Annotated in this window: 105 protein-coding genes and 12 tRNA genes (2 of these 117 running past the window's edge); 53 read left to right on the top strand and 64 right to left on the bottom strand. The window is 55.0% G+C overall.

Annotation, left to right across the window (positions count from 1 at the left end):
- From ypdE to dcuC, 6 genes are all read right to left on the bottom strand, one after another.
- Positions 1 to 768, bottom strand: partial view of an aminopeptidase gene (gene ypdE / locus O1722_RS16685; RefSeq protein WP_033486416.1) — the 5' portion only. It extends 273 nt beyond the left edge of the window; only the first 768 of its 1,041 coding nucleotides appear in the window; its start codon is at positions 766 to 768; the stop codon falls past the left edge of the window.
- On the bottom strand, positions 741 to 1,853 hold the full coding sequence (ypdF, locus tag O1722_RS16680) for an aminopeptidase (protein WP_033486415.1): 1,113 nt from the start codon (positions 1,851 to 1,853) through the stop codon (positions 741 to 743). The genes ypdE and ypdF overlap by 28 nt, the downstream gene beginning before the upstream one ends.
- Before the next feature lie 11 nt (positions 1,854 to 1,864).
- Positions 1,865 to 3,115 (bottom strand): PTS fructose transporter subunit IIC, encoded by a 1,251-nt coding sequence (locus O1722_RS16675; protein WP_017382484.1) that lies wholly within the window; start codon positions 3,113 to 3,115, stop codon positions 1,865 to 1,867.
- 27 nt (positions 3,116 to 3,142) lie between these two features.
- Entirely contained in the window at positions 3,143 to 3,466 is a 324-nt protein-coding gene (locus tag O1722_RS16670) for a PTS fructose transporter subunit IIB (protein ID WP_017382483.1), read from the bottom strand.
- 173 nt (positions 3,467 to 3,639) lie between these two features.
- Positions 3,640 to 4,449 (bottom strand): ribonuclease I, encoded by an 810-nt coding sequence (gene rna / locus O1722_RS16665; RefSeq protein ID WP_058686640.1) that lies wholly within the window; start codon positions 4,447 to 4,449, stop codon positions 3,640 to 3,642.
- Between the two features lie 94 nt (positions 4,450 to 4,543).
- Positions 4,544 to 5,911, bottom strand: coding sequence for an anaerobic C4-dicarboxylate transporter DcuC (gene dcuC / locus O1722_RS16660; RefSeq protein WP_017382481.1), 1,368 nt, complete (start codon positions 5,909 to 5,911; stop codon positions 4,544 to 4,546).
- Positions 5,912 to 6,251: 340 nt separating this feature from the next.
- On the opposite strand from dcuC, the gene O1722_RS16655 reads away from it, so the two are divergent.
- From O1722_RS16655 to cspE, 7 genes are all read left to right on the top strand, one after another.
- Positions 6,252 to 6,653, top strand: a complete 402-nt coding sequence (locus O1722_RS16655) for a hypothetical protein (protein WP_033486413.1) — start codon at positions 6,252 to 6,254, stop codon at positions 6,651 to 6,653.
- Positions 6,654 to 6,706: 53 nt separating this feature from the next.
- The gene (locus O1722_RS16650) at positions 6,707 to 7,000 is read left to right on the top strand and encodes a copper-binding protein (RefSeq protein ID WP_017694319.1); all 294 of its coding nucleotides are present in this window, start codon (positions 6,707 to 6,709) and stop codon (positions 6,998 to 7,000) included.
- Between the two features lie 11 nt (positions 7,001 to 7,011).
- Positions 7,012 to 8,268: a TolC family protein gene (locus O1722_RS16645; protein WP_023303289.1), complete on the top strand. Its 1,257-nt coding sequence runs from the start codon at positions 7,012 to 7,014 to the stop codon at positions 8,266 to 8,268.
- Positions 8,265 to 9,464 (top strand): efflux RND transporter periplasmic adaptor subunit, encoded by a 1,200-nt coding sequence (locus O1722_RS16640; protein ID WP_023303290.1) that lies wholly within the window; start codon positions 8,265 to 8,267, stop codon positions 9,462 to 9,464. The genes O1722_RS16645 and O1722_RS16640 overlap by 4 nt, the downstream gene beginning before the upstream one ends.
- Positions 9,461 to 12,577 carry an efflux RND transporter permease subunit gene (locus tag O1722_RS16635; RefSeq protein ID WP_100151219.1) on the top strand — a complete coding sequence of 1,039 codons (3,117 nt, stop codon included), beginning with the start codon at positions 9,461 to 9,463 and terminating at the stop codon, positions 12,575 to 12,577. Before O1722_RS16640 ends, O1722_RS16635 begins: the two co-directional genes overlap by 4 nt.
- A 161-nt stretch (positions 12,578 to 12,738) precedes the next feature.
- A complete protein-coding gene (gene pagP / locus O1722_RS16630; protein ID WP_017382475.1) occupies positions 12,739 to 13,314 on the top strand; it encodes a lipid IV(A) palmitoyltransferase PagP in 576 nt (191 codons plus the stop codon).
- A gap of 190 nt (positions 13,315 to 13,504) precedes the next feature.
- Positions 13,505 to 13,714, top strand: a complete 210-nt coding sequence (gene cspE, locus O1722_RS16625) for a transcription antiterminator/RNA stability regulator CspE (protein ID WP_002439184.1) — start codon at positions 13,505 to 13,507, stop codon at positions 13,712 to 13,714.
- 219 nt (positions 13,715 to 13,933) lie between these two features.
- Here the strand turns inward: cspE and crcB are convergent, their stop codons facing one another.
- Positions 13,934 to 14,317: a fluoride efflux transporter CrcB gene (gene crcB / locus O1722_RS16620; RefSeq protein ID WP_017382474.1), complete on the bottom strand. Its 384-nt coding sequence runs from the start codon at positions 14,315 to 14,317 to the stop codon at positions 13,934 to 13,936.
- 67 nt (positions 14,318 to 14,384) lie between these two features.
- Here crcB and O1722_RS16615 point away from each other — a divergent pair, with 67 nt between their 5' ends.
- Complete coding sequence (locus O1722_RS16615; RefSeq protein ID WP_033486410.1) at positions 14,385 to 15,173, top strand: deaminated glutathione amidase; 789 nt, start codon at positions 14,385 to 14,387, stop codon at positions 15,171 to 15,173.
- Between the two features lie 125 nt (positions 15,174 to 15,298).
- Positions 15,299 to 15,502, top strand: a complete 204-nt coding sequence (gene tatE, locus O1722_RS16610; protein WP_003858723.1) for a twin-arginine translocase subunit TatE — start codon at positions 15,299 to 15,301, stop codon at positions 15,500 to 15,502.
- An 80-nt stretch (positions 15,503 to 15,582) separates the two neighbouring features.
- Here the strand turns inward: tatE and lipA are convergent, their stop codons facing one another.
- The 14 genes from lipA to leuS all read right to left on the bottom strand — a co-directional run bounded on the left by lipA (position 15,583) and on the right by leuS (position 30,524).
- Positions 15,583 to 16,548 (bottom strand): lipoyl synthase, encoded by a 966-nt coding sequence (gene lipA, locus O1722_RS16605; protein ID WP_006809637.1) that lies wholly within the window; start codon positions 16,546 to 16,548, stop codon positions 15,583 to 15,585.
- Between the two features lie 207 nt (positions 16,549 to 16,755).
- Positions 16,756 to 17,709 (bottom strand): YbeF family transcriptional regulator, encoded by a 954-nt coding sequence (locus O1722_RS16600; RefSeq protein ID WP_032647690.1) that lies wholly within the window; start codon positions 17,707 to 17,709, stop codon positions 16,756 to 16,758.
- A gap of 291 nt (positions 17,710 to 18,000) precedes the next feature.
- A complete protein-coding gene (gene lipB / locus O1722_RS16595; RefSeq protein WP_017382471.1) occupies positions 18,001 to 18,642 on the bottom strand; it encodes a lipoyl(octanoyl) transferase LipB in 642 nt (213 codons plus the stop codon).
- Between the two features lie 94 nt (positions 18,643 to 18,736).
- Positions 18,737 to 19,000 carry a DUF493 family protein YbeD gene (ybeD, locus tag O1722_RS16590; RefSeq protein WP_003858718.1) on the bottom strand — a complete coding sequence of 88 codons (264 nt, stop codon included), beginning with the start codon at positions 18,998 to 19,000 and terminating at the stop codon, positions 18,737 to 18,739.
- A gap of 107 nt (positions 19,001 to 19,107) precedes the next feature.
- Entirely contained in the window at positions 19,108 to 20,319 is a 1,212-nt protein-coding gene (gene dacA, locus O1722_RS16585; protein WP_003858714.1) for a D-alanyl-D-alanine carboxypeptidase DacA, read from the bottom strand.
- A 139-nt stretch (positions 20,320 to 20,458) separates the two neighbouring features.
- On the bottom strand, positions 20,459 to 21,565 hold the full coding sequence (gene rlpA / locus O1722_RS16580) for an endolytic peptidoglycan transglycosylase RlpA (protein ID WP_032652961.1): 1,107 nt from the start codon (positions 21,563 to 21,565) through the stop codon (positions 20,459 to 20,461).
- Positions 21,566 to 21,581: 16 nt separating this feature from the next.
- On the bottom strand, positions 21,582 to 22,694 hold the full coding sequence (gene mrdB / locus O1722_RS16575) for a peptidoglycan glycosyltransferase MrdB (RefSeq protein ID WP_015571139.1): 1,113 nt from the start codon (positions 22,692 to 22,694) through the stop codon (positions 21,582 to 21,584).
- Between the two features lie 2 nt (positions 22,695 to 22,696).
- Positions 22,697 to 24,598 (bottom strand): peptidoglycan DD-transpeptidase MrdA, encoded by a 1,902-nt coding sequence (gene mrdA / locus O1722_RS16570; protein WP_015571138.1) that lies wholly within the window; start codon positions 24,596 to 24,598, stop codon positions 22,697 to 22,699.
- Positions 24,599 to 24,626: 28 nt separating this feature from the next.
- Positions 24,627 to 25,094, bottom strand: a complete 468-nt coding sequence (rlmH, locus tag O1722_RS16565) for a 23S rRNA (pseudouridine(1915)-N(3))-methyltransferase RlmH (RefSeq protein ID WP_003858701.1) — start codon at positions 25,092 to 25,094, stop codon at positions 24,627 to 24,629.
- A gap of 3 nt (positions 25,095 to 25,097) precedes the next feature.
- Positions 25,098 to 25,415, bottom strand: coding sequence for a ribosome silencing factor (gene rsfS, locus O1722_RS16560; RefSeq protein ID WP_003858696.1), 318 nt, complete (start codon positions 25,413 to 25,415; stop codon positions 25,098 to 25,100).
- 268 nt (positions 25,416 to 25,683) lie between these two features.
- Positions 25,684 to 26,349, bottom strand: a complete 666-nt coding sequence (gene nadD / locus O1722_RS16555) for a nicotinate-nucleotide adenylyltransferase (RefSeq protein WP_033486409.1) — start codon at positions 26,347 to 26,349, stop codon at positions 25,684 to 25,686.
- A complete protein-coding gene (gene holA / locus O1722_RS16550; protein WP_032671314.1) occupies positions 26,342 to 27,373 on the bottom strand; it encodes a DNA polymerase III subunit delta in 1,032 nt (343 codons plus the stop codon). The genes nadD and holA overlap by 8 nt, the downstream gene beginning before the upstream one ends.
- Positions 27,373 to 27,942 carry an LPS assembly lipoprotein LptE gene (gene lptE, locus O1722_RS16545; RefSeq protein WP_006809628.1) on the bottom strand — a complete coding sequence of 190 codons (570 nt, stop codon included), beginning with the start codon at positions 27,940 to 27,942 and terminating at the stop codon, positions 27,373 to 27,375. The genes holA and lptE overlap by 1 nt, the downstream gene beginning before the upstream one ends.
- Before the next feature lie 14 nt (positions 27,943 to 27,956).
- The gene (gene leuS, locus O1722_RS16540) at positions 27,957 to 30,524 is read right to left on the bottom strand and encodes a leucine--tRNA ligase (RefSeq protein WP_479954354.1); all 2,568 of its coding nucleotides are present in this window, start codon (positions 30,522 to 30,524) and stop codon (positions 27,957 to 27,959) included.
- 214 nt (positions 30,525 to 30,738) lie between these two features.
- Between leuS and O1722_RS16535 the strand changes: the two genes are divergently transcribed.
- On the top strand, positions 30,739 to 31,221 hold the full coding sequence (locus O1722_RS16535; RefSeq protein WP_003858689.1) for a zinc ribbon-containing protein: 483 nt from the start codon (positions 30,739 to 30,741) through the stop codon (positions 31,219 to 31,221).
- Positions 31,222 to 31,277: 56 nt separating this feature from the next.
- Here O1722_RS16535 and rihA read toward each other — a convergent pair whose 3' ends face one another.
- The 10 genes from rihA to miaB form a co-directional block, all read right to left on the bottom strand.
- A complete protein-coding gene (gene rihA, locus O1722_RS16530; RefSeq protein ID WP_033486406.1) occupies positions 31,278 to 32,219 on the bottom strand; it encodes a pyrimidine-specific ribonucleoside hydrolase RihA in 942 nt (313 codons plus the stop codon).
- Between the two features lie 119 nt (positions 32,220 to 32,338).
- A complete protein-coding gene (locus tag O1722_RS16525; protein ID WP_017382465.1) occupies positions 32,339 to 33,064 on the bottom strand; it encodes an amino acid ABC transporter ATP-binding protein in 726 nt (241 codons plus the stop codon).
- On the bottom strand, positions 33,064 to 33,738 hold the full coding sequence (gene gltK / locus O1722_RS16520) for a glutamate/aspartate ABC transporter permease GltK (RefSeq protein WP_003858686.1): 675 nt from the start codon (positions 33,736 to 33,738) through the stop codon (positions 33,064 to 33,066). The genes O1722_RS16525 and gltK overlap by 1 nt, the downstream gene beginning before the upstream one ends.
- Entirely contained in the window at positions 33,739 to 34,479 is a 741-nt protein-coding gene (gltJ, locus tag O1722_RS16515; protein ID WP_015571133.1) for a glutamate/aspartate ABC transporter permease GltJ, read from the bottom strand.
- A 155-nt stretch (positions 34,480 to 34,634) separates the two neighbouring features.
- On the bottom strand, positions 34,635 to 35,540 hold the full coding sequence (locus O1722_RS16510) for an amino acid ABC transporter substrate-binding protein (RefSeq protein WP_003858681.1): 906 nt from the start codon (positions 35,538 to 35,540) through the stop codon (positions 34,635 to 34,637).
- A 380-nt stretch (positions 35,541 to 35,920) separates the two neighbouring features.
- On the bottom strand, positions 35,921 to 37,459 hold the full coding sequence (gene lnt / locus O1722_RS16505) for an apolipoprotein N-acyltransferase (RefSeq protein WP_032670351.1): 1,539 nt from the start codon (positions 37,457 to 37,459) through the stop codon (positions 35,921 to 35,923).
- A gap of 5 nt (positions 37,460 to 37,464) precedes the next feature.
- A complete protein-coding gene (gene corC / locus O1722_RS16500; RefSeq protein WP_003858679.1) occupies positions 37,465 to 38,343 on the bottom strand; it encodes a CNNM family magnesium/cobalt transport protein CorC in 879 nt (292 codons plus the stop codon).
- Between the two features lie 84 nt (positions 38,344 to 38,427).
- Positions 38,428 to 38,895 carry an rRNA maturation RNase YbeY gene (gene ybeY / locus O1722_RS16495; RefSeq protein ID WP_017694310.1) on the bottom strand — a complete coding sequence of 156 codons (468 nt, stop codon included), beginning with the start codon at positions 38,893 to 38,895 and terminating at the stop codon, positions 38,428 to 38,430.
- The gene (locus O1722_RS16490) at positions 38,892 to 39,938 is read right to left on the bottom strand and encodes a PhoH family protein (protein ID WP_003858674.1); all 1,047 of its coding nucleotides are present in this window, start codon (positions 39,936 to 39,938) and stop codon (positions 38,892 to 38,894) included. Before O1722_RS16490 ends, ybeY begins: the two co-directional genes overlap by 4 nt.
- A gap of 163 nt (positions 39,939 to 40,101) precedes the next feature.
- On the bottom strand, positions 40,102 to 41,526 hold the full coding sequence (gene miaB, locus O1722_RS16485; RefSeq protein ID WP_015571130.1) for a tRNA (N6-isopentenyl adenosine(37)-C2)-methylthiotransferase MiaB: 1,425 nt from the start codon (positions 41,524 to 41,526) through the stop codon (positions 40,102 to 40,104).
- Positions 41,527 to 41,661: 135 nt separating this feature from the next.
- Between miaB and ubiF the strand changes: the two genes are divergently transcribed.
- Positions 41,662 to 42,837 (top strand): 3-demethoxyubiquinol 3-hydroxylase, encoded by a 1,176-nt coding sequence (gene ubiF / locus O1722_RS16480; protein ID WP_033486405.1) that lies wholly within the window; start codon positions 41,662 to 41,664, stop codon positions 42,835 to 42,837.
- A gap of 108 nt (positions 42,838 to 42,945) precedes the next feature.
- Here the strand turns inward: ubiF and O1722_RS16475 are convergent.
- The 12 genes from O1722_RS16475 to nagB form a co-directional block, all read right to left on the bottom strand.
- Positions 42,946 to 43,020, bottom strand: a tRNA-Gln gene (locus O1722_RS16475).
- Positions 43,021 to 43,054: 34 nt separating this feature from the next.
- Positions 43,055 to 43,129: transfer RNA gene (locus tag O1722_RS16470), tRNA-Gln, on the bottom strand.
- Between the two features lie 41 nt (positions 43,130 to 43,170).
- Positions 43,171 to 43,247: transfer RNA gene (locus tag O1722_RS16465), tRNA-Met, on the bottom strand.
- 17 nt (positions 43,248 to 43,264) lie between these two features.
- Positions 43,265 to 43,339 (bottom strand) — tRNA-Gln (locus O1722_RS16460).
- A 32-nt stretch (positions 43,340 to 43,371) separates the two neighbouring features.
- A tRNA-Gln gene (locus tag O1722_RS16455) sits at positions 43,372 to 43,446 on the bottom strand.
- A gap of 23 nt (positions 43,447 to 43,469) precedes the next feature.
- A tRNA-Leu gene (locus O1722_RS16450) sits at positions 43,470 to 43,554 on the bottom strand.
- 8 nt (positions 43,555 to 43,562) lie between these two features.
- Positions 43,563 to 43,639, bottom strand: a tRNA-Met gene (locus O1722_RS16445).
- Positions 43,640 to 43,864: 225 nt separating this feature from the next.
- Entirely contained in the window at positions 43,865 to 45,529 is a 1,665-nt protein-coding gene (asnB, locus tag O1722_RS16440) for an asparagine synthase B (protein ID WP_100151220.1), read from the bottom strand.
- Positions 45,530 to 45,779: 250 nt separating this feature from the next.
- Positions 45,780 to 46,532, bottom strand: coding sequence for a ribonucleotide monophosphatase NagD (gene nagD, locus O1722_RS16435; protein ID WP_003858667.1), 753 nt, complete (start codon positions 46,530 to 46,532; stop codon positions 45,780 to 45,782).
- A 45-nt stretch (positions 46,533 to 46,577) separates the two neighbouring features.
- Entirely contained in the window at positions 46,578 to 47,798 is a 1,221-nt protein-coding gene (nagC, locus tag O1722_RS16430) for a DNA-binding transcriptional regulator NagC (protein WP_006809613.1), read from the bottom strand.
- Positions 47,799 to 47,806: 8 nt separating this feature from the next.
- Complete coding sequence (gene nagA, locus O1722_RS16425) at positions 47,807 to 48,955, bottom strand: N-acetylglucosamine-6-phosphate deacetylase (RefSeq protein ID WP_032671309.1); 1,149 nt, start codon at positions 48,953 to 48,955, stop codon at positions 47,807 to 47,809.
- A 55-nt stretch (positions 48,956 to 49,010) separates the two neighbouring features.
- Complete coding sequence (gene nagB / locus O1722_RS16420) at positions 49,011 to 49,811, bottom strand: glucosamine-6-phosphate deaminase (protein ID WP_003858663.1); 801 nt, start codon at positions 49,809 to 49,811, stop codon at positions 49,011 to 49,013.
- 325 nt (positions 49,812 to 50,136) lie between these two features.
- Between nagB and nagE the strand changes: the two genes are divergently transcribed.
- From nagE to chiQ, 4 genes are all read left to right on the top strand, one after another.
- Positions 50,137 to 52,086, top strand: a complete 1,950-nt coding sequence (gene nagE / locus O1722_RS16415; protein ID WP_032652976.1) for a PTS N-acetyl glucosamine transporter subunit IIABC — start codon at positions 50,137 to 50,139, stop codon at positions 52,084 to 52,086.
- A gap of 169 nt (positions 52,087 to 52,255) precedes the next feature.
- Positions 52,256 to 53,923 carry a glutamine--tRNA ligase gene (gene glnS, locus O1722_RS16410; RefSeq protein WP_015571127.1) on the top strand — a complete coding sequence of 556 codons (1,668 nt, stop codon included), beginning with the start codon at positions 52,256 to 52,258 and terminating at the stop codon, positions 53,921 to 53,923.
- 446 nt (positions 53,924 to 54,369) lie between these two features.
- On the top strand, positions 54,370 to 55,767 hold the full coding sequence (chiP, locus tag O1722_RS16405) for a chitoporin ChiP (protein ID WP_017694280.1): 1,398 nt from the start codon (positions 54,370 to 54,372) through the stop codon (positions 55,765 to 55,767).
- A 47-nt stretch (positions 55,768 to 55,814) separates the two neighbouring features.
- Positions 55,815 to 56,141, top strand: coding sequence for a ChiQ/YbfN family lipoprotein (gene chiQ / locus O1722_RS16400; RefSeq protein WP_032102682.1), 327 nt, complete (start codon positions 55,815 to 55,817; stop codon positions 56,139 to 56,141).
- Between the two features lie 91 nt (positions 56,142 to 56,232).
- Here chiQ and fur read toward each other — a convergent pair whose 3' ends face one another.
- The 4 genes from fur to ybfF form a co-directional block, all read right to left on the bottom strand.
- Positions 56,233 to 56,679 (bottom strand): ferric iron uptake transcriptional regulator, encoded by a 447-nt coding sequence (gene fur / locus O1722_RS16395; RefSeq protein ID WP_010428651.1) that lies wholly within the window; start codon positions 56,677 to 56,679, stop codon positions 56,233 to 56,235.
- Positions 56,680 to 56,970: 291 nt separating this feature from the next.
- On the bottom strand, positions 56,971 to 57,501 hold the full coding sequence (fldA, locus tag O1722_RS16390; protein WP_003858653.1) for a flavodoxin FldA: 531 nt from the start codon (positions 57,499 to 57,501) through the stop codon (positions 56,971 to 56,973).
- Between the two features lie 155 nt (positions 57,502 to 57,656).
- Positions 57,657 to 57,944 carry a LexA regulated protein gene (ybfE, locus tag O1722_RS16385; protein ID WP_003858652.1) on the bottom strand — a complete coding sequence of 96 codons (288 nt, stop codon included), beginning with the start codon at positions 57,942 to 57,944 and terminating at the stop codon, positions 57,657 to 57,659.
- A gap of 128 nt (positions 57,945 to 58,072) precedes the next feature.
- Positions 58,073 to 58,846 (bottom strand): esterase, encoded by a 774-nt coding sequence (ybfF, locus tag O1722_RS16380; RefSeq protein ID WP_032670343.1) that lies wholly within the window; start codon positions 58,844 to 58,846, stop codon positions 58,073 to 58,075.
- A 183-nt stretch (positions 58,847 to 59,029) separates the two neighbouring features.
- Between ybfF and seqA the strand changes: the two genes are divergently transcribed.
- Together seqA and pgm are read left to right on the top strand one after the other, a co-directional pair.
- Complete coding sequence (gene seqA / locus O1722_RS16375; protein ID WP_003858650.1) at positions 59,030 to 59,575, top strand: replication initiation negative regulator SeqA; 546 nt, start codon at positions 59,030 to 59,032, stop codon at positions 59,573 to 59,575.
- Positions 59,576 to 59,599: 24 nt separating this feature from the next.
- Entirely contained in the window at positions 59,600 to 61,240 is a 1,641-nt protein-coding gene (gene pgm / locus O1722_RS16370) for a phosphoglucomutase (alpha-D-glucose-1,6-bisphosphate-dependent) (RefSeq protein WP_015571122.1), read from the top strand.
- 103 nt (positions 61,241 to 61,343) lie between these two features.
- Here pgm and potE read toward each other — a convergent pair whose 3' ends face one another.
- The 9 genes from potE to kdpF form a co-directional block, all read right to left on the bottom strand.
- On the bottom strand, positions 61,344 to 62,657 hold the full coding sequence (gene potE / locus O1722_RS16365) for a putrescine-ornithine antiporter (protein WP_003858648.1): 1,314 nt from the start codon (positions 62,655 to 62,657) through the stop codon (positions 61,344 to 61,346).
- A complete protein-coding gene (gene speF, locus O1722_RS16360; protein WP_033486403.1) occupies positions 62,654 to 64,852 on the bottom strand; it encodes an ornithine decarboxylase SpeF in 2,199 nt (732 codons plus the stop codon). Before speF ends, potE begins: the two co-directional genes overlap by 4 nt.
- Positions 64,853 to 65,107: 255 nt before the next feature.
- Complete coding sequence (speFL, locus tag O1722_RS16355; RefSeq protein WP_003858645.1) at positions 65,108 to 65,212, bottom strand: leader peptide SpeFL; 105 nt, start codon at positions 65,210 to 65,212, stop codon at positions 65,108 to 65,110.
- Positions 65,213 to 65,490: 278 nt separating this feature from the next.
- Positions 65,491 to 66,168: a two-component system response regulator KdpE gene (kdpE, locus tag O1722_RS16350; protein WP_033486402.1), complete on the bottom strand. Its 678-nt coding sequence runs from the start codon at positions 66,166 to 66,168 to the stop codon at positions 65,491 to 65,493.
- Positions 66,165 to 68,852 carry a two-component system sensor histidine kinase KdpD gene (gene kdpD / locus O1722_RS16345; RefSeq protein WP_033486401.1) on the bottom strand — a complete coding sequence of 896 codons (2,688 nt, stop codon included), beginning with the start codon at positions 68,850 to 68,852 and terminating at the stop codon, positions 66,165 to 66,167. Before kdpD ends, kdpE begins: the two co-directional genes overlap by 4 nt.
- A complete protein-coding gene (kdpC, locus tag O1722_RS16340; RefSeq protein ID WP_032652982.1) occupies positions 68,853 to 69,428 on the bottom strand; it encodes a potassium-transporting ATPase subunit KdpC in 576 nt (191 codons plus the stop codon).
- A 12-nt stretch (positions 69,429 to 69,440) separates the two neighbouring features.
- Positions 69,441 to 71,489 (bottom strand): potassium-transporting ATPase subunit KdpB, encoded by a 2,049-nt coding sequence (gene kdpB / locus O1722_RS16335; RefSeq protein WP_032652983.1) that lies wholly within the window; start codon positions 71,487 to 71,489, stop codon positions 69,441 to 69,443.
- An 18-nt stretch (positions 71,490 to 71,507) separates the two neighbouring features.
- Positions 71,508 to 73,187, bottom strand: coding sequence for a potassium-transporting ATPase subunit KdpA (kdpA, locus tag O1722_RS16330; RefSeq protein ID WP_058686641.1), 1,680 nt, complete (start codon positions 73,185 to 73,187; stop codon positions 71,508 to 71,510).
- On the bottom strand, positions 73,187 to 73,276 hold the full coding sequence (gene kdpF / locus O1722_RS16325) for a K(+)-transporting ATPase subunit F (protein ID WP_003858638.1): 90 nt from the start codon (positions 73,274 to 73,276) through the stop codon (positions 73,187 to 73,189). Before kdpF ends, kdpA begins: the two co-directional genes overlap by 1 nt.
- Positions 73,277 to 73,585: 309 nt before the next feature.
- On the opposite strand from kdpF, the gene O1722_RS16320 reads away from it, so the two are divergent.
- From O1722_RS16320 to nei, 7 genes are all read left to right on the top strand, one after another.
- Entirely contained in the window at positions 73,586 to 73,792 is a 207-nt protein-coding gene (locus O1722_RS16320; protein ID WP_003858637.1) for a YbfA family protein, read from the top strand.
- 597 nt (positions 73,793 to 74,389) lie between these two features.
- A complete protein-coding gene (gene phrB, locus O1722_RS16315; RefSeq protein WP_023303302.1) occupies positions 74,390 to 75,802 on the top strand; it encodes a deoxyribodipyrimidine photo-lyase in 1,413 nt (470 codons plus the stop codon).
- A gap of 10 nt (positions 75,803 to 75,812) precedes the next feature.
- Positions 75,813 to 76,556 (top strand): type 2 GTP cyclohydrolase I, encoded by a 744-nt coding sequence (locus tag O1722_RS16310; RefSeq protein WP_026094364.1) that lies wholly within the window; start codon positions 75,813 to 75,815, stop codon positions 76,554 to 76,556.
- A 14-nt stretch (positions 76,557 to 76,570) separates the two neighbouring features.
- Positions 76,571 to 77,227 carry a 5-oxoprolinase subunit PxpB gene (pxpB, locus tag O1722_RS16305; protein WP_003858633.1) on the top strand — a complete coding sequence of 219 codons (657 nt, stop codon included), beginning with the start codon at positions 76,571 to 76,573 and terminating at the stop codon, positions 77,225 to 77,227.
- Positions 77,221 to 78,153 (top strand): 5-oxoprolinase subunit PxpC, encoded by a 933-nt coding sequence (gene pxpC / locus O1722_RS16300; RefSeq protein WP_015571116.1) that lies wholly within the window; start codon positions 77,221 to 77,223, stop codon positions 78,151 to 78,153. Before pxpB ends, pxpC begins: the two co-directional genes overlap by 7 nt.
- Positions 78,140 to 78,880, top strand: a complete 741-nt coding sequence (pxpA, locus tag O1722_RS16295) for a 5-oxoprolinase subunit PxpA (RefSeq protein WP_033486399.1) — start codon at positions 78,140 to 78,142, stop codon at positions 78,878 to 78,880. Before pxpC ends, pxpA begins: the two co-directional genes overlap by 14 nt.
- 18 nt (positions 78,881 to 78,898) lie before the next feature.
- Positions 78,899 to 79,690 (top strand): endonuclease VIII, encoded by a 792-nt coding sequence (gene nei / locus O1722_RS16290; RefSeq protein ID WP_033486398.1) that lies wholly within the window; start codon positions 78,899 to 78,901, stop codon positions 79,688 to 79,690.
- Positions 79,691 to 79,774: 84 nt separating this feature from the next.
- Here nei and O1722_RS16285 read toward each other — a convergent pair whose 3' ends face one another.
- Positions 79,775 to 81,058, bottom strand: coding sequence for a citrate synthase (locus tag O1722_RS16285; protein ID WP_006809584.1), 1,284 nt, complete (start codon positions 81,056 to 81,058; stop codon positions 79,775 to 79,777).
- Positions 81,059 to 81,697: 639 nt separating this feature from the next.
- On the opposite strand from O1722_RS16285, the gene sdhC reads away from it, so the two are divergent.
- From sdhC to sucD, 8 genes are all read left to right on the top strand, one after another.
- Positions 81,698 to 82,102: a succinate dehydrogenase cytochrome b556 subunit gene (sdhC, locus tag O1722_RS16280; protein WP_026080740.1), complete on the top strand. Its 405-nt coding sequence runs from the start codon at positions 81,698 to 81,700 to the stop codon at positions 82,100 to 82,102.
- Positions 82,096 to 82,443 (top strand): succinate dehydrogenase membrane anchor subunit, encoded by a 348-nt coding sequence (gene sdhD / locus O1722_RS16275; RefSeq protein ID WP_003858621.1) that lies wholly within the window; start codon positions 82,096 to 82,098, stop codon positions 82,441 to 82,443. The genes sdhC and sdhD overlap by 7 nt, the downstream gene beginning before the upstream one ends.
- On the top strand, positions 82,443 to 84,209 hold the full coding sequence (gene sdhA, locus O1722_RS16270) for a succinate dehydrogenase flavoprotein subunit (protein ID WP_003858619.1): 1,767 nt from the start codon (positions 82,443 to 82,445) through the stop codon (positions 84,207 to 84,209). The genes sdhD and sdhA overlap by 1 nt, the downstream gene beginning before the upstream one ends.
- 15 nt (positions 84,210 to 84,224) lie before the next feature.
- Complete coding sequence (locus O1722_RS16265; RefSeq protein ID WP_023303307.1) at positions 84,225 to 84,941, top strand: succinate dehydrogenase iron-sulfur subunit; 717 nt, start codon at positions 84,225 to 84,227, stop codon at positions 84,939 to 84,941.
- A 359-nt stretch (positions 84,942 to 85,300) separates the two neighbouring features.
- Complete coding sequence (gene sucA / locus O1722_RS16260) at positions 85,301 to 88,108, top strand: 2-oxoglutarate dehydrogenase E1 component (protein WP_003858615.1); 2,808 nt, start codon at positions 85,301 to 85,303, stop codon at positions 88,106 to 88,108.
- A gap of 14 nt (positions 88,109 to 88,122) precedes the next feature.
- The gene (gene odhB / locus O1722_RS16255; RefSeq protein ID WP_003858613.1) at positions 88,123 to 89,349 is read left to right on the top strand and encodes a 2-oxoglutarate dehydrogenase complex dihydrolipoyllysine-residue succinyltransferase; all 1,227 of its coding nucleotides are present in this window, start codon (positions 88,123 to 88,125) and stop codon (positions 89,347 to 89,349) included.
- Between the two features lie 85 nt (positions 89,350 to 89,434).
- Positions 89,435 to 90,601, top strand: a complete 1,167-nt coding sequence (gene sucC / locus O1722_RS16250; RefSeq protein ID WP_033486397.1) for an ADP-forming succinate--CoA ligase subunit beta — start codon at positions 89,435 to 89,437, stop codon at positions 90,599 to 90,601.
- Entirely contained in the window at positions 90,601 to 91,470 is an 870-nt protein-coding gene (sucD, locus tag O1722_RS16245) for a succinate--CoA ligase subunit alpha (protein WP_003858609.1), read from the top strand. The genes sucC and sucD overlap by 1 nt, the downstream gene beginning before the upstream one ends.
- 86 nt (positions 91,471 to 91,556) lie before the next feature.
- Here the strand turns inward: sucD and O1722_RS16240 are convergent, their stop codons facing one another.
- Entirely contained in the window at positions 91,557 to 92,273 is a 717-nt protein-coding gene (locus O1722_RS16240; protein ID WP_017384967.1) for a GntR family transcriptional regulator, read from the bottom strand.
- A 170-nt stretch (positions 92,274 to 92,443) separates the two neighbouring features.
- Between O1722_RS16240 and mngA the strand changes: the two genes are divergently transcribed.
- From mngA to pnuC, 20 genes are all read left to right on the top strand, one after another.
- Positions 92,444 to 94,360 carry a PTS 2-O-a-mannosyl-D-glycerate transporter subunit IIABC gene (gene mngA / locus O1722_RS16235; protein ID WP_033486396.1) on the top strand — a complete coding sequence of 639 codons (1,917 nt, stop codon included), beginning with the start codon at positions 92,444 to 92,446 and terminating at the stop codon, positions 94,358 to 94,360.
- 23 nt (positions 94,361 to 94,383) lie between these two features.
- Complete coding sequence (gene mngB, locus O1722_RS16230) at positions 94,384 to 97,020, top strand: mannosylglycerate hydrolase (protein WP_033486394.1); 2,637 nt, start codon at positions 94,384 to 94,386, stop codon at positions 97,018 to 97,020.
- A 679-nt stretch (positions 97,021 to 97,699) separates the two neighbouring features.
- Complete coding sequence (gene cydA, locus O1722_RS16225) at positions 97,700 to 99,268, top strand: cytochrome ubiquinol oxidase subunit I (protein ID WP_003858601.1); 1,569 nt, start codon at positions 97,700 to 97,702, stop codon at positions 99,266 to 99,268.
- A 15-nt stretch (positions 99,269 to 99,283) separates the two neighbouring features.
- Positions 99,284 to 100,423, top strand: a complete 1,140-nt coding sequence (cydB, locus tag O1722_RS16220; RefSeq protein WP_023303309.1) for a cytochrome d ubiquinol oxidase subunit II — start codon at positions 99,284 to 99,286, stop codon at positions 100,421 to 100,423.
- Between the two features lie 14 nt (positions 100,424 to 100,437).
- Positions 100,438 to 100,551, top strand: a complete 114-nt coding sequence (gene cydX / locus O1722_RS16215) for a cytochrome bd-I oxidase subunit CydX (protein ID WP_003858598.1) — start codon at positions 100,438 to 100,440, stop codon at positions 100,549 to 100,551.
- Entirely contained in the window at positions 100,551 to 100,841 is a 291-nt protein-coding gene (ybgE, locus tag O1722_RS16210) for a cyd operon protein YbgE (protein WP_003858596.1), read from the top strand. Before cydX ends, ybgE begins: the two co-directional genes overlap by 1 nt.
- A 148-nt stretch (positions 100,842 to 100,989) precedes the next feature.
- Positions 100,990 to 101,394, top strand: coding sequence for a tol-pal system-associated acyl-CoA thioesterase (gene ybgC / locus O1722_RS16205; RefSeq protein ID WP_003858593.1), 405 nt, complete (start codon positions 100,990 to 100,992; stop codon positions 101,392 to 101,394).
- Complete coding sequence (tolQ, locus tag O1722_RS16200) at positions 101,391 to 102,083, top strand: Tol-Pal system protein TolQ (protein WP_003858590.1); 693 nt, start codon at positions 101,391 to 101,393, stop codon at positions 102,081 to 102,083. The genes ybgC and tolQ overlap by 4 nt, the downstream gene beginning before the upstream one ends.
- A gap of 3 nt (positions 102,084 to 102,086) precedes the next feature.
- Positions 102,087 to 102,515: a colicin uptake protein TolR gene (gene tolR, locus O1722_RS16195; protein WP_003858589.1), complete on the top strand. Its 429-nt coding sequence runs from the start codon at positions 102,087 to 102,089 to the stop codon at positions 102,513 to 102,515.
- 28 nt (positions 102,516 to 102,543) lie between these two features.
- Positions 102,544 to 103,794 carry a cell envelope integrity protein TolA gene (tolA, locus tag O1722_RS16190; RefSeq protein ID WP_017384963.1) on the top strand — a complete coding sequence of 417 codons (1,251 nt, stop codon included), beginning with the start codon at positions 102,544 to 102,546 and terminating at the stop codon, positions 103,792 to 103,794.
- Positions 103,795 to 103,894: 100 nt separating this feature from the next.
- The gene (gene tolB / locus O1722_RS16185) at positions 103,895 to 105,187 is read left to right on the top strand and encodes a Tol-Pal system beta propeller repeat protein TolB (protein ID WP_017384962.1); all 1,293 of its coding nucleotides are present in this window, start codon (positions 103,895 to 103,897) and stop codon (positions 105,185 to 105,187) included.
- A 34-nt stretch (positions 105,188 to 105,221) separates the two neighbouring features.
- Positions 105,222 to 105,743: a peptidoglycan-associated lipoprotein Pal gene (gene pal / locus O1722_RS16180; protein WP_003858578.1), complete on the top strand. Its 522-nt coding sequence runs from the start codon at positions 105,222 to 105,224 to the stop codon at positions 105,741 to 105,743.
- A gap of 9 nt (positions 105,744 to 105,752) precedes the next feature.
- The gene (gene cpoB, locus O1722_RS16175) at positions 105,753 to 106,541 is read left to right on the top strand and encodes a cell division protein CpoB (protein ID WP_033486393.1); all 789 of its coding nucleotides are present in this window, start codon (positions 105,753 to 105,755) and stop codon (positions 106,539 to 106,541) included.
- 161 nt (positions 106,542 to 106,702) lie between these two features.
- Positions 106,703 to 106,778: transfer RNA gene (locus tag O1722_RS16170), tRNA-Lys, on the top strand.
- A gap of 27 nt (positions 106,779 to 106,805) precedes the next feature.
- Positions 106,806 to 106,881 (top strand) — tRNA-Val (locus tag O1722_RS16165).
- A 3-nt stretch (positions 106,882 to 106,884) separates the two neighbouring features.
- Positions 106,885 to 106,960, top strand: a tRNA-Lys gene (locus O1722_RS16160).
- Positions 106,961 to 107,001: 41 nt separating this feature from the next.
- A tRNA-Lys gene (locus tag O1722_RS16155) sits at positions 107,002 to 107,077 on the top strand.
- A gap of 31 nt (positions 107,078 to 107,108) precedes the next feature.
- Positions 107,109 to 107,184 (top strand) — tRNA-Lys (locus O1722_RS16150).
- 230 nt (positions 107,185 to 107,414) lie between these two features.
- Positions 107,415 to 108,458: a quinolinate synthase NadA gene (nadA, locus tag O1722_RS16145; protein WP_033486391.1), complete on the top strand. Its 1,044-nt coding sequence runs from the start codon at positions 107,415 to 107,417 to the stop codon at positions 108,456 to 108,458.
- A 22-nt stretch (positions 108,459 to 108,480) separates the two neighbouring features.
- On the top strand, positions 108,481 to 109,200 hold the full coding sequence (gene pnuC / locus O1722_RS16140) for a nicotinamide riboside transporter PnuC (protein ID WP_023296141.1): 720 nt from the start codon (positions 108,481 to 108,483) through the stop codon (positions 109,198 to 109,200).
- On the opposite strand, the gene zitB is transcribed toward pnuC, so the two are convergent.
- The gene (gene zitB / locus O1722_RS16135; protein ID WP_015571102.1) at positions 109,197 to 110,135 is read right to left on the bottom strand and encodes a CDF family zinc transporter ZitB; all 939 of its coding nucleotides are present in this window, start codon (positions 110,133 to 110,135) and stop codon (positions 109,197 to 109,199) included. The genes pnuC and zitB overlap by 4 nt on opposite strands.
- Before the next feature lie 99 nt (positions 110,136 to 110,234).
- Positions 110,235 to 110,594, bottom strand: a complete 360-nt coding sequence (locus O1722_RS16130) for a protein YbgS (protein ID WP_017384957.1) — start codon at positions 110,592 to 110,594, stop codon at positions 110,235 to 110,237.
- A gap of 304 nt (positions 110,595 to 110,898) precedes the next feature.
- Here O1722_RS16130 and aroG point away from each other — a divergent pair, with 304 nt between their 5' ends.
- Positions 110,899 to 111,951 (top strand): 3-deoxy-7-phosphoheptulonate synthase AroG, encoded by a 1,053-nt coding sequence (gene aroG / locus O1722_RS16125; protein WP_003858564.1) that lies wholly within the window; start codon positions 110,899 to 110,901, stop codon positions 111,949 to 111,951.
- 61 nt (positions 111,952 to 112,012) lie between these two features.
- Here aroG and gpmA read toward each other — a convergent pair whose 3' ends face one another.
- From gpmA to galT, 4 genes are all read right to left on the bottom strand, one after another.
- Positions 112,013 to 112,765, bottom strand: a complete 753-nt coding sequence (gene gpmA / locus O1722_RS16120; RefSeq protein WP_006809557.1) for a 2,3-diphosphoglycerate-dependent phosphoglycerate mutase — start codon at positions 112,763 to 112,765, stop codon at positions 112,013 to 112,015.
- 265 nt (positions 112,766 to 113,030) lie between these two features.
- Complete coding sequence (gene galM, locus O1722_RS16115; protein ID WP_100151221.1) at positions 113,031 to 114,074, bottom strand: galactose-1-epimerase; 1,044 nt, start codon at positions 114,072 to 114,074, stop codon at positions 113,031 to 113,033.
- Complete coding sequence (galK, locus tag O1722_RS16110; RefSeq protein ID WP_023324336.1) at positions 114,068 to 115,216, bottom strand: galactokinase; 1,149 nt, start codon at positions 115,214 to 115,216, stop codon at positions 114,068 to 114,070. Before galK ends, galM begins: the two co-directional genes overlap by 7 nt.
- 2 nt (positions 115,217 to 115,218) lie before the next feature.
- On the bottom strand, positions 115,219 to 115,343 hold the end of the coding sequence (gene galT, locus O1722_RS16105; RefSeq protein WP_017384954.1) for a galactose-1-phosphate uridylyltransferase. It continues 922 nt past the right edge of the window; only the last 125 of its 1,047 coding nucleotides appear in the window; its start codon lies off the right edge, out of view; its stop codon occupies positions 115,219 to 115,221.

The raw sequence follows: 115,343 nt of genomic DNA, 5'->3' as shown, positions 1-115,343 counted from the left end.
GGCTGGGGCGATGAGCGTTTTGTCGTACAGCACCAGCATCGGGCCCGCACCGATCTGGCGATGGTTGGCGCTGCCATAATCGAAATTTTTTGACCAGCAGGCGGTATCCAGCACCAGCGCGATATCAGGATGAATGGCGCGCGTGGCGGTCTGGCCGCCGCGCAGGCCGACCTCTTCACTTGAGCTGGCCACCAGCCAAAGCTCGCAGTCGAGCGGCGTCTGGTGCAGCTCGCGCAGCAGCGTGATCAGCAGGTAACAGCCGAGACGATCGTCGAAGGCTTTACCCATCACCCGATTGTGGGGAAGGGTCTGAAAGGGTGTATCGAACGTCACGCGGTCGCCTGCGTCGATACCGGCGGCGAACACCTCCTCCGCAGACGTCGCGCCAATGTCGACACGCAAATTGTCAACGTTTTCTCCTTTCAAATCCCCATCCAGCAGTCCCGGTATTTTTTCCCCGTTACGCGTGGTGATGCGCACCGGCTGAAGGGTACGGGCCATCATGCGCACGTTGCCGATGGGCAGGACATCAATGGCCCCTTCGCGCGAGACGCTACGCACCATAAAACCGACTTCATCCATATGGGCGCAGACCATCACCTTCGGGCCCCGGCTCTGGTTGACGCGGATAAGCACGGAACCCAGCCCATCAAACTGAACCTCTTTATGGTATTTTTGCGCCTCACTGAGCAGGATGTCGCGCACCTCTTGCTCTGAGGCCGCAATGGCGTCTGCTTCGCTCAGGGCGCGCAGTAAATCTCTGTCCACTCTTGTTCTCCCGTCAGCAATAGCCGTTTGTCGAGGGTATAAAGCACCTCGGCGCCCGTTTCCGTCACCAGCACCACATCTTCAATTCGTACCCCGCCCTGGTGTTCAAGGTAGATCCCCGGCTCAACGGTCAGCACCATGCCGGGCTGCAACGGGGTGCGGTCGGTAGGGGAAAAACGTGGATTTTCATGGACATCAATACCAATGGCATGACCGGTGTTATGCCCGAACTGCGGACCGTAACCTGCACGTTCAATCACGGAACGTGCGGCGCTATCGATCTGATGACAGGAAACGCCGGGGCGGATGGCATCAATGGCCGCCTGTTGTGCCGCCAGAACGATCTGGTACACCGCATAGAGAGGGTGCTCCTCCGGCGGCGTGTTTTGCCCGGCGACAAGAAAGGTCCTTGTCATATCCGAGCAATACCCCTGGTGTTGGGCGCCGAAATCAAGGGTGATCATCTCGCCAGGCATAATCACTTTGTCAGAGGCTTTGCCGTGGGGCAGCGCACCGCGCGGCCCGCTGGCGACAATGGTGTCGAAAGAGGGCTTGTCCGCACCCTCCTGCTTCATAAACCACTCCAGCTCGGCAGCGACTTCACGCTCGCGCATACCGGGCTGAATGAAACGCCGGATGTGCTGTGCGGCGCGGTCGGCAATGCCGCATGCTGCACGGATACGGTCGATTTCGTCAGCGCTTTTTATCTGCCGCAGCGCGTCGAGCGAGGTGCTGCAAAGGGTGGTATTCAGCGTATCGCGCCACAGCACGCCTGTTTGCCAGCTCACGTATTCACCCTCAAAGCCAAGACGGGCGAGATTGTCCTTCGCAATAATCTGGTTCACCGCCTGCGCAAACGGGTTCTCCGTGTTAAGCAGGTGCATTTCATAGCCCGCCGCTCGTGAAGCGATATCGCTGTAGTAACGGAAATCCACCAGGATATGTGCCGCGGTTTGTGTCACCAGCACATATCCCGAACCGGTTGAAATGCCCAGGTGCGGCTGTTTATTCTGGCGCGAAGAGATGAGCACGCCGTCCAGTTTTTCCGCAGCCAGCCAGGCACGAAGCCTTCTCAGTAATTCCATGGTTCACCCCGTTACAGCGTGTCGATAGCGAGTTTTCCGCGCTTGTGCAAACTGTTACGAATAATCACGACCAACAGCGCGGTGATCGCCGCCCCGACCACAATACTGAGCATGTACGCCCCCAGATTGGTGACCAGCGGCCACGCCCAGATCGCCGATTCAGGGAACCACTGCACGGCACCGAGCGCGGTGGCGGTCATCGCACCCGCGATCGCACCCGCCATATACGCTGGCAGCGTCGCAAGCGGATTTTCCAGCAGAAACGGGATGGCCCCTTCACTGATGCCCATAAAGGCGAGGAACATGGCCGTTTTGCCTTGCGGATAAAGCTGCGGACTAAACAGTCGTTTGCCGGTCAGACGATGGTCAATCAGCGTGGCCAGCCCCAGACCAATGGGCGGAATAACAATCGCCACGGCGCGGGAGGTGATGGGCAGGACATGATCGGTTGTCAGCCCCAGGCCAACAAATCCCGCCGCTTTGTTAATGGGGCCGCCAAGATCAATCGCCGTGGCCGCCGCCATCCCGATGGCGTACATCATGGAGCCCGCCTGACCCGCCGCCAGCAGTACGGTCCGCATACCTGCATTCAGCCAGCCGCCAATCGGCGTGATGATGTAATACATCGCCAGCATCACAAACAGCGCCGAGAGGATTGGGATCAGAAAGGTGCTTTTAAAGGCCAGCAGATACTGCGGTACGTTAATACGGCTATTCAGCCATTTGACCAGATAGCCTGCGGCTATGGCGATAATCAGCGCGCCAATAAACGTGGAGGGCACGGGTTTGGTGGCAAGCCAGGTCAGTTTTTCCGCATCAAAGTTCAGCACCAGCGTCGGCTGCGTGGCGACAAGGCCACCGATAAACCCGGCCGGGAAGGCCAGCTTTCCGCCGATAGAGTTGGCGACAAAGGCGGCAAACATCGGGATGGCGAAGCTGAACAGCAGCCCGCCGAACGATTCGGTCAGATAGCCAAATTTCAATACCGAGAGATTGAAACCGGTGAATTTGCCAGAGTTAAGCGCGTCGAGAATACCGGTGTCAGGCGGGATCTCCAGCCAGACGTAGGCGATGAGCTGTGAAATGGCGAGGATAACCCCGCCCATGATAAGCGTTGGCACCATGCGGGATATCCCCGACATAATGTGCTGTGGAAGCTCTTTCCAGAAAGACGCACCGGCGGCAACCGGTGCGGATTTGATAGCAAGTGTGTCACCCTCGTGACTGTCCGGGCGAACCGCGCTGCGTTTTTTAATAGCCATGACGAAAACCCCTGGGTGTGAGGATTATTATTGTTCTGCTGCAATCATCTCTTCGATCTCTTTCAGGGTGCCTGCCGCGTTTTTAATAGCGTCCTGAAGCGTAATCTCATACACGTCGCGCGTTTCGAAGCGCTCATTGTCTTCCGGGGTGATCGCGATGGCGTGGATAATAATGTCAGCGTCGGCAATATCCTGCGGGGTCAGGCGATTCTGGATCCCGTCCGCGCCCTGGGTTTCAATTTTTACCTCATAACCGGCTTCCGTCGCCGCGTCTTCCAGCGCCTGGGCTGCCATGAAGGTATGTGCCAGGCCCATCGGGCAGGCGCACAGTGCAATCAGTTTTTTAGCCATGTGAAATTCCTCCTGTAGTTAACGCCATGATTATGGCGGGGAGGTTTCAGTGATGTTTACCGGATTAATAATGCTTTAGCTGGAAAAATGATGCGTGTGAGCGGAAGTGTGAGGTTAATCGTCATATCACGGAAATCAATGAAAAACCGGGCAAAAAGGTGCCCGGCGCAGCATCAGTAACCGGCTTTATCAATGACAAACTGTTTGCCGCAGTTGCCCGGATGCGGCTGTGGCGCAAAGGAGCCGGCAGAGAGCGGGTTGTTGATGGTGCTGGCGTTCAGCGAGATCTGCATCTCGGTCAGATAAGCCGGATTGCCGTGGCAGGTAAGCTTGAACGCTTTTACGCTCTGTTTCCCCCAGCTTTTGGCCACGGCTGCATCGAAGTCGCTGCGGCGGACGGTTTTGCCATAATTTTCCGCCAGAAATTTTCCTGCCGCGCTGTGCTTCACCTCCTGGTTCATGCGCACCATGGTGCCGAAGTAAGCGTCGGGATCAAAACCAAAGCAGACGCCGTGTTTCGCGTATTCATAACGTTCAAGGCAGGAGTTGCCGCCCGCGCCGGGCATCACGCTGTTCAGCTTCGCCGCGCCGGTTAGCGATAGTCCGGTCTCTGCGGCGTCACATTTGCGGCTGGCTTTTGCTTCCGGCATATTCGGAACCGGACGAGTGGCACAGCCGAAGCGCATCCAGCGGCGTTCATCCACTCCGCGAGCGGTAATAGATTTCGGCAGCGCGGGCCATAAGCCGTGGACGGTCAGAAAATCGGTTTTGTTGCTGCTCTCTTTTTGCAGGCGACACTCTTCCGGTTCGTCACGGTTACGTTCGACCATGCTCTGGCAAAATCCGGTTTGCCAGGAAAGGGCCAGAACGTAGCGATCGAAATCGCCGTACTGGGTTGGCTTAAGCGGATCTGCCTGAATTGAGAAGACACAGAGTGCAAGCGCTACTGCGCCAGACGGGATAACGATATCCTTCCTGAACATTTGCTTTCCTGATTGGTTGGGCGCGATTAATTTCTGGGGGTTATTAAAGCACAAAAAGCGCCCGCAGGCGCTTTTTGGAAATCAGGAATTTCGCTTAGGCAGCGCCGGGAACCAGTACTTCGGTGGCGATAATAACGATAATCAGGCCAACCAGCACTGGCACTGACGTGCGTTTTACCACTTCAAACGGAGAGATTTTCGCCATCCCCGCAACCGCAACCACCACGCCCGATACCGGAGAAATGGTACGACCCAGGTTGGAAGCCTGAAGCATTGGAATGGACAGGTAAGCCGGGTTGATGCCGGAGGAGTGCGCCAGCTTAGGGATCATCTCAACAAAGGCGTAGAACGGCGCGTTACCGGAGCCGGTTGTCATCGCCGCCAGCATGGTCAGCACCACCAGCACCAGCATCAGGATAATGCTGGCCGAGCCGAACGAGGTGGCGATAGAGATCAGGCTCTGAATAAAGCCGATGGTGCTCAGCCCCTGGGCAAACACCCCCGCGGCAACCAGCAGCATCACCACGCCCGCGAAGGCATCCGCCATACCGCGGAAGGCAACTTCCAGACCCGTGAACACTTTCTGGGTGTTAAAACCACGAACGAATTCCAGGATGGCCGCCAGCAGCATACAGATCACCAGGATAGTGATGATGTGCAGCTGCGGGCCCCATTTGCCGTCGAAAATAAGCACGCCAATAATCGGCGTGAAGGGCAGGATGGAATAAAACGCCGGGGCGGTAGTGGTGATTTCGCTGACGTCCATCATTTCGTGGCTGACGTTCTCTTTCTTATCGAGATAGCGCTGCCAGAAGAAATGCGCCACGCCCATGCCGAGAATAGCGGTGATGGAGATCGGCAGTGTGGTTTTGAAGGCGAAGTCAATCAACGACATTTCCGCGGCTTTTGCGGCCAGCACTACGTCACCGGAAGTAGGGGAGAGAATAATCGCCGCCGGAGAGGCGCAAATAGCCGCCGCTGCGCCACGGCTGATCCCGACGTTAACCATTACCGGGAACAACGTTGCCATTAACAGCACGCCAAGGCCCGTTGCTGAGGAAACGGCTAATGACATCAGACAGGCCAGGAAATAGGCCGCGACCATCAGCAGATAGGGGGAATTAATATATTGCAGCGGCTTAGAAGCCAGCTTTACCACCATATCATTCGCGCCGATATGGGTCATATAGGCAGCAAATCCGCAGAGCATCATGATCATCATGCCCAGATCGCCGCCGCGGCTCATCAGCAGAATTTTTATATATTCCACAATATCGGTAGCGGTATATCCGGTACTGGCTTCGCTGGCGGGTAAAACCTGATGACCCATTAGCGCGCTAATGATCAGCAGCGTCAGGCCGCCGACAAATAGCACGCCGGTGGCTGAGTAACCTTTAATGATGTAGCGTGCTACACCAACAATGACCACGACTCCAATGAGGAGTTCGAGAAAAGTAAGCATGATTTCCCCTGTATCCTTGCTGCCCGAGAGACAAATAATCAATAAAAAAGAAGCTGAAATGTGCCGAATAAATGTCCAGTCCTTGCTGATTAAAATCAAGAAAGAGACTACTAAAGGCACTGATGACGATATTTTTGCTAACCCTGCGTCATTTATATTAAGACGTTATTGACCTGATGAATAGATATTATATGTCATTAAAATGATGGTGAAGTGTTAAGGTTTTGAGTATTACTTGCCGACAATCGATTTAAAACGTAAATCTCTTTAAAACCACTTCTCTTTCATTCTTTTGCCTGCTTATACTCGGTTCACTTTTACCCTATCCGACGATCTGAATATGCACGCCAGCTGGACATATCGCCTGCGCTTTATCAAAAAACATCTGCTGATGTTTTTGCTGGCGTTTGGCTGGCTGTTGATCCAGAGTCAGGTTGCCGTCGCCTCCCATCAATGTTCAATGGATTTGCGCGGTGAGGTGGCCACCATCCAGCATATGGATATGATGGCGCAACCGGGGCCGCATTATGCTGCCGGTGCTTCACCGCTGTGTGAAAAGCATTGTGTGCCGGATCAGGTACAAAAAGATCCTGCCCAGCTGCATCTGGTGGCGCTGCCTGCCGCCATGACCCTGACCTTAACGACCCCAGAGTGCTCATCTGCAAGCCATTCTGCGTGGTCCGTTACCCCTCCTGCTGTGGGGCCGCCGGCAACGATCCGCTACTGCCGGTTTCGGGAGTAAAAACCTGTTAATTCGTTGATTTTATTTACTTAACGTTTAACAGGAGATTTATCATGCGTACTATATTCCTTTCCGCGCTGGTTGGCGCGTCCGTCTCTTTCGCTTCTTATACCGTTCAGGCAAACCAGACCTGGCAGGGCCACGGCGTGGTTCAGTCGATCTCTGACAGCGCCGTCATGCTCCGGCACGAGGCCATACCGGAACTAAAATGGCCAGCAATGACCATGCCGTTTACTTTATCTGCCGGCGCCACGCTGAATGACGCCAAACCAGGGGATGAAGTGACCTTCACGCTTGAGCGTGCGGGTGACGGTTTCCAGATTATCTCGCTGACGCCAGCACGCTAAGCGAGGTCACCATGAAACAACACACACTGAGCCTGTGGCTCGGTGGGGTGTTGTTCGGCCTGTTAACCTCCGCCGCGCAGGCGGAGCCGTGGACGCTCGAACACACCCTGACCGAAGCCCAGCGCTACTCGGCAGAACTCTCTGCCAGCCGTAACGAAGCGCAGGCGCTGGATGCGATGGCGGATTCCGCCACGCAATTACCTGACCCAAAACTGAAATTCGGTATCGAAAACGTGCCGGTACAGGGCAGCAACGATCGGCGGCTGACGCGCGAAGGGATGACCATGCAGAAGGTTGGCATCATGCAAAGCTACGTCAGCTCAGAGAAGCGGGAACGTAAAGCGCAGACCTTTCAGGCGCAGGCGCGAAGCGTGCTGGCAAAATCCGAGGCCGTCCGCGCCGCGCTTCAGCGTGATACCGCCCAGGCCTGGCTGGATCTGGCGCTGGCCCAGCAGGCGCTGAACACGGCCAGAACGCTGGTCCGTGAAACCGAACGCCAGCGGGGCGTGCAGAAGGCGAGCGTCGGGGCGGGAAGCGCCACGCCGGACAGCGTACTGGCCCTGCAAATGATCCTCAGCGCCATGCGCGACAAAGAGACGCTGGCGCAGCGGGATGTGCAGCTGGCGCAAAGCCGTCTGCTGGAGCTAACGGGGCACGCGATTACGGCGGTTCGCGGTCCGCTGCCGCGCTATCAACGTCTTCCTGCCGATGAAAAAACGTTGCAGGAGGGGATCGTCAGGCACCCGGAAGTGGAGGCCGCACGACGTGAAGCCGAGACCGCGAAAGCGCGTTCAGCGCAATCTGCCGTGGCGGCGATACCCGATGTGGATGTGGAGGTCTATTACGCCCACCGCGCCGAAGGCTATGACGATATGGCTGGCGTGATGTTCAGCGTGGATCTGCCTTTGTTCCAGTCAAAACGTCAGGACAAGGATTACGCCGCCGATGTTTCCCGCTCAATGCAGGCGGTGGATCAACTGACGCTGCTCAAACGCGAACACATTGCCCAGGTGCAAACGCTGGTGGCGCAGTATCAGGCTGCGCAAACGGTGTGGCAGCGACAGCGGGACGAGGTACTGCCGTTGCAGCGTCAACGGCTGGCGGTACTGACGGCGCAATATCGCTCTGGACAGTCGGCGCTTCCGGCCCTGCTGGAGGCGCGTCGTGGCGTACTGGATACGGAACTGGCGGTGAACCAGGCGGAGCGCGAAATGGCGCGAACCTGGGCTGCCGTGAACTGGCTGATCCCGCAGGAGCTGGCGCAATGAAAAAAACAACGTTAATGGCGATTGCCATCGCGATAGCTGCCGCTGGCGGCTATTTTGTCGGAAAGAAGCAGACGCATCAGCCGGCTGCGGCTGCACAACCCTCTGAACGTAAGGTGCTTTACTGGTACGACCCTATGGTGCCCGGTCAGCGCTTCGATAAGCCGGGTAAATCCCCCTTTATGGATATGGATCTGGTCCCGCGCTACGCCGATGAAGCACAGGCGGCGTCGGGCGTGGCCATCAGCACTCAACAGCAGCAAAACCTGGGGATGAAAACCGCCAACGTTGAGATGCGCCAGCTGGTTTCGCCGTTCTCGGCCTTTGCCACGGTTGCAACGGATGAACGTAACGTCTCGGTGGTGTCAGCCCCGGCCAATGGCGTGGTGTCAAAATTGTTTGTTAATGCGCCACAGCAGCAGGTGAAAGCCGGAGAGGCGCTGGCGCAACTGTGGATCCCGCAATGGACCACCGCCCAGCAGGAGTATCTCGCGGTTCGTCAGCTTGGCGATGCCGCATTGACCCGCGCCGCACGCGAGCGGTTGGCGTTGCAGTTTATGCCGGAAGAGGTCATTCGTTTGCTGGAGCGTAGCGGTAAGCCGCAGACCACGCTCACCCTGCGCGCTGACCGGGCGGGCTATGTGGTGAAGCTGGACGTGCGGGAAGGGGCGCAAATCACCGCAACGGCGCCGCTGTTTGAGATCGCCAGCCTCGATCCGGTCTGGCTGGTGGTCGACTACCCGCAAACGCAGGCGCAGTCTCTGGCAGTGGGCAGCAACGTGGTAGCAACGTCAGAAAGCTGGCCGGGGGAGCAATTCCACGGCACGGTCAGCGAATTGCTGCCGCAGATGGAGGCGACCACGCGAACCCTGAAAGCCCGTATCGTGCTGGAAAATACCGCACATAAGCTGAAGCCAGGCATGTACCTCTCCGTCAGGCGTGCGGAAGAGATGAAAGGCCCGCCGGTGCTGGCGGTGCCGGAAGAGGCGGTGATTAACAGCGGAGAGTCTGCGCGTCTGCTGCTGGCCACCGGGGACGGTTATTTCCAGCCTGTGACGGTGACAACCGGCCTGACGGCGCAGGGCTGGACGGCGATCCTGTCCGGGGTCAAAGAGGGCGATAAGGTGGTGACGTCCGGGCAATTCCTCATTGATTCCGAAGCCAGCCTGCGTAGCGTGATGCCGGAGGTGACGCCATGATTGCCGCTGTGATTCGCGCCTCGTTGTGTAACCGCCTGCTGGTGATCCTGGCCGCGCTGATGATGGCCGGCTGGGGCTGGTGGGCGGTGCAGCGCGCGCCGCTGGACGCGTTGCCCGATCTGTCTGATGTGCAGGTCATTATCAAAGCGAGTTACCCCGGAAAAGCGCCGCAGGTGATTGAAGATCAGGTGACCTGGCCCCTGACAACCTCCATGTTGTCTGTGCCGGGAGCTAAAACCGTGCGTGGTTTTTCAATGTTTGGTGACGCTTATGTGTATGTGCTGTTTGAGGATGGCACCGATCTCTACTGGGCGCGATCCCGGGTGCTGGAATATTTAAGCCAGGTACAGGCGCAGTTTCCGCCAGGCGTGAAGGTGTCGCTGGGGCCAGATGCGACGGGCGTGGGCTGGCTCTACGAATATGCGCTGATCGACCGTAGTGGAAAACACAGCCTGGCAGATCTGCGGGCCCTTCAGGACTGTACGCTTAAGTTCGAGCTTAAGACGGTACCGAATGTATCTGAAGTGGCAAGCATTGGCGGAATGGTGCGTCAGTATCAGATCGTGGCGGACCCGGCGAAGATGCGCGCGCTGAATATTACCCACAGCCAGCTATCCGGCGCGGTGCAGGCCGCCAATAAAGAGAGCGGCGGCGCCCTGCTGGAGATGGGCGAAGCGGAGTATATGGTGCGGACAACGGGCTATTTGCGCTCGCTGGAGGATTTTCGCAATGTGGTGATCGCCAACCGCGATGGCGTACCTGTCCTGCTGAAAGATGTCGCCACCATTGGCATTGGCCCGGAGATCCGCCGGGGCGTGGCGGAGCTTAACGGTGAAGGGGAGGTCGCTGGCGGCGTGATCGTGATGCGCTACGGGCAGAATGCGCTGGAAACGCTTCGTGCGGTAAAAGCGAAACTGAGCAAGCTGCAAAAAACGCTGCCGCAGGGCGTCGAGATTGTTCCGGTCTACGATCGTTCCACGCTGATTGAGGAATCGGTCAAAACGCTGACGCACAAGCTGCTCGAAGAGTTTGCCGTGGTGGTACTGGTGTGCGCGCTGTTCCTTTTCCACCTGCGCTCCGCGCTGGTGGCGATGGTCTCTCTGCCGCTGGGGATCCTCGGTGCTTTTGTGGTGATGCACTATCAGGGCATTAACGCGAATATGATGTCGCTCGGCGGGATCGCCATTGCCATCGGGGCGATGGTGGATGCGGCAATTGTGATGATTGAAAACATGCACAAGGTGCTGGAGCAGTGGCGGCATGATAATCCGGGCAAGGAGCCCGCGCCGGGGGAATACTGGCGTCTGGCGGAAAAGGCGGCGGTTGAAGTGGGACCAGCGCTGTTTTGCAGCCTGTTAATCATCACGCTGTCATTTATACCGGTTTTTTCGCTGGAAGCGCAGGAGGGGCGAATGTTCTCGCCGCTGGCGTTCACCAAAACCTGGTCGATGGCCGTGGCCGCCGGGCTTGGGATCACCCTGGTGCCGGTGCTAATGGGCTTTTTCATTCGCGGGAAAATCCCGGATGAGAAGGCAAACCCGATCAACCGCCTCCTGATCCGCCTGTATGAGCCGCTGCTGGACAAGGTACTGACCTTCCCGAAAATGACGCTGGCACTGGCATGTCTGCTGCTGATCGCCACGCTCTGGCCGCTGAGCCGCCTGGGCAGCGAATTTATGCCGCCGCTGGATGAAGGGGATTTACTCTATATGCCCTCCACGCTGCCGGGGATCTCTGCTCGCGAGGCATCGCGGCTGCTTCAGCAGACGGACCGCTTGATCAAAAGCGTACCGGAGGTCGCGAGCGTGTTTGGCAAAGCCGGTCGCGCGGAGTCGGCAACCGATCCCGCGCCATTAACCATGCTGGAAACAACCATTCACTTTAAGCCCCGCGAGCAGTGGCGGCCAGGAATGACGCCGCAAAAGCTGGTGGAGGAGCTTGATAAAACCGTGTCGCTGCCGGGTATTGCCAATGTGTGGGTGCCGCCTGTCCGTAACCGCCTGGACATGCTGGCAACCGGGATCAAAAGCCCGGTCGGCATTAAGGTGAACGGCAATAATATTGCCGACATTGAGCGCGTGGCCCGGCAGATTGAGCAGGTGGTGAAGGACGTTCCTGGCGTTTCCTCTGCGCTGGCGGAGCGTCTGGAAGGCGGGCGCTACGTGGATATACGTATCGACCGGCAAAAAGCGGCGCGCTACGGCGTTTCCGTCGATGAACTGCAAAGCCTGGTCTCCACGCTGGTCGGGGGTGATAACATTGGCGAGGTGATCCAGGGACGCGAGCGGTATCCCATCAACCTGCGTTATCCCCGCGATTTGCGTGATAACGTCGACACGTTGCGGGTGTTGCCGGTAGTGACCGCCAGCGGTAGCCAGGTGGCGCTGGGGGAATTGGCCGATATCGTCGTGACGGAAGGCCCACCGATGCTAAAAAGTGAAAACGCGCGCCTTTCCAGCTGGATCTACGTGGACTTGCGCGGGCGCGATCTGAAGTCCGCCGTGGATGAAATGCAAAAACGGGTGGAGGAGAAGGTGGTATTGCCGCAGGGCGTGTCTCTCTCCTGGTCCGGGCAGTTTGAATATCTGGAACGGGCGACCGCGACGCTCAAAATAGTCTTACCTGTCACGCTGATGATTATATTCGTCCTTTTATGGTTAACCTTCAGGCGGATATCAAATGTCCTGATAATAATGGGGACATTGCCTTTCGCGCTTATTGGGGGCGTGTGGTTACTGTGGCTGCTTGAATATAATTTGTCAGTGGCGGGGGCCGTTGGCTTTATCGCCCTTTCCGGAGTGGCGGCAGAATTCGGCGTAATTATGGTTCTTTATTTGAATCATGCGCTCGATAAATATCACAGGCTGGAGCCAGAAGGGGGAAATACGGTGCTGATGCGGGCGATCCACGAAGGTGCCGTTCTGCGCGTGCGTCCGAAGGTGATGACGGTCGCCACTATTATGGCGGGACTGCTGCCCATCATGTGGGGCAGTGGGAGTGGCTCAGAGGTGATGCAACGTATTGCCGCGCCGATGATTGGTGGCATGGTAACGGCACCGTTATTATCGATGTTAGTTATTCCCGCACTCTACAAATTGTTACATCAACGTTAAATATGTCAACTGCATGTGCTTATTCAGGCATGCAGTTTATGTATCCTCAGATTATTCCCAGGAACGGGATGGTAATTAGGAATAACACTCATGCTGTTAAGCGTTCATTCAAGTATTCTGTGTTAAGGTCTGCACCGAATACTAAATATGGTAATGGCATTGTGATTGTACGAATTAAATTCCCCCTGATTTTGTTGTTTATTATTGGGCAGTTATCGTTTGCGTCTGCGGTTAATGCAGACAGCAATACAGCGGATAAAGGCTGGTTCACCACCTTCACGGATAACGTCGCGCAAACATGGAACGAACCTGAGCATTACGATCTCTATATTCCGGCCATTACGTGGCATGCACGTTTTGCCTACGATAAAGAAAAAACTGACCGTTATAACGAGCGTCCGTGGGGGGCCGGCTTCGGTCAGTCTCGCTGGGATGAAAAAGGTAACTGGCATGGCCTGTACCTGATGGCGTTTAAGGACTCCTACAATAAATGGGAGCCTATTGGTGGCTACGGCTGGGAAAAAACCTGGCGCCCGTTATCAGACGACAACTTCCGTCTGGGGCTGGGCTATACGGCAGGGTTCACGGCGCGTGATAACTGGAAATACATTCCTGTTCCGGTACTGCTGCCGCTTGCCTCCATCGGCTATGGTCCGGCAACGTTTCAGATGACCTACATACCGGGTACCTATAACAACGGTAACGTTTACTTTGCCTGGATGCGGTTTCAGTTTTAACTGAATTTTTCTGCTAAATCGGCCAAAAAACGCACAGATATTGAAATGTAAAGGATAAAAATCGAACAGCGAAAATTAACGCGACTTTTGTCACTTTTTATCAAAGATCCGCTGGACAAAACGCCTCACAATTGTTGTACTGATACCCGACACAGCATTTGTGTCGTTTTTTAATGTAAAGGTAATTTTGATGTCTAAGATTAAAGGTAACGTTAAGTGGTTTAATGAGTCCAAAGGATTCGGTTTCATTACTCCTGAAGATGGCAGCAAAGACGTGTTCGTACACTTCTCTGCAATCCAGTCTAATGGTTTCAAAACTCTGGCTGAAGGTCAGCGCGTAGAGTTCGAAATCACTAACGGTGCCAAAGGCCCTTCTGCTGCTAACGTAATCGCTCTGTAATTCAGACGCGTCAGCAAGAATTTCAAAACCCGCTCAATGAGCGGGTTTTTTTCGTTCTGAATCAACCAATAAGATAGATCTTCAGGAAGCTGGCCACAATCGCGACGCTTAGCAATACCATACCCACGCCTGACAGAGTTTCTTTCATGCTATCACCCTCATTCAATATTGAGCCAAGAGTGACAGAGAAAAATTAAGCCAACATTAAGGTTGCCGCGCTTAATGTCCGCTGGCGGAGGAAAATAACCAGAATGCGATCGCAGTCATCGCAAACGAGCCAAGCATGTTAACGGCAATGTTGGTCAGCGCCCAGCCCATCCGGCCTTCCTGAAACAGAAAGACCACCTCCGCAGAGAAGGTAGAAAACGTTGTTAAACCGCCGCAGAAACCAGTTGTAATCAGAACCTTCCACATAGGGTCGATGTTGGTCATGCGATTAAACCAGGCCAGCCCCATCCCAATAATAAACGCCCCGATCAGATTTGCCGCCAGTGTCCCCATCGGAATGGCCTGATGCAGGGGGTTAAACCGCATGCTTAAGAGCCACCGCGCAACGCTACCCGTGCCTCCACCAATAAAAACGGCTATAAGTAGTTGTAACACTGTCAATACCTGCTATTTGCTGTGTAAGTGCGTCGAGTGTAACGCTGTTTTTAACCGGGAGACAATTATGTATGTTGCAGTAGGGCAGTTCGCGGTGACGCCGGACTGGAATGAAAACGCGGAAAAATGCGTCTCCCTGATGCATCAGGCGAAGCAAAAGGGGGCGTCGTTGCTGGTACTTCCCGAGGCGTTACTGGCCCGTGATGATGGCGATCCAGACCTGTCGGTAAAGTCTGCGCAAACGCTGGAAGGGGAGTTTCTGAAACGACTGCTGGCCGAAAGCGTTGGCAACACGCTCACCACCATCTTGACGGTCCATATTCCGTCCTCGCCGGGGCGCGCGGTAAACACGCTGGTGGCGATACGTGAGGGTGCCATCGTCGCGAGCTACGCCAAACTTCATCTGTATGATGCGTTCAGCGTTCAGGAGTCGCGCCTGGTCGATCCGGGGAGTGTAATTCCGCCGCTGATTGAGGTCGAGGGTTTTAAGATTGGCCTGATGACCTGCTACGATATCCGTTTTCCCGAGCTGGCGCTGAACCTGGCATTGCAGGGGGCCGAGGTGCTGGTTCTGCCTGCCGCGTGGGTCAAAGGACCGCTTAAGGAGCATCACTGGGCGACGCTGCTGGCAGCACGCGCGCTGGATACCACCTGTTACGTGGTAGCCGCGGGTGAATGTGGTAACAAAAATATCGGGCAGAGCAGGGTTGTCGATCCGCTGGGGGTGACGGTTGCGGCAGCAGCGGAGACACCTGCGTTATTGCTGACGGAGATAATTTTCGCCCGAATAGCGCTTGCGCGTCAGCAATTACCTGTTCTGCGCAACCGCAGGTTTGCGCCACCGCAATTAATGTGATGTTTTTTTCAACAATGCTTGATTCACCTTGTTACAGATTGCTATTGTGTGCACGCGCCAAATGACCGTTAATACGTTCAGGTTTTTTGGCGGAATGCAGCCTGTTTCATGTAAAGAAGGTATTTATGGGTGAGATTAGTATTACCAAACTGCTGGTGGTTGCCGCACTGGTCGTCCTGCTGTTCGGTACCAAGAAGTTACGCACGCTGGGTGGAGACCTGGGTGCTGCCATTAAGGGCTTTAAGAAAGCAATGAACGATGACGACGCGGCAGCAAAGAAAAGCGCCGAAGATGACATCACTGCACAGAAGCTTTCACACAAAGAGTAATGGCAATGCTGCAAGGCTTGCATAAAAAAACCGGCTCACGAGGCCGGTTTTTTGTTTTACTGTAAATAAATTTTACAGCTTTATTTCACTTCTTCGCCCTTCGCCTGCATATCGGCGTGATAAGAGGAGCGAACAAACGGACCGCACGCGGCATGGGTAAAGCCCATCGCCATCGCTTCGGCTTTCATTTCATCGAACTCATCCGGGCTCACGTAACGCTGTACAGGCAGGTGGTGACGGCTTGGCTGGAGGTACTGGCCCAGCGTCAGCATGGTGACGCCGTGGCGGCGCAGATCGCGCATCACTTCAATGATCTCAGCGTTGGTTTCACCCAGGCCGACCATCAGGCCGGACTTGGTTGGAATATGCGGATGGGCTTCTTTAAAGCGCTCCAGCAGCTTCAGCGACCAGTTGTAGTCTGCACCGGGACGTACCTGTCGGTAGATACGCGGTACGTTCTCCAGGTTGTGGTTGAACACATCTGGTGGCGTCGCGGTCAGGATATCGAGCGCGCGATCCATACGGCCACGGAAGTCTGGCACCAGCGTCTCAATCTTAATGTTCGGGCTTTTTTCGCGGATGGCGGTAATACAGTCAGCAAAATGCTGAGCACCGCCATCGCGCAGATCGTCACGGTCAACGGAGGTGATAACAACATAACGCAGCGCCATATCGGCAATCGTCTGCGCCAGTTTTTGCGGTTCGTTTGCGTCAGGCGCAACAGGACGGCCATGGGCAACGTCACAGAACGGACAGCGGCGGGTGCAGATGGCACCCAGAATCATAAATGTCGCGGTACCGTGATTGAAACATTCAGCAAGGTTAGGGCAGGAGGCCTCTTCACAGACAGAGTGAAGGCCATTTTTGCGCATCGCCGCTTTGATCCCCTGGATACGCGAAGAGTCGGCCGGAAGTTTGATTTTCATCCATTCCGGTTTTCTTAACAGCGCCTCGCGCTCTGTAGCCACGTTTTTAACCGGGATAAGGGCCATTTTATCGGCATCGCGGTATTTAACACCGCGTTCCATCACAATGGGTTTACTCATAGCGTGCGTGTTCCAGTTGCGAATATCGAAGGAAAGCGTTTCAATTCAAGGGAATGTTGTAATTATCAACTATTTTTGAACGAACGACAGGCAGTATATCATTTAAAGGGGCGATAAAGCAGCCTGCCAGGTCGCCAATTTGTAAAATAGTTGTTGTTTTGTGCCTTTTGCCCCGCTTGCGGCAGGGGCTTGTGCTGAAAGGCGGGATCAGAACGCCTGGCGGATCACGTTAATGACGTTTTCCAGCACCGGATCGCGCAGGCTTAGCTTGTTATAATGCAGTGAGATTTCAACAGATTCCGTCGTAAGTTGACTCAATGGAATGCTCTCCAGCGGCCAGCACTTTTGAAGCAGAGTGAAGAGACGCACAGGCATAATACAGAGCAAATCGCTGCTGCCAATAAGGGCCGCGAGGGTAAACATATTGTAACTGCTGAAGCTGATCAGACGGTCCGGGAACAGTTCGTCAATACGCTGGCGCAGCGGATCCGGACCCTGCCCCTCGGACATAAAGGTTGCATGTTCGTAATGACGCAAATTTTCAGGCGTCAAAGCTGCGCCCAAAGCAGGATGACTCTGACGACACACGAGCGCCAGAGAGTCGGTATAGAGAACGTTATGCCCTAATGCCCTGGCCGCGAAGCTGTTGCTGTCGATGATCAGGTCCGTCTGGAATTGTGCCAGCTGAGTTTCCGGATCGTTAACGGGCACGTTGCGGATCAGCAGCTGTGGCGCATGCTGTTTAACAGCCTGGTAAATAGCGGGCATGACCAGAACGCCCACAGAGGGAGAGGTGCCTATGGTGATGGTTCGTTGCTTATCGTAACTGCCGGTGAGATCCAGCGCGCCCAGAATCGATTCCAGACCCTGGCTGATGTACTCATGCAGATGGGTGGCGTACGCGGTGGGGGTTACGCCCTGGCCTTTACGAATAAATAAGGGATCGGGAAATATCGCGCGCAATTTTTGAATTGACTGGCTAATAGCGGAGGGCGTGAGATTAAGAATTTTCGCAGCATTAACGATACCTTTGTGGACATATACCGCCTCAAAAATAGTCAATAAATTGAGATCAATATTACGTAAAGTCCGGAAAATTTGCGGCTTATCTTCGCCGCTGGTTTCATTCAGGCGTTTGGCTGGTAAATTAGTAGGCTCCACGCTCTTACTCCGTATCCATTCACAATATGAATGATAGTTGAATTTATTTATTATGCTTGCAGAGATTCGTAAAGTGTTTCGCAAGTTTCCCTTGTTTATCGAAAACAAGCAGTTGGGTGATTATCACGCACGTTACACGATACCCGGTGATGGTACTATTAAGGTTCTAATTAATATGGGACGCTAATATATGGGCGACTCGAAAATATAGAATATGCGGTTTATTGTAAAGCGTAAATGCGGCAATTAAGCAGTGGCTGGTCAAATAACCGAACCACTGTCGGAAGTGTGTTAAGCAGCAATATATTCGTAGTCAGGATTGTTAAGCAGCGCTAAAAACTTCTTCAGAAGCACGGGGCGGATATTCTCAGGGGTGGCGGTATCGACCCACTGGCGCATTTGCGTCATTTCCATACCGGCATACCCGCATGGGTTGATGCGCTGGAAAGGGGTCAGATCCATATTGATATTCAGCGCCAGCCCGTGGAACGAGCAGCCTTTACGGATACGCAGCCCCAGCGAACAGATCTTCATCTCTCCCACGTAGACGCCCGGGGCATCGGCGCGAGGGTGAGCATCGATACCGTACTCAGCGAGCGTGTTCACCACGGTTTGTTCCAGTAAGGTCACGAGCTCACGCACGCCCAGCTTTCTGCGTTTCAGGTTAAGCAGGACATACATTACCTGCTGGCCCGGGCCGTGGTAGGTTACCTGTCCACCGCGATCGCTCTGGATCACCGGGATATCACCCGTCATCAATAAATGTTCGGCTTTTCCTGCCTGGCCTTGAGTAAACACCGGCAAGTGTTCAACCAGCCAGATTTCATCAGGGGTGGTGTCATCGCGCATATCGGTAAAGTCATGCATAGCCTGAGAGACTGGCTCGTAAGGCTGTAGCCCAAGATGGCGGACAAGAATTTTATCCTGGTACAAAAGGACGTCTCCGAAGACAAGGGAGAATAGGTAACGGGGAGTATATCACAGCGGGGAAGTGGGTTACCCGGCAAACCGGGTAACCGCTGAGGGACTACAGCACCATACGAACAATTTCGATATTGCCGAGCTCTTCGTACAGCGTCTCAACCTGCTCAATATGTGTCGCAGTGATGGTGATTGAGACCGAGTGGTAGTTACCTTTGCTGCTCGGTTTGACTGATGGAGAGTAGTCACCCGGCGCATGGCGCTGTACCACTTCAACCACCTGATCAACCAGCTCAGGTTTCGCCAGACCCATTACTTTGTAAGTAAAAGGGGTAGGGAATTCAAGCAGTTCGTTAAGTTTGGTTTTCATGTCAGCTCCGGCGTGTGTATAAAAAATAATAACTCCCGCCACGGGGCGGGAGTTTTACTGATACGTAGTATATGGGGATCAAAATCACACTTTCAAGTGTTCGATTTTTAACCAAACCAGTGATGGAACATCAGCTTAATGTAATCAATGATTTTGCCGAAGAAATTGCCTTCAGGAATTTCCTCCAGCACCACCAGCGGGCGCTGATCGATGGTTTTGCCATCCAGCTGGAAGTTAATCGTACCCACGACCTGATTCTTTTGCAGCGGGGCGTGCAGCTCGGTGGTATTCAGCACGTAGCTGGCTTTCAGATCTTTCATACGACCGCGTGGGATCGTCAGATAGAGATCTTTGTCCACGCCCAGGGAAGCGCGATCGTTATCGCCAAACCAGACAGGTTCAGAGGCAAATTCTTTACCGGCTTTCAGCGGGTTCACGGTTTCGAAGAAGCGGAAGCCCCAGGTCAGCAGCTTTTTGCTTTCCGTTTCGCGGCCTTTAAACGTACGTCCCCCCATCACGGCAGAGATCAGACGCATCTGGCCTTCAGTGGCGGAGGCCACCAGGTTATAGCCGGCTTTATCGGTGTGGCCAGTTTTGATGCCGTCGACGTTCAGGCTGTTGTCCCACAGCAGGCCGTTACGGTTGGTCTGACGAATGCCGTTGAAGGTGAACTCTTTCTCTTTGTAGATAGAGTACTCGTTTGGCACATCGCGGATCAGCGCCTGACCGATCAGCGCCATGTCACGCGCGGAGCTGTACTGACCCTCGGCGTCCAGGCCGTGAACGGTCTGGAAGTGGCTGTTTTTCAGGCCCAGGGCGGAGACGTAGCTGTTCATCAGGCCCACAAACGCGTCCTGGCTGCCCGCTGCAAAATCGGCCATGGCCACGCAGGCGTCGTTACCGGACTGCAAGTTGATGCCACGGATAAGCTGAGAGACCGGAACCTGCATGCCTGGCTTCAGGAACATCAGCGATGAACCTTTGAACACCGGGTTGCCGGTTGCCCACGCATCGTTACCGATGGTCACCAGGTCGGTTTCTTTGAATTTGCCTGCTTTCATGGCCTGGCCGATAACATAGCTGGTCATCATTTTGGTCAGGCTGGCCGGATCGCGGCGGGCATCGGCGTTCTGTTCTGCCAGAACTTTGCCGGAGTTGTAATCAATCAGGATGTAGGATTCCGCGTCGATCTGCGGAACGCCAGGGATCATGGTCTTGATGTTCAGGTCGTCCGCGTGAGCTGCGGAGAACGCAGCAGCGCAAAGGGCCGTGGTCAGCGCCATGCGCTGCACAAAACGAGCAGAAAAAGTGGTCTTCATGGTCAGAACTACGACATCCGTAATGGAATTAAAAAAAGTGCCTTACTATAGCAAATGCTATACGGGCAGGCATCCGACTTTCATCATGAGAGTGTTAACGTGCTTTACACAAACTGACATTTCGGATACCACCGAATAATTATTTTGCAACAGCGATAAACGACTGGAGCTGCGCCTCGCTCTGCAAACGCTGTTGCAGGGACGCTGCCTGCGATTTGCTGGCAAACGGACCCATCTGGATACGCCATACCGCACCGTTTTGCTCAACGCGGCCTGGCACGCCAAACTGCTTGCTTAAACGCTGCTGATATTGCTCTGCACGGGTCCGATCGCTGACGGCGCCAACCTGAACCACGTAGCTGCCGCTCGCCGTCGCAGGCGCCGCAGTCTGCGTAGCAGCAGGCGCGGTCACCGGGGCGGCTTGTGTAGCGGGTGCAGCAGCGACGGGCGCAGGCGCTGGGGCAGGTTCATTTGATTCAATCACGCCCGGCGCTAACGTGGTGGGTGCGCCAAGGAAACCACTGCTTTTCACCGGGGCGCCGGTCGCGTCTTCACTTTGCAGCGTATCGTTGCTGATAGCACGCACTTCACCCTGCGGCTGTGCGGGCTCTGCCGGCGTTGAAGCGCCCCCCATACCACCGCTCAGATCCGGGCGAGCGGGCAGGGCATAGGTCTGTTTCGCGACCGTGGTACAGGCCGTGCCCGGGCCAGACAGTGAACCATCCTGCGCCACGATAATCGGGTCGATACGCACTTTAGTATTGTTTGAGGTGTTCAGACGGTCGGCCGCCGCGCGGGACAGGGAGATCACGCGATCGGTGCCGTAAGGGCCGCGATCGTTGATACGCACCACGATCATTCGGCCATTCGCCAGGTTAGTGATGCGTGCATAGCTCGGGACAGGCAACGTCGGGTGTGCCGCCGTGATCTGCATCGGATCGAAGGTTTCACCCGACGCGGTCAGATTGCTGCCGGGCTCAGCGTCATAGATGGCAGCAAAGCCAGCCTGGCTGAAACGGGAAGGATCCTGAACGATTTTATAGCTTTTACCGTCGCGCTGATAATCCTGATTCACGCTGGCGTTCAGCGGTTCATAAACGGGATCGGCACCGCTAATCTCAACAATCGGGCCATTACAGACCGCAGGCTGCGGCGGCGCGACGGTTGCCTGTTGCTGACCATCATCACTTGTACAGGCGGCAAGTAAACTTGCTGCGATGCAGATCCCCAGCCACTGCTTACGCATTGCGATCCCCTTATTTTTATACGCTTTTGGACAACATTTTCCTGTGGGTATGGATCGACATGACGATACCAAACCCGGCCATCAACACGATCAGTGCCGAGCCCCCGTAACTCACCAGCGGCAGCGGTACGCCAACAACCGGCAGAATACCACTCACCATACCAATATTTACGAAGACATAAACGAACAAAATCAACATTAATCCGCCTGCCATCACGCGACCAAAGGTGGTTTGCGCGCGCGCGGCAATCCACAAACCTCGCATGATCAGCAGCACGTAGAGTGCAAGCAGCACCAGGATGCCAACCAGCCCTAACTCCTCAGCCAGAACGGCAAAGATAAAGTCGGTGTGGCGTTCCGGTAAAAATTCGAGCTGCGACTGCGTACCGTGCAGCCAGCCTTTACCACGCAGGCCTCCGGAGCCAATCGCAATCTTCGACTGAATAATATGATAGCCTGCGCCCAGCGGATCGGTCTCGGGATCGAGCAGCATCATAACGCGCTGACGCTGGTAATCATGCATCAGGAAGAACCAGAGGATGGGGATAAACGCGGCAACCAGCACCACGGCGATACCAATCAGACGCCAGCTCAGGCCGGACAGGAAGAGGACGAACAGGCCGGAGAGGGCGATAAGAATTGAAGTACCGAGGTCCGGCTGTGCGGCCACGAGCAGCGTCGGCAGGAAAATCAGCACCAGCGCAATGGCGGTATTTTTCAACGACGGCGGGCAGACGTCGCGGTTAATAAAACGCGCCACCATCAGCGGGACGGCGATTTTGGCGATTTCCGACGGCTGGAAGCGGACAATCCCCAGATCCAGCCAGCGTTGCGCCCCTTTCGAGATGGCGCCGAAAGCATCTACTGCCACCAATAAAATAATACAGAAAATATAGAGATAGGGCGCCCAGCCCTCGTACACGCGCGGCGGTATTTGCGCCATCACCACCATAATGACCAGACCCATGGCGATCTGGCCGATTTTACGCTCCATCATGCCGATATCCTGGCCGCTGGCGCTCCAGATAACGAGGGCGCTATAGACCAGCAGAGCCAGCAGGATCAGCAGCATGGCAGGGTCGATGTGGATCTTGTCCCACAGCGATTTTTTATTCGGATTATCCGTCATGATTATTGGTCCTCCGCCGCAGCGGCTGCCGGGTTTTCAGCTGGCAGTTCGGTGTTGTTGTCACCCAGCATGATGTGGTCGAGGATTTGACGCATGATGGTACCCACCGCCGGGCCTGCGCCGCCGTTCTCAAGAATCATCGCCACCGCAACCTGCGGGTTATCATAAGGGGCAAACGCCGTCATGAGCTTGTGGTCACGCAGACGTTCGGCAATTTTATGTGCGTTATAAGTTTCATTCGCTTTCAGACCGAAGACCTGAGCCGTACCTGATTTCGCGGCTACCTTATACGGTGCGCCAGCGAAATATTTGTGCGCCGTCCCGTTAGGGCGGTTGGCTACACCGTACATGCCGTCTTTCGCGATTTCCCAGTACCCGGAATGAATGTCACCCACCGGCGGCTCGTGCGGCTGTATCCATGGCACTTTTTTGCCGTCTTCAACGGTGCTTTGCAGCAGGTGCGGCACTTTCACAACGCCATCGTTAATGAGGATCATCATCGCCTTGTTCATTTGCAACGGCGTTGCCGTCCAGTAGCCCTGGCCGATCCCTACCGGAATGGTGTCACCCTGATACCAGGGTTTTTTAAAGCGCTTCAGCTTCCATTCGCGGGTTGGCATGTTGCCGGAACGCTCTTCAGCCAAATCTATACCGGTGTAATGCCCGTAGCCGAATTTGCTCATCCATTCAGACAGACGGTCAATACCCATGTCGTAGGCGACCTGATAGAAGAAGGTATCCGCCGACTCCTCCAGTGATTTGGTCACGTTCAGATGGCCGTGGCCCCATTTTTTCCAGTCGCGGTAGCGTTTCTCAGAGCCAGGCAACTGCCACCAGCCGGGGTCAAACAGACTGGTATTGCGGGTGATGACGCCCGCGCTTAGCGCAGACACGGCGACATACGGTTTAACCGTTGAAGCTGGAGGATAAACCCCCTGCGTCGCGCGATTCACCAGCGGCGTGTTTGGATCGTTGAGCAGGCCGGAGTAATCCTTGCTGGAGATACCATCCACGAACAGGTTCGGATCGTAGCTTGGCATCGAAACCATCGCCAGAATGCCGCCGGTACGCGGGTCGGTCACAATAACCGCAGCACGGCTACCCGCCAGCAGCGTCTCGATATACTGCTGTAGCTTCAGGTCGAGCGTCAGATAGACGTCATGCCCCGCCTGCGGGGGAACCTCTTTCAGCTGACGGATCACGCGGCCACGGTTGTTAACTTCAACCTCTTCATACCCGGTCTGACCGTGCAGCACGTCTTCGTAATAACGTTCGATCCCCAGCTTGCCAATATCATGGGTTGCGGCGTAGTTAGCCAGCTTGCCGTCTTTATCAAGGCGTTCGACGTCTTTATCGTTGATTTTGGAGACGTAACCAATGACGTGCGTCAGCGCGGAGCCGTAAGGATAGTAGCGGCGTTTATAGCCTTTGACTTCCACACCGGGGAAACGGTACTGGTTAACGGCAAAACGGGCGACCTGCACTTCCGTCAGGTTGGTTTTTACCGGAATGGAGGTGAAGCGGTGAGAACGTGCGCGCTCTTTTTTGAACGCAGCGATATCGTCATCAGTCAGGTCGACAACGCTTCTCAGCGCGTTCAGGGTATCCTGCACGTTATCCACTTTCTCGGGCATCATCTCTATCTGGTAGATGGTGCGATTAAGCGCCAGCGGCGTGCCGTTACGATCGTAGATAATGCCGCGGCTGGGCGCGATGGGCACCAGCTTGATACGGTTTTCGTTTGAGCGGGTCTGGTAATCGGTATAGCGGACAATTTGCAGATTATAGAGGTTGGCGATCAGCACGCCGGTAAGCAGCAAAATCCCCGTAAAGGCGACCAGCGCCCGGCGCACAAACAGCGCGGACTCAGCCGTATAGTCGCGAAAAGAATTCTGTAGTTTCATCCGCTGCTTAAATTACCCTGGTCAGTCATTACTCGCGGTGATAAGGGTGGTTGGTAGTGATGCTCCATGCGCGATACAAACTTTCTGCCACGAGAACCCGTACAAGCGGGTGGGGCAGCGTCAGCGCCGAGAGTGACCAACTTTGTTCTGCTGCCGCTTTGCAGGCGGGAGATAACCCCTCTGGTCCGCCAATCAACAGACTGACGTCCCGACCATCCTGCTTCCAGCGCTCCAGTTCGTGCGCCAGCTGCGGCGTATCCCAGGGTTTGCCCGGAATATCGAGGGTCACGATGCGGTTTTTGCCTGCGGCAGCCAGCATCAGTTCTCCCTCTTTATCGAGAATACGTTTGATATCTGCGTTCTTGCCGCGCTTTCCTGCTGGGATCTCCACCAGTTCGAACGGCATATCTTTTGGAAAACGACGCAGATACTCAGTAAAACCGGTTTGTACCCAGTCCGGCATTTTGGTGCCGACGGCGACCAGCTGCAACTTCACGCATTAACCCCAGAGTTTTTCCAGCTCATACAGGCGACGGCTCTCTTCCTGCATGACGTGGACAATCACATCGCCGAGATCGACAACCACCCAGTCAGCGGTCGCTTCACCTTCAACGCCCAGCGGAAGCAGCCCTGCCGCACGCGATTCCTGAACAACATGGTCAGCAATCGAAACAACGTGACGAGTTGAGGTCCCGGTGCAGATGATCATGCAGTCGGTGATGCTGGATTTACCCTTAACGTCGATAGCGATGATGTCCTGACCTTTCAGGTCATCAATTTTGTCGATAACAAAATCCTGGAGTGCTTTACCCTGCAAGTTTTCCCCCTGGGTGAATGAGATTGTACAACTATGAATTCGTGGCCAGTCAGTATACCTGAACTGACGCCAGTCGCGGGACAAATGTCACCGCCCGGCTTTTGAAGGCGGGTATCATCCCACCCTCCGCCTGAGATTGCATCGCCATTTTTGTAAAACAATTTCTGTAAAGCAGCGATCGGCGGGAAAGTCTGGCAGCGGAGGATATCAGTATGGCTTAGCCTGTCAAGGCAGGATAATCATTAACGGACAATTTCGCCGGCGATGCTCAGACATCTGTACTTTTCTGATACAGACCGTGTGCGTGGATATAGGCCAGCACGGGCGAGGGGAGGAGATCGTCACAGTCTAAACCCTGCTGGAGACGCTCGCGGATGAGGGTCGCGGAAATATCAAACCACGGCGTTTCAGCGAGATAAATTTTCCCGGCGGGGAGACTGTGCAGGTCTTCTATATTGTCCGTCAGATGCGCGTCAAGCCACTGCTGATGCTGTGCGTCGCGCATGTTCAGCGGGTAGCCCGGACGGCGGCAGACCAGCAGATGACTGTTTTCCAGAATGGTTTCGTACTGGTACCAGCTGGGAAAATTGAGCAAGGAATCCTGGCCGATGATAAACGCCAGCGGTTTCATGGGCCCTTGCTCAGCGCGCCACTCCCGCAGCGTTTGCGATGTCCAGGAAGGGGTATCCCTGCGCAGTTCACGCTCATCCAGCGTGAAGAGAGGCTTATCGGCGATAGCCAGTGCGAGCATCGCTTTACGCTGCTCGCTGGTTGCTTCTGGCTGAGGACGGTGCGGCGGAACATTGTTGGGCATGATGATTACCCGCTGCAACCCAATCAAATTCGCGAGGATTTCTACCGGCTTAAGATGCCCATAGTGTACCGGGTCGAAGGTCCCGCCATACATTGCCTGTAAAGAATGCATATCACCCATCGATAAATACGTCTGCCAGCGCCTTATGGCAGAGCAGCAAAGAGAGGCTCTCCAGCTCCGCCCAGACAGACTGGCCGTAATCCTGTTTTAACGTCAGTTCGGCGCGCATCAGAAGTTGTACTGCCTGACGCAACTGCTCCTGGCTCAGGCGGTTTATCGCCTCCGTGGTCATCGCCCGACGGTTTTGCCAGACGCGATGTTTGTCGAATAAGGCGCGCAGGGGCGTGTGTGCTGACTGGCGTTTAAGGTTGTTCAGCAGCAGTAATTCGCGCTGGAGCGTACGGAGCAGGATGACCGGCTCACTCCCTTCCAGGCGCAGCTGTTGCAGGATGTGCAGAGCACGCTTACTTTTCGCCGACAGCAGCGCATCAACCCAGTGGAAGGGGGTAAAGTGCGCGGCATCATTCACCGCCTGTTCCACGCGCGGCAGCGTCAGCTTACCATCGGGCCACAGCAGGGCGAGCCTGTCCAGCGCCTGCGCCAGTGCCAGAAGGTTGCCTTCGTAGCAGTAGCACAGGAGCTGACTGGCGGCCTCATCCAGCTGCAAATTGTGCTGCTTTGCTCGCGCGGCAACCCATTTTGGCAGATGCGCCTGCTCTGGCGTCTGGCAGGTGACCAGCACCGCACTGGGGGCTAGCCGGGTAAACCAGGCCGCGTTTTCCTGCGCTTTTGTGAGTTTGTTGCCGCGTACGATAAGCAGCAGATCGCCGTGTAACAAACTCACCAGCATAGCCAGCTGTTCATTGATGGCAGCGTTAGGACCATTCTCCGGCAGCAGGATCTGGATTGTCTGACGAGAGGCAAACAGGCTCATGGCCTGACAAAGCGAGAAGATAGCGTTCCAGTCGGTACTGTTATCGATCTGGAACGTATGATGCTCATCGAAACCCTGCGCGGCTGCCGCATGGCGAACCGCATCAAGGCTTTCCTGAAGTAACAGGGGGTCATTGCCGAGTAGCAGATAGGCCGCGCGCAGCCCTTCGTTGAGCTGCGCGCGGAGTTGTTCAGGATACAACCTGATCATCAGTTACCCAGAGACGTTGGCATATCCGGCGTGCTGGCATCCGGTGTTTCGATGACGTCAGCGCCTTTTTTCGTCGACGCGGCAATGGCAGGCAGTCTGCGGATCAGCTGTTCCGCGGCCTTATCGTACATCTCTTTGATGATAATCTGCTGTTCGGCGTCTTTTGCCAGCGCCGTCTGCGGGTTATCGAAGAACGAGCGGTAGACTTTGGTATTGATAGGGTAAATATCTTTACCTGGCATCAAGACGGCCGCATCAACGGTAAGCACCATCTGATATTCCGCCGTTCGCCCATCCTGGAAGATCGAGGCCGTATCTTGTGACAGCGTTGATTTCAGGACGCGAAGCGAAGGAACATCCTGACGCAGGGTTCCCTTCTCGATCAGCTCAACATCGTTCAAACGCAGCTGGTTACGAATGGCCCGGCTTAGCGGTCCGTTCGGATCGGATGAGTCGAAGATCATCGTTTTCATCTGAGCAGGCACTGCCGTGGTGTTGCGCAGGTGCCAGCCACAGCCAGCGGTGACCAGCACCGCCAGAGATAAGAGTATTGTTGCCAGTTGTCGCACGTTTCCTCCCGCGCTTAGCCAACGACCAGATTCAGCAGTTTACCAGGTACGTAGATCACTTTACGTACGGTAACGCCCTCAAGGTATTTCGCGACCAGATGCTCCTGGCCTGCGCGCTCGCGAACCTGTTCTTCGGTTGCGTCGACCGCGACGGTAATTTTACCGCGCACTTTACCGTTAACCTGCACCACCACCAGCGTGGTGTTTTCCACCATAGCGGATTCATCCGCCACTGGCCACGGCGCGTTGTCGATATCGCCTTCGCCTTTCAGCTCCTGCCACAGGGTGAAGCTAACGTGCGGCGTGAACGGGTTAAGCATGCGAACGACCGCCAGCAGCGCTTCACGCATTAAGGCGCGATCCTGCTCGCCGTCCTGCGGGGCTTTCGCCAGCTTGTTCATCAGTTCCATAATAGCCGCAATTGCGGTATTGAAGGTCTGACGACGACCAATATCATCGGTGACTTTCGCAATGGTTTTATGAACATCACGACGCAGCGCCTGCTGATCTTCGCTCAGTGCAGCCACGTTCAGCGCTGGCGCATCTCCCTGAGAGGTGTGCTCGTACACCAGTTTCCAGACGCGTTTCAGGAAGCGGTTTGCCCCTTCAACGCCGGATTCCTGCCATTCCAGCGTCATATCTGCCGGGGAGGCGAACATCATGAACAGACGCACGGTGTCAGCGCCGTAACGCTCAACCATTACCTGCGGGTCGATACCGTTATTTTTCGACTTGGACATCTTGCTCATGCCGGTATACACCAGTTCATGACCTTCGGCGTCTTTCGCCTTCACGATACGGCCTTTCTCGTCGCGCTCCACAATCGCATCAACCGGAGAAACCCAGTTACGCTCGCCGTTCGCGCCAACGTAGTAGAACGCATCTGCCAGCACCATACCCTGACACAGCAGCTGTTTTGCCGGCTCGTCGGAGTTGACGAGGCCTGCGTCACGCATCAGTTTGTGGAAGAAGCGGAAGTAGAGCAGGTGCATGATGGCGTGTTCAATGCCACCGATGTAGATGTCTACCGGCAGCCAGTAGTTTGCTGCATCGGAATCCAGCATGCCTTCTTTGTACTGCGGGCAGGTGTAGCGCGCATAGTACCAGGAGGATTCCATAAAGGTGTCGAAGGTGTCGGTTTCACGCAGCGCTGGCTGACCGTTGACGGTGGTTTTCGCCCACTCAGGATCGGCTTTGATCGGGCTGGTGATGCCGTCCATGACCACGTCTTCCGGCAGGATCACCGGCAGCTGATCTTCCGGCGTTGGCATCACGGTGCCATTTTCCAGAGTCACCATTGGGATTGGCGCACCCCAGTAACGCTGACGGGAAACGCCCCAGTCGCGCAGACGGTAGTTCACTTTACGCTCGCCCACGCCCAGGGAGGCCAGCTTGTCGGCGATGGCGTTGAAGCCTTCTTCGAAGCTAAGGCCGCTGAACTCACCGGAGTTAAACAGGGTGCCTTTTTCAGTCAGCGCTTGCTCAGAGCCGTCAGCAGCAAGAATAACAGGCTTGATGGTCAGGCCGTATTTGGTGGCAAATTCGTAGTCGCGCTGGTCGTGACCCGGCACGGCCATCACTGCGCCTGTGCCGTATTCCATCAGTACGAAGTTGGCTGCCCAGACAGGGATCGCTTCGCCCGTCAGCGGGTGAATGGCTTTAAAGTCGGTATCAACGCCTTTTTTCTCCATCGTCGCCATGTCGGCTTCGGCCACTTTAGTATTGCGGCATTCGTCGATGAAGGTCGCCAGTTCCGGATTGTTTTCTGCCGCTTTCTGCGCCAGCGGGTGACCTGCGGCCACGGCCAGGTAGGTCGCGCCCATGAAGGTGTCCGGACGGGTGGTATAGACGGTCAGGGTCTGGTCGTAGTTCTCAACGTTGAAGGTAATTTCCACACCTTCGGAACGGCCGATCCAGTTGCGCTGCATGGTCTTAACGGTATCTGGCCAGTGGTCCAGATTATCCAGATCGTTCAGCAGTTCGTCAGCGTAGGCGGTGATTTTGATAAACCACTGTGGGATCTCTTTACGCTCTACTTTGGTGTCGCAGCGCCAGCAGCAGCCGTCGATAACCTGCTCGTTCGCGAGAACGGTCTGGTCATTCGGACACCAGTTAACGGCAGAGGTCTTCTTGTACACCAGGCCTTTTTTATACAGCTCGGTGAAGAATTTCTGCTCCCAGCGGTAGTATTCCGGGGTACAGGTTGCCAGCTCGCGGCTCCAGTCATAGCCAAAGCCCAGCATTTTCAGCTGGTTTTTCATGTACGCAATGTTGTCGTACGTCCACGGAGCCGGTGCCGTGTTGTTTTTCACCGCCGCGCCTTCAGCAGGCAGGCCGAACGCATCCCAGCCGATAGGCTGAAGAACGTTTTTGCCCAGCATACGCTGGTAGCGCGCAATCACGTCACCGATGGTGTAGTTACGCACGTGGCCCATGTGTAGTCGACCAGAAGGATAGGGAAGCATCGACAGGCAGTAATACTTCTCTTTGCTCTCGTCTTCGGTTACTTCAAAGGTGCGCTTCTCGTCCCAGTGTTGCTGGACTTTTGATTCTATCTCTTCCGGGCGGTATTGCTCTTGCATGGCAGCCAGTGGTCCTGTGTTCAATACAGCTACAAATGTAGCCAATGGATGTGGTAATTCAGATCCGCATAGCATAGCCCAAACGCCCGCGTCAAAACAGCCTTTCACGCAAATGCACTTTGCAGGAATTTACCGGGTCTGTGCTTCACCTGACAAAGCGGCGGCGAAATAAGGTCTATTATTAGAGACAGTTACTTACCCGGGAGGCAAAATGATGAACAAGGTTGCTCAATTTTACCGTGAACTGGTAGCGACTCTGACGGAACGGCTGCGTAACGGCGAGCGTGATATCGACGCGCTGGTCGAACAGGCACGCGCACGCGTGACGCAAACGGGTGAGTTAACGCGAACCGAAGTGGAAGAGGTGACGCGCGCCGTGCGCCGTGACCTGGAGGAGTTCGCGCGAAGCTATGAAGAGAGCCAGGACGAGATCGCCGACAGCGTTTTTATGCGGGTCATCAAAGAGAGCCTGTGGCAGGAGCTGGCGGATATTACCGATAAAACTCAGCTGGAATGGCGTGAGGTGTTTCAGGATTTAAACCACCACGGTGTCTATCACAGCGGCGAAGTAGTGGGGTTGGGGAACCTGGTGTGTGAGAAGTGCCACCACCATATCGCCGTTTATACGCCGGAGGTGCTGTCGCTGTGTCCGAAGTGCGGGCACGACCAGTTCCAGCGTCGACCATTTGAGCCGTAGGTAAAAGCAAAATTGTTTGCACCCTCTCCCTGTGGGAGAGGGGCGGGGTGAGGGCATCAGGCCGCAGAATAATAAGCCAGCCGCTCCGCCAGCAAATCCACAAACGCTTCCCGATCGATATCCACCATTACCGTGGTATTCGGCTTGTTTCCCGTCAATGAGTAATAGTCCACCACCGTCATTCCCTGGGTATATTTCCCCTGTGTTTCCACACCAACCCAACGCTCGACCGTGGTAAACATTTCCGGCTTCAGCAGCCAGGCGATGGTGCATGGGTCATGCAGCGGGGCGCCGTGGAAGCCCCACTTCTCGGCTTTGTGATACTCCATAAAGAAGTCGAGCAGCTCGGCCACGGTCGTTGCAACCGGGTTGCCCACGGCGCGGAAGCGTTCAATATCGTCTGTCATAATCTGTGCCCGATGCGTCACGTCCAGCCCCGCCATCACAATCGGCAGGCCCGACTGGAAGACGATTTCCGCGGCTTCCGGGTCAACGAAGATGTTGAACTCTGCTGCTGGCGTCCAGTTCCCCAGCCCCATTGCCCCGCCCATGATGACGATACGGGCGATGTTGCTGTGCAGTTCAGGATGGCTGTTCAGCAGCAGCGCTACGTTGGTCTGCGGGCCGGTCGCCACCAGCGTCACGGGCTCTGCGCTCTCACGCAGCACCTTCGCCATGAGCTCGACGGCAGTGCAGTTTTGCGGTGTGAAATTCGGCTCCGGTAGCGCCGGGCCATCCAGCCCACTTTCACCGTGAACATTATCCGCAATGATCAGCTCGCGCATCAGTGGCTTAACGGCGCCACCTGCGACCGGAATATCGGTGCGTTTCAGCAGCGTCAACATGCGCAACACGTTTCGCAAGGTTTTATCCGGCGTCTGGTTCCCGGCGGAGGAGGTGACAGCTTTTACGTCCAGTTCAGGGGAAGCAAGAGCAAGGACGAGTGCGATCGCGTCATCATGACCCGGATCGCAGTCGAGAATAATTGGCTGTGCCATAGCGTTCTCCATTCTCAGCATTATTTGTGACAAGGTTAACGCTGCGATGTGATGCCGAATAGAAAAAGAGATCTAAAGCGTGAAGCAGTGCGCAATCCGCAGATTGCGCACTAAAAAGATTAATGCAGGATTTTGGCGAGGAAGTCTTTTGCACGTTCAGATTTAGGATTTGCGAAGAACTCTTCTTTTGGTGAGTCTTCAACAATTTTCCCTTCATCCATGAAGATCACGCGGTTGGCCACTTTACGGGCGAAGCCCATTTCGTGCGTCACCACCATCATGGTCATCCCTTCGTGCGCCAGCTCCACCATGACGTCCAGCACTTCGTTGATCATCTCAGGGTCGAGCGCGGACGTCGGCTCATCAAACAGCATTGCCACCGGATCCATGCACAGCGCACGCGCGATTGCCACACGCTGCTGTTGGCCGCCCGAAAGCTGGGCCGGGAACTTATTCGCATGCGCAGACAGCCCGACGCGTTCCAGCAGCTTCAGCCCCTTTTCGCGCGCCGCTTTTTTGTCGCGCTTCAGCACTTTGACCTGCGCCAGCGTCAGGTTCTCAATGATGGACAGGTGAGGGAACAGCTCAAAATGCTGGAACACCATCCCTACGTGGGAGCGAAGCTGGGCAAGGTTGGTTTTGCGGTCATTTACTTTGGTGCCGTTAACGACAATCTCGCCCTGCTGGACAGGTTCCAGCCCATTAACGGTTTTGATAAGCGTGGACTTACCGGAACCGGACGGGCCGCATACCACTACCACATCGCCTTTTTTTACTTCTGTTGAGCAGTCGGTCAGCACCTGAAAGTGCCCATACCATTTAGAAACATTTTTCAGGGAAATCATTATACCGTCCTTTTCTTCAGCCAGCTGACCAACAGCGATGCGCTTAAACTAATCACAAAATAGACCCCGCCCGCGAAGAGGATCATCTCAACCTGCGTTCCGTCACGTTCGCCAATGGTGGAGGCGGTACGGAAGAAGTCTGCCAGACTCAGCACGTAGACCAGGGAGGTATCCTGGAACAGGACGATGCCCTGCGTCAGCAGCAGCGGAACCATGGCGCGAAACGCCTGCGGCAAAATAATGAGCTTCATGGACTGCCAGTGCGTCATACCGAGCGCCAGCGCAGCGCTGGACTGCCCGCGAGAGATACTCTGAATACCTGCGCGGATGATCTCTGAGTAGTAGGCGGCTTCAAACATGGAAAACGCCACCATGGCAGAGATCAGGCGGATATCGGTCTTTGGCGACAGTCCCAGTACGTTCTGTAAAAAGCCGGGAACAATCAGATAAAACCACAGCAGCACCATGACCAGTGGAATGGAGCGGAATACGTTAACGTAAGCCGTGGCAAACCAGGCGAGCGGCTTAAAGCTCGACAGGCGCATCACTGCCAGCAGGGTGCCCCAGACGATACCGACGATAATGGCGATAACGGTGATCTTTAAGGTGATTGCCAGTCCATCCAGCAGATAGGGCATGGAGGGAACAATGGAACTCCAGTCAAAATCGTACATTTATTTGCCCCCCAGATTGCCCGGCAGGCGTACTTTGCGTTCAACCAGGTTCATCACCAGCATGATGAAAGCGTTAATCAGAACATAGGCGAGCGTGATCGCCGTGAAGGATTCCCAGGCGTGAGCGGAGTAATCCAGCAGTTTGCCCGCCTGTGCCGCCATATCCACCAGACCGATGGTTGAGGCGATAGCCGAGTTTTTTACCAGGTTCATCATCTCGGACGTCATCGGCGGAACGATGACGCGGTAAGCGTTAGGCAGCAGTACGTAACGGTAGGCCTGGGGCAGAGTCAGGCCCATTGCCAGTGCCGCATTCTTTTGCCCGCGCGGCAGTGACTGTATGGCGGCACGTACCTGCTCGCAGACGCGCGCAGCGGTGAACAGCCCCAGACACAGCATAGAGGAGACAAAAAATTGTACGTTAGGATCCAGCTCGGCCTTAAACCACATGCCGAGATCTTCCGGCAGCAGTTCCGGGATCACCAGATACCAGGTAAAGAACTGCACGATCAGCGGAACGTTACGGAACAGTTCCACATAGAGCGTGCCAATCGAAGAGAGAAAACGGTTAGGGACGGTACGCAGAATACCGAACAGCGAACCGACAAGAAACGCGATAATCCACGCCGTTATCGATAACGCAACGGTAACCTGAAAGCCGCTCCACAGCCAGCCGAGATAGGTGGTGTTGCCGAACGGGGCTTGTTGCAGAAAGATGCCCCAGTTCCAGTCAATTGACATAGTAAACTCCAGAAAAAAAAGGGTAGCAGCGCTACCCTCGAAGATTGGTGAGAAGCTCAATTTTTGCGCTGAGTGGGGAACGACCACTCAACGTATAGTCTGTCCATGCTTCCCGACAATCGAGAGGGCAGGAGATCCCGCCCCTGTCGTTCTAATTAGTTAAGAGCTTTGTCGTTTGGTGATTTGAACAGCGCTTTCATGTCGTCAGACAGTTCAAAGTTCATGTTCAGGTTTTTTGGTGGAATTGGGTTCTTGAACCATTTGTCGAACCATTTTGCCGCTTCGCCGGAGGTTTGCGCCTGAGCGATGGTGTCATCGATCAGTTTCTTGAAGTCCTCGTCACCTTTACGCAGCATACAGCCGTAGGCTTCTTTCGACTGGGCGGTACCGACGATTTCCCAGTTGTCTGGTTTCTTCGCTTTCGCGCGTTCGCCCGCCAGCAGGGCGTCATCCATCATAAACGCGACAGCACGGCCGCTTTCCAGGGTACGGAAGGAGTCGCCATGGTCTTTCGCGCTGATGATGCGCATGTCCATTTTCTTCTCGTCGTTCAGCTTGTGCAGCAGCACTTCGGACGTGGTACCGGAGGTCACGACAACCGCTTTGCCTTTCAGGTCAGCAAAATCTTTGATGTCGCCGCCTTTCTTCGTCAGCAGGCGGGTGCCCACAACGAAGATGGTGTCCGAGAAAGCGGCCTGTTTCTGACGTTCAAGGTTGTTGGTGGTTGAGCCACATTCAAAATCAAATGTGCCGTTTTGCAGCAGAGGAATACGGTTCTGTGAAGTGATGGGGATCAGCTTCACTTGCAGGTCAGGTTTGTTCAGCTTTTTCTTCACGGCTTCAACGATGGCGTTGGAGTAATCCTGTGAATAGCCCACGACTTTTTGCGTGTTGTCGTAGTAAGAGAACGGGACAGAAGATTCACGGTGGCCGACCACGATCACGCCGTTTTTGGCAATCTTGTCGAGAGTGCTTCCTGCTGCCGGAGCGTCTTCAGCGTGGACAACCCCCGCAGACATTCCCATAACCAGCATTGCTGTGGCCAGTTTACGTAATTGCATACCCAACTCCTTTCTTATCAGCGCCAGTGACGCATAGATACCCATTGTGATGTTGTTATATCTCGCGCAATGCGAGTGCAGTGTTATGCAAGCTTGTTAACATTTAGTCTGGCTTAATGTAAAGATTTTGCTGCGTTATTGTTTATTTTTGCGAAGCGCGCCGCACCATTCAGAGGCAATAATCCCTCGTTGCACCGTTTCGGTGCTACCGATGATCTATGCTGGTGCGACAAAGTTGCACGTTAAGCCAGACAGCGTTGATATGAATAAACAAAGCAACAGGCGTGCCAGAATTGAAGTTTGGGAGGAAATTGTCGGGTGGGGGCCGCGGAGAGTAGGCCGGGTAAGGCGTAGCCGACACCCGGCAACAGAAGGTAAGGTTATTTACGACGCTGACGCAGGCTCATCAGTACTGCGCCAAAGCCGAAGAGCAAGGTCAAAATCCACAGCGGCCAGTTCCCGGTGCGCGCGTAAGGCGTAAGCCCGGTAGTTGGCGTGACGTTAGTAGTCAGCACCTCACGGGTAAATTGCGGGATCATGGCCTGGATTTCACCCTGCGGACCAATCACGGCGGTAATGCCGTTATTGGTGCTGCGCAGCAACGGACGCGCCAGCTCCAGAGAACGCATTCGCGCCATCTGGAAGTGCTGCCACGGGCCAATCGATTTACCGAACCACGCATCGTTTGAGATGGTCAGCAGATAGTCGGTGTCCGGGCGGAAATTATCGCGCACCTGCTCGCCGAGGATAATCTCGTAGCAAATGGCGGCCGTCAGGGCAAAACCGTGCGCATGCAGCTGCGGCTGAACGTAAGGGCCCCGGCTGAATGAGGACATCGGCAAATCAAAGAACGGTGCCAGTGGGCGCAGAATAGACTCCAGCGGAACAAATTCGCCAAACGGTACAAGGTGGTTTTTGTTGTAGCGATTGGTGGAGGTATAGCTGTATTCGCTGTCCTTACCGAGCGTAATGATCGTGTTGTACGTGTCATAGCGGTTCTGCTGATTGAGACGCGCATCCACAATTCCGGTGATCAGCGTACTGCCGCGCGCGCGCAGCAGATCATCCATCATCTTCAGGAAGGGCTGCTGATTGATCTCCAGGTCCGGGATCGCAGACTCAGGCCAGATGATGAGCTGCGATTTGCCCATCACCTTTTCAGTGGCGTTGGCGTAGATTTTCAGCGTGTTCAGCAGCTGATTCTCATCCCATTTCAGGGACTGCGGGATATCGCCCTGTACCAGTGAAACCTGCGTGGCGCGCGCGGGCTCCAGCGTAAACCACTGGATATAACGCAGCGGGAAGGGCAGGGCAAACAGGATCAACGCGGCAACCAGCGGCTTCCAGTTACGTGTCACCAGTGCCAGCACCAGCAGGCCGCTGACGATCATCAACAGGAAATTGATGGCTTCCACGCCCATGACCGGGGCCAGGCCTTTCAGCGGGCCGTCTACCTGGCTATAACCGAACTGCAACCACGGGAAGCCGGTCAGTACCCAGCCGCGCAGAAATTCGGTGATTTGCCAGACAACGGGTGCCGCTATCGCCACGCGCAGCCAGGTCGTTTTTGGCCACAGGCGAGACAGGATGCCCGCGAACAGGCCGGTGTAGAGCGAGAGATAGGCAGCGAGCAGCACAACCAGGAAGACGTTAACCGGCCCCGGCATTCCGCCAAATTGCGCGATACTGACGTAGACCCAGTTGATACCAGAGCCAAACAGCCCCAGCCCCCAGAAGTAGCCAATGGCCGCGGCCTGTACCGGACGGCGGTTCAGGGTAAGACCCTGTAGCCCCATCAGGGAGAGAATAGCGGCTGGCCAGATATCGTAAGGAGAAAAAGCCAGCGTACCGCTGGCTCCGAGTAACAGCGCCAGCAGCAAACGGACGCGCTGGCGTTCAAAGAGTGGGGCAAATGCCATTTACATTAATCTTCCAGTTTTGGCACCGGTGAGTCGTCCGGCATTCTGACGTGAACCTGAATAATACGTCGGCTGTCAGCCATTGCGACCTTGAACTGGTAACCATCGATGTCAACGGTTTCACCGCGGGCCGGAAGATGGCCGAAGGCCTGCATCACCAGACCACCAATGGTGTCCACTTCTTCATCGCTGAAGCTGGTGCCAAAGGTATCGTTGAAGTCTTCAATGGAGGCCAGCGCGCGCACGGTCCAGGTGTGGCGGCTCAGCTGACGGAAGTCGATATCCTCTTCTTCGTCATACTCATCTTCGATTTCGCCCACGATCAGCTCAAGGATGTCTTCGATTGTGACCAGACCGGAAACGCCACCAAATTCATCAATAACAATCGCCATGTGATAGCGCTGGGAGCGAAACTCCTTCAGCATCCGATCCACACGTTTACTTTCCGGCACAACCACGGCCGGGCGTAACACCTTTTCCATACTGAAGGCTTCGGCATCGCTGCGCATAAACGGCAGCAGATCTTTCGCCATCAAAATCCCTTCAATGTGATCTTTGTCTTCGCTGATGACCGGGAAACGTGAGTGAGCCGATTCGATAATCACATCGAGGCACTCGTCCAGCGTCTGGTTGCGTTTCAGGGTAATCATCTGCGAGCGGGGGATCATGATGTCGCGGACGCGCTGGTCGGCGATGTCCATCACCCCTTCGAGCATTTCGCGCGTATCTTCGTCGATAAGGTCGTTCTGCCCGGAATCACGAATCAGCTCCAGCAGTTCATCACGGTTTTTCGGTTCGCCGTGGAAAAGCTGGTTCAGAATGAGGGAGAAAAATCCCTTTTTAGTGGTTGTCGTGTCGCTACTGTGTGAATTGTCGTCGCTCATGGCGTTTGTTAAGGGTTCTCTTGTTAGTTCAATATTAACCGCCGCGCTATGTCCCTGCGCGGCGGCATGGTAGTCAGTGACTGACTATTCTTTCTCGGCAATGTACGGATCCTCATAGCCCAGAGCAAGCATTATCTCTGTCTCGAGGGATTCCATCTCTTCCGCTTCGTCATCTTCAATATGGTCGTAACCCAGAAGATGCAGGCTACCGTGCACCACCATGTGTGCCCAGTGCGCTTCCAGCGGCTTTTGCTGCTCTTTGGCTTCCTGCTCAACCACCTGACGGCAGATGATCAGATCGCCCAGCAGCGGCATCTCAATGCCCGGAGGGGCTTCGAACGGGAAAGAGAGCACGTTGGTCGGCTTATCTTTCCCGCGGTAGGTCAGGTTGAGCTCATGGCTTTCTGCTTCATCCACCAGGCGAATCGTGACCTCTGATTCTTCCTGAAACTGGGGGATAACGGCATCCAGCCATTTCTGAAACTGTGCCTCTTCTGGCATGCCGGAATTATCATCACAGGCCAGCTGTAAATCGAGGATCACCTGACTCATTTCTGTTCATGCTCCTGCGCTTCGCGCTTACGTTCTGCGGCCAGTTCGGCCCTGCGCTTCTGATCTGCCTCTTCCCAGGCCTCATAAGCGTTAACGATACGCGCGACGACCGGATGGCGTACCACGTCTTCACTGTGGAAGAAGTTAAAGCTGATTTCCTCTACCTCGGCCAGGACTTCGATGGCGTGACGCAGACCCGATTTGGTGTTACGCGGCAGGTCAATCTGGGTGACGTCACCGGTGATAACCGCTTTCGAGTTAAAGCCAATACGCGTCAGGAACATCTTCATCTGTTCGATGGTGGTGTTCTGGCTCTCATCCAGAATGATGAACGCGTCGTTAAGCGTACGGCCACGCATGTAGGCCAGCGGAGCAACTTCAATCACGTTACGCTCGATGAGCTTTTCAACTTTCTCGAAGCCGAGCATTTCGAACAGCGCGTCATACAGCGGGCGCAGGTAGGGATCTACTTTCTGACTCAAATCGCCCGGCAGGAAGCCCAGTTTTTCACCGGCTTCAACAGCAGGGCGGGTCAGCAGGATACGGCGGATCTCCTGACGCTCGAGCGCATCGACCGCAGCGGCAACCGCCAGATAGGTTTTACCCGTACCCGCCGGACCCACGCCGAAGGTGATGTCGTGGTCGAGAATGTTGGCGATGTACTGCGCCTGGTTCGGGGTACGAGGCTTAATCACGCCGCGTTTAGTTTTGATGTTGATGGCTTTGCCATAGTCCGGCACGCTCTCCGCGCTCTGCTCAAGCACGCGTGCCTCTTTAATGGCCAGGTGGATCTGTTCAGGTTCAATATCCTGGATCTCACCGCGCATCGGGGCGGTATCAACATACAGGCTGCGGAGAATATCCGCCGCGGCGTTGACGCAGATTGGGCGTCCGGTGAGTTTGAAATGGTTATCGCGACGATTGATTTCGATACCCAGACGTCGCTCCAGTTGTTTGATATTGTCATCAAACGGCCCGCACAGGCTCAGCAGGCGAGCGTTGTCTGCGGGCTCAAGGCTAATTTCACGCGTATCTATGTTCAAACTGTTCCTCTTTAATTGGTTAACTGACCTGTGGCCACACGGCGTAATAAAACGGTCATTACCGAAATTATTCACGCCACAGAATAAAGGCGCAAGCGTTGCGGTAGATATTGGGGGCGATGAGAGGAAATACAAGGCCTGCCGGACAGGCAGGCCAGAAGGATCAAGGCTGGTAAATACCCACGCCAGAATCGTTGACTTTGCGGGTGCGAGAGATAACGGATTCCGGAGTCTGTGCAATTCGCAGACCCATTTCGTCCTCAGTGCGTACCACCTTCCCGCGCAGCGAGTTCGTGAGTACTTCGACAATCTCGACGTCCACAAACTTACCGATCATGTCCGGGGTGCCTTCAAAATTCACCACGCGGTTATTTTCGGTTCGACCAGACAGTTCCATGACGCTCTTACGGGAGGTGCCTTCCACCAGAATACGCTGGACAGTGCCGAGCATACGACGACTCCAGGCGTTGGCCTGCTGGTTGATACGCTCCTGTAGAATATACAGACGCTGCTTTTTCTCTTCTTCCGGCACATCGTCAACCATATCGGCCGCAGGGGTGCCCGGGCGCGCAGAGAAGATAAAGCTGTAGCTGACGTCGAAATTCACCTCGCCGATAAGCTTCATGGTGCGCTCGAAGTCATCAGCGGTTTCGCCAGGGAAGCCGACGATAAAGTCGGAGCTAATCTGGATATCCGGGCGCGCTTCACGCAGCTTGCGGATGGTGGACTTATACTCGAGCACCGTATGTGGACGACCCATCAGGTTCAGCACGCGGTCAGAACCGCACTGGATCGGCAGGTGCAGGAAGCTCACCAGCTCTGGCGTATCGCGATAGACGTCAATAATGTCGTCGGTAAATTCCATCGGATGGCTGGTGGTAAAGCGAATGCGGTCGATGCCGTCAATCGCCGCCACCAGACGCAGCAGTTCAGCAAAGCTGCCGGTGGTGCCGTCGTAGTTTTCCCCGCGCCAGGCGTTTACGTTCTGACCCAGCAGGTTCACTTCACGAACGCCCTGCGCGGCAAGCTGCGCGATTTCAAACAGAATATCGTCTGCCGGGCGGCTCACTTCTTCACCGCGGGTGTAAGGCACCACGCAGTAAGTACAGTATTTGTTGCAGCCTTCCATGATGGAGACGAAGGCGGTCGGGCCATCAGCGCGCGGCTCAGGCAGACGGTCAAATTTCTCGATCTCCGGGAAGCTCACGTCAACCACCGGGCTACGGCTGCCGCGAACCTGATTAATCATCTCTGGCAGGCGGTGCAGGGTCTGAGGGCCAAAAACGATATCCACATAGGGGGCTCTCTGGCGGATCAGCTTACCTTCCTGCGATGCGACGCAGCCACCCACGCCAATAATCAGGTCCGGATTTTTCCGTTTGAGAAGCTTCCAGCGGCCTAACACATGAAAGACTTTTTCCTGTGCTTTTTCACGAATTGAACAGGTGTTCAGCAGCAGCACATCGGCTTCTTTCGCATTTTCAGTCAGCTGGTATCCGTGGGTGGTATCCAGCAGATCGGCCATCTTCGATGAATCGTATTCGTTCATCTGACAGCCCCAGGTTTTTATATGGAGTTTTTTAGTCATCGACTTGCTCAGCTCAGGATTGCAAGCCGCGTATTGTAATGCTTTGGTGCGGTTGTGACCAGTATGAAGGTTGTCAACCTCAGGGCCGCAAAAATCCGGTAAACTTAAGGTATTCTCCAATAAGGAATAGTGACCATGACACTCCTGAACACCGAAGTTGCCGTTGTTGGCGGCGGTATGGTCGGCGGCGCACTGGCGCTGGGGCTGGCGCAGCAGGGATTTGACGTAACCGTTATTGAACAGGCGGCTCCGCCGGCATTCGATCCTGCCAGCCAACCGGACGTGCGTATTTCCGCCATCAGCGCGGCCTCTGTTGATCTGCTTCGCGGGCTGGGCGTCTGGGAGGCGGTGCTGGCGATGCGCGCGCACCCATACAGCCGTCTTGAAACTTGGGAGTGGGAAAATGCTCACGTGTCGTTTGATGCCGCCGAGCTGAAACTGCCGCGCCTGGGCTATATGGTGGAAAACAACGTGCTCCAGCAGGCACTCTGGCAGGCGCTGGAGGCGCACCCGAAGGTGACGCTGCGCGTTCCGGACTCGCTGAAAGGCCTGCATCGTCATGAGGGCGGGTATCTCCTGATGCTGGACAACGACGATGAGCTGGCCGTGAAGCTGGTGGTGGGGGCGGATGGCGCGAACTCGCAGGTCAGGCAGATGGCAGGCATTGGGATCCATGCCTGGCAGTACCAGCAGTCCTGCATGCTGATCACCGTGCAGTCAGAAAACGCGCCGGGCGAAAGCACCTGGCAGCATTTTACGCCGAACGGCCCGCATGCATTCTTACCGCTGTTTGATAACTGGGCTTCGCTGGTGTGGTACGACAAACCGGCGCGCATTCGACAGTTGCAGGGGCTGTCCATGGATCAGTTGCAGCGCGAAATCCGCCAGCACTTCCCGAGCCGTCTTGGCAACGTGACCCCGGTTGCCGCCGGCGCATTCCCGCTGATGCGACGCCATGCGTTGCAGTATGCCCGTGAAGGACTGGTGCTGGTGGGGGACGCGGCGCACACCATTCATCCGCTGGCGGGGCAGGGGGTGAATCTGGGATACCGTGACGTCGATGCGTTACTGGATGTGCTGGGTAACGCTCGCGCCCACGCGGAAGCCTGGGCCAGCCATCAGGTACTGAAGCGCTACCAGACGCGCCGTATGGCGGATAACTTCATTATGCAGTCGGGGATGGATCTGTTCTATGCCGGGTTCAGCAATGATGTTGGTCCGGTGCGTATAGTGCGCAATATTGGATTGATGGCGGCGGAGCGTGCCGGTGGTCTGAAGCGTCAGGCCCTGAAATATGCCCTCGGACTCTGATCTTTATTCCCTCTCCCCGTGGGAGAGGGTTAGGGTGAGGGCATCAGGCCGCACTATTCTGAGCAACAAAAACAAAAAAGCCCGCAGAGCGGGCTTGTTTGTTTTAAGTGGCTGGGGTGCAGGGATTCGAACCCCGGAATGCTGGTATCAGAAACCAGAGCCTTACCGCTTGGCGACACCCCAATTGCGTTAAACAAACTGCTTAACGACTTTAAAGTGGCTGGGGTACGAGGATTCGAACCTCGGAATGCCGGAATCAGAATCCGGTGCCTTACCGCTTGGCGATACCCCAACAATGTTCAGTTTACCGAATCGTATTCGATAACATAAATATGGTGGCTACGACGGGATTCGAACCTGTGACCCCATCATTATGAGTGATGTGCTCTAACCAACTGAGCTACGTAGCCAGTACTGCAATCTTCGATGGCTGGGGTACCTGGATTCGAACCAGGGAATGCCGGTATCAAAAACCGGTGCCTTACCGCTTGGCGATACCCCAATACCGCGGAGAACCGCATAATCGAAGAAATATGGCTGGGGTACCTGGATTCGAACCAGGGAATGCCGGTATCAAAAACCGGTGCCTTACCGCTTGGCGATACCCCATCCGTGCAACGCTTACCTGGGAATGGTGCGGGAGGCGAGACTTGAACTCGCACACCTTGCGGCGCCAGAACCTAAATCTGGTGCGTCTACCAATTTCGCCACTCCCGCAAAAAAGATGGTGGCTACGACGGGATTCGAACCTGTGACCCCATCATTATGAGTGATGTGCTCTAACCAACTGAGCTACGTAGCCATCTTTTTTTCGCGTTACCTTATCGGCGTTGCGGGGCGCATTATGCGTATAGACCCTTGCAGCGTCAACACCTTTTTCAATGAAAATAGCCGGAATGTGACTGTTTGGTTAGGTTGCGAACAGCGAGGCCGAATATTCGACAATTATTGGTTATTAATCGATTTTATGCGGAGAAAAGAGAGGCAAAAAAATCAGGCCCCGGAGGGCCTGATGATACTCTGAACATTATTTATAGGCAGACTGGTGAACGCCCACCGCGCGTCCTGACGGATCGTTCATCGCTTTGAATGATTCATCCCATTCAATGGCTTTAGCAGAAGAGCAGGCGACCGATGGGCCACCCGGTACGCACTCTGCTGCGCTTGGAACCGGGAACAGCTCCTCAAAGATCTCACGGTACAAATACGCTTCTTTCGAGGCTGGCGTGTTGTACGGGAAACGGAAGCTCGCAGTTTCCAGTTGTTGATCAGAAACCTGTTTCGCCGCCACCTCTTTCAGGGTGTCGATCCAGCTGTAACCCACGCCATCCGAGAACTGCTCTTTCTGACGCCACGCCACGCTCGCCGGCAGGTAGGATTCAAAACATTCACGCAGGATATGTTTCTCCATTTTGCCGTTGCCGCACATTTTGTCCTGCGGGTTGATGCGCATCGCCACATCAAGGAATTTCTTATCGAGGAACGGCACGCGGGCTTCCACACCCCAGGCGGACATCGCTTTGTTGGCGCGCGCGCAGTCAAACATGTGCAGCGCCTGTAGCTTACGCACCGTTTCTTCATGCAGCTCTTTGGCGTTTGGCGCTTTGTGGAAATAGAGGTAACCGCCAAACACTTCGTCAGAACCCTCGCCGGAGAGCACCATCTTGATGCCCATCGCTTTGATCTTCCGCGACATCAAATACATCGGTGTGGAGGCGCGAATGGTGGTCACATCATAGGTTTCAATGTGATAGATCACATCGCGGATCGCATCCAGACCTTCCTGTACGGTGAAGTGAATTTCATGGTGCACCGTGCCGAGATGATTTGCCACTTCCTGGGCGGCTTTCAGGTCAGGTGCCCCTTCCAGACCCACGGCAAAGGAGTGCAGCTGCGGCCACCAGGCTTCAGAGCGCTCCTGATCTTCCACGCGACGTGCGGCGAATTTCTTGGTGATCGCGGAGATCATGGAGGAGTCCAGACCGCCGGAGAGCAGTACGCCGTAAGGTACGTCTGACATCAGGTGGCTTTTCACTGACTCTTCCAGGGCCTGACGCAGTTCGGCTTTGTCCGTCACGTTGTCTTTCACCGCCTCATAATCAAACCAGTCGCGCTGGTAGTACGGGCGGATCTCGCCGTCTTTACTCCACAGGTAGCTACCTGCCGGGAACTCTTTGATGGTGCGGCACACCGGTACCAGGGCTTTCATCTCTGAGGCAACGTAGAAGTTGCCGTGCTCATCGTGTCCCATGTACAGCGGGATAATACCGATATGGTCGCGGCCAATCAGGTAAGCGTCTTTTTCGCTGTCGTACAGCGCGAAGGCGAACATACCTTGCAGATCGTCGAGGAACTCCGGGCCTTTCTCCTGATACAGCGCCAGGATCACTTCGCAGTCTGAGCCGGTCTGAAACGCGTAGCGATCGCCGTACTCGGCGCGCAGCGCCTGATGGTTGTAAATTTCACCGTTAACAGCCAGCGCGTGCGTTTTTTTCTCGTTATACAGCGGCTGTGCGCCAGCGTTGACATCAACAATGGAGAGACGTTCGTGAGCCAGAATCGCTTTATCGCTGGCGTATACGCCTGACCAGTCCGGACCGCGATGGCGCATCAGGCGGGACAATTCGAGTGCTTTTTTACGCAGTTCGCCCGCGTCAGTTTTAATATCCAGTACGCCAAAAATAGAACACATAACCTTCTCCGTTAACCCTGTTGCGTTGTGATGTTGCTTGCTTATGAAAATGCCGCAAAAGGGGGAGGGGGCGCAAGCGTTTTACCGATGAAAACGTAAAAAGTGCAATGGCAATTGCCGAATCTTAAAAAAAGAGTATGTGTTAAGCGATATTATTGATGATTTCTCAATGAAGGGCTGGTTTCGTTAGATGAAGTGATGTTTTCAGACGGCAGAAATGAAAAACCACGCCCTGAGGCGTGGTTCTGAATCAAATAACGTCGATTTCGTCGACAGAGGGGTAAATCCAGCTTGGCCGGAACGGCATCGTATCAATGTCATCAAGCTGTGAAACGCCAGAAAGCACCAGGATGGTTTCAAGCCCCGCCTGGAAGCCAGCCAGAATATCGGTACGCAGGTTGTCGCCCACAATGACGGTTTCTTCTGAGTGTGCCTGCATCGTATTCAGTGCGGCGCGGATGATCCACGGGCTCGGTTTACCGACAACAAACGGCTTACGACCCGAGATTTTTTCGATACCGGCGCACAGCGCACCGCAGGCGGGATAAAAACCACGACCGTGCGTGTCCGGGTTGGTGGCGATAAAACGCGCACCGTTGGCGACAAAGTAGGCTGCCTTATGCATCATCTCCCAGTTAAAGGAGCGCGTTTCGCCCACGATGACAAAGTCCGGGTTCACGTCGGTGATGGTGAAGCCCGCTTTATACAGCTCGTGGATCAGCGCACCTTCACCAACCACATAGGCTTTTTTGCCTTCCTGACGCTTCAGGAAATCCGCGGTCGCCATCGCAGAGGTATAGAACACGCTGTCCGGGACGTTGACGCCTGCGGTAGCAAAGCGGTTTGCCAGATCCTGACCAGTCTGTGAAGGGTAGTTCGTGAGAAGAACCAGTGGCATTCCTTTGTCGATGATGCGGTGAAGAAACTCCGCAGCACCCGGCACGGCAACGTTGTCGTGCATCAGCACGCCGTCGATATCACAAATTACATTCTTAATGGTCATGGACAATCCGACATCAAAAAAAGAAGGCGTTACTATAAGGTCCGATCAGGATTCCAGCAAATGTTGCAGCAGGATCCCGTTGAGCATGGCACGTTTTACCAGGGCGAATGCGCCAATTGCCGAGCGGTGATCGAGCGTAGATCGCACCACCGGCAAATTCTGGCGAAATGCCTTCAGCGCCTGGGTATTGATGCAGCCTTCAATGGCGGGCAGTAACACTTTTTCGGCTTCAACGATCTCGCCGGCAATCACCACTTTCTGCGGATTAAACAGGTTGATAGCAATGGCGATGGTCTTACCCAGGTGGCGTCCTACCTGTTCGATCACTTCGCAGGCCAGCGCATCGCCTTTGTTTGCCGCTTTACAGATGGCGCCGATCTTACAATCGTCCAGCGTGACGCGGCTCTGGTAACCCTGCTCCAGCAGATGGCGAACGCGATGTTCAATGGCGGCATTGGCGGCAACGGTTTCAAGACAGCCAAAGTTACCGCAGTGGCAGCGCTCGCCAAGCGGTTCCACCTGGATATGACCAATCTCGCCTACGTTACCGTTACGGCCAATAAAAATGCGGCCATTCGAGATGATGCCCGCACCTGTACCACGGTGAACGCGCACCAGAATAGAGTCTTCGCAGTCCTGGCTCGCACCAAAGTAGTGCTCCGCCAGCGCCAGCGAGCGAATATCGTGACCAACAAAGCAGGTCAGCTTGAAGCGCTTTTCCAGCGCCTCAACCAGCCCCCAGTTCTCTACCTTAATATGCGGCATGTAGCGAATAACGCCGCTTTCCGGGTCAACCAGGCCGGGCAAAATCACCGAGATGGCGATGAGTTCACGGATCTTGCGCTGACAGCTTTCGATGAAATGCGCAATGGTATTCAGCAACGCGTGTTCAAGCGTCTCCTGCGTGCGCTCAGGAAGGGGGTAGTGTTCTTCGGCAATGGCCTTGCTGCTCAGATCGTAGAGCGTAAGCGTGGTGTCATGACGTCCTAAGCGAACGCCAATGGCCTGAAAATTGCGGGTTTCCGTGACGATGGAAATCGCGCGGCGGCCCCCGGTGGAGGCCTGCTGATCGACTTCTTTGATCAGGCCGCGCTCAATGAGCTGACGTGTAATTTTTGTCACGCTGGCGGGAGCAAGCTGGCTTTGTTCGGCTATCTGAATGCGTGAGATTGGCCCGTGCTGGTCAATCAGGCGATAAACCGCCGCGCTGTTAAGTTGTTTAACGAGATCGACATTACCGATTTGAGCTTGTCCGCCTGGTGTCATACTTTTACTTACTCAGTGACGACCTCGTTACCATTAACGATGGTCTTAATAATTTTATAATCGTGTGTGAACGCCGTCAGGTTTGCAACCATACCTGGCGCAATACCGCCGAGCTGTTTATCGACGCCAATGGCGCGCGCCGGATAAAGCGTGGCCATGCGCAGCACTTCCTCAAGCGCGATGCCGCAATGTTCAACGAGGTTACGTACCCCTTCGATCATCGTCAGAGAAGAACCGCTCAGCGTGCCGTTCTCATCCACACACAGTCCATTCCGGTAGTATATTGTTTTACCAGCAAAAATGAACTGCTCAATATTCGCTCCTGCCGGAGCGGTAGCATCCGTCACCAGGCAGAGCTTGTCGCCTTTCAGACGCTTGGCGTTGCGGATGTTGGTGTAATCGACATGCAAGCCGTCGGCGATAATGCCGCAGTAGACGTCTGGTTCATCCAGAATGGCGCCAACCAGTCCCGGTTCGCGGCCAGTAATATAGGGCATCGCGTTATAAAGGTGTGTGGCAAACGTAATGCCTGCGCGGAAACCGGCCTTCGCCTCTTTCAGCGTCGCGTTCGAATGGCCCGCAGACACCACAATCCCGGCGGCGGCCAGTTTGCTGATAACGTCCGTGCCGGTCATTTCCGGGGCCAGCGTTACTTTGGTGATCACATCGGCATTGGCGCACATGTAATCCACCAGCTCGGCATCCGGTTTGCGCACGTAGTTTGGGTTATGGGTGCCTTTCTTGACCATATTCAGCCATGGTCCTTCCAGGTGCAGGCCCAGCGCCTGATTCGGATGTTTTGTCAGGTATTCGCGCATGACGCGGATACCCTGTTTCATCAGGTCATCGCTGCTGGTGATCAGCGTTGGCAGATAGCTGGTGCAGCCCGATTTCTCGTTGGCTTTTTGCATGATTTCCAGCGTTTCAACCGATACCGCCTCTGCGGTATCGTTAAACTGGACACCGCCGCAGCCGTTGAGCTGTACGTCGATGAAACCGGGGGAGATTACTGCTCCATTGAGGGAACGCTGTTCGATCTCCGGCGGCAGTTCCGCCAGCGGGCAAACACGTTCAATCAGGCCATTGGCGATTACAATCGCATGGTCATCCAGAATTTCATGGCCGGTATAAATCCGACCGTGGGTTAAAGCGTACATATCGACCCCCGGTTAAAAAAGCGACCGCCCCGGATATAAAGAGGCGGTTATTCAATTACAGACCTTTGATGTTCTCAGCTTCCAGCTCGTTGAAGTATTTCAGCGTTTTCACTTTCAGCTCCATGGTGGACGGTTCGTCACACACAACAACCGCTTTTGGATGCAGCTGTAAGCAGCTGATCGTCCACATATGGTTCACGTTACCTTCAACGGCAGCCTGAAGCGCTTGCGCTTTCACCGCGCCCAGCACCAGAATCATCACTTCTTCGGCATCCAGCAGCGTGCCCACGCCCACGGTCAGCGCGTATTTAGGCACCTGATTGACGTCGCCGTCAAAGAAGCGGGAGTTAGCCACGCGCGTATCATGGGTCAGCGTTTTAATACGGGTACGGGAAGCCAGTGAAGATGCCGGTTCGTTGAACGCGATATGACCATCGTTGCCTACGCCGCCCATAAACAGGTGGATTTTACCGTAGGAACGGATTTTTTCTTCATACTGACGGCATTCTGCGTCAATATCAGGCGCGTTTCCATTCAGCAGGTTAATGTTTTCAGCCGGAATATCAACGTGATCGAAGAAATTACGGTGCATAAAGCTGTGGTAACTTTCCGGATGTTCCTTCGGCAGGCCGACATATTCGTCCATGTTGAAGGTCACAACGTGTTTAAAGCTAACCTGGCCCGCTTTGTGCATTTCAACCAGAGCTTTATACGCGGTCAGGGGCGTGCCACCGGTTGGAAGACCGAGAACGAAAGGACGATCGGCTGTTGGTTTGAACGCGTTGATGCGATTAACGATATGACGAGCAGCCCATTTTCCGACTTGTTCAGCTGTTGCCAGGGGAATCAGTCTCATTATTCACCTCTAAAGTTTAAGTAAAAGTGGGCGGATGATTAGTGCAACCTGAACTAAGCGTAACCTGGAACCTTTCAGGCCGGATCAATCCGTCTTGATTTTTTGAATGATAAAATAAGTTTTCGTCGTTAGCCAGTGAAAGGGAGGGTTTAATACGATATTTGGTGACAATAATCACAAAAAATAGGTGTTTAATTTGCGATACGAATTAATTTTTCACACACTCACACTGCCAGTGAATCATCAACTGTATCTATCGTTCGTAACACAATAAAAACATAGTTTATGCGCGAGTCTTAACAAAGGGTCTCGTAGGGGGAATAGGATGAATATTTTAGGTTTTTTCCAGCGCCTCGGTAGGGCTTTGCAGCTCCCTATCGCCGTGCTACCGGTTGCAGCGTTGCTGCTGCGATTCGGGCAACCCGATCTTCTTAACGTGCCGTTTATTGCCCAGGCAGGCGGCGCAATTTTTGACAACCTGGCGCTGATTTTCGCCATCGGTGTGGCGTCAAGCTGGTCAAAAGACAGCGCTGGTGCCGCGGCACTGGCAGGGGCTGTCGGTTACTTCATCCTCACGAAAGCGATGGTAACCATCAACCCTGAAATCAATATGGGTGTGCTGGCAGGTATCATTACCGGCCTGGTGGGTGGCGCCGTGTACAACCGTTGGGCAGGTATCAAACTTCCTGACTTCCTGAGCTTCTTCGGCGGTAAACGTTTTGTGCCGATTGCGACGGGCTTTTTCTGTCTGATCCTCGCCGCCATCTTTGGCTACGTTTGGCCACCGGTGCAGCATGCTATCCATGCGGGTGGCGAGTGGATCGTGTCTGCGGGCGCAATGGGCGCGGGCATCTTCGGTTTCATTAACCGTCTGCTGATCCCAACCGGTCTGCATCAGGTACTGAACACCATCGCCTGGTTCCAGATTGGTGAGTTCACCAACGCGGCCGGCGCGGTATTCCACGGTGATATCAACCGCTTCTACGCAGGCGACGGCACCGCGGGCATGTTCATGTCTGGCTTCTTCCCAATCATGATGTTTGGTCTGCCTGGCGCGGCGCTGGCAATGTACCTGGCTGCGCCGAAAGCGCGTCGCCCAATGGTTGGCGGGATGCTGCTGTCCGTTGCGATCACCGCCTTCCTGACCGGCGTGACCGAGCCACTGGAATTCCTGTTCATGTTCCTGGCTCCGCTGCTGTATCTGATGCACGCGATCCTGACCGGTATCAGCCTGTTCGTCGCCACCCTTCTGGGTATCCATGCTGGCTTCTCCTTCTCCGCAGGCGCCATCGACTATGTGTTGATGTACAACCTGCCGGCGGCAAGCAGCAACGTCTGGATCCTGATGGTGATGGGCCTGATCTTCTTCGTTATCTACTTCGTTCTGTTCAGCGCGGTTATTCGTATGTTTAACCTGAAGACGCCGGGCCGCGAAGATACGAAAGATGATGTTGTGACCAGTGAAGCCAACAGCAATACCGAAGAGGGTTTAACCCAGCTGGCAACCAACTACATTGCCGCTGTGGGTGGCACCGACAACCTGAAAGCGATCGATGCCTGTATTACCCGTCTGCGTCTGACCGTAGGTGACTCCGCGCGCGTGAGCGATGCAATGTGCAAACGCCTGGGTGCGTCTGGTGTGGTGAAACTGAACAAACAAACCATCCAGGTAATCGTGGGTGCGAAAGCCGAATCTATCGGCGATGAAATGAAAAAAGTGGTTGCCCGTGGGCCGGTCGCTGCCGCCTCAACGGATAACGCGGCAGTGGCTGACGCGCCGGTTGCAAAACCGCAGGCTGTGCCAAACGCGGTGACCATCGCTGCGCTGGTTTCTCCGGTGACAGGTGACGTTGTTGCGCTTGAGCAGGTGCCTGACGAAGCGTTCGCCAGCAAAGCGGTCGGTGACGGCGTGGCGGTGAAACCAACGGACAAAACCGTGGTCTCTCCGGCTGCCGGTACTATCGTGAAAATCTTCAACACCAACCACGCGTTCTGCCTGGAAACGGAAAAAGGCGCGGAGATCGTTGTCCATATGGGTATCGATACCGTTGCGCTGAACGGTCAGGGCTTTACTCGTCTGGTGGAAGAGGGTGCTGAAGTGGCGGCAGGTCAGCCGATTCTGGAAATGGATCTGGACTTCCTGAATGCCAACGCGCGCTCCATGATAAGCCCGGTCGTGTGCAGCAACATCGACGACTTCAGCGGTCTGGTGATCCAGGCGCAGGGTCAGGTGGTTGCAGGCCAGACGCCACTGTATGAGATTAAAGGCAAGTAATCGCTCCTGAGTAGAGTTATGCCTTTAGCGGCGGGGGATATCCTCCGCCGCTTTTTTTTGCAGCAATTGCCCCCATTATTTTCTTCCGGGACGTTTTAAGGGTTGTCACTACGTCCGGCTTATAAGATCATATGCCGTTATACGTTGTTTACGCTTTGAGGAATCCACGATGAGTGAGGCAGAAGCCCGCCCGAGTAACTTTATTCGTCAGATCATCGATGAAGATCTGGCCAGTGGTAAGCACACCACAGTCCACACGCGTTTCCCGCCGGAGCCAAATGGCTACCTGCACATTGGTCACGCCAAATCGATCTGCCTGAACTTTGGTATTGCGCAAGATTACCAGGGGCAGTGCAACCTGCGTTTCGATGACACCAACCCAGTAAAAGAAGACATCGAATACGTTGAGTCGATTAAAAACGACGTGCAATGGCTGGGCTTCAACTGGTCTGGCGATATCTGCTACTCCTCAGACTATTTCGATCAGCTGTATGCCTATGCGGTTGAACTGATTAACAAAGGTCTGGCATACGTCGACGAATTGTCTGCTGACGAAATCCGTGAATACCGCGGTACGCTGACTCAGCCTGGTAAAAACAGCCCGTTCCGCGATCGTAGCGTGGAAGAGAACCTGGCGCTGTTTGAAAAAATGCGTGCCGGTGGCTTCGAAGAAGGTAAAGCGTGTCTGCGTGCCAAAATCGATATGGCGTCTCCGTTCATCGTGATGCGCGATCCGGTGCTGTACCGCATTAAGTTCGCTGAACACCACCAGACCGGTAACAAGTGGTGCATCTACCCGATGTACGACTTCACCCACTGCATCAGCGATGCGCTGGAAGGCATTACGCACTCTCTGTGCACGCTGGAATTCCAGGACAACCGTCGTCTGTACGACTGGGTGCTGGATAACATCACCATTCCTGTGCATCCGCGTCAGTACGAGTTCTCTCGTCTGAACCTGGAATACACCGTGATGTCCAAGCGTAAGCTGAACCTGCTGGTCACCGACAAGCACGTTGAAGGCTGGGACGACCCGCGTATGCCCACCATCTCTGGCCTGCGTCGTCGTGGCTATACCTCGGCGTCTATTCGTGAGTTCTGCAAACGTATTGGCGTTACCAAGCAGGACAACACCATCGAAATGGCGTCTCTGGAATCCTGCATTCGCGAAGACCTGAACGAAAACGCGCCGCGCGCGATGGCAGTGATCGATCCAGTGAAACTGGTCATCGAAAACTATCCGCAGGGTGGAAGCGAACTGGTCTCGATGCCTAACCATCCTAACAAACCGGAAATGGGCACCCGCGACGTGCCGTTCAGCGGTGAAATCTGGATCGATCGCGCCGACTTCCGTGAAGAAGCGAACAAGCAGTACAAGCGTCTGGTGCTGGGCAAAGAAGTGCGTCTGCGTAACGCCTATGTGATCAAAGCCGAGCGCGTAGAGAAAGATGCGGAAGGTAACATCACGACCATCTTCTGTACGTACGACGCAGAGACGCTGAGTAAAGATCCGGCGGATGGCCGTAAAGTAAAAGGTGTAATCCACTGGGTGAGTGCGCAGCATGCGCTGCCGGTTGAGATCCGTCTCTACGATCGTCTGTTCAGCGTACCTAACCCAGGCGCTGCGGAGGACTTCCTGGCGGTTATCAACCCTGAGTCGCTGATTATCAAGCAGGGGTATGCCGAGCCGTCTCTGAAAGCCGCTGAAGCCGGTAAAGCGTTCCAGTTTGAACGTGAGGGTTACTTCTGCCTGGACAGCCGTTACAGCACGGCGGAAAAACCGGTATTTAACCGTACCGTCGGTCTGCGTGATACCTGGACTAAGATCGGCGAATAATCACGCTGGCATGGTCAATGAGAAACAAACGCCGCGTAATGCGGCGTTTTTTTATTTAACGATCATGTCGTTAAGCATCGGGATGATGAATTAAAGCCAACATTCCAGGTCAATGTGGTGCTACTTATTTTATTTAAAAAAGTTTGTTGTTTTCCAAAAACAGAAACGCTGAAAAATATATTCACAATATCAATGTTACTTACTGAAAATTAGCGCATTCCCCCGCCAGTACTTGCTTCCCGGTAAATGTTACAAAGCACTACGAAATATGTGCTCTTCGTCATAATCCTGACTTTTGCCTGATTAAAAGCATTGATAATTCGCGTCGCGAAAAATAACCTAAAGACGGTAGTTAATTCGAGGGTATTTCTGACTACCCCTGACCACTTGGTCTTTTCTGTTTTTCGCCGTTTAAGGCGTTTTAATTCGTCAAAGAGGAATAATCTATGCGTACGTTCAGTGGCAAACGTAGTGCGCTGGCGCTGGCTATCGCCGGTGTGACAGCAATGTCGGGCCTGGTGGTTGCGCCAGAGGCAAAAGCAGCAGGTTTCATCGAAGATTCCACCCTCACGGGCGGTATTTATTACTGGCAGCGTGAGCGTGACCGTAAAGACGTCACTGAAGATAAATACAAAACCAACCTTTCTCACTCGACCTGGAACGCCAACCTTGATTTCCAGTCGGGATATGCCGCCGATATGTTCGGGATCGATATTGCAGCGTTCACCGCAATTGAAATGGCCGAAAATGGCGACAGCGGCCATCCGAACGAAATTGCGTTCTCCTCCAGCAATAAAGCCTACGACGAAGACTGGTCCGGCGATAAAAGCGGAATCAGCCTGTATAAAGCGGCTGCAAAATTCAAATATGGTCCGGTCTGGGCGCGTGGAGGTTATATCCAGCCAACCGGCCAGACGCTGTTAGCACCGCACTGGAGCTTTATGCCAGGTACCTATCAGGGTGCGGAAGCCGGTGCTAATTTTGACTACGGCGATGCGGGGGCGTTGAGCTTCTCCTATATGTGGACCAACGAGTACAAAGCGCCGTGGCACATTGAGATGGACAAGTTCTATCAGAACGATAAAAAAACCAAAGTTGATTATCTCCACTCGCTGGGGGCGAAGTACGACTTCAAAAACGATCTGGTGCTGGAAGCTGCTTTTGGTCAGGCTGAAGGCTATATCGATCAGTACTTTGCTAAAGCCAGCTACAAATTTGATATCGCGGGTAGCCCGCTGAGCACCAGCTATCAGTTCTACGGTACGCGCGACAAAGTCAGTGATGGCAGCGTAAATGATATCTATGACGGCACCGCGTGGTTACAGGCGCTGACCTTCGGTTACAAGGTAGGTCAGGTTGATTTACGTCTGGAGGGAACATGGGTCAAGGCAGAAGGGCAGCAGGGCTACTTCCTGCAACGTATGACGCCAACCTACGCCTCTTCCAATGGTCGTCTGGATATCTGGTGGGATAACCGCTCTGACTTTAACGCCGACGGCGAAAAGGCGGTCTTCTTCGGCGCAATGTATGACCTGAAGAACTGGAATCTGCCTGGCTGGGCGGTGGGTGCGTCCTACGCGTACGCCTGGGACGCAAAGCCAGCAGATATGGCTACGCCAGACGCCTACTACGATCCGAATTACCGTCTGAAAGAGTCTTCATACAGTCTGGATGCGATTTACACCCTTCAGGAGGGCCGTGCGAAAGGCACGATGTTCAAACTGCACTTCACCCAGTATGACAACCACTCCGATATCCCGAGCTACGCGGGCGGTTACGGCAACATCTTCCAGGATGAACGTGACGTGAAATTCATGGTCATTGCGCCATTCACAATCTTCTGATGAACACGCAGGCGGGCGAAATCCCGCCTGCATGGAGACTGCATATGATGAAAAAAATGGTAATCGTTGCGCTGCTGGCATCGGGGCTGGTGGCGTGTGCGCAGGATCAGGCGCAGAAAGAAGACTCCCGTCTGAAGGAGGCGTATAGCGCCTGCATCAATACAGCACAAGGATCGCCAGAGAAGATTGAAGCCTGCCAGAGCGTGCTGAATGTGCTGAAAAAAGAGAAAGCGCATGAGCAGTTTGCGACGCAGGAAAATGTTCGCGTGATGGATTACCAGGCCTGTATCCAGGCGCGGAAAAGCGGTAACGATCAGGAAGTGGCGAAGCGTTGCGATAAGATCTGGGACGAGATTCGCAATAACAATAAATAAGTTGCTTTACGCCCGGTGGCGCAGCGCCACCGGGCTTTTTTCAGGCAAAAAAAAGCCAACCTTACGGCTGGCTCAGAGTATGAACACGATATTATTTCGCGTCGTGCGCGTGGTCGTCTTCGCGGCAATCGCCTTCAGCGCAGTGACCGTACAGGTACAGGCTGTGGTTGGTCAGGCGGATGCCATGACGGGCGGCGATTTCACGCTGGCGTGATTCAATGGAATCATCGCTAAATTCAATGACCTTGCCACAGTCGAGGCAGATCAGGTGATCGTGGTGATGCTGCTGAGTCAGCTCGAACACGGATTTACCGCCTTCGAAATTATGACGAGTAACAATGCCCGCGTCATCAAACTGGTTCAGCACACGATAGACGGTTGCCAGCCCAATCTCTTCACCCATATCGATAAGACGCTTATAAAGGTCTTCCGCACTGACATGGTGATTGTCTGGCCCCTGAAGCACTTCAAGGATTTTTAACCGAGGAAGCGTTACTTTCAGGCCAGCTTTCTTTAATGCGGTATTGTTGTCAGTCATGCGGAATCTGTCCTGTTGCTAAACGATTCACTTCAAAAGAAGAAGTGACAGAAAATGCACTTGGGATAATGCGTCTCATTATAGAACTGCCATGGCTAAATGAAAACTGCAAGTCTCAAGCAAAGTATGCTTATAAAAACGTGGTATCACCAACAAACTTGTTCGATGGCACCCACTTTTTACCAGGGGGATATTGTACAGGTCTGGGCGAAAAAGTTAAAAGTTTGTAGCAATTAATTTAATCGGTTTTACCTGGAAAACGGGCGCAACCGGAGTTGCGCCGCAGGGATATCAGGCGTTAAGGATATCGTCCAGGTTCAGCTCTTCACGAACCTGCTTAACCCATTTTTCTACACGCTCAGCGGTCAGCTCTGGCTGACGGTCTTCATCAATGGCCAGGCCAACGAAGTGATCGTCATCTGCCAGACCTTTGGACGCTTCGAAATGGTAACCCGCCGTTGGCCAGTGACCGACGATCGCAGCACCGCGTGGCTCAATGATGTCGCGAATAGTGCCCAGCGCATCACAGAAATACTCAGCATAGTCTTCCTGATCGCCACAGCCAAACAGGGCAACCAGCTTGCCGTTGAAGTCTACTTCTTCCAGCGTCGGGAAGAAATCGTCCCAGTCACACTGTGCTTCACCGTAGTACCAGGTCGGGATGCCCAGCAGCAGGATGTCATAGCCCTCGAGATCTTCTTTGCTGCTCTTGGCGATGTCATGCACATCAGCAACGTCTTTACCGAGCTGTTTTTGAATGTTTTTTGCGATATTTTCAGTATTGCCGGTATCACTGCCAAAGAAAATGCCGATGATTGCCATGAGTAAAATAACCTCTTGAAACTTAATGGTATGGTGGCCCAAATTGTCCACGGATAAGGGCAATAATAGCAGAACAGGCAACCCTGCGGAAACAGCTATCACGCAGGACTGCACTCTGTGCTACATGAAAAAGGTAATATTGGGGATTTTCTGACTCACGCCTTGCCGCGTAACGTCTCAAGCTGGGCGATCAGCATCTCTTCGATCAGTTCGCTGCGGCTGATGTTGCGCGCGTCAGCTAACTCGTTAAGCGCATCGACGGCATCGGCATTCAGCTTCAGTTCGACACGCTTAAGCCCACGATTTTTATCGCGTTTAAGCTGGTTGCGTTTATTGATACGCAGCTGTTCATCGCGCGAAAGCGGATTCGTTTTCGGTCGTCCCGGTCGACGCTCATTCGCGAACAGATCTAGTGTCGTACGGTCCGTTTGTTCTTTGGCCATGATTCTGAGACTTCGGGGGAAACACGCCGCCCTGCTAATGCCCGGGCGATAAGCGCGCCATCATACATCACCCAAATCCACACGCCAACGACTGGAAGCCCGTCGTCTTCCGGTCGCTGGCTTTTTAATCAATTCGCTGTATCAGTAAGATAGCGGCGAATGGCGCGCAGGACGGCATCCGGTTTTTCCGCGTGTACCCAGTGTCCGGCACCGGCAATGACGTGAGCGCGAGCCTGCGGGAATTGCGCCAGCAGCGTGTCACGATACGCATCAGTGACGTAAGGGGAGTTGCCGCCGCGAATAAAAAGGGTAGGGTGCGGCCAGGCGGGGACGGTTTCCCAGCCCACAATATGCGAATACTGATCCCACAATACCGGGACGTTAAAGCGCCATTGTCCGTCAACAAACGATTTCAGCAGGAACTGAACTACGCCTTCCTCATCAAGATGCTCACGCATAACGGCAGCCGCCTGCTGGCGGGTTGCGACACCCGCTTCGGTGACCGCATTGATGGCGGTAAAAATCTCATCGTGACGGCGAACGTCGTAATTGACGGGCGCAACGTCGATGACCACCAGCCCGGAAATTCGCTCAGGGGCCAGCGCAGTGAGCGCCATCACCGCTTTGCCGCCCATTGAATGCCCGATAAGCGTCGCTTTCTGGATATTATTCGCATCGAGGGTGTCCCGCAGATCCTGCGCCATGGCTGCGTAGGTCATCTCCTCCGAGCGCCCAGAAAGACCGTGATTGCGCATATCAACCTGGAGGATCGCGTGATCGGTCACTAAATCGCGCGCCAGCACACCCAGATTATCCAGGCTACCAAACAGGCCGTGAACCAGTACGATGGGAGAATTATTGTTCGGCGATTGTGCAGTTTGCGCTCGGGTATTCAATTTCATGGCAAAGTTCTTTTTTTAGGTTTGTCAGGTTAGGGTATCATGTTGACCATTCTGCCGCCCGGGGGCAAGGATCCAGTTTAATCTGACTTTTGCCGCCAACCTGGTTTGACGCTATCCGCTGTTGGGATTTGACCTTATAATCTCAACGACTTGTATTCAGATAAGATATCGCACTGGATTAAGATGAAAACAATCGAAGTTGATGACGAACTCTATCAGTATATTGCCAGCCAGACGCGGCATATTGGGGAGAGCGCGTCCGACATTTTACGGCGCATGCTTAAAATTTCCGCCGCCTCACAGCCCACTCCTGTCACTAAAGATGTCGTGTCTCAGCCGAGCGTTGTTGCACAAGTAAAACCTGCCGTCATGCCGGCAAAAGACAAAGTGCGCGCGATGCGCGAGCTGCTGCTGTCCGATGAATATGCCGAGCAGAAAAAGGCGGTTAACCGCTTTATGCTGGTGCTGTCTACACTTTATTCACTGGATAACAACGCATTTGCAGAAGCGACAGAGTCGCTGCACGGTCGCACGCGCGTTTACTTCGCAGGCGACGAGCAGACCCTGCTGCAAAATGGCAACCAAACCAAACCCAAACACGTTCCCGGTACACCATACTGGGTGATCACCAACACCAATACGGGCCGTAAGTGCAGCATGATCGAACATATCATGCAGTCCATGCAGTTCCCGGCGGAATTGATCGAAAAGGTTTGCGGTACAATTTAACCCTTGCATCAGAAGGACCAGGCAATGGCAAATCACAGCCGTGCAGGACAACCTGCACAACAAAGCGATTTGATTAACGTCGCTCAACTGACCGCGCAGTACTACGTGCTGAAGCCGGTGGTGGGCAACGCAGAACACGCAGTGAAGTTTGGTACATCTGGCCACCGCGGTAGTGCGGCGCGCCACAGCTTTAACGAACCGCACATTCTGGCCATTGCTCAGGCCATCGCGGAAGAGCGCGCCAAAAATGGCGTCACCGGTCCGTGCTATGTAGGGAAAGATACCCACGCCCTGTCTGAACCTGCTTTTATCTCCGTGCTGGAAGTGCTGGCGGCGAACGGCGTAGACGTGATTGTTCAGGAGAACAACGGTTTTACGCCAACGCCAGCGGTTTCTAACGCTATTCTGGTACACAACAAAAAAGGTGGCGCGCAGGCTGACGGCATTGTGATCACCCCGTCACACAACCCACCGGAAGATGGCGGCATCAAGTACAACCCACCTAACGGTGGCCCGGCGGATACCAACGTCACGAAAGTGGTGGAAGATCGTGCCAACGCGTTACTGGCTAACGGTCTGAACGGTGTGAAACGCATCTCGCTGGATGAAGCCATGGCCTCCGGCCACGTGAAAGAGCAGGATCTGGTGCAGCCGTTCGTGGAAGGGCTGGCGGATATCGTCGATATGGCCGCTATCCAGAAAGCCGGTCTGAAGCTGGGCGTGGATCCACTGGGCGGCTCCGGTATTGAATACTGGAAACGCATTGCCGAGCACTACAAGCTGGATCTGACAATCGTGAACGATCACGTCGATCAGACCTTCCGCTTTATGCACCTGGACAAAGACGGCGCGATCCGTATGGACTGCTCCTCCGAATGCGCAATGGCTGGCCTGCTGGCGCTGCGCGACAAGTTCGATCTGGCGTTTGCCAACGACCCGGACTACGATCGCCACGGTATCGTCACCCCGGCAGGGCTGATGAACCCGAACCACTACCTGGCTGTTGCAATCAATTATCTCTTCCAGCACCGTCCGCAGTGGGGCAAAGAGGTTGCGGTGGGTAAAACGCTGGTCTCTTCCGCTATGATTGACCGTGTGGTCGACGCGCTGGGTCGCAAGCTGGTGGAAGTGCCGGTGGGCTTCAAGTGGTTTGTTGACGGTCTGCACGACGGCAGCTTCGGCTTTGGCGGTGAAGAGAGCGCGGGGGCATCCTTCCTGCGCTTCGACGGCACCCCATGGTCAACCGATAAAGACGGCATCATCATGTGCCTGCTGGCGGCGGAAATCACCGCGGTCACCGGTAAGAACCCGCAGGAACATTACAACGAGCTGGCGGAACGTTTTGGTGCGCCAAGCTATAACCGTATTCAGGCTGGCGCCACGTCTGCGCAAAAAGCAGCTCTGTCAAAACTCTCTCCGGAGATGGTCAGTGCCAGTACCCTGGCTGGTGACCCGATCACCGCGCGTCTGACGGCGGCGCCGGGTAACGGCGCATCGATCGGCGGCCTGAAAGTGATGACCGAAAACGGCTGGTTCGCCGCGCGTCCATCCGGTACGGAAGATGCGTACAAAATCTATTGCGAAAGTTTCCTCGGCGCTGAGCATCGTCAGCAGATTGAGAAAGAAGCGGTAGAGATTGTCAGCGAAGTGCTGAAAAACGCGTAAGTCGTGTTCTGGTGCGGGCTGATGCCCTCACCCCGGCCCTCTCCCACTGGGAGAGGGAGAAAACATAAAAAACGGCAACCCATGGGTTGCCGTTTTGCTTTACCTAACTATGCTTATTCTTCAATTCAAATCTCGGCGATACCAGACCGTACAGCGTCCAGCCCATAAAGGTCACCATCGCCCCATACAGCATCGCCTCCTGACCGGACGAGTAGAGCGCATAGAAGCTGTAAATCGCCCCAATCAGCGCCACGATATTGGCCGCCCGGGCTTTGCGCGGATCCACCTTCGCCACCTTCTGAATAATCACCAGCGCCGCCATCGACAGAATGTACGGAATGATGTTCGTCACCACCGCCAGGTTGACCAGCACGTTAAACTGGCTGTTCAGTGACGGGCTGATGGTCATCAGCGACAATCCGCTCTGGAAGATGACAATCGCCAGCATGCCCTGCACCGGTGCATCCGCTTTGGTGACGCGGGAGAAGATTTTCGGGAAATAACCTTCGTCAGCGGAAGATTTGAATACCTGGGCGATGGTGAACTGCCAGCCCAGCAGCGAGCCGCAGCAGGACATCACCATCAGTCCCATGATCACTTTCCCTACCTCCGGCGTAAACATCTGCGCAAACGCCAGTCCGAACGGCGCCGTGGAGTTAGCCAGATCCATGTTGGGCACAATTCCCGCAATCACGTTGGTTGAGACGATATAGATCACCGCCGCCCCCAGCGTCCCGCCGAGTACCGCGATCGGCACATTTTTCTCCGGGTTTTCCACCACTTCCGCATTCGCACAGGCCGACTCCAGCCCGAGGAAGGCCCACAGCGTCATGGCGATGGACGATCCCACGGCGGTGAAGAACGGTACGTGATGCGGATTCCAGGAATTGGCGTACAGCGTCGGGCTGAACCAGAACCAGCCGATGATGCACAGGCCGACAACCGGGATGATGACGCCCCAGACGGTGATGCTGCTGAGCTGTCCGGTGATGCGCGCGCCGCCAAAGTTAGCGACGGTGCAGATCCAGAGCACGCCGATGGTCGCCAGCCCAATTTGCACCGGGGTCAGCGTCGCGCCAAACAGCTCTGTGCCGTAACCGACAGCGGAAATGGCAATCGCCACATTGGCGATCAGCAGCGACACGCCATAGGTATAGTTCGCCATAAAGTTACCGGACTTACCAAACGCATATTCGGCATAGCCGCCCATGCCGCCGGACTTGCGGCTGAACATACCGCACTTGGCAAACGCCCACGCCAGCGCCATCGAACCCACGGCGGTAACAAGCCAGGAGATAATCGAAATCGTCCCCACTTCAGCGAGCTTGGTGGGGAGCATGATGATCCCCGAACCCATCATATTCACCATGGTGAGAATAGTGAGTTGCACCACGCCCATCTTGTTGGCCTTACTCATAATTTTTCTCCTTTCAGCAGCGATGGCTGAGCGGCAGGTTGTTTGATGACGTAGCAGCGCACCTGTTTGCGACCGTCACACTCCTCGACGTAAACCCCCTGTAACTCCGGCGCAAAACCCGGCAGCAGATTGATCCCGTCTTCCAGCGCGGCGAAATAGCGCAGCACGGAACCGCCCCAGACTTCTCCCGGCACCACGCACAACACCCCCGGTGGGTAAGGCAGCGCGCCTTCCGCGGCGATACGGCCTTCCGCGTCGCGCAGGGACACCAGCTCGACCTCACCGCGCAGATAGGCATAGTTCGCCTCCTGCGGGTTCATCATGACGCGTGGGAAGTGAGACTTGCGGAACATCTCTTTTTGCAGTTGCTTCACGTTATGGCGGGCGTAGAGGTCATGCATCTCCTGACAAATCTGACGCAGGGTATAATCCGCATAACGTTCCGGATGTTGCTTATAAAGAGAGGGCAGAACCTCTTTCAGCGGCACATCGCTCTGGAGCAGTTTTTCGAAGCGCACCAGCTGGGCGACGAGCTGCTGCAATTTGCCCATGTCCTCCGCCGGGGTGAGCAGGAACAGAATGGAATTGAGGTCGCATTTTTCCGGCACGATGCCGTTTTCACGCAGGAAGTTGGCGAGGATGGTCGCGGGCACGCCGAAATCATCGTACTCACCGGTGCGGGCGTTGATGCCCGGCGTAGTTAGCAGCAGTTTGCAGGGATCGATAAAATACTGATGCTCGGCGTATCCCTCAAAGGCGTGCCAGCGTTCGCCCGGAACGAAATGGAAGAAGCGCAGATCGGTCGCAATCTCTGCCGTATCCCAGCTTTCCCATGGACGGCCATCCACCGTCTCCGGCAAGAACGGACGAATAAACTGACAGTTCTGAAGGATCAGTTTCCGCGCTTCGATACCCGTCACCACGCAGTCCATCCACATGTTGCGCCCACTTTGCCCCTCGTGCATGCGGGCGTTGATATCCAGGGCGGCAAACAGCGGATAAAACGGGCTGGTGGAGGCGTGCATCATAAAGGCGTTGTTCAGGCGTTTATGCGGGACATAGCGCGGCTGGCCTTTTATGTGGCTGTCCTTCTTATGGATTTGCGAGGTTTGCGAGAAGCCCGCCTGCTGCTTATGCACCGACTGGGTCACCAGAATGCCCGGATCGTTTTCGTTCAGCTCCAGCAGCAGCGGCGAGCAGTCGGCCATCATCGGGATAAACTGCTCGTAACCCACCCAGGCGGAGTCAAACAGAATGTAATCGCACAGGTGACCAATCTTATCCACCACCTGACGGGCGTTATAAATGGTACCGTCGTAGGTGCCCAGCTGGATCACCGCCAGACGGAACGGACGTTCATCCCGCGCACGGCCAGGCGCGACCTCTGACACCAGCTCCCGCAGGTAGCTCTCGTCGAAACAGTGTGCGTCGATACCGCCGATAAACCCGTACGGGTTGCGCGCCGTTTCCAGATACACTGGCGTCGCGCCCGCCTGTAACAGCGCCCCGTGGTGATTAGATTTATGGTTATTGCGATCGAACAGCACCAGATCGCCTGGCGTGAGCAGGGCATTGAGCACCACCTTGTTGGAAGAGGAGGTGCCGTTCAGCACGAAGTAGGTTTTATCCGCATTAAAGACTTTTGCCGCATGCTGCTGGGCGATGCATGGCGCGCCTTCGTGGATCAGCAGATCGCCCATTGCCACGTCGGCATTGCACAGATCGGCGCGGAAAAGCGTTTCGCCAAAGAAATCGACAAACTGGTTTCCGGCCGGATGGCGGCGGAAGAACTGGCCTCCCTGATGTCCGGGGCAGTCAAACGCGCTGTTCCCCTGCTGGACGTAATCGACCAGCGCGCGGAAGAACGGCGGGCGGAGCTGGGTTTCGTACTTCTGCGCAGCCGCTTCAAGCTGGCGTCCGTAGTACGCATTGCTGGTGTCGGAGTACTCAAAAACGCCGTGAATACGCGACAGAAATTCAGCCGGAACCCTTTCTTCTTTATGCGTGGCAATAAACACCGGGATACCGAATCCCGTGGCTTCTATTTCTTCTATGGCGCCATTGAAAATATCGCTGACGGCCAGAACCACGGCTGCCACATCAATATAATCTGATGCGGTGATATCCACGATGTCGCGCGAAGTGGTAAAGCATTCAGGACAGGCACGGCTGACGGCAATTTTTAACGTTTTCATCTTTATCTCTTTATTTCAGGCAATATGGGGCCCTCGACTTCTTGCGGTAAAGAAATCGATTATTTCCGGAAAAAAAAGCAAAGCGTGTCCGCTGATACGAAATCAGTTAATTGCTTTTTTGCTGAGTAGAATTCAGTCCGCCCGGTTGCGGAGAATCTGAATCACAAGGAATGAGCGCAGGTGTTCACAGGCAACAGCCTGTAAAATAGCGTTTTTCAGGATAACCTGTAAGCAGATGCGCCAGAAGTCGAAGGACTACCGGGCGTTAAAGAGATGAAAGTCAAAACAGTTACGGTGGGCAAACATCATGATATGTGTTGTCCGCCTTATATGGGGCATTAAACGATTATTGTTTTCCATGTTCAGTTTCCTTTCATTAATTGAAAGCATGGTCATTTTATCCAGGAAAAAGGGATTAACTGTGAAACAGATCACCAATAACCGATCATTTTAGAAATAATTAGTCGTTTTGAGTGAATAACGCAGATCAAAATGCTGTTTTGTTGGTTCGGTGTTAATTTGATGTTTTAATTGTGTTTAAAGAGGGCGGATATAGCTATGAAAATAAACTCATCGTTATTTTCATGGCTATATTAAGGCTGGTATGTTTTTTATTTAAAATTAAAGTGAATACTTATTCAGATCATAAACCGATATCCGATACCGGTTTCTGTTAATAAATGACGAGGACGCGCGGGATCGGCTTCAAGTTTCTGGCGAAGGTGTCCCATATAAATGCGTAAATAGTGACTATGCTCGACAGCATTCGGTCCCCAGACCTGGCTTAACAGCTGTCGCTGCGTTAACACTTTTCCGTGGTTATTGAGCAGCACGGCCAGCAGACGAAATTCGATAGGCGTAAGGTGGATCTCTTCTTCCCCTCGCACGATGCGGCGGGCGGCAAGATCGACGCGGATATCGCTAAAGGCGTACACCGGATCGGAAGGGGACGTGGCACTGTGTCGACGCAGCGCCACACGAAGCCGGGCCTGTAACTCGCCAATGCCAAACGGTTTGATCAGATAATCATCCGCTCCGGCATCCAGCGCGGCGATTTTATCCGTCTCTTCGGTGCGGGCAGAGAGCACCAGAATGGGCATCTGGCTCCACTGACGCACCTCACGAATAAAATCGATGCCGTCGCCATCCGGAAGTCCCAGATCCAGGATCACCAGATCTGGCTTGCGGGTGGCGGCTTCAATTAACCCCCGTTGAAGCGTACCGGCTTCGTGCACGCGCAAGCCGTCGCCTTCCAGCGCGGTACGCAGAAATCGGCTGATAGCGAGCTCATCTTCAACAATCAGAACGTTAATCACAAATCCTCTGGTAATTCATCAAGTTCTGGTGGGGTTTCAAGAGGAAGTGTAACACAAAAGCGTGCCCCACCTTCCGGGCGGTTCTCTGCGGAAATGGTGCCACCATGCACGTCGACAATCGCCTGGCAGATCGCCAGACCCAGCCCAACGCCCGGAATGGCGGATTCCTTATTACCGCGCGCAAATTTTTCGAATATGGCGCGCTCCTGACCGGCCGGAATACCCGGCCCGTTATCCCAGACGTCGAGCCGCAGCACACGTTTATCCACCCTGGCAGCAATCCCCAGCCGGGCCTTTGTCCCGGCGTATTTAGCCGCGTTTTCCAGCAGATTAATCAGCACGCGCTCAAACAGCGGGCCATCCACATGGATTAACGTCAGGGGTTCCGGCATGTCCAGCTCAATATGGCGCCCGCCGAGACCCGGCTCCAGCATCTTCAGCGCACTGCCGACAACCTCCTCAAGGGTGAGCCACTCTTTTTTGAGGTTAAACCCGCCGGACTGAATGCGCGCCATGTCCAGCAGGTTGTTCACCAGGCGCGTGGTATTCAGCACGTGCTGGCGAATTTCGCTGGCCTGCAACGCGTGCTTTGATCCTTCCGCCGCCAGATCCAGCGTCAGAATTTCGGACTGGCCAAACAGCACGGTAAGCGGGGTGCGCAAATCGTGAGACAGCGCTGCCAGCAGCGAATTGCGAATACTTTCGCGCTCGCTTGCCAGCCGCGCCTGCTCTTCGCTGGCGGTGAGCGCCAGCCGTTCAAGGGCGCTGGCGACCAGCAGGGTGAAGGTTTCCAGCAGGCGCTGCTGCTCTGGGATCATCAGCTGACGCAGGTTAGACGGCTCGACGATGACCAGCCCGTGATTCTTATCCGCGCTGCGCAGCGGCAGGATCTGGTAAGGCACGCCGGGCAGCGTGTCGGTGCCGGCGCCGGCAGGTAACCCCTTATCGAAACTCCAGCGGGCAATCGCTTCATCCCAGGGCGTCATCCCCGTAGGGGAGGTCAGCGGGCGAAGGCGCCCCTGTTCGTCGGGGAGCAAAATCAGGTTACTGGCATGAAAGGTCGAACGAATAAACTGCTCGCTGGTCTGCACGATATCTCGCTGCGTGCGGCCAACCGCCAGCGATTTTGACATTTCATACAGATGGCGCGTGCGCTGCTCGCGATAGCGGGCAATGCGTGCCTGGTAGCGTACGCCTGCCGTCAGATTCCCGATCACCAGCCCGACGGTAAGCATCACGGCAAAGGTCAGAATGTACTGCACGTCCGAGACAGCAAGCGTCCCGCGCGGAGCGATAAAAAAAAGGTCGAAGCTGATGACGTTGATCACCGTTGCCAGCACCGACGGCCAGCGGCCATAAAAGAGCGCGACCACAACGACGCCGAGCAGATAAATCATGACCAGATTGGCGGCGTCGAAGGCGATGAGCCACTGGCTGGCAATCACCGTAATCAGGGCGCAAAGGACTACTGCCACCAGGCAACCCCGGATCTGAATGCGCCATTTATCGCCAAAGGTGCGAGCGTCCGGCGTACGGTTGGGCAGAGGGGCGGGCTTGTCATCCAGCGCGACGATGACTAAATCAAGATCCGGCGCGCGGCGGGCCAGCCTGTCGGCAAAAGATTCGCGGCTAAACCAGCGGCGATGCTGTCGACGTCCAATGACAATCTTGCCCAGGTTGTGCTCGCGCGCGTAGCGCAGAATGGCTTTATCTTCCTGCGGTTCGGAAAGGGTGGCGGTTTCGGCACCCAGCTCTTGCGCCAGCCGCAGCGCGCTCAAAATGGCGCGACGCTGATTTTCTGGCAGACCATGCAGCTGCGGCGTTTCGACGTAGACCGCGTGCCAGACGCTGCCAAATTTCGATGCCAGCCGGGCGGCGGTGCGAACCAGTTTTTCGTTGCCGCTGCCGTGACCAATGCATAACAGAATGGCGTCCCGCGTGTGCCAGACGCGCTCTTGTCCCTGTAGGTCTCGCCAGGCGCGCATCTGGTCATCAACGCGATCGGCGGTGCGGCGCAGGGCCAGCTCGCGCAGGGCAATCAGGTTTCCTTTGCGGAAAAAATGTTCGATGGCGCGTTCGGCCTGGCCGGCAATATACACTTTGCCTTCGTGCAGGCGCTGGCGTAGATCGTCCGGCGGCAGGTCAACAAGTACGACTTCATCGGCAGAATCAAAAAACGGATCGGGGACGGTTTCCCGCACCTGGATACCGGTTACGCCGCTCACTACGTCGTTCAGGCTTTCCAGATGCTGAACATTCACCGTGGTGAAGACGTCAATGCCTGCCTCAAGCAGCTCCTCAACATCCTGCCAGCGCTTCGGATGGCGGGAGCCTGGCGCATTGCTGTGCGCCAGTTCGTCCATCAGGATCAGGGCAGGGCGGCGGGCGAGGGCGGCATCAAGATCAAACTCCGTGACCAGCCGCCCGCGATGGCTGATACGCTGGGGCGGCTGCGTCGCCAGCCCCGTCAGCAGCGCAGCCGTCTCTTTGCGACCGTGGGTTTCCACCACGCCGATGAGAATATCAAGCCCCTGCGCCCGAAGCCGCTGGGCTTCCGTCAGCATGGCGAAGGTTTTCCCGACGCCCGCGCAGGCGCCGAAGAAAATTTTCAGCTTGCCGCGGTGGGCTTCAGCCGTCTGTTCAAGCAGCCTGTCCGGATCCGGGCGCATGGGCTCGTCGGTCATTTAGTTCTTCCTTAGCGCGTCCAGCGCCAGATTCAGCTCAACAATGTTCACTATCGGCATGCCGATGAAGCTGACCAGCGGCTTTTGAGTATGTTCTGCGACCAGCTGGCTCACCTGCTCGACGGTCAGCTGACGGGCGGCTGCCACGCGTGGGATCTGCCACACCACCGCATCCGGCGTCAGGCTGTAATCCAGCCCGCTCGCGGAAGCGGTGATCAGCTCAACCGGCACCTCACGGCTGGCCTGCGGATTCGCGGCGCGCAGGGCGGCAACGCGTTCAGCAACGGCTTTGTCCAGGTCAGGATTACTGCCAGCCAGATTGCTGCCGCCGGAGGCCATTGGATTATACGGGCTTTCCGCAGTGGCGGAAGGGCGTCCCTGGAAGTAGCGCGGGTCCGTAAAGTTCTGCCCAATCAGACGCGAGCCGCGGTTTTCACCGTTCTGGATAATCAGCGAGCCGTTGGCCTGATCTTTAAACCACCACTGGCCCAGCGCGGTAGTCATCAGCGGGTAAAGCCCGCCGGTAATCAGAGACAGCAGAATAAACAACAGTATAGCGGGACGTAACATCGTCATTGGATCCACCTTTTAAACCAGCCCGAACAGCGTTAACAGCATGTCGATAACCTTGATCCCAATAAAGGGCACCACTAGCCCACCCAGACCGTAAATCCACAGGTTACGGCGCAGCATGGCGGCGGCCGTCAGCGGCTTATAGCTCACCCCTTTCAGCGCCAGCGGAATAAGAAAGACAATAATCAGCGCGTTGAAGATCACCGCGCTCAAAATGGCCGAGGCCGGAGAGTGCAGGTGCATCACGTTCAGGGCATTCAACTGCGGGTAGGTTGCCGCAAAAGCCGCCGGAATGATGGCGAAATACTTCGCCACGTCGTTGGCGATACTGAACGTGGTCAGCGAGCCGCGCGTCATCAGCATCTGCTTCCCGATATGTACCACTTCGATCAGCTTGGTCGGGTTCGAGTCGAGATCCACCATGTTGCCCGCCTCTTTTGCCGCCTGGGTACCGGAGTTCATCGCCACCGCCACGTCGGCCTGCGCCAGCGCCGGGGCGTCGTTGGTGCCGTCGCCGGTCATCGCCACCAGACGGCCTTCCGCCTGATACTGGCGAATGAGTGCCAGCTTCGCTTCCGGCGTCGCTTCGGAAAGGAAATCATCCACGCCCGCTTCGGCGGCAATGGCCGCCGCAGTCAGACGGTTATCCCCGGTGATCATCACTGTTTTAATGCCCATCTTACGCATCTGGGCGAAACGCTCTTTAATACCGCCTTTAACGATATCCTTCAGGGCGATAACCCCCAGAACGCTTGCACCTTCCGCCACCACCAGCGGGGTTGCTCCCTGACGCGCCACGCTTTCCACCAGGTTGTCGACTTCCGGGGGGAAGTGTCCATTATTGGCTTCAATATGACGGCGAATGGCATCAACGGACCCTTTACGGATCATCCGGTCCTGAATGTTAATTCCGCTCATTCGGGTTTGCGCTGTGAAGGGCACGAACGTGGCGTGCAGGCTCTGAACGTCGCGCTGGCGCAGGTTAAAGCGCTGCTTGGCGAGGATCACGATACTGCGGCCTTCCGGCGTTTCATCGGCCAGCGAGGAAAGCTGCGCCGCGTCAGCCAGCGTTTTTTCATCCACGCCGGGAGCAGGTAGAAAGTCAGAGGCCTGACGATTGCCCAGGGTGATGGTCCCGGTTTTATCCAGCAGCAGCACGTCTACGTCACCCGCCGCTTCAACGGCGCGTCCGCTGGTGGCGATGACGTTCGCGCCCAGCATCCGGCTCATCCCCGCCACGCCAATCGCGGAAAGCAGGCCGCCGATAGTGGTGGGGATCAGACAGACCAGCAGGGCGATCAGTACGGTGATGCTAACCGCTGTACCGCCGTAGGCGGAGAAGGGCCACAGGGTCGCCGTTGCCAGCAGGAAGACAATGGTGAGCGCCACCAGCAGAATGGTCAGGGCGATCTCGTTCGGCGTTTTACGACGCTGTGCGCCTTCCACCATGGCGATCATCCGGTCGAGAAAGGTTTCGCCCGGGTTAACGCTGCACTGGATCACCAGCCAGTCGGAAAGAATGCGCGTTCCGCCGGTAACTGAGGCGAAATCTCCGCCCGACTCACGGATCACCGGTGCGGATTCCCCGGTAATGGCGCTTTCGTCTACCGACGCGCCGCCCTCAATCACCTCACCGTCGCAGGGGATGATGTCGCCAGCTTCCACCAGCACCACGTCACCTTTGCGCAGTTCATCCGCCGGAACGTGGTCCATCTGCGCGCCGTATTTAGGTTCGCGTAATTTACGCGCAAAGGCGGTCTTTTTTACCCCTTTCAGGCTGTTGGCCTGTGCCTTACTGCGGCCTTCCGCTAACGCTTCGGCGAAGTTGGCGAACAGCACGGTAAACCACAGCCACAGGCTGATGGCGGCGGTAAAGGTTGCATTCCCTGAAAGGTGTCCCGTTCCCATGGCAATCGCCAGTGCGGTGGTGAGTAAACTTCCAGTCCAGACAATAAACATCACCGGGTTGTGCCACTGCACGCGCGGGCTCAGTTTTTTTACCGCATCCATGAGGGCCTGACGAACTAACGTCGGTTCGAGCAGGGCCAGTTGTTTACGACTCATGACAAATTCTCCGCAAAATCAGCGTAAAGAGAGATATTCCGCAACCGGGCCTAACGCGAGGGCGGGGATAAAGGTCAGGGCACCCACCAGCAGAACGGTGCCAATCAGCAGGCCGACGAACAGCGCGCCGTGAGTCGGTAACGTACCGGTGGTGGTCGGCTGGATCTTCTTATTCACCAGTGTTCCAGCGATCGCCATGACGGGAATAATCACGCCGAAACGTCCGATGAACATGCAGAACGCCAGCAAACAGTTCCAGAACGGCGAGTTGACGCTTAATCCTGCAAAGGCGCTGCCGTTGTTGTTGGCGGCAGACGAAACGGCGTAAAGCACTTCGCTAAAGCCGTGAATGCCCGGGTTAAAGATGCCGTTGCGCCCGGCGTCGGTCATCAGCGCCAGCGCGGTACCGAGCAGCACAAGGGTGGGGGTGACCAGAATTGCCAGCGCGGTTAATTTCATTTCGCGGACGTCGATTTTTTTGCCGAGATACTCCGGCGTGCGACCGATCATTAGCCCGGCGATAAACACGGCGAGCAGAACGAACAACAGCATGCCGTACAGCCCCGAACCGACCCCACCGAAAACTACCTCGCCAATCTGCATCAGCCACATCGGGATCATGCCGCCGAGCGCGTTAAAAGAGTCGTGCATGGCGTTCACTGCCCCGCAGGAGGCCGCCGTGGTGACCACCGCATAGAGGCTGCTGGCAAGAATGCCGAAGCGGCTCTCTTTGCCTTCCAGGTTGATATTGCTGTTAGCCCCCAGCTGCATGAAGTGGCTGTTGCCGTTCCATTCGGCCCACATCACCAGTGCTACGCAGACCACGAAGATCAACGACATCGCCCACAGCAGCGTACGTCCCTGGCGGCGATCGTTAACCACATCGCCAAAGGCGAAGCAGAGCGCGGCGGGGATCAGGAAGATCGCCAGCATCTGTACAAAATTGGTTAATGCCGTTGGGTTTTCAAACGGATGCGATGAGTTGGCGTTGAAGAAGCCGCCGCCGTTGGTGCCCAGCATCTTGATCGCTTCCTGCGACGCCACCGGCCCCATAGGAAGGAGTTCCCTGGCCCCTTCAAGCGAGGTGTAAGGGGTATAAGGCAGCAGGTTTTGCAGAGTGCCTTGCTGAATAAAGAACAGGGCAATAATCAGCGCAACAGGCACCAGGATCCAAAGGGTGATGCGCGTGACATCAACCCAGGCGTTGCCGAGGGTGCTGACATTCTGACGGGCAAACGCGCGCGTCAGGGCGAAGATCACCGCGATACCGCTGGCCGCAGAAAGAAAGTTTTGCACGGTTAACCCGGCCATCTGGCTGAAGTAGCTGAGCGTGGTTTCACCAGCGTAAGACTGCCAGTTGGTGTTGGTGACAAAGCTGACCGCCGTGTTCAGCGCCAGATGCCAGGATAAACCCGGTAACTGCTGCGGGTTCAACGGCAGACTGCCCTGGAGCATCAGCAGCGTAAAGAGGGCAATAAGCCCCAGGATATTCAGAAGCAGTATCGCCATCAGGTACTGGCGCCAGTTCATTTCCCGGTCGCTGATACCTGAAATGCGCCAGAGCACGTTTTCAATATTTCGCGTGCCCGGCAATGGCACGTTGTTTATCAGACGCGCCAGCGCTGTTCCCAGCGGCCTGGCGAGCACAAACAGCACCAGTAAAAAGCTGGCAATAAGCAAAAACGCCTGAGCAGCCATCAGAATGCCTCCGCATTAATCAGGGCATAAATCAGATAACCCAATAACAGGAACACCAGCACGATGCCGGCAATCAGACCTGCACTCACAATCCACCTCCGGGTGACTTTTGTTGTTGTACAAACGGTAGGATTTATGGCGCAAAGATTTCGCAAAAATCAGAAGGGCAGGTGTAAAAAAAGTATAAAAAGGGAAAGACCACAATTTAACTATTGGTAAGTAAATCGTTAACTTTTTTGTAACTTAATTACAGGCGGGAATGTAAATATTCACGAAATGAATGAAAATAAGTGGTCGGATGAGTAGTAAAATTACAAACAAAGCGGTATTATTTTAACCAGGTCACAGATTTCACATTTTCCGGAGACGGTTTCCGGCCAACTACAGGGGAGAAAATTATGGATCTTTATAAAGAGTTTCCGGCTCATATCATTTTCATGCGTCGCACTTTCGCCGTAGTGGCTGGCGTGTTGGCCCTGCCGGTGATGCTGTTCTGGAAAGATCGCGCACGTTTCTACAGTTACCTGCACCGCGTCTGGGCGAAAACCAGCGAGAAGCCGGTGTGGATGGATCAGGCCGAGAAAGCGACCTGCGATTTCTACTGATACGGTGTGACATCGTAGCCATAAAAAAACCGCCTACAGCAATGTGGCGGTTTTTTTGTCCCTCGGGATTCGCGGTCCGTTGGGTAATCTTGCAGCCCCTACCCGGGATTTTTATCATACCCTTCTTTAAAAAGTTCACAATCCACTTCACCTTTATAAATTCCTAATTTTACTGAAATAACTTACTTTTGGCGTTGGTGCTAATTATGATGCCACGTCCCTTTCCGCCATTTCGCAAATGGGCATCGGTCCTGGGAAAGGTGTATCCATAGCCGTAAAGCAGCCCACCTACCCGGGCTTGTGTCCACCGATTTATCACCGGTGGTGATAGGTGGAGCGGTTAGCAGCAGGGACCGCATAGTGAAACGCTATTTATGCATCGCGTTCATTGTCGCCAGCGCACTCGTTGTAAAGAGTGATAAACCGGATGTGTTTATTGCCTTTACCCTGATAGCGCAGGACAAGTAGCGTTAAGGCCGCCTCGGGCGGCCTTTTTTATTTCATCCCGTCTACACTTCATGGCAAAGTAGTTCAATGCATGCCTTTTTCCTTTTACGGCATGCCCTTACGGACATAATGGACAATTGCAGGAGTTTTATGCCCACCCATCTGGTTTGGTTTCGCGCGGATTTACGCATTCACGACAACTTCGCTCTCGCGGCGGCCTGCCGCGCTAAAGACGCGAATGTGCTGGCCCTGTTTATCGCCACGCCTGAACAGTGGCGGCAGCATGACATGGCGCCCCGGCAAGCGGCACTACTCAGCGCGTATCTGAATGACCTGCAACATTCACTGGCTGAAAAAGGCATTCCGCTGATCTATAAAGAGGCCCATGATTTTGCCGCGCAGCGCCAGACGGTGCAGGCAATCTGCCAGCAGCACGCAGTAACGCATCTTTATTACAACTATCAGTATGAATTCAACGAGCAACAGCGGGATCGTCAGCTGGAGAAAACCCTTGCGGGCGTGGTCTGTGAAGGCTTTGATGACAGCGTGATGCTCGCGCCGGGCAGCGTAATGACCGGTAGCCACGAAATGTATAAAGTTTTCACGCCGTTTAAAAATGCCTTTATCAAACGCCTGAAAGAGGGACTACCTGAGTGCGTTACCGCCCCGACCGTGAGAGGGGAAACGATAACGGATCTGCCGGCGATCAGGCTGAATTATCCCCAGCAGTCGTTCGATGAAACGGTATTCCCCGCCAGTGAGAAAGCAGCTATTGACCGGTTGCGTCAGTTCTGCACGCAGGGGGCGGCGGAGTACGAGGCGCGTCGGGATTTTCCAGCGACTGAAGGCACCAGCCGCTTGTCGGCCTGTTTAGCGCTGGGCGCGCTCTCTCCGCGCCAGTGTTTACATCGCCTGCTGGCGGAACAGCCTCAGGCCTTAGACGGGGGGGCGGGCGCAGTGTGGCTGAACGAACTGATCTGGCGTGAGTTTTATCGCCATCTGATGACGTATCATCCTGATTTGTGTAAACATCGGCCCTTTATTCGTTGGACCGAACAGGTACAGTGGCAGTCGAATGAGAAGCTGCTTAAAGCATGGCAGCGTGGGCTCACCGGCTTCCCGATTGTTGATGCGGCTATGCGGCAGCTCAATGAAACCGGGTGGATGCATAACCGTCTGCGTATGATTACCGCCAGCTTCCTGGTGAAGGATCTGCTTATCGACTGGCGAACCGGAGAACGTTATTTTATCTCTCAGCTGATCGATGGCGATCTGGCGGCGAATAACGGCGGCTGGCAGTGGGCGGCCTCCACCGGAACGGATGCGGCTCCCTATTTTCGGATCTTCAATCCGACCACGCAGGGACAACGATTTGACGCCGACGGCGAGTTTATCCGTCGCTGGCTGCCTGAGCTAAAGGATGTCCCGGCCAAAGCCATTCATGAACCCTGGGTATGGGCGGATAAACAGCGTGTTACCCTGAACTATCCCCGTCCCATTGTCGACCATAAACAGGCGCGCGTCGCCACGCTGGCGGCGTACGAAGCCGCCCGAAAAGTTTGAGAGAATGATGATGAAAAACAGTGAACTGGAACGCCTGATTAACGAAAAACTCAACACGGCTTCGTTTAGCGACTACGGCCCGAATGGCTTGCAGGTGGAGGGGCGCGAGGCGGTGCAAAAAATCATCACCGGCGTGACGGCAAGCCAGGCGCTGCTGGATGAGGCGGTGCGTCAGGAAGCCGATGCGGTGATTGTCCACCACGGTTATTTCTGGAAAAACGAATCACCGATTATTCGCGGCATGAAGCGCAACCGACTCAAAACGCTGCTGGCGAATGACATCAACCTGTACGGCTATCACCTGCCGCTCGATGCGCATCCTGAACTGGGAAATAACGTTCAGCTTGCGCAGCTGCTGGGGATTACCGTGATGGGTGAAATTGAACCTCTGGTGCCGTGGGGCGAACTGTCGATGCCGGTTCCGGGTCTGGAGCTGGCTTCGTGGATCGAAGCGCGCCTGGGGCGTCGTCCGCTGTGGTGCGGCGACACCGGGCCGGATACCGTGAAGCGCGTGGCATGGTGCACCGGCGGCGGCCAGGGCTTTATTGACAGCGCGGCGCGTTTTGGTGTCGACGCCTTCATTACCGGCGAAGTCTCCGAGCAGACCATTCACTCAGCCCGTGAACAAGGCCTGCATTTTTACGCGGCGGGCCATCACGCCACCGAGCGTGGCGGCATCCGCGCCCTCAGCGAGTGGCTGACGGAAAATACCGATCTGGATGTGACGTTTATTGATATCCCTAATCCGGCCTGATGAGAGGTAGTTAAGTGCAGCGAGCGCGTTGTTATCTTCTGGGTGAAACCGCGGTAGTTCTGGAGCTTGAGCCTCCGGTGACGCTTGCTACGCAAAAGCGTATCTGGCGTCTGGCTCAGCGACTGCCCGAGCTACCCGGCGTGGTTGAAGCTATTCCGGGTATGAATAATATCACCGTGGTGCTGCGTGATCCGCACACGGGGGCGCTGGATGCCATTGAGCGTCTGCAACGCTGGTGGGAGGAGAGCGAGGCGCTGGAGCCGGAATCGCGGACGATTGAGATCCCGGTTGTCTATGGCGGCAAGGGAGGTCCCGACCTTGGCGTGGTGGCCGAACACTGTGGATTAACGGAGAAGCAGGTTGTGGAGCTGCATAGCTCAGTCGACTATGTTGTCTGGTTTTTGGGATTTCAGCCGGGTTTCCCCTATCTGGGCGGGTTATCGCCCCAGCTGCATACGCCGCGCCGGGCTGAGCCGCGCCTGAGCGTACCGGCGGGCAGCGTGGCGATTGGTGGCGAGCAAACGGGAATTTATCCGCTCGCCTCACCGGGAGGCTGGCAACTGATTGGGCACACGTCCACGCCGTTATTTGAACCAGGCCAGGACGCGCCCATACTCCTGCGTCCGGGGGATACCCTGCGCTTTATCCCGCAGAAGGAGGGGGTATGTTAACGCTTATTCGCGCAGGGCTTTACACCTCGGTACAGGATGCCGGGCGTTTTGGGCTGCGTCAGTCGGGCGTGAGCTACTGCGGTGCGCTCGATCGCCCTTCGCTGGAGATTGCCAACCTGCTGGTAGGTAACGCAGGCAGCACGGCGGCGTTAGAAATTACGCTGGGTCAGTGCGTGATTGAGTTTGGTCAGGAAACCTGGTTTGCCTTAACCGGCGCGGGCTGTGACGCGACGCTGGACGGCAAAGCGGTGTGGACCGGCTGGCGCCTGCGGGCGAAGGCCGGGCAGCGTCTGACGCTCAAGCGTCCTCTGCACGGCGTGCGCAGCTATCTTGCGGTGGCGGGGGGGATCGACGTGCCGGAGGTGTTGGGCTCATCCAGCACCGACCAGAAAGCGGGAATGGGCGGCCATGAAGGACGGCTGCTGCGTGACGGCGATCGTCTGCGGATAAAGACCTCAACGCGCCATTTCACCACCACGCAGGGCGTGAAACAGCTGCTGTGGGGGAACGTGATCCGCGCCTTACCAGGACCGGAATACCATGAGTTTGATGAAGCCGCGAAAGAGTCTTTCTGGCGCTCGCCGTGGAAGATCAGCCCGCAGAGTAACCGCATGGGTTACCGGCTTCAGGGGCAGCCGCTGACCCGCACGACTGACCGGGAGCTGCTTTCCCATGGTCTGTTGCCCGGGGTGATTCAGGTGCCGGGCAACGGGCAGCCCATCGTACTGATGAACGATGCGCAAACCACGGGGGGATATCCGCGTATTGCCTGCATTATCGAAGCGGATCGCTACCATCTGGCGCAAATTCCTCTCGGCCAGCCCATTCATTTTGTGCAGTGTTCGCTGGAGGAGGCGCTGAAAGCCCGGCAGGATCAGCAGCGTTATCTCGAACAGCTGGCGTGGAGGCTCGATGGTAAAGATTGATTTAAACGCCGATCTGGGGGAGGGCAGCAACGCCGATGCGGCGCTGATGACGCTGGTCTCCTCGGTGAATATCGCCTGCGGGTTTCATGCCGGCGATGCGCAGACCATGCTGGCGAGCGTGCGCAATGCCATGAAAAACGGCGTGGCGATTGGCGTTCACCCCAGCTTTCCCGACCGGGAAAACTTTGGTCGCACAGCGATGGATCTGCCGCCTGAGACGGTTTACGCGCAAATGCTCTACCAGATCGGCGCGCTGGAGGCGATAGTGCGCGCTGAGAATGGCGTGTTGCGCCACGTCAAGCCGCACGGCATGCTCTATAACCAGGCGGCGAAAGATCCGGCGCTGGCGGATGCCATTGCCCGCGCGGTGCGGGACTGTAATCCGCAACTGATTCTGGTAGGCCTGGCGGGCAGCGAGCTTATTCGTGCCGGAGAACGGCTGGGGCTGACTACGCGGCAGGAAGTGTTTGCCGATCGGGGATACCTGCCGGACGGTAGCCTGGTTCCGCGTACGCAGGCCGGTGCGCTGATCACCGACGAAGGTAAAGCACTGGCGCAGACGCTGGAGATGGTGCGCTTCGGGCGAGTAACCTCAACGGAGGGGACAACGGCAAACGTTCAGGCTGATACGGTGTGCTTACACGGTGACGGCGAGCATGCGCTCCAGTTTGCGCGACGCCTGCGGGCGGCGTTCTCGGAAGAGGGCATTGTTGTCAGCGCAGAATAATCATGAAAGGACAATAACATGCCAGAAGGTCCGGAGATCCGCCGCGCGGCGGATAGCCTGGAGGCGGCGATAAAGGGCAAACCTCTGACACACGTCTGGTTTGCCTTTCCTCAACTCAAGCCGTTTGAATCGCAGCTGGTGGGGCAGACGATGACCCACATTGAAACGCGCGGCAAGGCGTTACTCACCCACTTTTCCCATAACCTGACGTTATACAGCCATAATCAGCTTTACGGTGTCTGGCGGGTGGTGGAGGCGGACGAGCAGCCGCAAACGACCCGCGTGCTGCGCGTGCGGCTACAAACGGCGGATAAGGCGATCCTGCTCTACAGCGCCTCTGATATCGAAATGTTAACGCCGGAGCAACTGCTGACGCATCCGTTCTTACAGCGGGTCGGGCCGGACGTGCTCGACATGCGTCTGACGGCAAGCGATGTGAAAGCCCGGTTGTTATCCCCCACATTCCGCAACCGGCAGTTCTCCGGGCTGTTGCTCGATCAGGCTTTTCTGGCCGGGCTTGGCAACTATCTCCGAGTGGAGATCCTCTGGGAAGTGGGGCTGGCGCCGCAGCGCAAAGCGTCGCAGCTGAGCGATGAACAGCTGGAGGCGCTGTCGCACGCGTTACTGGATATCCCACGGCTGTCGTACAACACGCGCGGCGTGGTGGATGAGAACAAGCATCACGGGGCGCTGTTCCGCTTCAGGGTGTTTCACCGGGCAGGTAAAAAGTGTGAGCGGTGCGGCGGGGTGATTGAGAAGGCGACGATCTCTTCCAGGCCGTTTTACTTGTGTCCTGGGTGCCAGATGTAAAAAAGCCGGGTGGTGGCTACGCCTTACCCGGCCTACATCTCGCACTTGTAGGCCCGGCAAGCGAAGCGCCGCCGGGCGTGTTTTTTAGCGCTTAATGTCAGACTTAAAATCACGCTGCTCGTAGCCGGTATACAGCTGACGAGGACGCGCGATTTTCATGCCTTCGCTGTGCATTTCGTTCCAGTGCGCAATCCAGCCCACGGTACGGGCCATGGCGAAGATTACGGTGAACATGGAAGACGGAATGCCCATCGCTTTCAGAATAATGCCAGAGTAGAAATCGACGTTCGGGTAGAGTTTCTTCTCGATGAAGTACGGGTCGTTCAGCGCGATGTGTTCCAGCTCCATCGCTACTTCCAGCAGATCATCTTTGGTGCCCAGCTCTTTCAGCACTTCGTGGCAGGTCTCACGCATGACGGTCGCGCGCGGGTCGTAGTTTTTGTAAACACGGTGACCGAAGCCCATCAGACGGAAGGAGTCATTCTTGTCTTTCGCGCGGCGCACGAACTCAGGAATGTGCTCAACGGAGCTGATCTCTTCCAGCATCTTCAGTGCCGCTTCGTTCGCGCCGCCGTGCGCCGGTCCCCACAGGGAGGCGATGCCCGCAGCGATACAGGCGAACGGGTTCGCGCCGGAAGAGCCCGCGGTACGGACGGTAGAGGTCGAGGCGTTTTGTTCGTGGTCAGCGTGCAGGATCAGAATACGGTCCATCGCGCGTTCCAGCACCGGGTTCACTTCGTACTCTTCGCACGGCGTGGAGAACATCATACGCAGGAAGTTACCCGCGTAGGAGAGGTCGTTGCGTGGGTACACAAACGGCTGACCGATAGAGTATTTGTAACACATCGCCGCCATGGTAGGCATTTTAGACAGCAGACGGAACGCCGCGATATCACGGTGACGTGGGTTATTCACGTCCAGAGAATCGTGGTAGAACGCCGCCAGCGCACCGGTAATACCGCACATGACCGCCATCGGATGAGAGTCACGACGGAACGCATGGAACAGACGGGTAATCTGCTCATGGATCATGGTGTGACGGGTCACGGTGGTTTTAAATTCATCGTACTGGGCCTGCGTCGGTTTTTCGCCGTTCAGCAGGATGTAGCACACTTCCAGATAGTTGGATTCGGTGGCTAACTGATCGATGGGGAAGCCGCGATGGAGCAGGATACCTTCGTCACCGTCAATGTAGGTGATTTTGGATTCGCAAGATGCGGTGGAGGTGAATCCAGGGTCAAAGGTGAATACCCCTTTGGAACCCAGCGTACGGATATCAATAACATCCTGACCGAGCGTGCCTTTTAGCACATCCAGTTCAATAGCATCATCACCATTTAGGGTGAGTTTTGCCTTTGTATCAGCCATTTACGGTCTCCTTAGCGCCTTATGCTTAAGACTGCGCTTTACCGGATTTGCTTTCAGCTGTTAATCATCGTTACCAGATTGTTATTTGGCTTACCGCTCAGCTCACGAGGAGAAACCAGGGTACAGAGCTATGGCGCCTTGCAGGTAAACGAATGAAATATCAGTGAAACAACAGCAAATCAGCGTTTTTGCAGTCCGAATTATTCAAACCTGTATATCACTAATAACTGTCCTGATAACTTCGGTCAATACCATCACACTGTTACATAACTATTTGTCAGGTGAAAGAGAGACCTCATAACTTTTGCGCATTATATGCCTTTTCTGATGACGTTTGTAACAATATTGTTTAACATTTGTCAAATCAGATGATTAAAAATTAAAAAGATGTTGTTATCGTGACCCCGATCACTGTTCCAGAGAAAACCCAACAAACTGTATGTAGGTTAATTGTAATGATTTTGTGAACGGCCTATACTGCCGCCAGGTCTCCGGAACACCCTGCAATCCCGAGCCACCCAGCGTTGTAACGTGTCGTTTTAGCATTTGGAAGCAATGTTTTGCATGACGCGCAGTTATAGAAAAGGAACGCTGTCTGACCCGCATCGCAGTCCGGAGGAAGGAAACAATAAGAACAGCATGTGGGCGTTATTCATGATAAGAAATGTGAAAAAACAAAGACCTGTCAATCTGGATCTGAAAACGATCCGATTCCCTGTAACAGCAATAGCGTCCATTCTGCACCGTGTTTCTGGTGTGATTACGTTTGTGGCGGTCGGTATCTTGCTGTGGTTACTGGGAACCAGCCTCTCATCCCCTGAAGGATTCCTCCAGGCCTCAGCCATTATGAACAGCTTCTTCGTGAAATTTATCATGTGGGGCATTCTGACCGCGCTGGCCTATCACGTGGTTGGCGGCGTTCGCCATATGCTGATGGACTTTGGCTACCTGGAAGAGACGTTCGAGGCCGGTAAACGTACCGCTAACATTTCATTTGTGATCACTGTCGTGCTTTCACTTCTCGCAGGAGTTCTCGTATGGTAAGCAACGCCTCCGCATTAGGACGCAACGGCGTACATGACTTCATCCTGGTCCGTGCTACCGCCATCGTTCTCACCCTTTACATCATCTATATGATCGGTTTCTTCGCGACCAGCGGCACGCTGACGTGGGAAATCTGGAGTGGTTTCTTCGGATCGGCCTTCACCAAAGTGTTCACCCTGCTGGCCCTGTTCTCCATCCTTATTCATGCCTGGATTGGCATGTGGCAGGTGTTGACCGATTACGTTAAACCGCTGGCGATTCGCCTTCCGCTGCAACTGATTATTGTTGTTGCTCTGCTGGTTTACGTCATTTATGGATTTGTTGTGGTGTGGGGTGTGTAATGAAACTGCCAGTCAGAGAATTTGATGCTGTTGTGATTGGTGCGGGTGGCGCAGGTATGCGCGCCGCACTACAAATTTCCCAGAGCGGCCAGACCTGTGCGCTGCTCTCTAAAGTATTCCCGACCCGTTCCCACACTGTGTCTGCGCAGGGCGGTATCACCGTTGCGCTGGGTAATTCCCATGAAGATAACTGGGAATGGCATATGTACGATACGGTAAAAGGTTCCGATTACATCGGTGACCAGGATGCCATCGAATATATGTGTAAAACCGGCCCGGAAGCGATTCTGGAGCTGGACCACATGGGGCTGCCGTTCTCTCGTCTGGAAAATGGCACCATCTATCAGCGTCCGTTTGGCGGCCAGTCGAAAAACTTCGGCGGCGAGCAGGCGGCACGAACCGCAGCGGCGGCTGACCGTACCGGCCACGCGCTGCTGCACACGCTGTATCAGCAGAACCTGAAAAACCACACCACAATTTTCTCCGAGTGGTATGCGCTGGATCTGGTGAAAAACGCCGATGGCGCCGTGGTGGGTTGTACCGCCCTGTGCATCGAAACCGGTGAGGTGGTCTACTTCAAAGCCCGCGCAACCGTTCTGGCGACCGGCGGCGCAGGCCGTATCTATCAGTCAACTACCAATGCCCATATCAACACCGGTGACGGCGTTGGGATGGCGATCCGCGCTGGCGTGCCGGTGCAGGACATGGAGATGTGGCAGTTCCACCCAACCGGTATCGCCGGTGCGGGCGTACTGGTGACAGAAGGCTGCCGTGGTGAAGGTGGTTACCTGCTGAACAAACATGGCGAGCGCTTCATGGAGCGTTATGCGCCAAACGCAAAAGACCTTGCGGGCCGTGACGTGGTGGCGCGTTCCATCATGATCGAAATCCGTGAAGGCCGCGGCTGTGACGGCCCTTGGGGTCCACACGCGAAGCTGAAACTCGACCATCTGGGTAAAGAAGTGCTGGAATCCCGTCTGCCGGGCATTCTGGAACTGTCCCGCACCTTCGCTCACGTCGACCCGGTGAAAGAGCCAATTCCGGTTATCCCAACCTGTCACTACATGATGGGCGGTATTCCGACCAAAGTGACCGGTCAGGCGCTGACCGTGAACGAGCAGGGCGAAGACGTAGTCATCCCTGGCCTGTTCGCGGTAGGCGAAATTGCCTGCGTATCCGTGCACGGCGCAAACCGTCTGGGCGGCAACTCCCTGCTGGACCTGGTGGTATTTGGTCGTGCGGTGGGTCTGCATCTCCAGGAGTCTATTGCCGAGCAGGGCGCGCTGCGTGATGCGACCGACGACGAAATCGATGCCTCTCTTGAGCGCCTCAACCGCTGGAACGGCAACCGTAACGGCGAAGATCCGGTGGAGATCCGTAAGGCGTTGCAGGAGTGTATGCAGCACAACTTCTCGGTATTCCGTGAAGGTGACGCGATGGCCAAAGGGCTTGAGCAGCTGAAAGCGATCCGCGAGCGTCTGAAGAATGCCCGTCTGGATGATACCTCCAGCGAGTTCAACACCCAGCGCGTTGAGTGCCTGGAGCTGGATAACCTGATGGAAACCGCGTTCGCCACTGCGATGTCGGCAAACTTCCGTACCGAAAGCCGTGGCGCCCATAGCCGCTTCGACTTCCCGGATCGTGATGACGAAAACTGGCTGTGCCATTCCCTGTATCTGCCAGAGTCGGAAACCATGACGCGTCGTAGCGTTAACATGGAACCGAAACTGCGTCCGGCGTTCCCGCCGAAGATTCGTACTTACTAATGCGGAGACAGGATAATGAAACTCGAATTCTCAGTTTATCGTTATAACCCGGATGTAGACGATGCTCCGCGTATGCAGGATTACACCCTCGAAGCGGAAGAAGGTCGTGACATGATGCTGCTGGATGCCTTAATCCAGCTGAAAGAGAAAGATCCTACGCTGTCGTTCCGCCGCTCCTGCCGTGAAGGGGTGTGTGGCTCTGACGGTGTAAACATGAACGGCAAAAACGGTCTGGCCTGTATTACGCCAATTTCAGCGCTACAGCGTTCTGGCCAGAAAATTGTGATCCGTCCTCTGCCTGGCCTGCCGGTCGTGCGTGATTTGGTGGTGGACATGGGGCAATTCTATGCACAATATGAGAAGATTAAGCCTTACTTATTGAATAATGGGCAAAATCCACCCGCTCGCGAGCACTTACAGTCTCCTGAGCAGCGTGAAAAACTCGATGGGTTGTACGAGTGTATTCTCTGTGCATGCTGTTCAACGTCATGCCCGTCATTCTGGTGGAACCCGGATAAATTTATCGGCCCTGCGGGTCTGCTGGCTGCCTATCGCTTCCTGATCGACAGCCGCGATACCGAAACCGAGAATCGTCTGGAAGGGCTAAGTGACGCTTTCAGCGTATTCCGCTGCCATAGCATCATGAACTGCGTCAGTGTGTGTCCTAAGGGGCTGAACCCGACGCGCGCCATCGGGCATATTAAGTCGATGTTGTTGCAGCGCAGTGCGTAAGTAACAACGCCGGATGGCGCTGCGCTTATCCGGCCTACGTAACAGTAGGCCCGGTAAGCGTAGCGTCACCGGGCAAATTGCAGAAACCTTTAAAAACTGCCAGATAAGTAAATAATCGAGACGTTCAGCGCGAGACAAGGCGCGGTTGAACGAATCCCCTGGAGCATAGTTGACTATGTGACTGGGGTGAGTGAAAGCCGCAACGCAGTCGCAGCCGGAACGACGAAGATTATTTAGACAGTTTCTAAAGGTTCCTTCGCGGGCCACAAAGAGCTCGCAGGTGAACCCCGGCACGTACACGTGGTGTGCGTGGTAGTTTCTACGGCGAAAGTAAGCATAAAAATGCTTAAGGGATCACGATGCAGAACGGCGCAATGAAAGCCTGGCTGGACTCTTCTTACCTCTCTGGTTCAAACCAGAGCTGGATAGAACAGCTCTATGAAGACTTCTTAACCGATCCTGACTCAGTGGACGCAAACTGGCGTTCCATGTTCCAGCAGTTGCCTGGTACAGGGGTCAAACCGGATCAATTCCATTCAAAAACACGTGATTATTTCCGTCGTCTGGCGAAGGATGCCTCACGTTACTCTTCTGCGATTTCCGACCCTGACACCAATGCGAAGCAGGTTAAAGTCCTGCAACTTATCAACGCTTATCGCTTCCGTGGTCACCAGCATGCGAATCTCGATCCGCTGGGACTGTGGCAGCAGGAACGTGTAGCGGATCTTGATCCGGCTTATCACGATCTGACCGAGGCCGATTTCCAGGAAAGCTTTAACGTAGGTTCCTTTGCCATCGGCAAAGACACGATGAAGCTGGGCGATCTGATTGACGCGCTCAAGCAAACCTACTGCGGCTCCATCGGCGCGGAATATATGCACATTACCTCCACCGAAGAGAAACGCTGGATCCAGCAGCGTATCGAATCCGTGGCAGGCCACGCGAATTTCTCAGCAGAAGAGAAAAAACGTTTCCTCAGCGAACTGACCGCCGCGGAAGGCCTTGAGCGCTATCTGGGCGCGAAATTCCCTGGCGCAAAACGCTTCTCACTGGAGGGCGGCGATGCGTTAGTCCCGATGCTGAAAGAGCTGATTCGTCATGCCGGTAAGAGCGGCACGCGCGAAGTGGTGCTGGGCATGGCGCACCGTGGTCGCCTGAACGTGCTGGTTAACGTGCTGGGTAAAAAGCCGCAGGATCTGTTCGACGAATTTGCGGGTAAACATAAAGAGCACCTCGGCACCGGTGACGTGAAGTACCACATGGGCTTCTCGTCGGATATCGAAACCGAGGGCGGTCAGGTTCACCTGGCGCTGGCGTTTAACCCGTCGCACCTGGAAATCGTCAGCCCTGTGGTTATCGGTTCCGTGCGTGCGCGTCTGGATCGTCTGGACGAGCCGAGCAGCAATAAAGTACTGCCAATCACTATTCACGGTGACGCGGCGGTCACAGGGCAGGGCGTGGTTCAGGAAACCCTGAACATGTCGAAAGCGCGTGGTTATGAAGTGGGCGGTACCGTTCGCATCGTAATCAACAACCAGGTGGGCTTCACCACCTCTAACCCGCTGGATGCGCGTTCCACCCCGTACTGCACCGACATCGGTAAAATGGTTCAGGCGCCAATTTTCCACGTTAACGCGGATGACCCTGAAGCCGTTGCTTTCGTTACCCGTCTGGCGCTGGACTTCCGTAACACCTTCAAGCGCGACGTGTTCATTGACCTCTTCTGCTACCGCCGTCACGGCCACAACGAAGCGGATGAGCCAAGTGCAACCCAGCCGCTGATGTACCAGAAAATCAAAAAACACCCGACGCCGCGTAAAATCTATGCTGACAAGCTGGAAAGCGAAAAAGTGGCGACGCTGGAAGATGCGACCGAGATGGTCAACCTCTACCGCGACGCGCTGGATGCGGGTGAATGCGTAGTGAAAGAGCTGCGTCCAATGAACATGCACTCCTTCACCTGGTCGCCGTACCTCAACCACGAGTGGGACGAGAGCTACCCGAACAAGGTTGAGATGAAGCGTTTGCAGGAACTGGCTAAACGCATCAGCACCGTGCCGGAAGCGATCGAGATGCAGTCCCGCGTGGCCAAGATCTATGGCGATCGCCAGGCAATGGCGGCGGGTGAGAAGCTGTTCGACTGGGGCGGCGCGGAAACGCTGGCCTATGCGACGCTGGTTGACGAAGGTATTCCGGTTCGTCTGTCCGGTGAAGATGCGGGTCGTGGCACCTTCTTCCACCGTCATGCGGTTGTGCACAACCAGTCTAACGGTTCAACGTACACTCCGCTTCAGCACGTGCATAACGGTCAGGGCCAGTTCAAGGTCTGGGACTCCGTGCTGTCAGAAGAAGCGGTTCTGGCCTTCGAATACGGCTACGCCACCGCAGAACCCCGCACCCTGACCATCTGGGAAGCGCAGTTCGGTGACTTCGCCAACGGTGCGCAGGTCGTCATCGACCAGTTCATCTCCTCCGGTGAGCAGAAGTGGGGCCGTATGTGTGGTCTGGTGATGCTGCTGCCGCACGGCTACGAAGGACAGGGGCCGGAGCACTCCTCCGCGCGTCTGGAGCGTTATCTGCAACTCTGCGCCGAGCAGAATATGCAGGTTTGTGTGCCGTCCACTCCGGCTCAGGTTTACCATATGCTGCGTCGTCAGGCGCTGCGCGGTATGCGCCGTCCGCTGGTGGTCATGTCGCCAAAATCCCTGCTGCGCCATCCACTGGCGGTCTCCAGCCTGGAAGAGCTGGCAAACGGCACCTTCCTGCCGGCCATCGGTGAAATTGACGAGCTGGATCCGCAGGCCGTTAAGCGTGTCGTAATGTGTTCTGGTAAGGTTTATTACGACCTGCTGGAACAGCGCCGTAAGAACGATCAGAAAGATGTCGCCATCGTGCGTATCGAACAGCTTTATCCGTTCCCGCATCAGGCGATGCAGGAAGTGCTGAAACAGTACGCTCACGTTCATGATTTTGTCTGGTGCCAGGAAGAGCCGCTCAACCAGGGCGCATGGTATTGCAGCCAGCATCATTTCCGTGAAGTGATTCCATTTGGGTCTGCCCTGCGTTATGCAGGTCGCCCGGCCTCCGCCTCTCCGGCGGTAGGGTATATGTCCGTTCACCAGAAGCAGCAACAAGATCTGGTCAATGACGCGCTGAACGTCGATTAATTAAAGGATACATAATGAGTAGCGTAGATATTCTTGTTCCCGACCTGCCTGAGTCCGTAGCAGATGCAACCGTCGCCACCTGGCACAAAAAACCAGGCGACGCGGTAACCCGTGACGAAGTGCTGGTAGAAATCGAAACTGACAAAGTGGTACTGGAAGTACCGGCTTCAGCGGATGGCATTCTGGATGCAGTCCTGGAAGATGAAGGTACCACCGTCACTTCTCGCCAGATCCTGGGTCGCCTGCGTGAAGGCAATAGCGCGGGCAAAGAGTCCAGCGCCAAATCTGAAGAGAAAGCGTCTACTCCGGCCCAGCGCCAGCAGGCGTCTCTGTCCGATCAGACCAATGACGCGCTCAGCCCGGCGATCCGTCGCCTGCTGGCTGAGCACAGCCTCGATCCGGCAGCCATCAAAGGCACCGGCGTGGGTGGCCGTCTGACGCGCGAAGACATCGACAAGCATCTGGCAAAAGCGCCTTCTGAGGCGAAAGCGGAAGCGAAAGCCCCTGCGGCAGCACCAGCGGCACAGCCAGCTCTGGGCGCACGTAGCGAAAAACGCGTGCCGATGACCCGCCTGCGTAAGCGCGTGGCCGAGCGTCTGCTGGAAGCGAAAAACTCCACCGCGATGCTGACCACCTTTAACGAAGTCAACATGAAGCCAATCATGGATCTGCGCAAGCAGTACGGTGACGCGTTTGAAAAACGTCACGGTATCCGTCTGGGCTTCATGTCCTTCTACGTAAAAGCGGTAGTTGAAGCGCTGAAACGCTACCCGGAAGTGAACGCGTCTATCGATGGCGATGACGTGGTTTACCACAACTACTTCGACGTCAGCATGGCGGTTTCTACCCCACGCGGCCTGGTTACCCCGGTTCTGCGTGACGTGGATACCCTGGGTATGGCTGACATCGAGAAGAAAATCAAAGAGCTGGCCGTGAAAGGCCGCGACGGCAAGCTGACCGTTGAGGACCTGACTGGCGGTAACTTCACCATTACCAATGGTGGTGTGTTCGGCTCGCTGATGTCTACCCCGATCATCAACCCGCCGCAGAGCGCGATCCTGGGTATGCACGCCATTAAAGATCGTCCAATGGCGGTAGACGGTAAAGTTGAGATCCTGCCGATGATGTACCTGGCGCTCTCTTACGATCACCGCCTGATCGACGGCCGCGAGTCCGTAGGCTTCCTGGTTGCCATTAAAGAGCTGCTGGAAGATCCAACGCGTCTGCTGCTGGACGTCTAGTTTTTGCAGTCTTGCCCGGCGGCGCGTTGCTTGCCGGGCCTACAAAAGCACTACCTAACGATTACCTGAAGGATGGATAGAACACATGAACTTACATGAATATCAGGCCAAACAGCTGTTTGCCCGGTATGGCTTACCGGCTCCGGTGGGTTATGCCTGTACTACCCCGCGTGAAGCAGAAGAAGCCGCGTCTAAAATCGGTTCCGGCCCGTGGGTAGTTAAATGTCAGGTTCACGCTGGTGGCCGTGGTAAAGCGGGCGGTGTGAAGGTTGTTAAGAGCAAAGAAGAGATCCGTGCGTTTGCTGAACATTGGCTCGGCAAGCGTCTGGTAACCTACCAGACAGATGCGAACGGCCAGCCGGTTAACCAGATCCTGGTTGAAGCGGCAACCGACATCGCGAAAGAACTGTACCTCGGCGCAGTCGTAGACCGTAGCTCCCGTCGCGTGGTGTTCATGGCGTCTACCGAAGGCGGCGTGGAAATCGAAAAAGTGGCGGAAGAAACCCCGCACCTGATCCACAAAGTGGCTATCGATCCGCTGGCTGGCCCAATGCCTTATCAGGGCCGCGAGCTGGCATTCAAGCTGGGTCTGGAAGGCAAGCTGGTTCAGCAGTTCACCAAGATCTTCATGGGCCTGGCGAACATCTTCCTGGAGCGCGATCTGGCGCTGATCGAAATCAACCCGCTAGTGATCACCACTCAGGGCGACCTGATCTGCCTCGACGGCAAGCTGGGCGCTGACGGCAACGCGCTGTTCCGCCAGGCGGATCTGCGTGAAATGCGCGACCAGTCTCAGGAAGACCCGCGTGAAGCGCAGGCTGCACAGTGGGAGCTGAACTACGTCGCACTGGATGGCAACATCGGCTGCATGGTTAACGGTGCGGGCCTGGCAATGGGCACCATGGACATCGTTAAGCTGCACGGCGGTGAGCCAGCGAACTTCCTCGACGTGGGCGGTGGCGCAACCAAAGAGCGCGTAACCGAAGCGTTCAAAATCATTCTCTCTGACAGCAACGTGAAAGCGGTTCTGGTGAACATCTTCGGCGGTATCGTACGTTGCGACCTGATCGCCGACGGTATCATCGGCGCGGTAGAAGAAGTGGGCGTTAACGTTCCGGTTGTTGTACGTCTGGAAGGGAACAACGCTGAACTCGGCGCGAAAAAACTGGCTGACAGCGGCCTGAATATTATTGCAGCGAAAAGTCTGACGGATGCAGCTCAGCAGGTTGTTGCCGCAGTGGAGGGGAAATAATGTCCGTTTTAATTAATAAAGATACCAAGGTTATCTGCCAGGGCTTCACCGGTAGCCAGGGGACTTTCCACTCCGAACAGGCGATTGCCTACGGTACGCAGATGGTTGGCGGCGTAACGCCAGGTAAAGGCGGCACCACGCACCTGGGCCTGCCGGTGTTCAACACCGTGCGTGAAGCGGTAGAAGCGACGGGCGCAACCGCGACCGTGATCTACGTACCGGCGCCGTTCTGCAAAGACTCTATTCTGGAAGCGATCGACGCAGGCATTAAGCTGATCATCACCATCACCGAAGGCATCCCGACGCTGGATATGCTGACCGTGAAGGTGAAGCTGGACGAAGCAGGCGTGCGCATGATCGGCCCGAACTGCCCAGGCGTTATCACTCCAGGCGAATGCAAAATCGGCATCATGCCGGGCCACATTCATCGCCCAGGCAAAGTGGGTATCGTGTCCCGTTCCGGTACCCTGACCTATGAAGCGGTTAAGCAGACCACCGACTACGGTTTCGGCCAGTCCACCTGCGTGGGCATCGGCGGTGACCCGATCCCGGGCTCTAACTTCATCGACATCCTGAAGCTGTTCCAGGAAGATCCACAGACCGAAGCGATCGTGATGATCGGTGAGATCGGTGGTAGCGCGGAAGAAGAAGCGGCTGCTTACATCAAAGATCATGTGACCAAGCCGGTGGTGGGTTACATCGCGGGTGTGACCGCGCCGAAAGGCAAACGTATGGGTCACGCGGGCGCGATTATCGCAGGCGGTAAAGGTACGGCTGATGAGAAATTCGCAGCACTGGAAGCCGCAGGCGTGAAAACCGTTCGCAGCCTGGCGGATATCGGTGAAGCACTGAAATCCATCATTAAGTAAGTCCTCTCTGCTCCCCGAATGGGGCGCGTTGAAGTATAAAAAAATGTCCGTTTCGACATGGTTGGCCGCTGTAAAGCGGCCTTTTTTTATTGCCTGCGTTTAGCCACCAGAGTGAATTTATAGTCGTCGGTGTTAAACACGTTGCGACTGTATTCAAATACCCGGCCGTCTTTCAGAAAGCCACGAGAGACTTTTTCCAGAATCGGTTTTGCCGGATCGAGCGCCAGGGCGGCAATCGCCTCGTCCGATGGCATGACTGGCACCAGCTCCTGCTCGCTGCGATCGATCACCATCTTTTTGATCTGCTCAATGTAATGGTATTTCGACTGTTCCATCACTTCCCAGGTGAGGTCGGGGAACATCGCCAGCGGCATCCATGTCTCTTCCAGATTCACCGGCTTTTCCCTGATGAAGCGTACGCGCTTGACGTGCCAGACCTTATCATCCGGATTGAGCGCAAGTTTTGCCGCGAGCCGCTCATCGGCTTTCACCACTTCGAAGACGCTGACGTCGCTGTGCGTATCGACGTTGCGATCCGCTAACTTTTCGTAAAAGCCGGTGAGCTGATAAATATCGTAATTCACCCGCTCCTCTTTTACATACGAGCCGCTGCCCTGAATACTTTCGATGATCTGCTCGTCGGCGAGCAGCTTCAAAGCCTGCCGCACGGTGACCCGGCTGACGCTAAACGCCTCCTGAAGGCTGGATTCCGTCGGCAGCGCGTCGCCAGGTTTTAACTCACCGGCATTAATTTTCTCGCGGAACGCATCGGCGATCTGCCGGTACATCGGTTTATTGCCCATTGTGTCGCGCCTTTTTAATACGTTTTCAGGGAATTATGCCTTCAGTGGTAAATTTGTAAATAATACAAATAAGATACAAATATCGGTGTTAGTGAAAATGATCACATAAATGTATTATCCGGTCTGCCACAATCCTCCCCAGACAATAACTTTGGATAGGTGAGGATCTTATGAACCTGACGACTCTGACCGACCCCCGTGCTGTCTGCGTGCAGGCGCAGTTTACCAGCCGTGATGAGGCAATCCGTCAGCTTGCGACGCGGCTGGTGGCGTTGGGCAAAATAGCCGACGCCGATACGTTTCTGGCAGACGTTTTCCATCGGGAATCGCTTGGCCCGACGGCGCTGGGCGAGGGGCTGGCCGTACCTCATGGTAAATCAGTGGCGGTAAACGAAGCGGCTTTTGCCGTGGCCACACTGCGTGAGCCGCTGGCCTGGGAAGGTGTGGACGGACCGGAGGAGGTCGAGCTAATTTTTCTGCTCGCCATTCCTCCCGCACAAGCGGGATCAACGCATATTCAGGTCCTGACGGAACTGACGTCTCGCCTGGCGGATGACGAGCTCAGGGCGCGCGTGATGACGGCCACCAGCGCGGAAGCGGTGCTTGCGGCGCTGGAAACGGCGCCTGACGCACAAGAAACCGCCGTTGCGGAGAATGCCCCGACGATCGTCTGCGTTACCGCCTGTCCGGCCGGGATCGCCCATACCTACATGGCAGCGGAGTATCTCGAAAAAGCGGGACGTAAGCTCGGCGTCAATGTGGTGGTCGAAAAGCAGGGGGCAAATGGTATTGAGGGGCGCATCACCGCGCAGCAGTTGCAGGAGGCAAAAGCGTGTATCTTCGCGGCGGAAGTGGCGATCAAAGAGCGTGAGCGTTTTCAGGGGATCCCCGCCATTTCCGTGCCCGTCGCGGAACCCTTACGCCATGCGGAAGCGCTCATTGAGCGTGCGCTGGCGCTACAGCCTGTATCCGATGCGCGTCCTGCGCATGTCGACTCGGACGCGAAAAAGTGCGTTAAAACCGAACTCAAGCAGGCGCTGCTCAGCGGTATCTCCTTTGCGGTGCCGCTGATTGTCGCTGGCGGCACGGTGCTGGCGGTGTCGGTACTGCTGGCGCAAATCCTGGGCTTGCAGCATCTGTTCGATCAGGAAAATTCGTGGCTGTGGATGTACCGCAAACTGGGCGGCGGGATGCTCGGTATTCTGATGGTGCCTGTTCTGGCAGCCTATACCGCTTACTCGCTGGCGGATAAACCTGCGCTAACGCCGGGCTTTGCGGCGGGTCTTGCCGCCAATATGATCGGCTCTGGTTTTCTCGGGGCCATCGTCGGCGGGCTGATTGCGGGCTACCTGATGCGCTGGGTAAAAAACCACATCCGACTGAGTAGCCGCTACAACGGCTTTCTGACCTTTTATCTCTATCCGGTGATTGGCGTGCTGGGCGCAGGCAGCCTGATGCTGTTTGTGATCGGCGAACCGGTGGCCTGGATCAATAATGCCCTGACCGCCTGGCTTAACGGTCTGTCCGGCGCGAATGCGCTGCTGCTGGGGGCGATCCTGGGCTTTATGTGCTCGTTCGATCTGGGCGGTCCGGTCAACAAAGCCTCTTACGCGTTCTGTCTGGGAGCGATGGCCAATGGCGTATACGGGCCTTATGCGATTTTTGCCTCCGTCAAAATGGTATCGGCCTTTACCGTGACGGCATCAACGATGCTGGCTCCGAACCTGTTCAAACAGTTCGAAATTGAAACCGGCAAGTCCACCTGGCTGCTGGGGCTGGCGGGCATCACCGAAGGGGCAATTCCGATGGCTATCGAGGATCCGTTGCGGGTCATTGGCTCATTTGTTCTGGGGTCAATGGTGACCGGAGCGATTGTCGGGGCGATGGGGATTGGGCTATCCACCCCCGGCGCGGGCATTTTCTCGCTCTTCTTACTGCATGATGCCGGGCTGGGCGGCGTGATGGCCGCTGTCGGCTGGTTTGGCGCCGCGCTGGCTGGCGCCGCAATCTCTACGCTCATTTTACTGCTCTGGCGACGCCAGGCCGTGAAGAGCGGCACCTACGTGACTGAAGACATACCATCGTAAACACGCACTGACAGGAAACGAAGATGAAAGCTGTATCTCGCGTTCATATCACGCCACATATGCACTGGGACCGGGAGTGGTACTTCACCACCGAAGCGTCACGTATTCTTCTGGTCAATAATATGGAAGAGATCCTCACTCGTCTTGAGCAGGACACAGAGTATAAATACTACGTACTCGACGGCCAGACGGCGGTGCTGGAAGATTATTTTGCCGTGAAACCGGAAAACAGGCCACGCGTGAAGGCACTGGTGGCGGCCGGGAAGCTGATTATCGGGCCGTGGTATACCCAGACGGATACCACCCTTGTTTCCGGCGAGTCGATTGTTCGAAATCTGATGTACGGTATACGCGACTGTCTGGCCTTTGGCGAGCCGATGAAAATTGGCTATCTGCCGGACTCCTTCGGCATGTCTTCCCAGCTGCCGCACATTTACAATGGTTTTGGCATCACGCGTACCATGTTCTGGCGCGGGTGTTCCGAGCGGCACGGTACCGATAAAACCGAATTTCTCTGGCAAAGCCAGGACGGCAGCGAAGTGACGGCACAGGTGCTACCGCTGGGCTACGCGATTGGTAAGTACTTACCGGAGGATGAGGCCGGGCTGCGCAAACGGCTCGACACGTACTTCGAGGTGCTGGAAAAAGCCTCCGTGACGAAAGAAATTTTGCTGCCTAACGGCCATGATCAGATGCCGCTCCAGCAGAACATCTTTGCGGTGATGGATAAGCTGCGCGAAATCTATCCGCAGCGTCAGTTTGTGATGAGCCGCTTCGAGGAGGTGTTTGACCACATTGACGCGCACCGCGATGAACTGGCGACGCTGAAAGGGGAGTTTATTGACGGTAAATATATGCGGGTGCACCGGACGATAGGCTCCACGCGGATGGACATCAAAATCGCCCACGCCCGGATAGAGAATAAAATCGTCAACGTCCTTGAGCCGCTGGCCACGCTTGCCTGGACGCTGGGCTTTGAGTATCACCACGGCTTGCTGGAAAAAATGTGGAAAGAGATCCTCAAGAATCACGCCCATGACAGTATCGGCTGCTGCTGTAGTGACAAAGTGCATCGTGAGGTGATGTCCCGCTTCGAGCTGGCGGAAGACATGGCCGATAACCTGACGTGCTTCTATATGCGCAAGATTGTCGACAACATGCCGCAGAGCGAGGAAGACAAACTGGTGATGTTTAACCTCACGCCCTGGCCGCGTGAGGAAGTGATTAACACCACGATACGTCTGCGCGCCAGCCAGTTCCGCCTGCTGGACGATAGGGGGAATGAAATCCCTTACTGCCTGCGCAGCGCGCGTGAAATCGACCCCGGCTTGATTGACCGGCAAATTGTGCATTACGGCAACTACGATCCCTTTATGGAGTTTGATATCCAGCTCAATCAGATCCTGCCATCAATGGGTTACCGCACGCTCTATATCGAGCCGCACGTGGCCGGCAAGCTGCTGGCGGCAGAAAAATCGTCGGAGGCGTTGCTGGAAAATGCTTTCTGGGAAATAACGTTAAACGACGACGGCACCCTGCGTCTGCTCGATAAAGCGTCCGGGCTTATCTATGACCGCGCGCTGGAAATAGAAGAGAGCTCGGATGATGGCGATGAGTACGACTACTCGCCTTCACGGGAAGAGTGGAGACTCACTTCCGCTCAGGGCGAGCATGAGGTTGAGGTGATCCACGAGGCCTGGCAGAGCAGGGCGGTGATCCGCCATCGCATGGCGGTGCCGGCGGATCTCGCCGAACGTTCTGCGCGTCAGCAGACGGGAACGCTTGAGGCAGAACTCACGGTCACGCTCAGCCATAACAGCCGACGTATCGACGTTGAGGCGCGTCTCGGAAATCACGCGGATGACCACCGTGTGCGGGTGCTGATCCCGACGCCATTTACCGCAGACACGGTGTTAGCCGATACCCAGTTCGGTTCGCTGACGCGACCTGTACAGGATGAAGCGATGGCGAACTGGCAGGAGGAGGGCTGGAAGGAAGCGCCGCTGCCGGTGTGGAATCTGCTCAACTACGCGGTGCTCCAGGAACGGCGTAACGGAATGGCCCTGTTTACCGAAGGGTTGCGCGAATTTGAAGTGACTGGCGAGCGTCAAAAAACGTTTGCCCTGACGTTGCTTCGCGGCGTGGGGGTGCTTGGGAAGGAAGATTTACTGCTGCGCCCCGGCAGACCGTCCGGGATCAAAATGCCGGTGCCTGATTCGCAGATGCGGGGCCAGTTAACCTGTCGCTTTAGCCTGTTCAGTTTTAATGGTACGCCCGTCAGTGCTGGCGTTGCGCAGCAGACGAAGTCGTGGTTAACGCCAGTGCACTGTTATAACAAAATCCCGTGGGATGCGATGAAGCTTAACCGCGCCTCTTTCACCACCCCTTGTAGCTATAGCCTGTTAACGCTGGCGCCTAACGGATGTGTACTCAGTGCGCTGAAAAAAGCGGAGGATCGTGACGAGATGATTCTTCGTCTGTACAACCCTTCGGGGACCCGCTCCTGTGACGTGGCTTTGTCTGTGAACCGTGAGGTCCAGGCCTGTTGCGAAACGGACATGAATGAGGTGCGCAAGGCGCAAGGGGAGGAGGGTTCAGCCATTACGGGGTCGTTCCGGCCATGCCAGTCACGCACCTTCAGCATAAAAATTGAAAGGTAATCCTCCGAACAAAATAAAGGCCGCATTCCTGCGGCCTTTATTTCATCAAATAGTCACGAAAGGGTGTTAATTTTAAGATTATTAAAGGTGAATGAAATGTAATCGTTTCGGCGGGTAGCAAAGCGAAAGAAAAATACTGTGAAGCAGATAACATTATATGTTTATCTTCCGGCAAAATGCGTTTTTTCTTGCGCGTTAATAAAAATCACAACTGTTTATATTATCTTCTGGCTTTTATAACCAATAACGGCTTTAAATATACATATTGTTAACAAGGTTTTTACTATCCGCACCACAAAGAAACATCATTAACAGCTCTGACTGTTTTTGATTTAAATCAATGTTTAATCCTTGGAAAAAGCCTCCGAAAGGCGTTAAATTGTTCCCGATCAAAATGGCCGAAAAGTGGTAATTTTGCTATAAATTGATCGCCGTCGAAAAACGTAAATCTGTTCGAATAAAAACCTGTTTATTGTAAGGGTTTTGCAGCGTATTATATTTACGGGATCAATTTGGTTTTTTCTTAACGTATTTGTAACCTTTCATCATTGCTTTTTCCTCCTGAAGAGAATAAGCAACGAAGAAGGGAAGCAGATAACTTTGTATTGGGGCATGCGTGTGGATCCTTATCTAACGGGGTTCACTCTCGGAGTCTTCATGCGATGAGCAAGGAGTCATAATGTTAGACGTAGTCGAACTGTCGCGCTTACAGTTTGCCTTGACCGCGATGTACCACTTCCTGTTTGTGCCGCTGACGCTCGGTATGGCGTTCCTGCTGGCCATCATGGAAACGGTTTACGTCCTCTCCGGCAAACAGATTTATAAAGATATGACCAAGTTCTGGGGCAAGTTGTTTGGTATCAACTTTGCGCTGGGCGTGGCAACCGGTCTGACCATGGAGTTCCAGTTTGGGACAAACTGGTCTTACTATTCCCACTATGTAGGGGATATTTTCGGTGCGCCGCTGGCCATTGAAGGTCTGATGGCCTTCTTCCTCGAATCCACCTTTGTAGGTCTGTTCTTCTTCGGTTGGGACCGTCTGGGTAAAGTCCAGCATATGGCGGTAACCTGGCTGGTGGCATTAGGCTCCAACTTGTCCGCACTGTGGATCCTGGTGGCGAACGGCTGGATGCAAAACCCAATCGCATCTGATTTCAACTTCGAAACCATGCGTATGGAGATGGTCAGCTTCGCTGAGCTGGTCCTGAACCCGGTTGCTCAGGTTAAATTCGTTCACACCGTGGCGTCTGGGTATGTGTGCGGCGCGATGTTCGTGCTGGGCATCAGCTCCTACTATATGCTGCGCGGCCGTGACTTCGCGTTCGCCAAGCGTTCTTTTGCTATCGCAGCAAGCTTCGGTATGGCCGCGATTCTGTCCGTGATTGTTCTGGGTGATGAATCCGGTTACGAAATGGGCGACGTGCAGAAAACCAAACTCGCCGCAATTGAAGCTGAATGGGAAACCCAGCCGGCACCGGCAGCGTTTACCCTGTTTGGCGTGCCTGACCAGGAAGCGCAGGAAAACCGCTTCGCCATTCAAATTCCTTACGCTCTGGGTATTATCGCCACGCGCTCCGTCGACAAACAGGTGACTGGCCTGAAAGATCTGATGGTGCAGCATGAAGAGCGTATCCGTAACGGGATGAAAGCCTACTCGCTGCTGGAACAGCTGCGCGCCGGCTCTACCGACCAGGCCGTTCGCGATCAATTTAACGACGTGAAGAAAGACCTCGGTTACGGTCTGCTGCTGAAACGCTATACCCCGAACGTCTCCGACGCGACGGAAGCGCAGATTCAGATGGCAACCAAAGACTCTATTCCACGCGTTGCGCCGCTGTACTTCGCGTTCCGCATCATGGTGGGTTGCGGCATTATCATGCTGCTGATCATCGCGGCCTCGTTCTGGTCAGTCATTCGTAACCGTATCGGTGAGAAAAAATGGCTGCTGCGCACCGCGCTGTACGGTATCCCACTGCCATGGATTGCTATCGAGTCCGGCTGGTTTGTTGCGGAATATGGCCGTCAGCCTTGGGCGATCGGTGAGGTGCTGCCAACAGCGGTAGCGAACTCCTCCCTGACCGCAGGCGACCTGATCTTCTCCATGCTGCTCATTTGCGGTCTGTACACCCTGTTCCTGGTGGCTGAACTGTTCCTGATGTTCAAGTTCGCGCGCCTTGGCCCAAGCAGCCTGAAAACCGGTCGCTACCACTACGAGCAGTCTGTTGCGACTACTCAGCCGGCACGCTAAGACAGGAGTCATCAAATGATCGATTATGAAGTATTGCGTTTTATCTGGTGGCTGCTGATCGGTGTTCTGCTGATTGGTTTCGCGGTCACCGATGGTTTCGACATGGGCGTGGGCATGCTCACCCGTTTCCTCGGTCGTAATGACACCGAGCGTCGAATCATGATCAACTCCATCGCCCCGCACTGGGACGGTAACCAGGTGTGGCTGATCACCGCAGGCGGCGCGCTGTTCGCTGCCTGGCCGATGGTCTACGCGGCTGCGTTCTCCGGCTTCTATGTGGCGATGATTCTGGTGCTGGCTTCTTTATTCTTCCGTCCGGTGGGTTTCGACTACCGTTCCAAGATTGAAGACACCCGCTGGCGTAACATGTGGGACTGGGGCATCTTCATCGGTAGCTTCGTTCCACCGCTGGTCATTGGTGTGGCGTTCGGTAACCTGTTGCAGGGCGTACCGTTCCACGTCGACGAATATATGCGTCTGTTCTACACCGGTAACTTCTTCCAGCTGCTGAATCCGTTTGGTCTGCTGGCAGGCGTGGTGAGCGTGGCGATGATCATCACCCAGGGGGCAACCTATCTCCAGATGCGTACCGTAGGTGAACTGCATCTGCGTTCCCGCGCTACCGCTCAGGTGGCAGCGCTGGTGACGCTGGTCTGCTTCGCTCTGGCAGGCGTGTGGGTGGTGTATGGTATTGATGGATACGTGGTGACGTCCGCTATCAACCATGCTGCACCGTCTAACCCGCTGACCAAAGAAGTGGCGCGTCAGGCCGGTGCATGGCTGGTGAACTTCAACAATACCCCTGTGCTGTGGGCTATCCCGGCTCTGGGTGTGCTGCTGCCACTGCTGACCGTGCTGACGTCTCGTCTGGAGAAAGGCGCTCTGGCGTTCGTATTCTCTTCCCTGACGCTGGCGTGCATCATCCTGACGGCCGGTATTGCGATGTTCCCGTTCGTGATGCCATCCAGCACCATGATGAATGCCAGCCTGACCATGTGGGATGCAACGTCCAGCCATATGACGCTGAACTTAATGACCTATGTGGCTTGCGTGTTCGTTCCGATTGTTCTGGCTTACACCATCTGGTGTTACTGGAAAATGTTCGGTCGTATCACTAAAGAACATATCGAAAGCAACACCCACTCTATGTACTAAGTAAGGAGCTGAATATGTGGTATTTCGCATGGATTTTAGGGACGCTTCTTGCCTGTGCGTTTGGTGTCATCACTGCCCTGGCGCTTGAGCATGTAGAAGCGACCAAAGCAGGTGAAGAAAAGCACTAATGAATATTATCGCAACGTTATATGCGGTAATGGATAAGCGCCCCTTGAGGGCGCTTTCCCTCATTATGGCATTACTGCTGGCAGGCTGTATCTTCTGGGACCCGTCGCGCTTCGCGGCGAAAACCAGCGAGCTTGAAATCTGGCACGGCTTCCTGATTATGTGGGCGGTGTGCGCAGGCGTGATTCACGGTGTCGGCTTTCGTCCGAAAGCGCTACACTGGCAGGGCATCTTCTGCCCACTGATTGCCGATCTGGTTCTCCTCGCCGGTTTGATTTTCTTCTTCTTCTGAATAAGAAATGTCCGTTAACGTTATGGGCTTACCCTGGCCCATAAAAATTTACTCTCCGTTTACTTTCTCCCATTCCAAACCATCATTCCCGCGCGTATAGTAGCGAAGTTTGAAAGCTCCAACTTTTCTTGTATTACCGGGATGTAAAGTGAATACAACGCTGTTTCGATGGCCGGTACGTGTCTATTACGAAGATACCGATGCCGGTGGTGTGGTCTACCACGCCAGCTACGTTGCTTTTTATGAACGGGCACGCACAGAGATGCTGCGCCATCATCACTTTAGTCAACAGGTGCTGTTGGCTGAGCGAGTTGCCTTCGTGGTACGCAAGATGACGCTTGAGTATTTTGCGCCTGCCAGACTCGACGATATGCTCGAAGTCCAAACAGAAATTACATCAATGCGCGGAACTTCACTGGTTTTCACGCAGCGGATAGTCAATGCAGAGAACACGGTACTGAACTCAGCTGAAGTCCTGATTGTCTGTGTTGATCCAACCATAATGAAGCCTCGTGCGCTTCCTAAGTCTATTGTCGCGGAGTTTAAGCAGTGACTGACATGAATATCCTTGATTTGTTCCTGAAGGCAAGCCTTCTGGTTAAACTTATCATGTTGATTTTGATTGGTTTTTCAATCGCATCCTGGGCCATCATCATCCAGAGAACGCGTATCCTCAATGCCGCTGGCCGCGAAGCCGAAGCGTTTGAAGATAAGTTCTGGTCGGGTATTGAGCTTTCTCGTCTGTACCAGGAAAGCCAGGGACGCCGTGATAACCTTTCAGGCTCCGAACAAATTTTCTACAGCGGTTTCAAAGAGTTCGCTCGCTTACATCGCGCTAACAGCCATGCGCCGGAAGCCGTGGTAGAAGGGGCGTCGCGTGCGATGCGCATCTCCATGAACCGCGAACTGGAAAATCTTGAAACGCATATTCCTTTCCTCGGAACCGTTGGCTCCATCAGCCCGTATATCGGCCTGTTTGGTACGGTGTGGGGGATCATGCACGCCTTTATCGCCCTTGGGGCGGTGAAGCAGGCAACGTTGCAGATGGTTGCGCCGGGTATCGCAGAAGCACTGATCGCGACCGCAATCGGTCTGTTCGCCGCAATTCCGGCGGTAATGGCGTACAACCGTCTGAACCAGCGCGTGAACAAACTGGAACTGAACTACGACAACTTTATGGAAGAGTTCACCGCGATTCTGCATCGTCAGGCGTTTACCAGCACCGAGAGCAACAAGGGGTAAACCATGGCCAGATCGCGTGGACGAGGTCGTCGCGAGCTCAAGTCCGAAATCAATATCGTTCCGTTACTGGACGTGCTGCTGGTGCTGCTGCTGATCTTTATGGCGACGGCGCCCATCATCACCCAGAGCGTGGAAGTTGATCTGCCGGATGCGACAGAATCACAGGCGGTAAGCACCAATGACGATCCTCCGGTCATCATTGAGGTTTCCGGCGTAGGGCAGTACAGCGTGGTGGTAGAGAAAGATCGTATGGATCAGCTTCCGCCAGAGCAGGTTATTGCTGAAGCGCAACGACGCCTGGAGTCAAATCCGAAGACGGTCTTCTTAATCGGTGGTGCGAAAGACGTACCATATGATGAAATTATCAAAGCGCTGAACTTGCTACATAGCGCGGGCGTTAAGTCAGTTGGCTTAATGACTCAGCCTATTTGATCATCTGCGTAGTTTTTGGGAACCGATAGTGTCAAAGGCAACCGAACAGAACGACAAGCTTAAGCGAGCGATAATCGTCTCCGCAGTGCTGCACGTAATTCTTTTTGCAGCGCTGATCTGGAGTTCGTTCGATGAGCACCTTGATGCATCAGGCGGCGGTGGGGGGTCCTCCATCGACGCCGTTATGGTGGATCCTGGTGCGATCGTTCAGAACTATAATCGTCAGCAACAGCAGCAGGCGAGCTCTAAACGTGCTGAAGAGCAGCGAGAAAAACAGGCGCAACAGCAGGCGGAAGAGCTGCGTGAAAAGCAGGCCGCTGAGCAGGAACGTCTGAAGCAGCTAGAGAAAGAGCGTTTGCAGGCGCAGGAAGCGGCGAAAGAGCAGGCAGAGCAGCAGAAGCAGGCTGAAGCCGCTGCGAAGAAGGCGCAGGAACAGCAGAAGCAGGCGGAAGAGGCGGCAGCCAAAGCCGCGGCTGATGCAAAAGCGCAGGCTGACGCACAGGCGAAATTAGCGGCTGACGCGGCGAAGAAAGCCGCTGCTGATGCTCAGAAAAAAGCGGAAGCAGAAGCTGCGAAGAAAGCCGCTGCTGATGCCCAGAAGAAAGCGGAAGCAGAAGCTGCGAAGAAAGCCGCTGCTGATGCCCAGAAGAAAGCGGAAGCAGAAGCCGCGAAGAAAGCCGCTCAGGAAGCAGAGAAGAAAGCTGCTGCCGATGCTGCGAAGAAAGCGGCTGCTGCCGAGAAGGCTGCGGCTGAAAAAGCGGCTGCCGCTGAAAAAGCTGCGGCTGATAAAAAAGCTGCTGCCGAAAAAGCCGCAGCCGACAAGAAAGCTGCCGCTGAAAAAGCCGCTGCCAGGAAGGCCGCTGCTGAAAAAGCTGCCGCTGAAGCAGCCACCGCTGACGATATCATTGGCGACCTGAGTTCTGGTAAGAATGCGCCGAAAACTGGCGGTGGGGCAAAAGGGAGTAATGCAGCCCCGGCGGGAAGCGGTAACACTAAGAACAACGGTGCTTCTGGCGCTGAGATTAACGACTACAAGAACCAGATTGCTGCGGCTATATCCAGCAGGCTTAACGATAAATCATTGTATACAGGGAAAACATGCAGACTGCATATTAAACTGCATACTGATGGTACCGTGCTGAGCGTTGAGTCTGAAGGAGGCGATGACGCATTATGCCAGGCTGCACTTGTGGCAGTGAATCAGGCAAAACTGCCAAAACCTCCGTCACAGGCTGTCTATGAAGTGTTCAAAGACGCTTCGCTGAACTTTAAGCCATAAGCAGAGCTGCGGTTATCGGGTTCTGATAGTTTTGTGTATTTGAGTTTGTTAACCTTCTGCTAAATTATCCAGGACTTATTGTTCGGATAAGGGAGATATGATGAAGCAGGCATTACGATTAGCTTTTGGTTTTTTAGTACTGTTGACGTCAGCAGTGCATGCCACAGTAAGCATCGACATTACCGACTGGAACGACTCAGCGCGTCCAATCGGTGTCGTTCCGTTCCAGTGGGCAGGCCCGGGCGCTGCGCCTGAAGATATTGGCGGCATTGTTGCAGCTGACCTGCGTAACAGCGGTAAATTTAACCCCTTAGATCGTTCTCGTCTGCCGCAGCAGCCGGGTACCGCTCAGGAAGTTCAACCTGCTGCATGGTCTGCACTGGGTATTGATGCCGTGGTTGTCGGACAGGTTACTCCTGCGCCAGACGGCGGCTATAACGTCGCTTATCAGCTGGTGGATACCGGCGGTGCGCCGGGTACCGTTCTGGCTCAAAACACGTATAAGGTGAACAAGCAGTGGCTGCGTTACGCAGGCCATACGGCGAGTGACGAAGTGTTTGAGAAGCTGACCGGTATTAAAGGTGCGTTCCGTACTCGTATCGCGTACGTAGTACAGACTAACGGCGGCCAGTTCCCTTATGAGCTGCGCGTCTCTGACTACGATGGCTACAACCAGTTCACCGTACACCGTTCACCACAGCCGCTGATGTCTCCGGCATGGTCTCCGGACGGCTCTAAGCTGGCGTACGTGACCTTCGAAAGCGGCCGTTCCGCGCTGGTTATCCAGACGCTCTCTAACGGTGCTGTGCGTCAGGTTGCGTCATTCCCGCGTCACAACGGTGCGCCTGCGTTCTCTCCGGACGGTACCAAACTGGCGTTTGCCCTGTCTAAAACCGGTAGCCTGAACCTGTACGTGATGGATATTGGTTCTGGTCAGATCCGTCAGGTCACGGATGGTCGTAGCAACAACACTGAGCCAACCTGGTTCCCGGACAGCCAGAATCTGGCCTTTACGTCTGACCAGGCAGGTCGTCCACAAGTTTATAAAGTGAATATCAACGGCGGAGCAGCGCAGCGTATTACCTGGGAAGGTTCTCAGAACCAGGATGCTGACGTCAGTGCCGATGGTAAAACGATGGTAATGGTCAGTACTGCGGGTGGTCAGCAGCACATTGCCAAACAAGATCTGGTAACGGGGGGCGTACAAGTACTGTCGTCAACGTTCCTGGATGAAACGCCAAGTCTGGCACCTAACGGCACCATGGTAATCTACAGCTCTTCTCAGGGGATGGGATCCGTGCTGAATCTGGTTTCTACAGATGGGCGTTTCAAAGCGCGTCTTCCGGCAACTGATGGACAGGTAAAATCACCTGCCTGGTCGCCGTATCTGTAATAATAATTAATTGATTACTAAAGGAATCTTAGAAATGCAACTGAACAAAGTGCTGAAGGGGCTGATGATCGCTCTGCCTGTTATGGCAATCGCAGCGTGTTCTTCTAACAAGAATGCAAGCAATGACCAGAGCGGCGAAGGCATGATGGGTGCCGGCACCGGTATGGACGCTAACGGCAATGGCAATATGTCTTCTGAAGAGCAAGCGCGTCTTCAGATGCAGCAGTTACAGCAGAACAACATCGTTTACTTCGATCTGGATAAATACGACATCCGTTCTGACTTCGCTGCAATGCTGGATGCGCACGCAAACTTCCTGCGTAGCAACCCGTCTTACAAAGTCACCGTAGAAGGTCATGCGGACGAACGTGGTACTCCAGAGTACAACATCTCCCTGGGTGAACGTCGTGCAAACGCTGTTAAAATGTACCTCCAGGGTAAAGGCGTTTCTGCTGACCAGATCTCCATCGTTTCTTACGGTAAAGAAAAACCAGCAGTACTGGGTCACGACGAAGCGGCTTACTCCAAAAACCGTCGTGCCGTACTCGTTTACTAAGAGAATTGCATGAGCAGTAACTTCAGACATCATCTGATGAGTCTGTCGTTACTGGTTGGAATAGCGGCCCCCTGGGCCGCTTTTGCTCAGGCACCAATCAGTAGTGTCGGCTCAGGCTCGGTAGAAGACCGGGTCACTCAACTCGAGCGTATTTCTAACGCTCACAGCCAGCTTTTAACTCAACTCCAGCAGCAGCTTTCCGATAACCAGAATGATATTGATTCCCTTCGTGGTCAGATCCAGGAGAGTCAGTATCAGCTTAATCAGGTTGTGGAGCGCCAGAAGCAAATTTTGTTGCAGATGGATAGCCTGAACAGCGGCGGAGCAGCAGCACAGCCAGCAGCAGGCGATCGAAGCGGTGCGGCAACGCCTGCACCTGCGGCAGATGCCTCCGCGTCGTCTGGTGCGCCTGTACAGAGCGGTGACGCGAATACGGACTACAACGCGGCCATTGCCCTGGTGCAGGACAAATCGCGGCAGGACGATGCTATCGTTGCGTTTCAGAACTTCATTAAGAAGTACCCTGATTCCACTTACCAGCCAAATGCGAACTACTGGCTGGGTCAGTTGAATTACAACAAGGGTAAAAAGGATGATGCGGCGTTTTATTTTGCCTCTGTGGTGAAAAATTACCCGAAATCACCGAAAGCGCCTGATGCGATGTATAAAGTCGGCGTGATCATGCAGGACAAAGGCGACACTGCAAAAGCCAAAGCGGTTTATCAGCAGGTGGTTGCGAAATTCCCGGGTACAGACGGCGCCAAACAAGCGCAAAAACGTTTGAGTTCGATGGGTTGATTATCGCATGACCAGAAATCGCGTCATTTCTGGTCGTGCAGCATGATTCCTAAGCAGTTAAGTGATCTTCATCGAAATTTTTGTTGCGCAGAATTCTTAAATCAGTAATATATGCCGCCGTTGCCACGGGATATCAAACAACGTGAAAGCAGCGCAAAAGTGGGTCGTTAGCTCAGTTGGTAGAGCAGTTGACTTTTAATCAATTGGTCGCAGGTTCGAATCCTGCACGACCCACCACTTAAAGCAGTTCCGGCAGTACAGAGTGGGTGATTAGCTCAGTTGGTAGAGCATCTCCTTTACACGGAGGGGGTCGGCGGTTCGAGCCCGTCATCACCCACCACTCGGGTCGTTAGCTCAGTTGGTAGAGCAGTTGACTTTTAATCAATTGGTCGCAGGTTCGAATCCTGCACGACCCACCAATTTTATTGGTTCCGAGTGATAATTCAGGCAACACCCCAATGGGTCGTTAGCTCAGTTGGTAGAGCAGTTGACTTTTAATCAATTGGTCGCAGGTTCGAATCCTGCACGACCCACCAGCCTGAATAGATTTGAAGTACATCCCGCAAGGGGTCGTTAGCTCAGTTGGTAGAGCAGTTGACTTTTAATCAATTGGTCGCAGGTTCGAATCCTGCACGACCCACCAGTGTTGAAAGGCGCCCTAAAGGCGCCTTTTTGCTATCTGTCGTTCGCCAGTGCCTTGTAGGTCGGGTAAGGCGAAGCCGCCACCCGACAGATGCTACCGGCATCAATTCCCGATGACATTCCCCCTCAAATTCGCTATCTTGTTTAGTATACAAAACACCATTGCCTCATTTTTGTTATCTCATGCAAAACAAAGGCAATATTGTTAAGCCAGTAAAACGAGAAGCCATAATGAGTGTGATGTTTGATCCCGAAACCGCAATCTATCCCTTCCCGCCGAAGCCCGCTCTGCTAAGCCGGGATGAAAAACAGTTCTATCGTGAAAAAATCAAGCGCCTGCTTAAAGAGCGTGATGCGGTGATGGTGGCGCATTACTACACCGACCCGGAAATTCAGCAGCTGGCAGAAGAGACGGGCGGCTGTATCTCAGATTCCCTGGAAATGGCGCGTTTCGGTGCAAAACATCCTGCCTCCACGCTGCTGGTTGCAGGTGTGCGCTTCATGGGCGAAACGGCAAAAATTCTCAGCCCGGAAAAAACCATACTGATGCCGACGCTGAATGCCGAATGCTCCCTTGACCTCGGTTGCCCGATTGATGAGTTCACCGCCTTCTGTGATGCCCACCCTGATCGTACCGTGGTGGTCTATGCCAACACGTCTGCGGCGGTGAAAGCCCGGGCAGACTGGGTAGTGACCTCCAGTATCGCCGTTGAGCTGATTGAGCATCTGGACAGCCTGGGGGAGAAAATCATCTGGGCGCCCGATCGTCACCTGGGAAACTATGTACAAAAACAAACCGGTGCGGATGTGCTGTGCTGGCAGGGCGCCTGTATCGTTCACGACGAGTTTAAGACCCAGGCCCTGACGCGCATGAGAGGGTTATATCCGGACGCCGCGATTCTGGTGCACCCGGAATCCCCGCAGTCCATCGTCGACATGGCGGATGCCGTCGGGTCAACCAGCCAGCTCATTCATGCTGCGAAAACCCTGTCACACAAGCAGCTCATTGTGGCGACCGATCGCGGTATCTTCTACAAGATGCAGCAGGCCGTGCCGGAAAAAACGTTGCTCGAAGCGCCGACCGCCGGAGAAGGGGCGACCTGCCGAAGCTGCGCGCATTGCCCGTGGATGGCGATGAATGGGCTCAAAGCGATTGCGGAGGGGCTGGAAAACGGTGGCGCAGCGCATGAGATCCACGTGGATGCCGCTCTGCGTGAAGGCGCGTTAATTCCACTTAACCGTATGCTGGATTTTGCGGCTACACTACGTACTTAACTTATTACGCCCCGGAGAAAAAATGGATTTTTTTAGCACACAGAACATCCTGGTTCATATCCCGATTGGTGCGGGCGGCTATGACCTGTCGTGGATTGAAGCGGTGGGTACGCTGGCCGGTTTACTCTGTATCTGGCTGGCCAGCCTTGAGAAGATCAGCAACTATGCGTTCGGGCTGATAAACGTCACGCTGTTTGCGATCATCTTTTTCCAGATCCAGCTCTACGCCAGCCTGCTTCTACAGCTGTTCTTCTTCGCAGCCAATATCTATGGCTGGTACGCCTGGTCTCGGCAAAACAGTCAGCAGGAGGCGGAACTGCAAATCCGCTGGCTGCCGTTGCCAAAAGCCATCGCCTGGTTCGCGGCCTGCGTGGTGGCTATCGGCTTTATGACCGTCTTTATTGATCCGGTATTTGCCTTCCTGACGCGCGTGGCGGTCTCGGTCATGTCGGGTCTGGGATTAAACGTGACGATGCCTGAGCTTCAGCCGGATGCCTTCCCGTTCTGGGATTCCTGCATGATGGTGTTGTCGATTGCCGCAATGATCCTGATGACCCGTAAATACGTTGAGAACTGGCTGCTGTGGGTGGTCATCAACGTCATTAGCGTGGTGATTTTTGCCCGCCAGGGTGTTTATGCCATGTCGCTGGAGTACATGCTGCTGACGGTCATTGCCCTGAACGGTAGCCGCATGTGGATTAACAGCGCGCGTGAGCGTGGCTCGCGCGCGCTTTCCCGTTAATGGTGATGGGCGTGTGAGTGGCCGGACTGCGCCTCGTTCAGGTGACAGTCTGGCCCGTTACATGGCTGATACTCCATCTGGATGGTGGCGTGCGCAATTTCGTAGTGATGCTCAAGGAAGTGCCGAATACGTTCAAGCAACGCATCGTGATCGTGGGGCGGAATAACCTGAACGTGCAGCGTCATAAGCGGTTTCTCACCCACCAGCCAGACGTGAACGTGGTGAACGTTACGGACTTCAGGAATGGAACGACACAGATTGCGTTTTAGCTCGCCAATATCCAGCGACGTGGGAGCGCCTTCCAGCAGCTCATTGACGCTCTCTTTCAACAGCCGCCAGGCACTGCGTAATACAAGGCACGATACCAGCACGGAAAGAATCGGGTCGATAGGGGTCCAGCCCGTGCCCATAATGATCAGCGCGGCTACGATGGCCCCTACGGAACCCAGCAGATCGCCCAGCACATGAAGCGCCGCGGCCCGTACGTTCAGATTTTTTTCACTGCTACCGCGGTGCAATATCCAGAACGCCAGAATATTGGCGACCAACCCGGCAATGGCGATAACCATCATTGTCGTCCCGGCTATCGGTTGTGGATGCCGAAAGCGCTGAAAAGCCTCCCAGACGATAAGAAGAGTAATGACCACCAGTGCAATCGCATTCACAAAGGCGGCAAGCGTGGTCAGTCTGAGCCAGCCAAAGGTGTGGCGGGTATTGGGAGGGCGACGGGCAAACTGCACGGCCAGCAGAGCAAACAGGAGCGCGGCAGCGTCGGTCAGCATATGCCCGGCATCGGCCAGCAGCGCCAGCGATCCGGATATCAGCCCGCCTGTTACCTCAATTATCATAAAGGTGGCAGTGACGCCAAAAGCCAGCAGAAGCCGTTTGGCATTTTCATCGCCAGTGGAGTGGGAGTGGGAGTGGGAGTGCGCCATGGTATCGTTCCTGATTTATTATTATTTTTAGTTTAGCGTTTTTAAGAGCTTAAATAAAAAAGGAGAGCATTCGCTCTCCCTGTTTTACCTTACGGAAGGTTACTGGGTAGTACCGTCCGTTTTGGTATTGGCATCGCTGCCTACTTTGTCATTCGGGTCCGGGCATTTCCCGTCTTTACACACAGAGTTTTTATGAACCTCGTCGGTGGTCATACCCTCATGGTTCATCGTGCCTGTGCTCGTCCCGCCGGTGTTGGTATTGCCCGTGTTGATATTACTGTTATCAACATTGTTTGGCGCAATATTCTGTTTTGCATCCGGCGCAACCTGGCCCGCTTCGGCAGCGGCATTAGCGTCGCCATTGCTGCCGGATGAGCCTGCGTCAGCAGCCAGTACGCTACCGCTTGCCAGAGTAAGGGTTGCCGTCAGGAAAAGCGTAGTCAGTTTCGTCATTTTCATCATGGTGCTCCTGTTCTTATCGTTACGCTGGATAACATTCTCCAACAGTGCATCTTGTTCAGTGGCGAAAGATCCCAGTTTCCTGATTTATGTCAGGATGGAATCGCGTATAAATATTTAAAAACAGTCGTTACAAGTAAAAAGCTTAGGCGAGATCTCATTTTTCGCTATTTTGTTGTGTATTTTAGGCGAATTCCAGGAATTATCTGCGCGAAGTGTAAAAGCCCGTTTACACTTCGTGGCCGACAAGTTAGATTGAAAGGATTGCTTTCATTACTAAAGATATGGCAGAGCCGGAAAGAAGATGAATTATCAGAACGACGATTTACGCATTAAAGAGATCAATGAGTTATTACCTCCCGTAGCGCTCCTTGAAAAATTCCCCGCCACCGAAAATGCCGCCAACACGGTGTCTCATGCCCGCAAGGCGATCCACAAGATCCTGAAAGGTAGCGACGATCGTCTTCTGGTGGTCATTGGGCCGTGCTCCATTCACGATCCTGCTGCGGCCAAAGAGTATGCGTCCCGTCTGCTCGCCCTGCGTGAAGAGCTGAAAGGCGAACTGGAAATCGTGATGCGCGTTTATTTCGAAAAACCGCGTACCACCGTGGGCTGGAAAGGGTTGATCAACGATCCGCATATGGACAACAGTTTCCAGATCAACGACGGCCTGCGCATTGCGCGTAAGCTGCTGCTGGAGATCAACGACAGCGGGCTGCCTGCTGCCGGAGAATTCCTCGATATGATCACCCCGCAGTATCTGGCTGACCTGATGAGCTGGGGCGCTATTGGCGCGCGTACGACGGAATCTCAGGTTCACCGTGAGCTGGCGTCTGGCCTGTCATGCCCGGTGGGGTTCAAAAATGGCACTGATGGCACCATTAAAGTCGCTATTGACGCCATTAATGCGGCTGGCGCGCCGCACTGCTTCCTGTCGGTGACCAAGTGGGGCCACTCCGCTATCGTGAATACCAGCGGTAATGGCGATTGCCATATCATACTGCGCGGCGGTAAAGAGCCTAACTACAGTGCTAAACACGTAGCGGAGGTAAAAGCAGGGCTGGAGAAAGCGGGTCTGGCACCGCAGGTGATGATCGATTTCAGCCATGCCAACTCCAGCAAACAGTTTAAAAAGCAGATGGAAGTCGGCGCAGATGTGTGTCAGCAAATCGCCAGCGGTGAACGCGCAGTGATTGGGGTGATGATTGAGAGCCATCTGGTGGAAGGCAACCAGAACCTGGAGGGCAGTGAGCCGCTGGTCTACGGTAAGAGCGTGACGGATGCCTGCATTGGCTGGGACGATACCGATGCGATCCTGCGTCAGTTGGCGGATGCGGTTAAAGCGCGTCGCGGCTAAGTTTGTCCCGGGCAATAAAAAAGCGTGGATTGCTCCACGCTTTTTTTATGTCCGGGGAATATTACTTCGCTTTACCTTGGTTCGCCACGGCCGCCGCTTTTGCAGCGATTTCGTCGGCGTTACCCAGGTAGTAATGTTTAACTGGCTTGAAGTTTTCGTCGAACTCGTACACCAGCGGCACGCCGGTAGGGATATTCAGCTCGAGGATTTCATCTTCACCCATGTTGTCCAGGTATTTCACCAGCGCACGCAGGGAGTTACCGTGAGCAGCGATAATGACGCGCTCGCCGCTTTTCAGGCGTGGCAGAATGGTTTCGTTCCAGTAAGGCACAACGCGGTCGATGGTCAGCGCCAGGCTTTCGGTCTGCGGCAGTTCAGCCTCAGTCAGCTTCGCGTAACGCGGATCGTGGCCCGGGTAGCGCTCGTCATCTTTGCTCAGCTCTGGAGGCGTGACCGCAAAACCACGACGCCACTGCTTAACCTGCTCGTCACCGTATTTTTCTGCGGTTTCCGCTTTGTTCAGACCTTGCAGCGCACCGTAGTGACGCTCGTTCAGTTTCCAGGATTTCTCAACCGGCAGCCAGGCCTGATCCAGCTCGTCCAGAACGTTCCACAGGGTATGGATGGCACGTTTCAGCACAGAGGTGTAAGCAAAGTCAAAGGTGAAGCCTTCTTCTTTCAGCAGTTTACCTGCCGCTTTTGCTTCGCTCACGCCTTTCTCGGACAGATCAACGTCATACCAACCGGTGAAGCGGTTTTCGTTGTTCCACTGGCTTTCGCCGTGGCGCACCAGGACAAGCTTAGTATTAGCCATTTCTTACTCCTCAAGCATTTTGAATGATAACAATTCTCATTATATTGCTGTGACTGTGCCAGCAGCAACGCTTAACCCTAACCATAGCGAAAATAGTTCGAGAGTGTAAGATGCATGTGAATCCAGGGTTATGATTTTGTCTGCGATCGCCGCTATTTTCAGCAAGGCGGAGATAAAAAAGCCCTCGCGATGAGGGCCAGTCTTTTTTGCCGGATGGCGCTTCGCTTATCAGGCCTATATTCGTAGGCCCGTGCGCCGCCGGACATTAAGCGCGCGGAATGAAATGATACTCGGTGACGCTTACGTACTCTTCACCCGGACGTAGCACGCAGTCCGGCTGCGGCCATTCAGGATGGTTAGGCGTGTCCGGAAGGAACTCGCTCTCCAGCGCCAGTCCTTGCCAGGCGCCGTAGGCGTCATGTTCACGCGCCGTGGTACCCTCCAGATAGTTACCGGAGTAGAACTGTAGGGCGGGGGCGGTGGTGTAGACCGTCATCTGTAACTTCTCATCAGCAGACCAGACCTGTGCGGCAGGTTGAGAAAGATCGCCTTTTGCCTGCAACAGGAACGCGTGGTCGTAGCCTTTCACCTTGCGCTGATCGTCATCACTCAGGAAATCCTGAGCAATGGTTTTCGGCTGACGGAAATCAAAGCTATTTCCGCTTACCGGTTTCAGCCCCTGATAAGGGATACCCATCTCATCGACCGGCAGATACTCATCCGCCAGGATCTGGAGTTTGTGGCTGCGGACATCGGTCTGATTACCGTCAAGGTTGAAATAGGCGTGGTTAGTCAGATTGACCGGGCACGGCTTATCGACGGTCGCGCGGTACTCAATGGCGATGCGATTATCTTCGGTCAGGGTGAAGCGCGCGGTTGCGGTGAGATTGCCCGGGAAGCCCTGGTCTCCATCGAGGGAGTCCAGAGAGAACCAGACCTCACCGTCATTTTGCTGCACAATCTTCCAGCGACGTTTATCAAACCCTTCCGGGCCGCCGTGCAGCTGATTTTCGCCCTGGCTGGCAAGCAGGGAATACTTTACGCCGTCCATCGTAAACCGGCTTCTGGCGATGCGGTTAGCGTAGCGGCCTATGGATGCGCCCAGAAAAGCGGTCTGCTCGATATACTGCTCCGGCGATGCGCAGCCAAGCAGGGTTTCGCGCACGCTGCCGTCAGGCATCGGTACGCGGGCAGAAAGTAACGTTGCGCCCCAGTCCATCAGCGTAACCACCATCCCGGCACTGTTGCGCAGGGTTAACAGGCGATACGGCAGACCATCCGGTGCGAGTGTTGGTGTTTCGTTTAGCACTGTCCGGCTCCTTGTGATGCTTTGCAGACATAGAAAGTTTCTTTGATGCCCGTTTTGGCTTCGTACTGTTTAGCCACCGCGTCCTGAATGGCAGGGACCAGCTCTTCCGGCACCAGGGCGACGACGCACCCGCCGAATCCGCCGCCGGTCATACGCACGCCGCCTTTGTCGCCAATCGTGGCTTTCACGATTTCAACCAGGGTGTCGATTTGCGGCACGGTGATTTCGAAATCGTCACGCATGGAGGCATGCGATTCGGCCATCAGCTCGCCCATCCGCTTCAGGTCACCTTTTGCCAGCGCGGAGGCGGCTTCTACGGTACGGGCATTTTCCGTCAGTATATGACGCACGCGCTTCGTGACAACCGGGTCCAGCTCGTGGGCAACCTTGTTAAATTCATCAAGTGAGACATCACGCAGGGCTGGCTGCTGGAAGAAGCGCGCGCCGGTTTCGCACTGTTCGCGACGGGTGTTGTACTCGCTGCCCACCAGGGTGCGTTTGAAGTTGCTGTTGATGATCACCACAGCCGCCCCTTTAGGCAGCGGAACCGCTTTGGTCCCGAGCGAGCGGCAGTCAATCAGCAAAGCGTGTTCTTTCTTGCCCAGCGCGGAAATCAGCTGATCCATAATGCCGCAGTTGCAGCCCACGAACTGGTTTTCCGCTTCCTGACCGTTGAGGGCGATCTGCGCCCCGTCCAGCGGCAGATGATAAAGCTGCTGGAACACGGTGCCGACCGCCACTTCCAGCGATGCGGAAGAGCTTAATCCCGCCCCCTGCGGCACGTTGCCGCTGATCACCAGATCGGCCCCGCCGAAATTCTTGTTACGCTTTTGCAGGTGCTTCACCACGCCGCGAACATAGTTCGACCACTGCTGGCTGTCGTGGGTCACGATCGGCGCATCGAGGGAAAATTCGTCAATTTCGTTGCCGTAATCCGCGGCGATCACTCGCACATGACGATCGTCGCGTTTCGCGCAGCTGATCACCGTCTGGTAGTCGATGGCACACGGCAGGACAAAACCGTCGTTATAGTCGGTGTGCTCGCCGATCAGATTAACGCGGCCAGGCGCCTGGATAACATGGGTGGCAGGGTAGCCAAATTTTTCAGCAAACAGGGATTGTGTTTTATCTTTCAGACTCATTTTTAGACTCCTGATTCGCGGTAATGGACGTCGCTAACGGCACGCAGACGTTCTGCCGCCTGTTCCGCCGTCAGGTCGCGCTGGGTTTCCGCCAGCATTTCATAGCCCACCATGAATTTACGTACCG

The sequence above is a fragment of the Enterobacter cloacae complex sp. HYC003_NIDB genome, from assembly GCF_056673375.1.
The sequence above is the reverse complement of the archived record's forward strand: the minus strand, read 5'-3'. Positions and strand labels throughout refer to the sequence as shown.

Bases quoted from the DNA above. Each gene is read 5' to 3' on its own strand.
- dacA (WP_003858714.1), bottom strand. From the start codon at position 20,319: ATGAAGACCACTTTTTCTGCTCGTTTTGTGCAGCGCATGGCGCTGACC.
- O1722_RS16645 (WP_023303289.1), top strand. From the start codon at position 7,012: ATGAAACAACACACACTGAGCCTGTGGCTCGGTGGGGTGTTGTTCGGC.
- glnS (WP_015571127.1), top strand. From the start codon at position 52,256: ATGAGTGAGGCAGAAGCCCGCCCGAGTAACTTTATTCGTCAGATCATC.
- rna (WP_058686640.1), bottom strand. From the start codon at position 4,449: ATGTTCAGGAAGGATATCGTTATCCCGTCTGGCGCAGTAGCGCTTGCA.
- O1722_RS16650 (WP_017694319.1), top strand. From the start codon at position 6,707: ATGCGTACTATATTCCTTTCCGCGCTGGTTGGCGCGTCCGTCTCTTTC.
- tatE (WP_003858723.1), top strand. From the start codon at position 15,299: ATGGGTGAGATTAGTATTACCAAACTGCTGGTGGTTGCCGCACTGGTC.
- pgm (WP_015571122.1), top strand. From the start codon at position 59,600: ATGGCAAATCACAGCCGTGCAGGACAACCTGCACAACAAAGCGATTTG.
- O1722_RS16655 (WP_033486413.1), top strand. From the start codon at position 6,252: ATGCACGCCAGCTGGACATATCGCCTGCGCTTTATCAAAAAACATCTG.
- gpmA (WP_006809557.1), bottom strand. From the start codon at position 112,765: ATGGCTAATACTAAGCTTGTCCTGGTGCGCCACGGCGAAAGCCAGTGG.
- phrB (WP_023303302.1), top strand. From the start codon at position 74,390: ATGCCCACCCATCTGGTTTGGTTTCGCGCGGATTTACGCATTCACGAC.
- ybgE (WP_003858596.1), top strand. From the start codon at position 100,551: ATGAATATTATCGCAACGTTATATGCGGTAATGGATAAGCGCCCCTTG.
- tolR (WP_003858589.1), top strand. From the start codon at position 102,087: ATGGCCAGATCGCGTGGACGAGGTCGTCGCGAGCTCAAGTCCGAAATC.
- miaB (WP_015571130.1), bottom strand. From the start codon at position 41,526: ATGACTAAAAAACTCCATATAAAAACCTGGGGCTGTCAGATGAACGAA.
- kdpD (WP_033486401.1), bottom strand. From the start codon at position 68,852: ATGACCGACGAGCCCATGCGCCCGGATCCGGACAGGCTGCTTGAACAG.
- O1722_RS16510 (WP_003858681.1), bottom strand. From the start codon at position 35,540: ATGCAATTACGTAAACTGGCCACAGCAATGCTGGTTATGGGAATGTCT.
- mngA (WP_033486396.1), top strand. From the start codon at position 92,444: ATGAACCTGACGACTCTGACCGACCCCCGTGCTGTCTGCGTGCAGGCG.
- gltJ (WP_015571133.1), bottom strand. From the start codon at position 34,479: ATGTCAATTGACTGGAACTGGGGCATCTTTCTGCAACAAGCCCCGTTC.
- kdpB (WP_032652983.1), bottom strand. From the start codon at position 71,489: ATGAGTCGTAAACAACTGGCCCTGCTCGAACCGACGTTAGTTCGTCAG.
- ybfF (WP_032670343.1), bottom strand. From the start codon at position 58,846: ATGAAATTGAATACCCGAGCGCAAACTGCACAATCGCCGAACAATAAT.
- pxpC (WP_015571116.1), top strand. From the start codon at position 77,221: ATGTTAACGCTTATTCGCGCAGGGCTTTACACCTCGGTACAGGATGCC.
- nagB (WP_003858663.1), bottom strand. From the start codon at position 49,811: ATGAGACTGATTCCCCTGGCAACAGCTGAACAAGTCGGAAAATGGGCT.
- mrdA (WP_015571138.1), bottom strand. From the start codon at position 24,598: ATGAAACTACAGAATTCTTTTCGCGACTATACGGCTGAGTCCGCGCTG.
- sucC (WP_033486397.1), top strand. From the start codon at position 89,435: ATGAACTTACATGAATATCAGGCCAAACAGCTGTTTGCCCGGTATGGC.
- cspE (WP_002439184.1), top strand. From the start codon at position 13,505: ATGTCTAAGATTAAAGGTAACGTTAAGTGGTTTAATGAGTCCAAAGGA.
- nagE (WP_032652976.1), top strand. From the start codon at position 50,137: ATGAATATTTTAGGTTTTTTCCAGCGCCTCGGTAGGGCTTTGCAGCTC.
- mrdB (WP_015571139.1), bottom strand. From the start codon at position 22,694: ATGACGGATAATCCGAATAAAAAATCGCTGTGGGACAAGATCCACATC.
- lipA (WP_006809637.1), bottom strand. From the start codon at position 16,548: ATGAGTAAACCCATTGTGATGGAACGCGGTGTTAAATACCGCGATGCC.
- chiP (WP_017694280.1), top strand. From the start codon at position 54,370: ATGCGTACGTTCAGTGGCAAACGTAGTGCGCTGGCGCTGGCTATCGCC.
- rlpA (WP_032652961.1), bottom strand. From the start codon at position 21,565: ATGCGTAAGCAGTGGCTGGGGATCTGCATCGCAGCAAGTTTACTTGCC.
- sucD (WP_003858609.1), top strand. From the start codon at position 90,601: ATGTCCGTTTTAATTAATAAAGATACCAAGGTTATCTGCCAGGGCTTC.
- nadA (WP_033486391.1), top strand. From the start codon at position 107,415: ATGAGTGTGATGTTTGATCCCGAAACCGCAATCTATCCCTTCCCGCCG.
- O1722_RS16265 (WP_023303307.1), top strand. From the start codon at position 84,225: ATGAAACTCGAATTCTCAGTTTATCGTTATAACCCGGATGTAGACGAT.
- nagD (WP_003858667.1), bottom strand. From the start codon at position 46,532: ATGACCATTAAGAATGTAATTTGTGATATCGACGGCGTGCTGATGCAC.
- speFL (WP_003858645.1), bottom strand. From the start codon at position 65,212: ATGGAAAACAATAATCGTTTAATGCCCCATATAAGGCGGACAACACAT.
- pnuC (WP_023296141.1), top strand. From the start codon at position 108,481: ATGGATTTTTTTAGCACACAGAACATCCTGGTTCATATCCCGATTGGT.
- pal (WP_003858578.1), top strand. From the start codon at position 105,222: ATGCAACTGAACAAAGTGCTGAAGGGGCTGATGATCGCTCTGCCTGTT.
- sdhD (WP_003858621.1), top strand. From the start codon at position 82,096: ATGGTAAGCAACGCCTCCGCATTAGGACGCAACGGCGTACATGACTTC.
- gltK (WP_003858686.1), bottom strand. From the start codon at position 33,738: ATGTACGATTTTGACTGGAGTTCCATTGTTCCCTCCATGCCCTATCTG.
- leuS (WP_479954354.1), bottom strand. From the start codon at position 30,524: ATGCAAGAGCAATACCGCCCGGAAGAGATAGAATCAAAAGTCCAGCAA.
- cydA (WP_003858601.1), top strand. From the start codon at position 97,700: ATGTTAGACGTAGTCGAACTGTCGCGCTTACAGTTTGCCTTGACCGCG.
- zitB (WP_015571102.1), bottom strand. From the start codon at position 110,135: ATGGCGCACTCCCACTCCCACTCCCACTCCACTGGCGATGAAAATGCC.
- O1722_RS16130 (WP_017384957.1), bottom strand. From the start codon at position 110,594: ATGAAAATGACGAAACTGACTACGCTTTTCCTGACGGCAACCCTTACT.
- O1722_RS16310 (WP_026094364.1), top strand. From the start codon at position 75,813: ATGAAAAACAGTGAACTGGAACGCCTGATTAACGAAAAACTCAACACG.
- O1722_RS16640 (WP_023303290.1), top strand. From the start codon at position 8,265: ATGAAAAAAACAACGTTAATGGCGATTGCCATCGCGATAGCTGCCGCT.
- sdhC (WP_026080740.1), top strand. From the start codon at position 81,698: ATGTGGGCGTTATTCATGATAAGAAATGTGAAAAAACAAAGACCTGTC.
- nagA (WP_032671309.1), bottom strand. From the start codon at position 48,955: ATGTACGCTTTAACCCACGGTCGGATTTATACCGGCCATGAAATTCTG.
- seqA (WP_003858650.1), top strand. From the start codon at position 59,030: ATGAAAACAATCGAAGTTGATGACGAACTCTATCAGTATATTGCCAGC.
- pxpA (WP_033486399.1), top strand. From the start codon at position 78,140: ATGGTAAAGATTGATTTAAACGCCGATCTGGGGGAGGGCAGCAACGCC.
- nadD (WP_033486409.1), bottom strand. From the start codon at position 26,349: ATGGGTGATATGCATTCTTTACAGGCAATGTATGGCGGGACCTTCGAC.
- mngB (WP_033486394.1), top strand. From the start codon at position 94,384: ATGAAAGCTGTATCTCGCGTTCATATCACGCCACATATGCACTGGGAC.
- lnt (WP_032670351.1), bottom strand. From the start codon at position 37,459: ATGGCATTTGCCCCACTCTTTGAACGCCAGCGCGTCCGTTTGCTGCTG.
- cpoB (WP_033486393.1), top strand. From the start codon at position 105,753: ATGAGCAGTAACTTCAGACATCATCTGATGAGTCTGTCGTTACTGGTT.
- fldA (WP_003858653.1), bottom strand. From the start codon at position 57,501: ATGGCAATCATCGGCATTTTCTTTGGCAGTGATACCGGCAATACTGAA.
- kdpA (WP_058686641.1), bottom strand. From the start codon at position 73,187: ATGGCTGCTCAGGCGTTTTTGCTTATTGCCAGCTTTTTACTGGTGCTG.
- ubiF (WP_033486405.1), top strand. From the start codon at position 41,662: ATGACACTCCTGAACACCGAAGTTGCCGTTGTTGGCGGCGGTATGGTC.
- chiQ (WP_032102682.1), top strand. From the start codon at position 55,815: ATGAAAAAAATGGTAATCGTTGCGCTGCTGGCATCGGGGCTGGTGGCG.
- O1722_RS16320 (WP_003858637.1), top strand. From the start codon at position 73,586: ATGGATCTTTATAAAGAGTTTCCGGCTCATATCATTTTCATGCGTCGC.
- aroG (WP_003858564.1), top strand. From the start codon at position 110,899: ATGAATTATCAGAACGACGATTTACGCATTAAAGAGATCAATGAGTTA.
- ybeD (WP_003858718.1), bottom strand. From the start codon at position 19,000: ATGAAAACCAAACTTAACGAACTGCTTGAATTCCCTACCCCTTTTACT.
- O1722_RS16635 (WP_100151219.1), top strand. From the start codon at position 9,461: ATGATTGCCGCTGTGATTCGCGCCTCGTTGTGTAACCGCCTGCTGGTG.
- galK (WP_023324336.1), bottom strand. From the start codon at position 115,216: ATGAGTCTGAAAGATAAAACACAATCCCTGTTTGCTGAAAAATTTGGC.
- sucA (WP_003858615.1), top strand. From the start codon at position 85,301: ATGCAGAACGGCGCAATGAAAGCCTGGCTGGACTCTTCTTACCTCTCT.
- tolB (WP_017384962.1), top strand. From the start codon at position 103,895: ATGAAGCAGGCATTACGATTAGCTTTTGGTTTTTTAGTACTGTTGACG.
- ybeY (WP_017694310.1), bottom strand. From the start codon at position 38,895: ATGAGTCAGGTGATCCTCGATTTACAGCTGGCCTGTGATGATAATTCC.
- O1722_RS16285 (WP_006809584.1), bottom strand. From the start codon at position 81,058: ATGGCTGATACAAAGGCAAAACTCACCCTAAATGGTGATGATGCTATT.
- dcuC (WP_017382481.1), bottom strand. From the start codon at position 5,911: ATGCTTACTTTTCTCGAACTCCTCATTGGAGTCGTGGTCATTGTTGGT.
- O1722_RS16615 (WP_033486410.1), top strand. From the start codon at position 14,385: ATGTATGTTGCAGTAGGGCAGTTCGCGGTGACGCCGGACTGGAATGAA.
- sdhA (WP_003858619.1), top strand. From the start codon at position 82,443: ATGAAACTGCCAGTCAGAGAATTTGATGCTGTTGTGATTGGTGCGGGT.
- ypdF (WP_033486415.1), bottom strand. From the start codon at position 1,853: ATGGAATTACTGAGAAGGCTTCGTGCCTGGCTGGCTGCGGAAAAACTG.
- nagC (WP_006809613.1), bottom strand. From the start codon at position 47,798: ATGACACCAGGCGGACAAGCTCAAATCGGTAATGTCGATCTCGTTAAA.
- cydX (WP_003858598.1), top strand. From the start codon at position 100,438: ATGTGGTATTTCGCATGGATTTTAGGGACGCTTCTTGCCTGTGCGTTT.
- O1722_RS16670 (WP_017382483.1), bottom strand. From the start codon at position 3,466: ATGGCTAAAAAACTGATTGCACTGTGCGCCTGCCCGATGGGCCTGGCA.
- rihA (WP_033486406.1), bottom strand. From the start codon at position 32,219: ATGGCACAGCCAATTATTCTCGACTGCGATCCGGGTCATGATGACGCG.
- O1722_RS16240 (WP_017384967.1), bottom strand. From the start codon at position 92,273: ATGGGCAATAAACCGATGTACCGGCAGATCGCCGATGCGTTCCGCGAG.
- fur (WP_010428651.1), bottom strand. From the start codon at position 56,679: ATGACTGACAACAATACCGCATTAAAGAAAGCTGGCCTGAAAGTAACG.
- O1722_RS16525 (WP_017382465.1), bottom strand. From the start codon at position 33,064: ATGATTTCCCTGAAAAATGTTTCTAAATGGTATGGGCACTTTCAGGTG.
- ybfE (WP_003858652.1), bottom strand. From the start codon at position 57,944: ATGGCCAAAGAACAAACGGACCGTACGACACTAGATCTGTTCGCGAAT.
- holA (WP_032671314.1), bottom strand. From the start codon at position 27,373: ATGATCAGGTTGTATCCTGAACAACTCCGCGCGCAGCTCAACGAAGGG.
- asnB (WP_100151220.1), bottom strand. From the start codon at position 45,529: ATGTGTTCTATTTTTGGCGTACTGGATATTAAAACTGACGCGGGCGAA.
- odhB (WP_003858613.1), top strand. From the start codon at position 88,123: ATGAGTAGCGTAGATATTCTTGTTCCCGACCTGCCTGAGTCCGTAGCA.
- O1722_RS16675 (WP_017382484.1), bottom strand. From the start codon at position 3,115: ATGGCTATTAAAAAACGCAGCGCGGTTCGCCCGGACAGTCACGAGGGT.
- kdpC (WP_032652982.1), bottom strand. From the start codon at position 69,428: ATGACGATGTTACGTCCCGCTATACTGTTGTTTATTCTGCTGTCTCTG.
- corC (WP_003858679.1), bottom strand. From the start codon at position 38,343: ATGAGCGACGACAATTCACACAGTAGCGACACGACAACCACTAAAAAG.
- cydB (WP_023303309.1), top strand. From the start codon at position 99,284: ATGATCGATTATGAAGTATTGCGTTTTATCTGGTGGCTGCTGATCGGT.
- speF (WP_033486403.1), bottom strand. From the start codon at position 64,852: ATGAAAACGTTAAAAATTGCCGTCAGCCGTGCCTGTCCTGAATGCTTT.
- O1722_RS16535 (WP_003858689.1), top strand. From the start codon at position 30,739: ATGAACAAGGTTGCTCAATTTTACCGTGAACTGGTAGCGACTCTGACG.
- potE (WP_003858648.1), bottom strand. From the start codon at position 62,657: ATGAGTAAGGCCAACAAGATGGGCGTGGTGCAACTCACTATTCTCACC.
- nei (WP_033486398.1), top strand. From the start codon at position 78,899: ATGCCAGAAGGTCCGGAGATCCGCCGCGCGGCGGATAGCCTGGAGGCG.